Source organism: Streptomyces sp. NPDC027672 (genome assembly GCF_055566335.1).
Genome location: NZ_JBVHSO010000003.1, coordinates 171,223 through 256,999, shown reverse-complemented (window position 1 = coordinate 256,999; position 85,777 = coordinate 171,223). Strand labels below are relative to the sequence as shown.

Here is an 85,777-nt window from a genome sequence, read left to right as displayed (position 1 = left end):
CGTCGCGTACAGCTCCCGCAACTGCTCCAGAATCCGCGCCGCATCCACCACCGGCGCCACAGACGCCACCGGAACGGGAGCGGCAGCGGCTGCCACAGCGGGGACGGGCGCCGTGGGGGTGGCGGCCGGCGCGGCCGACTGCTCGCCCAACGCCTCGGCTACCAGGCCGGCCAGCTCGGCCAGGGTCGGCTGGACGATGAACCGGCCGTCTGCGGCCGAATCGCGCAGCCCGAAGCGAGCGGCCACCTGCCCGAGCATCTCGGCTCGCTTCAGTGAATCGATACCGAGGTCCGCCTCCAAGTCCGCGTCCCCCGTAATCGCCTCCGCCGGATACCCCAGCGCCGTCGCGTACAGCTCCCGCAACTGCTCCAGAATCCGCGCCGCATCCACCACCGGCGCCACAGACGCCACCGGAACGGGAGCGGCAGCGGCTGCCACAGCAGGGACGGGCGCCGTGAGGGCTGCCACCGGAGCCGCGACGGCTTCCGCCGCCCCGGCCCGCGCCGCCGTCCGCACCGTCGGCTCGGCGATCACGTCCGGTACGGAGCGCCGGACCAGCCCCGACAGGCCGGCCTTTCCGCACTCCACGAACCGGCTCGCCCCGGCGGCGTGCAGTCCCCGTACGGCTGCGAGGAAGTGGACGGGCCTCATCAGCTGGCGCACGAGCAGGGCCTTGAGGTCGGTCGAGTCGCTCACATACCCCCCGGCCACCGGTGAGTACACGGTCCGGCGCAGCGGGCGCTGTGCGATCCCGGCGACCGCCTGCCCGAACGCTTCCCCCGCCGCGCCCAGCAGCGGGCTGTGGAAGGGGAAGGGGGCGTTGAGCCGGGTGGCCTGCGCGCCGAGCGCATCGGCCAGCCGCATCACGGTGCCCACCGCCTCCTCGGACCCCGACACCACGGTCTGCCGGGGTGCGTTGGACACCGCGACCGCCAGGCCCGGTACGGCCACCGCGTCCACCAGGTGGGCCGCCCGGTCGGCTGAGAGCTCCAGTGCGGCCATCGCACCGCCCTGCGGGCAGTGCGCGAGCAGCGCCTCGGAGCGGTGGCAGACCAGCCGGGCGCCGTCGGCCGTGTCGAAGGCGCCGGCCACGGTGAGCGCGGCGATCTCGCCCATGCTGTGTCCGACCAGTACGTCGGGGGTCTGGTGCTTCTCGGCCAGTCGGCAGGAGGCCACCGCCGCGGCGAACACGGCGAGTTGGAGCGCGAAGGAATCCGTCCGCACGAGCTCGGCGGCGCTCGGGGACCCGGGGTTGGTCAGCAGGCCGGAGACACCGCCGCGCCCGAACTCGCCGGCCACCCGGTCGACCGTGTGCAGCACCTCGGCCACCACGGGAGAGCCGGTCTCGCCCGCGAGCATGCCCGGGGTGTATCCGCCCTGTCCGGGCAGGAGAAATACCGTGTCAACCGCTGTCTTCATCCCTCGTCCTCGTTCGCGTGTCGGGTCGGTCGCAGGTAGGGAAGGTCACCAGGTCACGGGCAGTCGGCGGACGCCGTAGATGACCATGTCGTGGCGGAACGGCAGGTCTTCGAGCGACTCGGCCAGCCGGAGCGTGGGCAGCCGCTTGAAGAGACCCGCGAACACGGCCGACAACTCGACCCGGGCGAGCGTGAGTCCAATGCATTTGTGGAAGCCGTGCCCGAACGCGACGTGGCGCTGGGGTGCCTCGCGGTGGATGTCGAAGGAGTCCGGGTTTTCGAACACGGATCCGTCGCGGTTGGCCGTGTTGAGCATGACGAGGACTCCCTCGCCCTTGCGCACCACCTCGCCGCCGATCTCGATGTCCTCGGTCGCGGCGCGCGGCAGGCCGGCGTGGTTGATCGACAGGTAGCGCAGCAGTTCCTCGACGGCCGTCGGAAAGAGCGCCGGGTCCGCCTTCAGGTCCTCCAGCTGGTCGGGGTGTTCGAGGAGCGTGGCCACCCCGAGGCCGATCGTCTGGACGAGCGTGTCGTAGCCGGACAGCAGGATCACCGCGGCCATGCCGACGAACTCGTCGTGGGTGAGCTTGCCCGCCTCCTCGTGCGTGACCAGCTTGCCCAGCATGTCGTCGGTCGGGTTCTGCTCCTTGGCGGTGACGAGCTGGTCGAAGTAGCCCATCAGCCCGATCGCGGCGGCCACCGACTGCTCGGGGGTGCTGCTGCGGTCCAGGATGGTGTCGGCGAGCGGGACGAAGACGGCGTGGTCCTCGTACGGTACGTTCAGCAGCTCGCACATCACCGTCGCCGCCATCGGCAGCGCCAGTTGGCGGATGAGGTCGGCCTCGTTGCCGCCGCTGGTCATCCGGTCGACGAGGCCGTCCAGGATGCTCTCCATCCTGGGCCGGTGCGCCTCCATCTGGCTGATCATGAAGTCGCGGGTGACGAGGCGGCGCAGCCGGGTGTGGTCCGGCGGATCCTGGTAGAGGAAGAAGCCGGCGGGCAGCGGACCGTCACCGGCGATGTAGGAGGGATAGCCGGGGGTCTGTGGGTCCGAGCTGAAGCGGAGGTCGGTCAGGACGTTCCTGACGTCCTCGTGGCTGGTCACCATCCACACGAGCTGGCCGTCGGGCATCCGCACCCGGAAGACGGAGCGGTCGGCGGTGAGATCGCGGTAGGCGGGCGGCGGGTCGAGGGGGTGGCTCCTCGGCATCGGGAAGTCGGGTATCGCGGTGGTGGTCATGGTGGCTCTCCACTGGCTGTGAGGGGCGTACGGCGTGCGAGCGGTGTCAGCGCGTGCCCGCGCCGGCGGTCCGGGCGGGCGGGGCCGGCAGGAAGCCGGTCTCGACGAAGTAGTCCAGGTAGACGTCGAAGAGCGCGCCGTCCACGGGCTTGGCCTCGATGCCCGATCCGGCGAGGGCGGCGCGCAGGTTGGTGGTGTCGAAGACGGGCAGGCTGCCCTCGTAGCCGACCTCGTCGGCGGGCCGCTCGGCGCCGAACAGCGGGAGGTACGGGGCGAGTTCGTTCTCCTCGCCGCGCTCGATCGCGGAGACCAGCTCGCGGTACCAGTCCCGGTAGTCGAGCCGCCTGATCGGGTAGCCGTATGCGATGACCAGGTCGAAGAGGTCGTTCATGTTCATCGCGTTGGCGCTGGGCAGATTGTGCACGGCCTGGTCCCTGACCCCGCCGAGCGCGCTGTGCACGACGGAGGCCGCGCAGTAGTCCACCGGGACGAGGTCGAGGAGCAGGTCGTAGTCGAGGCAGGCGCCGAGCTGGACGCAGCCCTTGATCAGGTGGTTGATGAAGGTGTCGGTGGAGCAGGCGCCGGTCTCCTGCGAGCCGGTGATGGCGCCCGGCCGGTAGACGTGGGTGGGGACGCCACGCTCGCGCGCGGTGGTCATCAGCTTGTCGGCGACCCACTTGGACTGCCGGTAGCCGCCGGTCACGTCCTCCGGGGTGACGAGCGTTTTCTCCTCCCAGACCTGCTCGCCCCGCAGGTGCACGGGATAGACGCCTATGGTGGAGACGAAGTGCACGGGCTTGACCCGCTTCTTGCAGGCGAGCCGGAGCACTTCGAGGGCGCCGAGGACGTTGACGGGCTTGATCTGCTGGTAGGGGGTGATCCAGCTGGAGACCGCCGCGTTGTGGACGATCATCTCCACCTCCGCCGCGAGCTCCCCGTACACCGCCCGGCTCATCCCGAAGTACGGCCGTCCGGTGTCCCCCGGGACGCCGGTGACGCGTTCGGCGTCGCCCTCGCGGAGCAGGTCGTACTCGGCGAGCGTGGCCCGGACGCGCTCGCCGGCCTGCTCGGGGTCGTCGGCGCGGACGAGTACGTACACCTGTGCCGTCGAGCGGTCCAGCAGCTCGCGCAGCAGGAAGGCGCCGGTGTAGCCGGTGCCGCCGGTCAGCAGGACCGCGCGGTACGGGGTGTCCGACGGCGGGAGCGCGCCCGGCTCGGGGACCACGTCCTCGGGCAGCACGGCGTCTGCGAGGAGTTCCTCATCGCCGACGCCACGCGGGTTGCCCGATCCGGTGACCGAGGGGTCCGCCTCCGAGGTGATCATGCGGGCGAGCCGGGCGACGGTCGGATCCTCGAACATCCGGCGCAGGTCGAGGCGGACGTCGTAGACCTCGCGGACCTGCGAGGACATCTGGAGCACGGACAGCGAGTCGCCGCCGAGGTCGAAGAAGCTGGTCTCGACACCGACCTTCGGCAGGCCCAGCAGGTCCTGCCAGATCCGGGCGAGCTGGGTCTCCACCGCGTTGCGCGGCGCAACGTACGTGGTGGTCGGCTCGTCGCCGGTCAGGGCCGGGAGCGCCGAGCGGTCCACTTTGCCGTTGGGCAGTTTGGGCAGTTCCGGCAGCACCACGAAGTGAGCCGGGACCATGGCCTCGGGCAGGTGGGTCCGGGCGTAGGCGCGCAGGGTCGAACGCAGTCCCGCCGCCCAGGACGAGGTGAGTGGGTCGTTGGCCAACCGGCGGCTCGTGCTCATGCGTCGTCCTTGGTGATCTCGGCGGGCGTGCTGGTAGCGGTGGCGGAGGGGGCGTCGGGTGTGAACACCGCGTCGAAGAGGTCCAGGCGGCCGTCCTGGCCGACCAGCGTGCGCACCGACCGGCCCGTCCGCGCGGCCAGGGCGATCACGTCCTCCGGGTGAACGCCCCCGCTGTCGTCCGCGTCCCACAGGACCCGTTCGAGGTCCCAGACGGTGGCGTCGCCGTCGATCGCGGCGAGTGCCCGGACGGCCGCGGCGGTGCGGGTGAGCCGCTGGTTGGGGATCCCGGTCACGGTGAGCGGGCCGGTGCCGGCGGCCAGGCGCTCCCGCAGGGACTCCAGGCCGTCGGGGAGCGCGCTCCAGGACGTCCGGCGGCCCGCGGCCGAGGCGGTCGCGGGCACGGCGACGGTGGAGCCGTCCGCGGCCATCAGCGTCACGTCGTAGCGGAAGGCGGTCAGCTCGTTGTCGGCCCGGCCGCGCTTGAGCTCGACGCGCACTTCGCCGACGGCCTCGCACTCGGCCGCGAACCGGCGGAAGAAGTCGGGCGAGAGGCACAGCTCGCGCTCCTCCTGCGACTGCCGGCCGATCGCGGACCTGATCTCTTCGGCCGTGCTCAGCATCCCCGCCCGGTGCAGCTGCACGGCGGTGTGGAACTGCGGCAGCAGCTCCACCGAGCGCACGTCCCCGATGAAGACGGCGCCTCCCGGCCGGACCGCGCGCACCGCGTCGGTGAGGACCGTACGCAGGTAGTCGGTGCCGGGGAAGTACTGCGCGACGGAGTTGATGACGACGGTGTCCAGGCTGCCCGGGGCGAGCACGGCGAGGTACTCGGGCCCGGACTGCCGCAGCCGTACGTACTCCGGCAGCGGGCACCCGGCGCCCAGACAGGCGGCGGCCTTCTTCAGCGCGGCCTCCGATACGTCCAGGCCGTGATACTCCTCGACCTCCTCGGCAAGGGACCGCAGAACGAGGCCGACACCCACGCCGACGTCCGCGACGGCGGTCGGCTCCAGGGCCCGTATGCGTTCCACGGTGTGTCCGAGCCACTCACGCATCTCGGCCTCGGGGATCGGCTCGCCCGTGTAGCTGCTGAGCCAGCCGGCGAACTCCGGCTGCTCCCCGCTGTCCTCCCCGGGAGCCGTGTACGCCTCTTCCCAGACCTCGCTCCAGCGGCGTACGTGCGCCTCCTGCACCGACGTGTCGCCCAGCGAAGCGGCGGGCGACACGTAGGCGACGAGTTCCGCGCCGTTCACGCCCTCCACGGCGGTCACGGCGACGGCGTCGAGCTGCGGGTGGCGGGAGATGACGCTTTCCACCTCGTCCGGTTCCACCCGGTGGCCGAGGATCTTGACCTGCCGGTCGACCCGGCCGAGGAACTCGAGAAGGCCGTCGGCGCGCCAGCGCGCCCGGTCACCGGTCCGGTAGAACCGGCCGCCTCCCGGGGCCTCCACGAAGCGCTCGGCGGTGAGCTCGGGGCGCCCGATGTAGCGGGCCGCCACGCCGCCGCCGCCGATCCACAGCTCGCCCGGGACGCCGACCGGCACCTCGTGACCGCGCGCATCGCCCACGCGGACCGTGGTGTTGGCGATCGGGCGGCCGATGGAGATGTTCCCGGCGTCGGCGTCACGCCGGCGGTCCAGGAGGTGCACCGTGGACCAGATCGTGGTCTCGGTCGGGCCGTACATGTTGAACACCCGCACGTCGGGCAGGGCCCCGAGGAGCCGCTGGGCGAGACCCGAGGGGAACGCCTCACCGCCGACCAGCAGGGCCCGCAGGCCGTGCAGCGACTCCAGCGCTGCGGGCTCGGCGGCCACGGCGGTCAGCAGCGACGGGGTGCCCTGGAGCAGGGTGACGCCGTGGCGCCGGCAGAGCTGGGCGAGGGAGTGCCGGTTCTCGACGACCTCCTCCTGGTGCGCGTCGCGGAGCTTGTCGACCCAGGTGAGGGACTCCAGTACCTCGTCAGGCGCGACACCGAAGTCGACCAGGCACGCGACCTCGTCCACGCCGGCCGTCGCCAGCGAGCGGATCAGTTCGGCGCAGGTCTCGGGCGACCCGAAGAGGCCGGACGTCTCGAAATACCGGTCGATGGCGAGGTCGATGACGGCTTCGAGCTGCTCCTCCACGTCCATCTCCGGGAAGTCCCGGCCGGTGCTGGCGAACATGGTGCGCCACAGTTCGGTGGAGCTCAGCAGATAGTCGCGGAACGGCGCCCGGGCCCGCTTGCGGGCGTACTCGGTATCGTCCGACATGAAGGTGTGGACCATCACGGTGACCTGGCCGGGATCCGCGTGGCCTGCTTCCTGCCGCGCCAGCCGGTAGGCCTTGATCTTCTCCGCCAGATCGGCGGGCGCCTGGCCGAGCAGATGGGTCAGCAGGTTGGCACCGGAGGCACCCGCCTTCTGGAAGGTCTGCACCGTCCCGACGGAGGTCAGCCAGATCGGCGGCTCGGCCTGGACGGGGGCCGGGAAGATCCGCACGTCCACGCTCTCGCCACTGCCGCCGGTACGCCGGACGCTGCCGCCGCTCCACAGCGTGCGGAACTCCTCGATCTGCTCGCTCATCCGCTGCTTGCGGTCGGCGAAGCGGTCCGGCTGGAGCGCGAAGTCGTTGGAGTTCCAGCCCGCGGCGAAGGCCAGGCCCACGCGGCCGTTGGAGAGGTTGTCGACGAGCGACCACTCCTCGGCGATGCGGACCGTGTCGTGCAGGGGCGCCACGACGCTGCCGGAACGCAGCGCGATCCGCTCGGTGACGGTGGCCAGCGCGGCCGACATGACCGACGGGTTGGGGTAGAGGCCGCCGAAGGCGTTGAAGTGCCGCTCGGGCGTCCACACGGCCTCGAAGCCGTTCCGGTCCGCGAACCTGGCGGCGTCGACGACGAGCCGGTAGCCCTCCTGGTTGGAGACCCCGGCGGAGGCGGCGAAGAAGAAGAGGCTGAAGCCGACGGGCTGTTCGGCGGTGTCGGACTGCTGGACCAGGTTGTTGATGATGCGTTCGCCCGCGACCACGACCTTCGCGCCGCGGGTCAGCGGCCACAGCAGTTCGAGGACCGAGATGTCGAAGGAGACGCTGGTGACGGCGAGCACCACGTCCTGTGGCCCGCAGCCCACGCGCTCGTCCATGCCCGCGAAGAAGTTCACGGCGTTGCGGTGGCGGATCTCGGTGCCCTTGGGCTGGCCCGTGGACCCGGAGGTGTAGATGACGTACGCGGCGTCCTCGCCGGTCGTCGGGAGTGACGGGGCGGTGCCGGGCCGGCCGGCCACGGCGGCCGCGTCGGCCACGACGTCGACCTCCCGGGGGGCGGTGATCCCCGCGGGCGTGCCGGGACCCTTGACAAGGCAACTGATACCCGCGTCGGTGGCGATGTTCTCCAGCCGCCCGCGCGGGAACGAGGGGTCCATCGGCACGTACGCGGCGCCCGCCTTCATCACGGCGAGCAGGGCCACGACCAGATCGATGCCCCGGCGGAGGCCGACGCCGACCAGGTCGCCGCGTGCGACGCCGAGGGCAGCCAGGTGGTGGGCCAGCCGGTTGGCGCGCAGCTCCAGCTCGCCGTAGCCGACCTCCTCGTCGCGGTGGGCGAGAGCGACGGCGTCCGGGTGGGAGCGGGCGCGCTCCTCGAAGAGCCGGTGCACGGTGGCGGCCGGGTCGTAGGCCACGGCGGTGTCGTTCCACCGCGCCAGCAGCGCCCGCTCCTCCTCGCCCCGCAGGTCCACAGCGGCAGGGGACTCCGGTCGCCGGGCGACGGCGACCAGGGCCTGCTCGTAATAGCCCGCGAGGCGAGCGCAGAACTCCTCGGGCAGGACGGCGAGGTCGCAGTCGAGCCAGAGCTGGAGAGCGCCCCGCTCCGGTTCGACGAGGAAGTTGACGGCCAAGGGGTAGTTGGTCTCGGCAACGCCGACGGTCACCGTCATGGCGGCGCCGGCCGGCGTCGCGTCACCGGCCGCCGTCACCGGCGCGCCGTCGGCGGCGTTGCCCCCGTCCAGGTGGAAGTCCATGAAGTTGACGTAGCTGTCGAGCCGCAGGGCGTCACCCACGTCGTGCTGCATCTGCGCATACGGGTAGCGGCGGTGCGCCATCGAGAGGCGCTCGTGCTCGAACACGCGTCGCGCGGTCTCCACGAGAGTGGCCTCCGACAGGTCCAGGCGCAGCGGCAGCGTGTTGAGGAAGACGCCGATGCTCTCGTCGCCGCCTCTCTCCTCCAGGCGGCCGTTGGCGACGACACCGGTGAGTACCTCGTCGCCGCCGGACACCAGGCGCAGCACCGCGAGGTGCGCGGTGACGAGCAGAGACTTGAGCGGCAGGCCCTCGCGCCGGGCGAGCGTCCGCAGCATGCCGGCGGTGGCCGCGCTCAGCGGGACGTCGTAGCGCTGGTTGACGACGGACGCGCCGGTCTGCGTGTCGTCGGCCGCGGTGCGGGCCGCCAGCGGAGTGTGCCCGACGCCGCGCAGCAGCCCGGCCCAGTACGCGCGGGACTCCTCGGAGGCCAGTGCGGCGCGCTCGGCGGCGACGAAGTCGCGGTACGTGGAGGCCACTTCGGGCAGCGCGAGCGGTGCACCGGCCAGCCGGGCCCGGTAGTGGTCGACGATCTCCTCCAGCATCCGCATGTCGCTCCAGCCGTCGAGGACGACGTGGTGTTCTATGACGGAGAGCTGGAAGGCGTCCGGGCCGCACGGGTGGACCGCGAACTTCAGCAACGGGGCGGACCCGGGGTCGAAGTCGGTGAACTTGGCGCGCTCGACCCAGCCTTCGATCGCCAGTCTGCGGGCCTCCTCGGACAGGGCACCGAGGTCCTCGGCGAGGTCCACCGGCACGGTGACGTCGCGGTGGACGAGCTGGAGCGGCTCGGAGTAGCGCGCCAGGTCGAAGGAACAGCGCAGCGAGGGGTGCCGGCGGAAGGTGTCCTGGACGGCGGCGCGCACCGTGTCGAGGTCCAGAACACCGGCGACCCGTACGGAGGTCACGACCCGGTAGACGGAGGAGTCGTCCGAGAACGCGGCATGGAAGAGCATGCCCGCCTGCATGGCGCTGAGCGGGTACGCGTCGTCCAGGCCCTCGGGGAGCAACGCCCGATCCGCCTCGGTGAGCAGCGCGAACGGCTCGGTGCGGGTGGGGGTGTCCCCGTCGGCGAGGGGGCGGACGCAGCGGGCCAGTTCCCGTACGGACGGGTCCCGGAAGAGCTCGGCCACGTCGAAGGTATGGCCGTGGCGCTCCAGTTCGGCCCGGACCCGGATGGCGTGCATGGAGTCGCCGCCGAGGGCGAAGAACGAGTCGTCGATCCCTGCCTCGGACAGGCCCAGGACCACGCACCAGGCGTCGTGCAGCAGGTGCTCCGCGGCGGTGCCGGGGCGGGCGGCGACCGGCCCGGCGGGGCGTGGGGCGGGCAGGGGCAGCGCCTTGGTGTCCAGCTTGCCGTTGGGCAGCAGCGGGAGGGCGTCGAGGCGGGTGAAGTGCGCGGGGACCATGTACGCGGGCAGTCGCTCCCGCAGCCAGTCCGTCAGCTCGGCGTCGGAGGCCGGAGCGCCCAGGGACACCACGTGGGCGACCAGCCGGCGCTGACCGGCGTCGTCCTGCGGAGCGGTGACGGCGGCCCCGGCGACGGCGGGGTGGCTCAGCAGCGCGGACTCGATCTCGCCGGGCTCGATGCGGAAGCCGTGCACCTTCACCTGGTGGTCGAGGCGGCCGCGGTAGACCAGGACCCCGTCCTCGCGCATCACGGCCAGGTCGCCGGTGCGGTAGAGCCGGCCGGGACCGAAGGGGTTGGGTACGAAGCTCCGGTCGGTCAGGTCCGGCCGGTTGACGTAGCCGGAGGCGACCTGGACGCCGCCGATGTGCAGCTCGCCGGGGATGCCGAAGGGCAACGGCCGACCGGCGGTGTCGAGCACGTACAGGCTGGTGTTGGCGACGGGGCGGCCGATGGGCACCGGGCCCGCGGCGTCCTCGGGACGGCAGCGCCAGTGGGTGACGTCGATGGAGGCCTCGGTGGGGCCGTACAGGTTGTACAGGCCGGGCGCCTCGGACCGGTCGGCCGGGGTGAACCCGTCGGTGGCGTCGGCGCTCGCGGTTCCGGGGGCGCCCGCTGTCCCGTAGACCTCGAAGAAGCGGCCCACTGTCTCGGGGCGCAGGGCCTCGCCGCTGCACACGACCCGGCGGAGCGAGGTCAGGCCGGCGGCGGCCGGCTCGGCCAGGAACAGGTCGAGCATGGACGGCACGAAGTGCACCGTGCTGATGCCGTGGTCGCGGACGGCGTCCGCGAGCGCCCTGGGGTCGCGCTGGGCACCGGGCGCGGCGAGGTGCATCGAGGCGCCGGTGAGCAGCGGCCAGAAGAACTCCCATACCGACACGTCGAAGGTGAACGGCGTCTTCTGGAGTACCCGGTCGTGGGCCTGGAGGCCGTACTCCTCCTGCATCCACAGCAGGCGGTTGACGACGCCCCGGTGCGGGACGGCGACGCCCTTGGGACGGCCGGTGGAGCCGGAGGTGTAGATGACGTAGGCGCTGTCCCCGGGACCGGCGCGGTCCGGCAGCGGACCGGCGCCGGGCAGGTCGGGCAGCGTGCGGTCCACGGCGATCACCTCGGCGGCGGTGCCCGCCAGGGCGGGGGCCAGGTCCGAACGGCTCAGCACGACCCGGGCGGCGGAGTCCTCGATCTGGAACGCCAGCCGGGAGGCGGGGAGTTCCGGGTCGAGCGGCAGGTAGGCGGCGCCCGCCGACAGGACGGCGAGGAGCGAGACGACCAGGTCCAGGGACCGCTCGCCGTGGACGCCCACCACGTCACCGGTGACGACGCCCCGGGCCCGCAGGTGGGCGGCGAGCGCACGGGCCTGCTCTACCAGCTTCCGGTAGCTCAGCGATGCCCCCTCGACGGTGGCGGCGACCGCGTCCGGGGTTCGCTCGGCCTGCTCCTCGACAAGCTCGTGCAGGGTGCGGCCGAGGTCGTAATCCCGTACGTACGGGGCCGCGCCTCCCAGCAGCCTGGCCCGTTCCTGGGAGGTGAGCAGCTCCGTCCGGCCGATGACCGCACTGGTTCCGGAGCGGGTCACGGTGTCGAAGAAGGCGGCGAAGCGGCGGCGGTGCCCGGCGAGCGAGGCCTCGTCGTGCAGGTCGGGGTTGCCGTCGAAGGCGACACGCAGGTCGGAACCGTCGTTGCCGCCGAAGAACTCGATGAGCACGTCACGGACGGGGCCCGAGGGCAGCTGGTGGACAGTGCCGCGCAGCCCGCCGAAGACGATCTCGCCGTCGAAGGTGACGACGTTGACCAGCACCCCGGGGGTGTCGGCGGAGCCGTCCTCGGTGCGGCGTAGCTGCCGGTGTAGTTCCTCTCCCCGGTAGCGCTGGTGCTTCAGCAACTCGCTGACCCGGGTGGACACCTGTTGGACCAGTTCGCCGAACTCCATGTCGGAGCGGACGGTGAGGCGCAGCGGCAGGACGTTGGCCAGCATGCCGGGCGTGGTCAGAGCGGTACGGGTGCTGCGTGCGCGAACCGGCAGGCCGATGACGACGTCCTCACGCTGGGTGACCCGGTGCAGATAGGCGGCGGTCGCCGCCAGGGCCACGCCCGACCAGTGTGTGCCGTGGCTCCCGGCGGCCTCGCTGGCCCGGGCGATCCGCAGGAGGGGCTCGGTACGGAGTCCGGGCGGGGCGGCGGGGTCGGCAGCCCGGTCCGCGAGGGTCAACGGGCCGGCCTGGCCGGCGGCGCTGGTGAGCCAGTACGCCTCGTCCTCGGTGAACTGTTCCGATCCGCGGTACTCCTGATCCTCCGTCAGCAGGTCGGCAAGGGCGCCGGAGAGGCGGGGCCGGGCCGGGCGGCCCTCGGCGAGAGCCGTGTACATCTCGGCGAGCCGGCGCCAGTGGACGACCTGGCCGTACCCGTCCAGCACGATGTGGTGGTAGCGGAAGTAGAACAGGTCGTGGTCGGGCGCGATGCGCAGCAGAGCGTGCACGAAGAGCGGTCCGGCGAGCAGGTCGACGGCGGTCGCGAGGTCGTCCTTCATCCAGCGCTCCGCCGCACGGCGGGCGTTGCTCTCGTCGCGGAGGTCCACGACGCGCAGCTCGGCGCCGGTCTCGGCCTCCGGGAGGTACTGCTGGGGGATGCCGTCGCCGTCCTCGCGGAACCGCACCCTCAGGGCGTCGGCCTCGGCCACGGAACGGCGCACGGCCTCGGCGAGCAGGCCCTCGTCGAGGCCGCCGCGGACCTCGATGTAGCCGCCGAAGTTGTGGAGCGCCCCGCCGGTATCCATCTGGTGCGCGATCCAGATTCCCTGCTGCGCTGCGGACAAGGGAAAGCGATTGCCAGCGAAGGCACTCACAGTTCACCCCTTTGTGATTCATGGAAATGGGCAGGCGCTCGCCGGGCGGATCAATGTGCGCACGACGAGACGACGCCACAAAAAGCCGGACGCTGCGGTGCTCGGGCAACCTCAATGCAATACGTGAGCCCGTAAGACAACAGCGAACCGCGCGAAACGCAACGCGTCCGGGCGGGATGGACCACAGGCGAGGCCCCCGCCGCTGCGTTTTGTTTCGTGGGACGGAAGAGCTGGTGAAAGGGTGTCCTGCAACTCAGGAGACCGCTTACCAGTGCCCGGTTCGACCCGCTTGGCTGGGATTCCGTCAAGATTGCGGGTCTGGGCGAAACCGGACAAGCCGGTCCGCCTACGGTGACCCATCAGCCTCTGCCCCGATCTACGGGGCAACCCTTAATGCGTGACGACCTTGTACAGCACGGAACCCCCCCCGAGGCAGTTAAGAAATCGAAAAGCCATGGATTCCGGCTCGATGTTGAGCCAGCCACTCTCGTGACATCAGATAGACAACGAGCGGCGATGTCAACAGCCGACCGCTCTCACTGATCCAAATAAACGCCCTCAACCTTGACGGTTTCTTTACCATCCACAGAGGCTCTCTTGACTGCCATTCGAGAGAGCCGAGCAATATGACGCGACTGCATCACTTTGCGCAATCTTTACGCAACAGAGAGTGATAATGATATTACCGTTAGATCGTCCGAGAATTGTCCTGTTGGCCACCGCCTGTGGCCGAAATTCTGCACTCCCTGGCGTAAGAGCTCGTGAAAGGATCATGGGCAGGCTTTCTTGAGACCTCTCAGCAGCCGGCCAACCGCGACCGGTATGACGATTCGGGAGGCACGTACGTCCCCGAGGAAGCCGCCCCCCTCCGCCCCGGCATGGTGGCCGCACGCATAGCCGCACCCCGAACTATGGTGTCCCACCACATGTGCCCCTGACCTGCGTCTTCCTACCGTGTGCCGACACCCACCCGTCCCCACCGCACACGAGGAAGTGGCGCACATGGCATCCCCGACCACCGCTCCCCCACCCCCGGCGAGCCTTCCGCGCATCGTCGCCGCCAGCCTCATCGGGACCACCATCGAGTGGTACGACTTCTTCCTCTACGGATCCGCCGCCGCGCTGGTGTTCAACAAGCTGTTCTTCCCGGACTCCGATCCGCTGGTCGGGACGCTGCTGTCGTTCCTGACGTACGCGGTCGGGTTCGCGGCCCGCCCGCTGGGGGCGCTCGTGTTCGGGCACTACGGTGACCGGCTGGGGCGGAAGAAGCTGCTGGTGCTCAGCCTCGTGCTGATGGGCGGGGCGACGTTCGCCATCGGGCTGCTGCCCACGCACGCCACCGTCGGGGCCGCCGCGCCCGTACTGCTCACCCTGCTGCGGCTGGTGCAGGGCTTCGCGCTCGGCGGCGAGTGGGGCGGTGCCGTCCTGCTGGTGTCGGAGCACGGGGACGCGCGGCGGCGCGGCTTCTGGGCCTCGTGGCCGCAGACCGGCGCGCCGGCCGGGCAACTGCTCGCGACCGGTGTGCTGTCGCTGCTCACCGCCGTACTGTCCGACGACGCCTTCGGCACCTGGGGCTGGCGGATTCCGTTCCTGCTCTCCGGGGTGCTCGTGCTCGTCGGCCTGTGGATCCGTCTGTCCGTCGACGAGTCGCCCGTCTTCAAGGAGGCGCTGGAGCGGGCCGAGGCGCGCCGGGACGAGGCGGACGAGAAGCCGCCGCTGGTCTCCGTGCTGCGCCACCACTGGCGGGACATCCTCGTGGCGATGGGCGCCCGGATGGCGGAGAACATCAGCTACTACGTCATCACCGCGTTCATCCTCGTCTACGCCACCACCTCCGCCGGCGTCTCCAAGCAGACCGCGCTGAACGCCGTGCTCATCGCCTCCGCCGTGCACTTCGCCGTCATCCCGGCCTGGGGGGCGCTGTCCGACCGGGTCGGGCGGCGGCCGGTGTACCTGCTGGGCGCGGCCGGTGTCGGGCTGTGGATGTTCCCGTTCTTCGCGCTCGTGGACACCGGCTCGTTCGGGTACCTGATCCTGGCCGTGACCGTGGGACTGGTGCTGCACGGCGCCATGTACGCGCCCCAGGCCGCCTTCTTCGCCGAGATGTTCGCGACCCGGATGCGGTACTCGGGTGCGTCGATCGGGGCGCAGTTCGCGTCCGTGGCGGCCGGCGCGCCCGCCCCACTGATCGCCACCGCGCTGCTCTCCGACTACGACAGCTCCACCCCGATCGCGCTGTATGTGATCGCCGCCGTCGTGCTGACCCTGGTCGCGGTGACCCTGTCCCGGGAGACGCGGCACCGGGATCTCGCCCGGGTCGAGGGCGAGGACGGTGAGCCCGCCGGCGCGGCGCCCGCCACCGAGGCCCGGACCGTCTGACCACCTGCCCCCTGCCCGCCCCGGCGGGAGGGCGGCACCGGCCCCGCGACCCCGATCCTCTGCCGACCGGCCCTGCGCCCCCGATCCCCTGCCGACCGGACCCACAGCCCACGCCGCAGACCGGCCGGCCGAGCAGCCAACGTCGCAGGCCAGCCGGCCCACAGCCCACGCCGCAGACCGACCGGCCCCACAGCCCACGCCGCCGACCGGCCGGGGCTCGCGGGGCCGGTCAGCGTCGTGCCGGTGCGGCCAGGCGGTGCAGTCGCAGGGCCAACTGGATCTCCAGTACGCGGGCCGGGCTCTGCCAGTCCGCGCCGAGCAGGCGGCCCACGCGCTCCAGCCGCTGCGCCACCGTGTTGACGTGGACGTGGAGGGCGTCCTTCGTGCGCACCGGACTCATCCCGCCCTCGAAGTACGCGTCCAGGGTGCGCACCAGGTCCGTGCCGCGCCGCTCGTCGTACGACACGACCGGGCCGATGGTCCGCTCGACGAACCCGGCGATGTCCCGTTCGCCCGCGAGGAGCAGGCCGAGGAAGCCGAAGTCCTCGGCCGCCGCGCCGTCCCCGGCCCGGCCCAGCAGGCGCAGGGCGTCCAGACAGCGGCGGCCCTCCGCGTAGGCGGCGGCCACCGTCTCGGGGTGCCGGGCCAGGTCGGTGACGGGTGCGGAGGCGCCGACCGTGACGGGCTGGTGGACGGCCGTGCCCAGGTCGCGTGCGGTGCGGCGGGCCACCTCCGTGGCGGTGGCGCTGGTGTCCAGCGGCAGCAGCAGGACGGTGCCGCCGTCACGGGCCGCGGCGAGACCGCGCCGGGTGGCCGCGAGGTGGGAGGCGGCCGACCACAGCCGGCGGCGGGCCGCGGCCTCCTCGTCGGCGTCGGCCGCCGGGCCGTCGAGGCGTGCGGCGAGGACCACATGGGTGGCGTCCAGGTCCGCCTGGAGACGGCTGGCGCGTTCGCGCAGCAGGCGCGGGTCCCGGTCGCGCACGTCGAGCAGGTCGTCCAGCAGCTCGCCGCGCACGCGCTGTTCGGCCTCGGCGGCGGAGCGGCGGGCGAGCAGCAGCAGGGAGGTGACCATCGCCGCGCGCTCCAGGGTGCGCTGGTCGACCGGGTCGAGACCGGGGTGGCCGCGCAGGACCAGGGCGCCGAGGAGTTCACCGCCCGCGGCCACGGCGGCGATCCAGTCCTTGCCGTGCCGTACGGCGTGTCCCCCGGCGCGGGAGACCTCCAGCGGTGCGGCGGGCGCCGCGGCCGCCTCGGTGAACTCGACGGCTCCGTCGAGCACTTCGGAGACCGCGGCGGCCACGTCGTGGACGCCGCCGCCGCGCAGGACGAGTTCGGCGAGCCGGTCGTGCACCTCGGACGCCCGCTCGATGACGGCGCTGCGGTCCCGGATGATCTCGTTGGCGCGCTCCAGGCCGGCCAGTGCGGAGCGGGTCTCGGTGAGCAGGTTGGCGGTGTCGATGGCCGCCGCGGCGAGCGCGGCGAAGGAGCCGAGCAGGGCGATCTGCTCGCGTTCGAAGACCCTGGCCCGCCGGTCGGCCGCGAAGAGGACGCCGATCACGTGCGGGCCGAGCATCAGGGGGACGCCGAGGATGGCGACCAGGCCCTCGTCGCGGACGCCGGCGTCGATGGTGCGCGTGTGCTGGAAGCGGCCGTCCCGGAAGTAGTCGTCGGTGACGTACGGCCGCGCGGTCTGGGCGACGAGCCCGCCGAGCCCTTCGCCCATGCCGAGGCGGAGCTGCTGGAAGCGGGCGGAGACGGAGCCCTCCGTGACCCGCATATAGGTGTCGCCGCGCACGGGGTCGTTGAGGCTGAGGTAGGCGACGTCCGTGCCGAGCAGCGAGCGGGCGCGCTGCACGATCGCCTGGAGCACGGCGTCCACGTCGCGGAGTCCGGCCAGGTCGTGGGCGGTCTCGAAGAGCGCCGACAGCTCCGCCTCGCGCCGCCGGCGTCCCTCCAGCTCGGCGCGCACGCGCAGGGCCAGCGCCCTGGCCTCTTCGAGCGCGGCGATCCGGCCGGCCGGTTCGCCCGCGGCCCGGGCGAGCAGGACGGGCTGCTCATAGGCCTCGACGGAGGCGTCACGGGCCAGCAGGCCGAGGTACGGGGCCTCGGCGCTGCCGTGGAGTGCCGGCTGGAGATGATCGCGGGACATGGTCACAGGATTCCGTATCGGCCGCCCGGTCCGGCAGCCCTGTGGATAACTCCCGGAGCCGGAGCTGCCGGGCCGGTCAGTGGGCCGTCCACCCGCCGTCGAGGACGAGCGAGGTGCCGGTGACGAAGGACGCCTGCGGACTGCACAGGTAGGCCACGGCCTCGGCGACCTCCTCGGGTTCGATGAGCCGCCGCAGCGCGCTGTCCTTCAGCAGGATGTCGGAGAGCACGCGCTCCTCGGGGATGCCGTGGGCCTGCGCCTGGTCGGCGATCTGCTTCTCGACCAGTGGGGTGCGCACATAAGCGGGGTTCACACAGTTCGAGGTCACACCGTGGGCGGCGCCTTCCAGTGCGGCCGTCTTGGACAGTCCTTCCAGACCGTGTTTGGCGGCCACATAGGCGGACTTGAAGGCCGAGGCGCGCAGACCATGGACGGAGGACACATTCACGATCCGGCCCCAGCCGTGCGCGTACATGTGCGGGAGGGCGCCGCGGATGAGGCGGAAGGGTGCTTCCAGCATCACGGTGAGCACCGTGTGGAACACCTCGGGCGGGAACTCCTCGATGGGCCGTACGAGTTGCAGCCCGGCGTTGTTGACCAGCACATCCGTGCCGGCGGCGGCGCGTTCGGCGGCGTCCAGGTCGGTGAGGTCCACGACCCGCGGTACGACGGTGCCCGTGAGGCCGTCGGTCCGCTCCGCCTGCCGGGCCAGCTCGGCCAGGCCGGCCGCGTCCCGGTCGACGGCGCGCACCTCGGCCCCGGCGGCGGCCAGCCGCAGCGCGCAGGCGCGGCCGATGCCGCTGGCGGCGCCGGTGACGAGCGCGGTCCGGCCGTCGAGGTCGAGAGCGAGGGGCTGAGGCGGGGCGCCGGGTCCGGGCAGCGGGAGGGACGAGGTCATGGGCCGACCCTAAGCGGAACCCCACGGTCACCACATATGGTGCCCACCCATACTTCAGCCGAGAGTCATAGGGTCGAACCATGTGGGTGCATCAGACAGGGCCTGCTTGATCCGGAAGAGGGCGAACTCGTGCAGTGCGGGCAGCGCGTCCACCGCGAACCAGCCGACTTCCAGTGACTCGTCGTCGTTGACCCGGGCCTCGCCGCCCACCGCCCGGCAGCGGAGGGTGATGTCCATGTACTGGCAGACGTCGCCGTTGGGGTACGTGACCGGCGGCAGCGCCTGGACCAGGACCACCCGCTCGACCACGCAGTGCACCGCCGTCTCCTCCTGGACCTCCCGCACCGCGCAGGCCGCGGGCTGCTCCCCCGGCTCGGGGATGCCGCCGATCACGGACCACTTGCGGGTGTCGGAGCGCCTGCCGAGCAGCACCCTGCCGTCGTCGTCGAAGACGATCGCGGTCACTCCGGGGAGCCACATCAGCTGCTGTCCGGCGGAGGCCCTGAGGGTGCGGAGGAATTCGGGAATGGCCATGATCAGACCCTAGTCGGAACGCCGGACGGCACCCGGCCGGTTCGGGTGCGTACGACGGTTCCACCGCCGTACGGTCATACGACGGTCACACCGCCGTACGGTCATACGGCGGTGGAACGACGGCGGCGCTACCGGAAGGGTCCGCTACGCGTCGCCGGTGCGCCGGGCGCGCAGGCCGGATCCGATCGCCCAGCCGATGCCGCCCGCGGCGACCAGCACGAGCGCGATCTCCGGCAGGACGCCCAGCTCGGTGGCCGGCGTCGTGGACGTGCGCAGCGGCACCTTCTGGACCAGGTAGGCGGGCACGAACATGCCCGTCTTCTGGGTGATCCGTCCGTCCGGCATGATGACCGCGCTCACGCCGCTGGTCACCGGCACGGTCACGGTCCGGCTGTGTTCGACGGCGCGGACGCGGGACATGGCGAGCTGCTGGTAGGTCATCTCGCTGCGGTCGAAGGTGGCGTTGTTGCTCGGCACGGAGATCATCTCCGCGCCGTGCGTCACCGTGTCCCGCACGTCCCAGTCGAAGGCGGCCTCGTAGCAGGTGGCCAGGCCCACCTTCGTGCCGCCGATGTCGAACACGCCCGGTCCGTCGCCCCGGCTGAAGTCCTGGTGGACCATGTCGGTCCAGTTCTTGTTGATCGCGCCGACCAGCCAGCGCAGCGGCAGGTACTCGCCGAAGGGCTGGATCTGCCGCTTGTCGTAGGTCTGCGTCGGGCCCTTGACCGGGTCCCACAGGATCTGCTCGTTGAGCAGCTTGCCGTCCCTCTCCACCACACTGCCGACGGAGACCGGCACGCCGATGTCCTGGACCGCCTGTCCGATGACGGCGGCGGCGTCGGGATACTCGAAGGGGTCGAGGTCGGAGGAGTTCTCCGGCCACAGGACGTAGTCGGGCTTGGCGGTCCTGCCGGCCCTGATGTCGGCGGCCAGCTTGTGCGTCTCGCGCGCGTGGTAGTCGAGCACGGCCCGCCGCTGGGCGTTGAACTCCAGTCCGGCGCGCGGCACGTTGCCCTGGATGAGCGCGACGGTCGCGGTGCCGTCCTCCGCCTCGTCGCTCACCAGCGCGCGGGCCGCGACCGCGCCCGCCACCGGTACGGCCACGCTCAGCAGCGCGGCGGCAGCGGCGGCCCGCCGTACGGTCCCGGTCCGCCGCCGTACGGTGAACAGCCGCCCGGCCTCGTACAGGCCGAATCCGCACAGGACGACCGCGAAACCGAGCACGGGCGTGCCGCCCACCGCGGCGAGCGGCAGGAACAGGCCGTCCGCCTGGCCGAAGGCGATCTTGCCCCAGGGGAACCCGCTGAACGGCACGCGCGCGCGTGCCGCCTCGCCCGCCGTCCACACGGCGGCGGCCCACACCGGCCAGGCCGGCAGCCTGGAGACGGCGGCGACGCCCACCCCGACGAGGGCGACGAAGAGCGCCTCGATGGCGACCAGGGCCACCCAGGGCAGGGGCCCGACCTCCACACTGGTCCAGACCAGCAGCGGCAGCAGGAAGCCCAGCCCGAAGAGGTAGCCGAGGCCGAGGGCGGCCTTCCAGCTCCGGCCGCGCAGCAGCCAGCCGAACCCGGCGAAGGCGGGCAGGGCCAGCCACCACAGGGTCCGCGGCGGGAAGCTGACGTAGAGCAGCACGCCGCACAGGGCGGAGGCGACGGCCGGGACCAGCCGCAGCAATCGGCCACGGCGGGCGGTGGAGGCGGGACGCGGCCCGAGCCGGTCCGGCTGGTCCACGGAAGGTGCGGTGACGGTCACCCGGGTGAGTGTACGGCGGCGCACGCCACCGCCGACAGCACGGCCGGACACCGGTCGATCGGCGGTCATCGCTGGTGAGCGGCCGTTCACCGGGGCCGGAAGACCGACGCGGTCCTCCGTCGGTGAGCGCCCGTCGAGCCGGGTATCCGGCGGGTCACCGCCGACGGGTGCCCGGTGCCGGGCCCGGAAGGCCGGCGTGGTGCTCGACGCTGGTGCGCGAGCCTGCCCGTGCCAGGCGGAAACGGTGTCGGTTACCTGGCGGAATCGTGCTGTTTCTCCGCTTCTCGCCCCCGAAGCGGTCGGGAGCCGTTACGGTGTGCCCAGTCTCGGCGGCGCGGCCGGTCCCGGCCCGCGGCCGTGGCCTGCCACAGGTCGGGGGACGGGGTACGAGGGGCGGCGGGTGGGGTCGACGGGGACGCAGTCCGTGACCGGTGCGTACGGTGCGGAGGTCTGCGAGACACGAAGAAACGTTTCCGACGGGACGGGCATGATCCTGCTCGGGGCCTGTGCCGGGTGGTCGCTGATCACCGCGGCGGTCCACGACGGGCGGCCCGAGGGCATGCTGCTTGCGGTGCTCGCGGTCGCCGCCGGGTATGCGGCGGGCCGGGTCTCCGGCGCGCTGCTGCCGGTGGCCGCGCCCTGCGCCGGTGCGGCGGCGGGCCTGACCCTGGCCGTGGCGCTGCCCTCGTATTCACCCGGCCCCTGGTACGCCGGCCCGCTCGGGCCCGCCGGTGCCACGGCCGCGCTGCTGGCGCTGGCCACCGGGGCCGCGTGCTGTGCCGCCTGGGCGGCGGGCGGGCCTGCGCTGCGGCTGGGTCTGGGCGGGCTGGCCTGCGCGTCGGTGCCGGCCGGGATCGCGCTCGGGTCGGTGGTGGGCTGCGGGGCGGGGGCGGTCGTCCTGCTGTGCGCGCTGGCCGCGGGCGTGGCGCGTAGCCGGGGCCCGTGGCTGGCGGGGCTGGCGGTCGCGGCGGGCCTGGCGGTGGTCACACTCTGGGCGGTCGCCGCGGACGCGCTGCCCGCGGGGATCGCCGGGGCGCTCGACGGCCGGTTCACCGCGCACCGGGTGCCACGATGGCGGGACGCCTTGTGGCTGGCGGAGCGGCACAGCGGCCTCGGAGTCGGCCCGGGCCGGTTCGGCGAGCTGGGCGGGATCGTCTCGCCGGCGCCGTCCGCCGAGGGCACACCGCACTCGGCCCCGTTGCAGCAGGCGGCGGAGCAGGGTCTGGTCGGGGTGCTGCTGCTGGCCGCCGTGTTCTGCTGGCTGCTGTACGCGCTGTGGCGCACCCCCCGCTCCACACCGGTCGCCCTCACCGCGGGCGCGGCCCTGACGGCGCTGGCCGTCCTCGCGTCGGTAAGCGACGCGCTGAGTTTCACGCCGGTGACGGCGGGCGCCGGACTCCTCGCGGGCTGGGCCACGGCACGTCCATTAACACCGCCGGACAGCACGCGCCCCGGCCGCTGAGCGCGCCGTACCGCCGAAGAGCCGGAAGCCGGACGCGGGGCGTGGGACGCGCCGCCGGAACCGGGCGCAAGCAGGCGCGAATCCCGGGAACGCGGGCGTCCGCGCCAGCCCGCCGTTCCCGGCCGGATCGCCTCAGCCCGCCGTTCCCGGCCGGATCGTGCCCAGGCGGTCCCGGATGGCCCGTACCGCGGCCTCCGCGTTGTCCACGGTGATCGTGAACGTGTGACCGTCCCACAGGCGCAGCACGATGCCCTCGCCGCGGCGCACGACGACGGCGGTGCCCTTCTCGGGGCGCCAGCGGTAGCCCCAGCCGCCCCAGTGCCGGGGTGTGACCAGGGCGGTGAAGTCGGCGCCGGCCACGTGGGACAGCGGGATACGGCGGCGCGGCAGCCCGATGTGACCGCAGCGCACTTCCAGGGATTCCCTGTCGAGTTTCAGATCGACGTGTACGAAGGCCAGCGTGCCGAAGAGCACCAGCAGGCCGGCCGCGATGCAGCCCACGACGGACATCGCGAGCGGGGCGATGCCGGACGTCCAGGCCGAGTCGACGGCCAGTTCGATGCCGAGCGCCATGCAGGCCGCTCCGACCAGGGCGAGCAGCCACTGGACGCGGTTGGTGGCCCGTCCCGTCCAGACGTCCGGGAGGCGTTCGTCGTCGGCGTCGGGGTGGTCCCTCATGTTTATGAGGTTACCCAGGTTTCGGCGCTCCGGTAGGGCGTGGCGCGGGCCGGCCGGCCCGGGTCCGGCGCGGTGGGCCGGTCCGCCATTCGGCCCCGCCGGTCAGCGCACCGGGCTGGCGGAGCGCAGGAAGCGGCCCTCGCCGTAGGACAGCGCCGTGTCGGGGAGTGTCGCCTCACGGCCGCTGAGCAGCACGGTGAAGCCGCCGTCGGCGGGCGCGGCCGGGTCCGGTGCCACGCCGATCCGGCGCAGGGCCTGGGCGGCCACCGCTCCGGCGGTGCCGTGCAGGACGAGCGGCGGGCGGCCGGGCCGCTGGACGGCGGTACGGATGCGCTCCGCGACCAGCTCGTAGTTGGTGCAGCCCAGGACGAGCGTGGTCACGTCGTCGGGCGTGCGGGCGGCGGCCGAGGCGATCGCGGCGTCGATCGCGGTCTCGTCCGCGTGGTGCACGGCGTCCGCGAGACCGGGGCAGGCCACCTCGGTCACGGCGACGCCGTCGGCGAACTGCTCGATCAGTCCGCGCTGATAGGCGCTGCCCGTGGTGGCCGGGGTCGCCCAGATCGCGACGGGCCCGCCGCCGGCGGCGGCCGGCTTGATCGCCGGGACGGTGCCGATCAGCGGCAGTCGCGGTTCGAAGCGCGCCCGCATCGCCGGCAGCGCGTGCACGGAGGCGGTGTTGCAGGCGACGATCAGGACGTCGGGCTCATGGGCGGCGGCGGCCCCGGCGACGGCGAGGGCCCGCTCGGTGATGTCCTGAGGGGTGCGTGGGCCCCAGGGCATGCCGTCCGGGTCCCAGGACAGCACGAGGTCCGCGTCGGGCCGCAGTCGACGTACCGCGGCAGCGGCGGGCAGCAGGCCGATTCCGGAGTCCATGAGCGCGATCTTCACCTGTTCACGATAGACGATGGGCACTCGCACACCGTTCGGGTGGGGCAGACTTCGGCCGTGAGCGCCTTCCTGTGGATCACTGTCGTATCGCTGGCCGCCTGGAGCTGGCTGCTGCTGGGCCAGGGCTTCTTCTGGCGTACGGACGTCCGTCTGCCGCCGCGCCGGGAGCCGGACGAGTGGCCCCCGGTCTGTGTGGTCGTACCGGCCCGGGACGAGGCCGGCGTGCTGCCCGCCAGCCTGCCGTCGCTGCTGGCGCAGGACTATCCGGGGCGAGCCGAGGTCTTCCTGGTGGACGACGGCAGCACGGACGGCACCGGGGAGCTGGCCCGGGAGCTGTCCCGGCGGCACGGCGGGCTGCCGCTGACGGTGGCGTCGCCCGGTGAGCCGCCGGCGGGCTGGACGGGCAAGCTGTGGGCGGTGCGGTACGGCATCGGGCTGGCACGCGCGCGGGACCCCGAGTACCTGCTGCTGACGGACGCGGACATCGCGCACGCGCCGGACAGTCTGCGCGAGCTGGTGGCGGCGGCCCGCACCGGCGGCTTCGACGTCGTGTCGCAGATGGCGCGGCTGCGGGTGGCGAGCCGGTGGGAGCGGCTGGTGGTGCCGGCGTTCGTGTACTTCTTCGCGCAGTTGTATCCCTTCCGGTGGATCGGCCGCGCGGGTTCGCGCACGGCCGCGGCGGCGGGCGGCTGTGTGCTGCTGCGCGCGGACATGGGGCGGCAGGCGCGCATCCCCGACGCCATCCGGCACGCCGTCATCGACGACGTGGCGCTCGCCCGCGCGGTGAAGGGCTCGGGCGGCCGGGTCTGGCTGGGGCTGGCCGACCGGGTGGACAGCGTGCGCCCTTATCCGCACCTGCGCGACCTGTGGCGGATGGTCTCGCGCAGCGCCTACGCCCAGCTTCGGCACAACCCCCTGCTGCTGCTCGGCACGGTCGCCGGGCTGGCGCTGGTGTACCTGGTGCCGCCGGCCGCCGTGGCCGTGGGCGCGGCCGGCGGCGGTACGGCGACCGCGCTCGTCGGGGCGGTGGCGTGGGCGGTGCTGGCCGGCACGTATCTGCCGATGCTGCGCTACTACCGGCAGCCGTGGTGGCTCGCCCCGCTGCTGCCGTTCACCGCGTTCCTGTACCTGCTGATGACGGTGGACTCCGCCGTGCAGCACTACCGGGGGCGCGGGGCGGCGTGGAAGGGCCGCACCTACGCCCGCCCGGACGCCGTGCCCGAGGAGGGCTGAGCCCGGCCGCGCACGACCGGCTCACGCCCGGCCGGGTCACCTCCCGGCTCACGTCCGGCCCCGACCGCCCCCCGGCTCACGGCCGGACCGGCCCGGTCACTTGCGGCCCGGTGTCCAGTTCATGCCCCAGCCGTAGGCGCGGTCTATGGTCCGCTGCGGGCTCGATCCGCGTTCCGGTACCAGATAGCGCGCCTCGCGCCGGACGACGAGGTCGTCGCCGGTGTGGGTGATCAGGGCGAGGGCGCAGACCGGGGAGGCGACGGTGCACTCGTCCAGGGAGAACTCGATGGGCGCGCCGTGCTGCGGCTGGAGGGTGACGGTGGCGTTCAGGTCGGCGAACGAGCGGGCGCCTTCGTAGACGGTGACGAAGACGAGGATGCGCCGGAAGTCGTCCCGGTGGTCGAGGTTGATGGTGAGGTTCTCGCCGCTCGCCACGGCTCCGGTGCGGTCGTCGCCGTCGAGATGGATGTACGGCGGCCGGCTCAGCGAGCCGAAGGCGTTGCCGAGGGCCTGTACGACTCCCTTGCGGCCGTCGGCGAGTTCGTACAGGGCGCACAGGTCGAGGTCGACGTTGCCCCGGCCGCCCCAGCGGCTGGCCCAGCCCGTGGACTGCGTGCGGGACTGCCAGTTGAGGTTCACCCGCATCGCGCCGGAGGTGCCGCCCTGTTTGGTCAGGGAGACGGACGGGGCCGCCTTCGTCAGCGTGACCTTGGACAGACGGACCGGCTGGGCGGCGGGGGCGGGCGGGACCGTAGGGGGCGGTGGGGCGGACGCGGTCGCGGCGCTCGGCGGGGCCGGCGCGGCGGCGGGAGGCGGCGGGGTGGCCGGGGCCGGCGGTGGTGCGGCGTGCTGGGGTTCGTCCACGGTGATGCCGAAGTCCGTGGCCAGTCCCTCGAGCCCGCTGTCGTAGCCCTGGCCGACGGCGCGGAACTTCCAGCCGCCCTGGCGACGGTAGAACTCGCCGAGCACGTAGGCCGTCTCCACCGTGGCGCCGGTGCTGTCGAAGCGGGCGACCACCTGGCCGGAGGCGGTGTCGGTCACCTCGATGCGGAGGTCCGGGACCTGTCCGAACGTGCCGCCGTCGGCGGAGGCGGCGAGGACGATCCGGTCGATGGCGCCCTCCACGCGCGGGAGGTCGGCCAGCAGGGTCTCGGTGACCCGTCCGCCGGCCGTCCGCTTGCCCTCGTGGCGCACCGCGCCGGAGGGGTGGACGGGCTGGTTGTAGAAGACGAAGTCCGCGTCGGAGCGCACCTTTCCGGAGACGAGCAGCAGCGCCGAGGCGTCGGCGTCCGGCACCCCGGGTCCGGAGCCCCGGCTCACTTCGACGCGCAGCGCCGCGGCCGGCACCGGTGTGTTCGATCCTTTCGGCATGGACATGTCCGCCCCCATCGCGTATCGGCTCGCGGGTTCGCCTGCCGGCGCGGGCCGTGGCGGGCCCGTGCCGTCCCTACCCGCACAACCTATTCCCGGGGACGGCGCGCGTCCGGCAGCGGCACAGGAAGATCGGCGGCCAACCGCCGGTAACCCGGGAGGAACTCGGCCTTTACACGATCCAAACGTTGCCTGGCGTCCCTTTTTGCCGCGTTCGCTCGGATTGGGGATACCAGGCTCCCGACGACACGGAAAACAACCGTCTTATCGGTCTCCCCAACCAGCACATCGTGGGCTTAACTTATGTGCCATGACCTCCCCCCGCTCCACTTATGGTGGCGGCTACTACTCCGCCTCCTTCCCGGACACCCCGATCTACGACTCGCTCGTGGCCGAGCGTGGCACTCCGCAGATCGCCCCGATCCGGGTCCCCGCCGCCTACGACACGGGCAGCGGCCTGCCCGCCCTGCCGTCGGCACTGCCCGCCCTCCCGGCGGCCCCGGCACCCCAGCAGCCGCCCGCCTACGGCTACGGCTACCCGCAGACCCAGCAGCCCACACCGGTGCATGCGATGCACCAGGCTCCCACGGCGTACATCCCGCAGCAGGCGAGCGCCCCGCGCGGCTATCCCGGCCCGCAGGCCCCACAGCAGCAGCAGCGGCCGACGGCGCAGGGCGCCGGGTACGAGGCCATGCGTCCGGCCGCGCCGCGGCCCGCGCCGGCTCCCTACCAGGACCCGTACAACAACCAGCAGTACCGCGGCTACTGAGGCGCGTCCCGGCTGTCGGTGCCGCCTGGCACGATGGACGGCATGGGAAACGCCACGGTGCAGTCGATCCACGTCCATCCGGTCAAGGCGTTGCGGGGGGTGTCGCCCCGGACGGCCGTGGTGGAGCCCTGGGGCCTGGCCGGTGACCGGCGCTGGACGCTGATCGACAACGGGGGAAAGGTCGTCACACAGCGCGAGCAGCCGCGCCTCGCGCTGGCCGCCGCCGAGCCTCTGGCCGGCGGCGGCGTCCGGCTGTCCGCGCCCGGCCGCGAGCCGCTGACGGTCGAGGTGCCGGAGCCGGCGGAGACCGTGCCGGTGCACGTGTTCGGCACGGAGGTGGCGGGCGTCCCGGCCGCCGCGGCCGCGCACGCCTGGTGCGGCGCTTTCCTGGGCGCCGAGGTCCGCCTGGTCCACATGGACGACCCGGCCGTCCGCCGCCCGGTCGACCCGGAGTACGCCCTGCCCGGTGAGACGGTGAGTTTCGCCGACGGCTATCCGCTGCTGGTCACCACGGCCGCCTCGCTCGACGCGCTGAACTCCCTGATAGCCGCCGGGCCGTACGCCCACGAGGGCCCGCTGCCCATGAACCGGTTCCGGCCCAACGTCGTCGTCGCCGGCACCGAGCCCTGGGCCGAGGACCGCTGGAGACGGATCTCCGTCGGCGGGGTGGTCTTCCGGGCGGCCCGGCCGAGCGGCCGGTGCGTCGTGACCACCACCGACCAGGACACCGCGGCGCGCGGCCGGGAACCGCTGCACACCCTGGCACGCCACCGCCGCACCGGCGGCAGGCTGCTGTTCGGGCTGAACGTCGTCCCCCTCTCCCCCGGCACCCTCACCGTCGGCGACCCGGTGCGCGTGCTCGACGCCGCCGAGAGCGACGCCCTGGCGGCCGGCCGGTCCTGATGCGCCGGGCCGGGAACCCGGGGCGCGGTCCCGGTCGTTGGGACGGTGAGCAATGCGTGGGAGGCCGCGTGCGTCGGTCACCACGGCGGGGATGACGCCGCTTGCTCCCGGTCCGGTCCGGGACGAGCGCCGCCGCGGGGTGGTGACGGACCGGAAGGGGGTGGGGACATGCGGGCCCTCAGTGGGCTGTGGCGCTGGCGGCGCAATCCGCTGCGCCGTGCGACCGATCTGGCCGAGGCGTGGACGGCCCTCGTCGCGCTGCTACTGATCGCCGTGGTCGCGCCGGTGACGGGCTGGCTGGCCGGGTCCGCCGCCCAGGACTCGCTGCAGCGGTCGGCGCGGCAGCAGCAGCACGCGCGCCGGCTCGTCACGGCCACCGTGGTCCGGCAGTCGGGCGGCGCGCTGCCGGAGGTCGACCCCGAGACGGCCTCCGGGAGCACGACCCGCAGCCGGGTGCTGGCGTACTGGACCGGGCCGGACGGCACCGCGCGGCACGGCCAGGTCCTCTCGGACCTGAAGTCGCCGCACCGGGGCGACCGTTTCCGGCTCTGGACCGACCCGAGCGGCCGGATAACGACCCGCCCGCTGGACTCCGCGACGGCGATGACCCACGCCGTGCTCGCGGGGCTCGGCGCGGCCCTGCTGACCGCGGCCCTGGTCGAGACCGGCAGGCGGCTGACCGTGTGGCGCCTGGTCCGCAGGCGGTACGCGCGCTGGGACCAGGCGTGGGAGCGGGCGGGCCCGGACTGGGGCAAGGCGGGCACCGGCTGCTGACGGTCCCGCGGCCGTGGTCGGCCGGGCCGCACGCACGCGCTACGGTGGACCGGCCGAAGCGCTGTCGGCGCCGGCCCGCGAACGCGCTCACGCCCGCGGGCGGGCACGGTCGCGGTCCGGGCAGGGCCGCGGTCCGGACACCGGCGGCAGCGCGCCGACGGGCGGCGAGCCATCAGGACGACGAGGTGGGGGCACAGCAACGCCATGGCACAGGGCACGGTCCAGGTGACGCACACCGGTACATCGCGGTGGCGGCGCCGCACGGGTGAGTACGCTTCGCTCGCCGCCGCCCTGGAGGCCGCCGCCGACGGCGACGTCCTCACCATCGCCCCCGGCACCTACCGGGAGAACCTCGTCGTCCAGCGGGCGGTGACCCTGCGCGGGTCCGAGGGCTCGGCCGGCTCGGTGCGGATCGCGCCCCCGGACGGGGTGCCGCTCACCGTGCGGGCCTCGGCCGTGGTGCAGGACGTGCACGTGGAGGGCCAGGACGCGGCGGCGCCCGCGCTGCTGGTGGAGGACGGCACGCCCGAGCTGATGGACGTGCGGATCGTCACGCGGTCCGCCGTCGGCATCGAGGTGCGCGGCGGGGCCCGTCCGACCGTGCGCCGGTGCACCGTCGACAATCCGGCCGGTGTCGGCATCGCCGTGCTCGACGGCGCCGGCGGGGTGTTCGAGGACTGTGAGGTCGTCGCGGCCGGGCAGGCGGGCGTGGCGGTCCGCGGCGGCGCCCATCCGCGTTTGGAGCGCTGCCGGGTGCACCACGCCTCCGGCACCGGGATCACCGCGACCGGCGAGAACTCGGCGCTGGAGGCGGTGGGCTGCGAGATCTACGAGGTGCGCGGCTCCGGGGTGCAGGTCACCCAGCGGGCGACCGCGCATCTGACCGACTGCGATGTGCACCGCACCACCGCCGACGGGATCACCCTGGACACCGACGCGGTGCTCACCCTTGCCGACTGCCGCCTGCACGACATCCCGGAGAACGCGGTCGACCTGCGCTCGCGCTCGGTGCTGACGCTGACCCGGACGACGGTCCGCCGGTTCGGGCGCAACGGCCTGTCGGTGTGGGACCCGGGGACCCGGGTGGACGCCAACCAGTGCGAGATCTTCGACAGCACCGGTGACTATCCGGCGGTGTGGGTGAGCGACGGGGCCACCGCCGTGCTCGACTCCTGCCGGGTGCACGACGTGCCGGACGCGCTGTTCGTCCTGGACCGCGGTTCCCGCGCGGACGTCGTCGACAGCGACCTGTCCCAGGTGCGCAACACGGCCGTGTCGGTGAGCGACGGGGCGACCGCGCAGTTGGACGACTGCCGGATCAGGGACGCGGCCACCGGCGCCTGGTTCCGCGACCACGGCAGCGGCGGCACGCTCAACAACTGCACGCTGGACGGCACGCAGACCGGGGTGATCGTCACCAAGGGCGCCGACCCGACCGTCGAGCGGTGCACGGTCGACTCGCCCGCCGAGGCCGGTTTCTACGTCTCCGCGGGCGGCCGGGGCAGCTTCCTGCACTGCCGGGTCACCGGCAGCGGCGGCTACGGCTTCCACATCATCGACGGCTGCCGCACCACCCTGCGCAGATGCCGTACGGAGCGGTGCGCGCGCGGGGGGTACGAGTTCGCCGACGGCGGTCCGGACGCGGGCTCCGGCACGGGTCCGGTCGCGGAGGACTGCACCAGCGACGAGAGCGGCGGGCCCCGGACGCCCGCGCTGCCGGAGCCGGCCGTGCAGACGGTGCCGCCGGCCGGCGGTCTGCTGGGCGCGTTCCCGGGGCAGCGGGCGGCGGAGCCGCAACCGTCCGCCGGCACCGTGGAGCCGGTGCCGCCGGCGCGGACGTCGAAGGACGTGCTCGGCGAACTGGACGCGCTGGTGGGCCTGGAGAGCGTCAAGCGCGAGGTGCGGGCGCTGACCGACATGATCGAGGTGGGCCGGCGCCGGCAGTTGGCCGGCCTGAAGGCCGCCTCGGTCAAGCGGCATCTGGTCTTCACCGGCTCTCCGGGCACCGGCAAGACGACGGTCGCCCGGCTGTACGGCGAGATCCTCGCCTCGCTGGGCGTGCTGGAGAAGGGCCACTTGGTCGAGGTGTCCCGGGTCGACCTGGTCGGGGAGCACATCGGTTCCACGGCGATCCGCACCCAGGACGCCTTCGAACGGGCCCGTGGCGGTGTGCTGTTCGTCGACGAGGCGTACGCGCTCTCCCCGGAGGACGCCGGGCGGGACTTCGGCAAGGAGGCCATCGACACGCTCGTGAAGCTGATGGAGGACCACCGGGACGCGGTGGTGGTGATCGTCGCCGGGTACACCGCGGAGATGGAGCGTTTCCTCTCCGTCAACCCGGGTGTGGCGTCCCGCTTCTCCCGCACCATCACCTTCGGCGACTACGGCCCCGAGGAACTGCTGCGGATCGTGGAGCAGCAGGCCGACGAGCACGAGTACCGGCTGGCGCCGGGCGCGTCCGAGGCGCTGCTGAAGTACTTCACGGCGCTGCCGAAGGGTCCGGCGTTCGGCAACGGCCGTACGGCCCGGCAGACGTTCGAGGCGATGGTGGAGCGGCACGCCAGCCGCGTCGCCCAGCTCCCCGACCCCAGCACCGACGACCTGTCCCTGCTGTACGCGGAGGATCTGCCGGAGCTGCCCTGAGCGGCCCGAGCGGCCCGAGCGGCCCGGGAACGGATGTCCCGGGCCGTTCGCCGGTGCTACAGGTTGTCTCCCCAGCCGGGCTGGATCATGGTCTGGAACGCCCACTCGCCGTCCCGCCTGAGCAGGATGTCGGCGTAACGGAGCCGCTGGGAGTGGCCGTCGGCGGTCATGGTGGAGTCCGTGAAGACCACGGCCATGGAGGAGGACAGGAACACCGGTGTCCGGGTGGACTCGAAGGTGATGTCCTGGTCCCCTTCGCCCATCACCCCGCTCATGGTCGCGAGGAACCGCTCGCGGTCCCACTGCGCCGCCCGGCCGTCGCCCGCGGAGTCGTCGCTGACGAGGTTGAGCGGGAACACCGCCATGTCCGCCATCCGCGGGACGTCACGCCGGCCGCTCGCCGCGTCGTACTCCGCGAACCAGGCGTCCAGGCCGGCGCGGTCCTCGGCCGTCGGGGTGTATCCAGTGTCGGGCAGGTGGGTCATGCGGGCTCCTTCGGGGCTTGCTAGTCAAGTTTGTCTAGTGGCGCGCGCTGAGAGCGTATACCGCCCTACGCGACTAGTAAAACTTGATTAGCCGACTTTCCTTTCTCGTCCCGCTCCCGCCCCGCTCCCGCCGCCGGCCGGGAATCCGGTCCGTCAGGAGCCCGGCCGGTCAGGAATCCGGCCGGCCGGGGTCCGGGCGCTGGCCGGGGAGGCCGGGGCGCAGGCGGGTGAGGAGGCGTGCGCGTTCGCGGGTGAAGACGGGGTCCGACGGATAGGCGGAGTGGCCGAGGATCGGGGCCGGGAGCGGGTGGTCGGAGGTGCGGCCGTAGCCGCGCGGGTCGGGCAGGGGCTCGTGGTCGACGTCCGGCGTGGTGCCGTCGGACACGTGGACCGGGCCGCCGATGGGGTCGGTGCGGCGGTAGAGGTTGCGCCAGCAGGCGATGTCGCGGTGCAGGGCGGCGAGCGCCGGCGGGCCGAAGTGCGCCGGGAACCAGCGGCCGTACAGGCGTTCCAGCGGGGAGCCGTAGGTGAGCAGGGCGACCCGGGCGCGCACGGACGGCGGGAGCTGCCAGGCCGCCGCGGCGGCGAGGACGCTGCCCTGGGAGTGCCCGGACAGCACCAGCCGGCCTCCGGTGCGCCGGGTCCAGGTGATCATGCGCCAGGTCAGGTCCGGCACCGCGCGCTCGGCGTAGCAGGGCGGCGCGAAGGGGTGGGCGGCGCGCGGCCAGAAGGTGCCGACGTCCCACAGGATGCCGATGGTGCGCCGGGCCGAGGTGTCCTTGTAGGCCCGCCTGCCCCAGGTCACGAAGAGCAGGAAGCCGACCCCGACCAGCCAGGATCCCAGCGCCTGGGAGGTCTCGGCCAGGGCCCGCACGAGGTGGGGGGTGCGGTCGGCCGCGCCGTCGGGCGTCTCGCCGGTGCTCAGGGCGCCGGCCAGGGAGAAGGCGCCGAGCAGGAGGGTGGTGGCGGTCAGGACGCCGACGACGAGGGGCATCCGGTCGGTGAGGGTGGCCATGGCGCGGGCGTGCGCGATGGCGCGGGTGCGGGACGGGTCCTCGGGTTCGCCGGGGTGCTCGCGGCGCACGCGGGCGCGTTCGGCGCGGGCGAGCCGGGCGGTGCGCGCGGCGAGCCGGGCGGCCAGGAGCAGCAGCACCGCGAGGAACAGCGGGATGGCGGACGCCTGCCAGGTCAGCAGCACGGGCGGTCCGGTGAGCAGGGAGCGGGTGCCGTCCAGCCAGTCGGCGACGCGCTGGGCGAGACCGCCGGACATGACCCCGCCCAGCGCGCAGGCGAGCAGGGCGACGGCGGGTCCGCCGAGGCCCCGCATCCCGGCGCGCGCGTCGGGGCGGCGCCGGTACAGCAGCCGGGCGACGACGGCGAGGGCGACGACGAGCAGGACCTGGGCCAGCATGAGGGCGCCGAAGGCCGGGTCGCCGGGCAGCCGGCCGGTGGACCGCCAGCCGGGCCGGGACCAGCCGGCGTAGACCGCGGCGAGCAGCAGCAGGGCGAGCGCGCCCAGTTTGAGGGAGCGGACGAGGTGCCGGTCGAGGCGCTGGTCGAGCCGGTGCTCGCTGCGGCCCCGGCGGCAGACCACCCAGACCACCACCAGCGCCCAGCCGAGCAGGGCCGCGGTCAGGGCCCAGCCGAGGGCGTCCAGTATCTCGGGGCCGCCGGGCCGGTGATCGAAGCGGGCGGCCGGGGTGGTGACGGCCGCGGCCACCGTGAGCAGTCCCGCCGCGGTGTGGGCCGCGCGCAGCCGGGAGACCAGCCGGCGCCCGTACCAGAAGCCGGGCCGGGCCAGCGCACTGACGTGCGGGTCCGACCCGGAGGCGTCGGGGTCCGGCGCGGATGCGTCGGGGTCCGGGCCGGGCGCGTCGGGGTCCGGGCCGGGTTCCGGTGCGGACACCGGCTGCTGGGACTCGTAGGCGGCCCAGGTGCGGTGCGAGAGGTACCACAGCAGCGCGGTCAGCGCGACCGGCAGCACCGCGGCGAGGGCCAGCCGGCGGCCCGGCGCGCTCCACCAGCCGCCGGACCCGGCGGGTGCGCCGGGGGCCGCGGGTGCCAGGAAGCCCAGCCAGGAGTGGCGGCGGGCGCACGCCGGGACGCCCGCGCACTGCCAGGCCACCAGGTCCAGGGCGACCTCGCAGACGGCGGCGACCAGGAGCACGGTCAGGGTGAGGGCGGCCAGCCGTACCAGGAGGCCGTAGAGCCGGACGGTGCGGGGCCGGCCCGAGGCGGCGGGACGCATCCAGTGGGCCAGGTTGACGACCATGAACGGCAGCAGCAACAGCCACAGCGCGCGGCTGCCGTCACCGGAGGTGAGGTTGCACCAGACGTACGCCTCCTGCACCGGGCCGTCGCGGGACTCCCGCCCGGCCGGGGCGCCCCCGGCGTCCTTGGTGTCTCCGGCGTCCTTGGGGTCCTCGGCGTCCGCGGTGCGCCGGAAGACGGCGGCGGTGTCGTCGCCCGCGACCCGGACCGTGCGCGGGTCGCCGAGCATGGCGTCGGGCGTGGTGCCGCCGACTCCGTGCACCAGCAGTTCCAGATCGGTCTCCGACCGCCCCGGCCGCCCGGCCGTACGGTCCACCTCGCCCGCGTGGTCCCCGTGGCCTCCGTACCCCTCATGGCCGTCCCCGGGCCGGCCCTCGTGCCGCCGGTGGTCTGCGGACCGGTCCCCGTGCCGCCCCGCTGGGCGGTCCTGCGCGCGTTCCACTGTTCTCGCACATCCCCCGTGACGCCCCGACGTCTTGTGTGGTGCGGGTGTCAGGATCTCCGGTCCGGGGGCCGCGCGCACCCGTCGTCACGGAATCTCCTCGAACGCGGGTCACGGCGGACGGTCCGGCGGGCGGTGACGCGTCCGGGGCGGCGCCGTGGAAAGATGGGACGCCCGCGCACCGCCCGACGGGTGGACGTTCCTGGTGGGAGCCGGTGCGCCGGGCGTGTCGGATCGGTTGGCGGCGAAAGGACCGGAGCGTACGTGAGCGAGAATCAGAACCTCCTCGCGGAGCAGCGCCGCGCCCTGATCCTGGACGAGGTCCGGCGCCGGGGCGGGGTACGGGTCAACGAACTGACCCGCAAGCTGGGCGTCTCGGACATGACCGTCCGCCGCGACCTGGACGCGCTCGCCCGCCAGGGGATGCTGGAGAAGGTGCACGGCGGTGCGGTGCCGGTGGTCGAGGCGAGCACGCACGAGCCGGGGTTCGAGGCGAAGTCGGGGCTGGAGCCGACCGCCAAGGAGGAGATCGCGCGCGCCGCGGCCCGCCTGGTGGCCCCGGGCGCGGCGATCGCCCTGTCCGGCGGTACGACGACGTACGCGCTCGCGCGGCATCTGCTGGAGGTGCCCGACCTGACCGTGGTGACGAACTCGGTGCGGGTCGCGGACGTCTTCCACGCGGCGCAGCGCACCTCGGGGCAGCGGCAGGGGGCGGCCACGGTGGTGCTGACCGGCGGGGTGCGCACTCCGTCGGACTCGCTGGTGGGACCGGTGGCCGATCAGGCGATCGCCGCGCTCCACTTCGACCTGCTCTTCCTGGGCGTGCACGGCATATCGCTGGAGGCCGGTCTGTCCACGCCGAACCTCGCGGAGGCCGAGACCAACCGGCGTCTGGTGCACTCCGCGCGCCGGGTCGTGGTGGTCGCCGACCACACCAAGTGGGGCACGGTGGGCCTGAGTTCCTTCGCCACGCTGGACCAGGTGGACACGCTGGTGACCGACGCGGGGGTGCCCGCCGAGGCGCGCGCGGAGATCTCCGAGCAACTGCGGGTGATCGTGGCGGGCGAGCCGGAGGAAGAGGGCGCCTGACGGGCCGTCGGAGCGCGGCCGTGCGCCGGCCGGGGAGTGGGGGCCCACTCCGTGACCGGCGCCGGGACCCGGGGCAGGCGCGTCAGACCCGGAAGATGTCGAGGAAGCTGCTCCAGAAGCCCTTCTTCCTGGCGGATTCCTGGCGGGCGGCGGACGCCGGCGCGGTGGGCGGCGGCTGCTCCCCGGCGGCCGGGACGCCACGGCCGCGCAGCGCGGAGGTCATCCGGGTGGCCGGGGTGGGGCTGAAGGTCACGGGCAGCGCGACCAGCGCCCGGTGGAACGGGCCCGGCCGCCACTGGAGTTCCTTCTCGTGGGCGGCCAGGGTCAGGTCGGGCAGCGCGTTGAGGATCTTCTCGACCGCGGTGACGGCGATGACCTGCGCCGGGTCCTTGGCCGGGCATGCGTGCGGGCCGGCTCCCCAGCCCAGGTGGGCGCCCTTGCTGTGGGTCCGGCGGGCCTCGGCCAGCGCGGGATCGCTGTTGGCGGCGGCGAAGCTGATCACGACCGGGGTGCCCGCCTCGGCCACCACTCCGCCGAGGTCCACGTCCTGGACCGGGTAGTGGGTGGCGTAGTTGGCGATGGGCGTCTGGTTCCACAGCACATGGTCGATCGCCTCCTCGATCAGCATCCCGGAGTCGCGTCCGGTCGCGCCGGGTGACAGCAGCAGGAGCAGCGCGCTGCCGATCAGGTTGCGCTCGGGTTCGACGCCGGCGCCGATGAGGATGACGAGCTGGTCCTTGAGTTCCTCGTCGGTCAGTCCGGCGGGGTGCTGGATCAGCCAGGAGGTGACGTCGTCGCCGGGCCGGCGCCGCTTGAGGGCGATCAGCTCCATGAGGCAGGCGGAGATGTCCTCGTTGGCGCGCTGGGCGTCGTTGCCGTCGAACATCGCCGACATGGCGCTGGTGAGGGTGTCGCCGATGTCGGCGGGGCAGCCGAAGAGCTTGTTGAACAGCAGCAGCGGCAGCAGCTTGGCGTAGTCGTTGAGGAGGTCGGCCCGGCCGCGCTCGCTGAACTGGTCGATGAGGTAGTCGGCGAGGGGCTCGACGTCGCGGCGGACCCGGGTCATGTTCAGCCGGGCGAGGCTCTCCGTGACGGCCTTGCGCAGCCGCAGGTGCACGGCGCCGTCGGTGAACAGGCAGTTGGGCCGGTACGCCATCATCGGCAGCACCGGGTTGTCCGGCCCGATCCGTCCTTCGTTGAGCGCCTTCCAGCGGCGGGCGTCCCGGGCGAAGAGCGTGGTGTTCTGCAGCACGCGCAGCGCCATCTCGTGGCCGACGACCAGGGTGGCGTCGACGCCGGGCGCGAGTTCCACCGGTCCGGCCGGGCCCTGGGCGCGCAGCCGGTCGTAGACCTGCTGCGGGTCGGCGGCGAACTCGGGGTCGTACAGGGGGCATCTGGCCCCGGCGGGGGCTGACTGGCGGTCCATGGGGGTGTTCCTTCTGGTGGCTCCGGGCCGAGGGGTCCGGGCGAACGGGGGTGTCAGGCGGCTCGGGCGAGCAGATGCCGCACGAGCGCGATCAGCGCGCGGGCGGAGGACTGCCGGTCACGGGCGTCGCAGTAGACGACGGGGGTGTCCGGGAGGAGGTCGAGGGCCTCGCGCACCTCCGCCTCCGCGTACGCCGTGCCCGCCTCGAAGCTGTTGACCGCGATGGCGTACTCCAGGCCGTAGCGCTCGATGAGGTCGATGACGGGGAAGGTCTCCTCCAGCCGGGCGGGATCGACCAGGAGCAGCGCGCCCAGCGCGCCGCGGGCCATGTCCTCCCAGAGCTGCATGAAGCGCTGCTGTCCGGGCGTGCCGAACAGGTACAGCACGAGGTCGTCGCTCAGCGTCAGACGGCCGAAGTCCAGGGCCACGGTGGTGGTGGTCTTGTCCGCCACTCCCCTGAGGTCGTCCACGTGGAGTGACGCCTGGGTCATCTTCTCCTCGGTGCGCAGCGGAGTGATCTCCGACAGCGAGCCGATGAAGGTCGTCTTGCCCACCGCGAAGTGGCCGACGACCAGGATCTTGGCGGCGTTGGTCACCGCGCTGGAGACGTAGATGGATCCAGGGGCCGTCTCAGCCGATGAGGGATTGGAGTCCATTCAGAACCTTCTCCAGGGTCGCTCTGTCAACGTTCTGAGCCCGGGGCGGCTCGGCGCGGCGCAGCAGGTGGCCTTGCTCCGCTAAATCGGTCAGCAGCAGCCGGGCCACGCCCACCGGCAGTCCCACGTGGCCGGCCACCTCGGCGACCGACAGGTAGCCGCCCGCGCACAGGTTCCAGATCGCCATCACCTCGGGGCCGGCTCCGAGCGGAGGCGTCCGCTCGGGAGCCAGCGTGACCAGGGTGTGCAGGGCCAGCTCGTCCGCGTCCGGCAGCGTGCGGCCGCCGGTGATGACGTAGGAGCGGACGAAGTCGCTGGTGACCGAGGCTTCCTCGCCGGGTGTCGTCATGCGCCGGCACCGTGGTCCGAGCGCGGCGCGACACTCATCGCCTTGCTCAGGGCGGACACCGTCTTCTGCATGCGGAAGGACATGGCCTCCATGTCGACGTCCAGCGCGGCGGAGACGGCGAGGTACGAGCCCTGGCCGGCGGCGATCAGGAAGATCCAGCCGCCGTCGTACTCCAGCAGCGTCTGCTTCCAGATGCCGTGTCCCGCCCCCACGAAGCCCGCGACGGCGCGGCTGAGCGACTGCATGGAACTCATCGCGGCCGCGTTCGTCTCGGCGTCGTCCCGCCCGATGTCGTCCGAGCGCTGCAGCAGCAGGCCGTCGCCCGAGACGAGGATCGCGTGCCGGGCGCCACGCACCTCCAGCACGTCGTTCAGCACCCAGGACAGGTCGGTCTTCACTGGTCGTCAGATCCTTCCGTGGTGTTCGTGGTGCGACCGAGGTGTGTGCCGCGGGCGAACGCCCCGAGCCGCGAGGCCGTCACCTCGCTGGCCGGTTCGGGCGTCCCCTCCTGATCGGTGCTTTCGAGGGCGGGGACCACGGTGACGGGGCCGCCGCGCCGACGGCGTTTGGGCAGCCCGCCCGAGGTCGTGCCCACCACGTGCGAGGGGCCCACGACCGGGACCGGTGCCAGGCGCTGGGGCGCGCTCTCGACGGCCGCGGTGTCCTGCGCGCCGGCCACGGGGGCGGGGGCTTCGGCGGCGAGGAGGCTTTCGGGCACACGGATCACTGCACGCACTCCGCCGTAGGGGGACACGGAACCGACGGAGACGGCGAAGCCGTAGCGGGCGGCGAGCATGCCGCACACGGCGAAGCCGAACCGCGGCGGGTCGCCGAGACCGGTGATGTCGACGGGACCGTCCACGGACAGCAGGGCCGCCGCCCGGTCCTTGGTCTCCTGGTCCATGCCGAGGCCGGCGTCGTCCACGATGAAGCACACGCCGGTCGGCACGCTCTGGATGTTGATCTCGACCGGTGTTCCGGGCGCGCTGTAGGTCGTGGCGTTGTCCAGCAGCTCGGCCAGGACGACGGCCACCGGTTCGACCGCCTTGCCGGCGAGCGAGACGTTGACCTGCGAGTGGACGCTGACCCGGTCGAAGTCCTTGATCCGGCCCTGGGCGCTGCGGGCGACGTCGTAGACCGTGGCGGAGCCGTCGCGCCGGCCGAGCCAGCCGCCGCAGAGCACGGAGATGCCCTTGGCGCGGCGGCTGAACTGGCTGCCGGTGTGGTCGATCGTCATCAGGTCGGCCAGGACGTCCGTGGTGTCGCCGTACTTCTTCAGCAGGTCGTCGAGGAGCACCTGCTGCTCTTCGGCCAGCGACTGGAGCGTGCCCATCGCGGACTTCAGCACGGCCTTGGTCGCCGCCTCCGCGTCCGCCCGTACGTCGGCGAGGTCGCGCTGCTGCTGCGCGGTCAGCGCGGCGACGTGGGCGTGCAGCCGGCCGGCGTCGCCGCGGGCCTCGCCCAGTCCGGCTTCCAGCTCCTTTCTCGTTCTTCGGAGAGCCATGTTGGTTCTCCGGGCCCGCATCACCGCGAGGACCGCGGCGACGAGCACCACCAGCAAGATCCACAGCAGTGGATCCCGGGACAATGACGTCATGAGACTCTCTTCAAGTCGCAGCGCGCCGGACATGTGAGCAGCGCGATGGTGCCTTCGAGACTGGCCCCCCGGACGCGTTGATGACACGCCGTCAGTCCATTGAAAAGTGCGATGATCTTATCAGCCGCAGTCAGGCAACCAGCTTGCCCAGAGCGCCACTTGAGACGTCACCAAACCCACACAGCCTCGTCACCCGCCGGTCGGGCGCCGGCGCCGACGGCGGAACGTGACCGGATCGTTTCCGGCCGGACGCCCGTCCGGTACCCGTCCTCAGTCCGGCCACGCCCCCGTCGCCAGGAACGCGTCGATCGCCGCCGCGTACGGCGCGACGTCCAGGCCCTGCTCCGCGAGCCACGCGTCCGAGTAGTACTTGTCGAGGTACCGGTCGCCCGGGTCGCACAGCAGGGTGACCACGCTGCCGGTACGGCCCCCGGCCACCATCTCCGCGACGATCCTCAGCGCGCTCCACAGGCCGGTGCCCGTGGAGCCGCCCGCCTTGCGGCCGAGGGCCGCCTCCAGCGCCCGCACGGCGGCGACGCTCGCCGCGTCCGGCACCTTCATCATCCGGTCGATCGCGCCGGGTACGAAGCTGGGCTCCATACGCGGCCGCCCGATGCCCTCGATCCGTGAGCCGCAGTCGCAGGTGACGTCCGGGTCGCCGGTGGTCCAGCCCGCGAAGAAACAGGAGTTGTCCGGGTCGGCGACACAGATCCGGGTGTCGTACTGCATGTAGTGGACGTAGCGGGCGAGGGTCGCGGAGGTGCCGCCGGTGCCCGCCGTGGCCACGATCCAGGCCGGCTCCGGGAACCGCTCCAGCCGCAGTTGGCGGAAGATGGATTCGGCGATGTTGTTGTTGCCCCGCCAGTCCGTGGCCCGCTCGGCGTAGGTGAACTGGTCCATGTAGTGGCCGCCGGTCTCCGCCGCCAGCCGGGCGGACTCCTCGTACATCTTCCGGGAGTCGTCCACGAAGTGGCACCGGCCGCCGTGGAACTCGATGAGACGGCACTTCTCGGCGCTGGTCGTGCGCGGCATGACCGCGATGAACGGTACGCCGATCAGCTTCGCGAAGTACGCCTCGGAGACCGCCGTCGAACCGCTGGACGCCTCGATCACCGGACGGCCCGGCCGGATCCAGCCGTTGCACAGGCCGTACAGGAACAGGGAGCGGGCCAGCCGGTGCTTGAGGCTGCCGGTGGGATGGGTGGACTCGTCCTTCAAATAGAGGTCGATACCCCACCGCTCGGGCAGCGGGAAGCGCAGCAGGTGCGTGTCCGCCGACCGGTTGGCGTCGGCCTGGACCTTGCGAACGGCTTCTTTCAGCCAGTCGCGGTAGGCGGGGTCGCTGCGGTCCACATCGAGGGTGGCGCCGGTCCTGATCTGGGGTGGGGTGCTCACGGCGGGGCTCCTTACGCTGGTCGCCGACGGCGCCTGGCGCGGGCCGGCAGATCGAGCATAGGCACCTTTCACACACGTTCCCACCTGCATAAACGCATCTTTGGGCGTCCCAAAGACCCGCTGGGGCACGCACGTGCGAGCCGGCCGGACCCGTCCTGGTGCTCCGTACGGCTGTCGTGCGCCGCCCGCGCGCACTGGTGCTCGACGCCGTACGGAGGCAGACTGCACGCGACGGGACGGTCCGTCCCGAACGGGGGCGCACACGCAACCACGGGAACACCGCGAGGGGGCGGCGAGACATGGCGGAGCCGGAGTTCACGGCCACAGGCGTGCGGATCGGCAGACGGCTGCGCTCGCTCACCCGGGCCGGACAGGTCCGGATCAGCGACGGCAGGCTCCAGTTGCTCACCAGCTACGGCAGCGAGATCGACAGCGCGCCGCTGCGGGCGGTGCGCGCCTCCACGCCCTGGTTCGTGTCCGACGACCGGGCGCTGGCCGACCTGAACGGCACGCGGTACCTGCTGACCCTGGGCCAGCGGGACCCGGTGCCGGACCGGTCCGGGCCGCCCGCGGCACGGCGCTTCGTCGAAGCGGTACGCCGGGCGGCCGGACGCGGCGGCTGAACGGCGGAACGCGGCGGCTGCGCGGGGCGGAGCGAAGCGGCTTCGCCGTGGCCGCGGTGGGGCGCCGAAGCGGATCGCCGTGGAAGCGGCGCCGCCGTGGCAGCGGTGGGGCGCCGCCGTGGCAGCGGCGCGGTGCCGTTGTGGCCGGTGCGGTGCAGGGGCGGCAGCGGTGTGGCGCCGTCGCAGTCGGCGCGTCGCCATCGCGGTCGGTGCGGCGTCACCGCGGTCGGCGCGGCACCATCGCGGTCGATGCGGCGCATGGGCGACCGGTGCGGCGCCACCCCGGTCAGTGCGGCGCCGGTGCGGTCGGCGCGTCACCATCGCGGTCGGTCCGGTGCCACCGCAGTCGGTCCGGTGCCACTACGGTCGGCCGGGCGGGCGTGACCTCGGCGGTGGGCGGGCGTGGCGCGGACGCGTATCGTCACCGCGCCGTCGCGGCGAGTTGCGGGAGCGCACCCGCTGCGTCACGCTGGTCTCACTTCACTCTGGGTTTACCGGCGATAACGCTGCGAACCAGCCCGCCGGTCAGGACAGCAGGCGGACGTTTGGACGCAAGCACCCTGCTGGATCCGTTGTTCTCCGTGTTCCTCCGGTTCCTCCGGACCTCACATCGGGGAGTCGCAGCCGTGATCAGTCATCCAAGCAGGTACTGCACGGTGGAGCTCCAAGCCCTGCCGTCGCGGATCGGCCAGGTCCGCAGAATCGTATCTGCGCAGTTGCGCTACTGGCATCTGGACTCGTTGATCGACCGGGCCGCGCTCGGCGTGACGGAGCTGCTGAGCAACGTCCACCGGCACGCGCGGCCCGACAAGTCGTGCACCGTCGAGCTGGAGCTGCTGCCGGACCGCCTCACCGTCTCGGTGCGCGACCACGACCCCCGCCTTCCGGTGCCGGTCGACACCGCGGATCCGCCGGACGCCACCCCGCTGGCCACCTGCGGGCGGGGTCTGGCGATGGTGGCCGCGGTGAGCGAGAGCTGGGGCGCGCGGCCGGACGGCGAGAACGGCAAGGTCGTGTGGTTCACGCTGCCGGCTCCGGCGGCGGCGCGCAGCCATCCGGTCGTGACCGTGCGGAGCGCGGCACGACCGGCGACGGCACCGGTGCCCGCCGCGGCGGGCGCGGCGACGGAGGTCTCCGCCGCCGCGGGGACCGGGATACCGGCCGGGGCCGGGGCGGCGGTGGGCGGTCGGGCCGGTGCTCCGGTCGAGACGGTCGTCGCGGCGAGCGTGGCCGGGGCGGCAGCGATGGCGGCCGGACCTCCCGTCGCGCCCACGTTGCAACCCGCTTCCCCGGCTCCCACCGCAGGCTCCGCTTCCCCGACACCCGGCGCAGGCCCTGTTTCCCCGGCTCTCACCACGGGTTCCGCCTCCCCGACTCCCGCCGCAGGGTCCGCCTCCCCTGCGGTCGGGGCACCCGCGCCCGCAGGGTCGGCCGTTCGCGGCTGACCCTGCGGGCGCGCTTCTCCGTCCCGGACTCCTGGCGAGGAGCCCGGGATGCCCGTGTGCCCCCACCCACCCCATCCCGCCCCGGCGACGGCGCGGACTGGCGCCCTGTAACTACTAGTATGTACAGTGCTTGCATGAGCACCCCGGAACGACTGATCGAATCCGCCCGCGAGCTGCTGTGGGAGCGCGGGTACGTGGGTACCAGCCCGAAGGCGATCCTGGAGCGCGCCGGAGCCGGCCAGGGCAGCATGTACCACCACTTCAAGGGCAAGCCGGACCTCGCCCTGGCGGCGATCCGGCGCACCGCCGAGGAACTCCGGGCCACCGCCGAGGCCGTGCTCGGCGGGCCCGGCACGCCGTACGAGCGCATCCAGGCGTATCTGCTGCGCGAGCGCGATGTGCTGCGCGGCTGCCCGGTCGGCCGGCTGACCATGGATCCGGACGTGATCGCGAGCGAGGACCTGCGCGCACCGGTCGATGCGACGATCTCGGCGATCCGGGACCGGATCGCCGAGATCGTCGAAGAGGGCAAGCGCGAGGGGCAGTTCGCACCGGAGCTGGACGGCGCGGAGATCGGCGCTGCCGTCCTCGCCACCGTGCAGGGCGGTTACGTTCTCGCCCGCGCGTCCGGCTCCCCCGCCGCCTTCGACGCCGGCGTGCGCGGTCTGCTCGCCCTGCTCGCCCCCCGGACTCCCGGACAGGAGAACTGAGTCGCATGCGCCTCACCCGACAGCGTCCCGGCACCCGGCGGGGCCCGGCGGAGAACGTGCCGGGCACCTTCATGACCCGCCTGGCGGCCGTGGCGGCCGCCGCGGACGGCACCACGACCGGGTGGCACGCACACGTGGCCGTCCACCCCGCCTGAGAAGGGAAGCGCGAAGTGCACGCGATGCAGTACGAGTTCACCTTGCCCGCCGATTACGACATGGGAATCGTCCGGTCCCGGGTCGCCCGCGTCGGGCACCTGCTGGACGACTGGGACGGCCTGGGCGTCAAGACGTATCTGATGCGCGAGCGGGGAGTGAACGGTTCGCCGGTGAACCAGTACGGGCCGTTCTATCTGTGGAACACCCTGGAGGGCATGAACCGGTTCCTGTGGGGCGGCGCCTTCCAGGGACCCGTCGACGACTTCGGGCGGCCGGCGGTCCGGCAGTGGACCGGTCTGGCCTTCGAGGAGGGTGCCGCGAGCGCCGCCGCGCCCGCGTTCGCCGTCCGACGGCGGCAACCGGTGCCGGAAGGCGTGGAGTTGGCGTCCTTCATGGCGGACGCGGTGAAGGAGACCGAGCGGCTGGCGGCGGACGGGGCCGTACTCGCGGCGGCGGCCGTGGACACGCGCGCCTGGGAGCTGGTGCACTTCTCCCTCTGGGAGCACGGCCTCTGGGAGCACGACACCCCGAAGGCCGACGGCGATCTCTTCCAGGTGCTGCACCTGTCCGCGCCCGGCCGGGACCGGCTCGCGCACGGGAGGCACTGGTGAGGCGCGTCCGTACGGTCCTCGGTGACATCCCGCCCGCGGAACTGGGCGTGTGCGACGCGCACGACCACCTCTTCCTGCGCAGCCCGCTGCTGCCGGGGCAGGAACTGGACGACGTGTCCGCCGCGCGGGCCGAGCTGGCGGCGTTCCGCGCGGCGGGCGGAGCGGCCGTCGTGCAGTGGACGCCGTACGGCATGGGGCGCCGGGCGGCGGACCTGCCCGCGCTGTCCCGGACGGCCGGCGTGCGGATCGTCTGCGCCACCGGGATGCATCAAGCCGCCCATTACGACCCGGAGTTGCTGGAGCGGCTGAGTGGCGCGGCGCTGGCCGGTCTGTTCGTCCGCGAACTCACCGAAGGTATCGGGACGTCCGGGGTCCGAGCCGGTCTGATCAAGGTGGCGGGCGGTTTCCACGGGCTCGACGCCCATGCCCGCCGGACGATGACGGCGGCGGCCGAGGCGCATCACGCCACCGGCGCGCCGATCGCCGTACACCTGGAGCTGGGCACCGGTGCGCTGGACGTACTGGACCTGTTGTGCGAGGAGCTGGGCGTGCCCGGGGAGCGGGTGATCCTGGGGCACCTGAACCGCTTCCCCGACCCGGTGGTGCACCAGGAGGCCGCCGCGGCGGGCTGCTGGCTGGCCTTCGACGGGCCGTCCCGCGCCCACCACGCCGCCGACTGGCGGATGCCGGAGGCCGTACGGGCCCTGGCCGAGGCGGGGTTCGGGGACCGGCTGCTGCTCGGCGGGGACACGGTGACCGCCGGGGCGCGTTCGGTCGACGGCGGGCCCGGGATGCCGTACCTGCTGCGCCGGGTGCGGCAGCGGCTGGCGGTGGCGGTGGGCGGGGAACTGGTGGAGCGGATACTCACCGAGCACCCGGGGCGGGCGTTCGCCGTCGACTGGAGGTGAGCAGTCGCGGGTAGAAGGTGCGGCTGTGTCCGGGCCCTCGGCACGGCTGGGGCGCCGGCTGGCTGGAGGTCCTGTCGCGCCCTACCGTCGGCCGCGCCGAACGGCCCGCCACCGGCCCGTCGCCTCCCGGTCCACCCCAGACCCGCCGGACCTTCCGCCCCCGACCCGCCGGGCCTCCCGACCCGCCGGACTCGGCTCACTCGCTCTCGGTCAGCGCCGACAGCGGGTCGTCCAGTACCGGCTGCCAGGCCAGTTCCGCCGCGCCGACCAGGCTGCTGTGGTCCAGGGTGCACGGCAGGATGGGTACGCCCCCGCTCTGGCCCCACAGGCTGCGGTCCGCGACGACCGCGCGCAGCCGGCCGGGGTCCGCTTCCAGCAGGGTGCGGTGCAGGCCGCCGAGGATGATGCGGTCCGGGTTGAGGATGTTGACCAGGCCGGCCAGACCGAGGCCGAGGCGGTCGATGAGGGCCTCGGCCGCCCTGCGGACGGCCGGGTCGCCGTACTGGGTGCGCAGCAGGTCGCCGGCCTGCTGGAGCAGTGACACCTCGGGGCCGGGATCGCGGCCGGCCTCCATGAGCAGGGCCAGCGGGTCGGCCTCCACGTCCAGGCAGCCCCGGCCGCCGCAGTGGCAAGGGCGGCCCTCGGGGTTGACCGTGAGGTGGCCGACCTCCAGGGCGAGGCCCGAACTGCCGGTGTGCAGACGGCCGTCCAGGACCAGCGCGCCGCCGACACCGCGGTGTCCGGTGGCCACGCACAGCAGGTGCCGCGCGCCCCGGCCGGCGCCGTGCCGGTGCTCGGCGAGCGCGACGAGGTTGACGTCGTTGCCGGTGAACGCGGGCCCGGCGAGACCGGCGGCGCGCACGCACTCCGCGAAGGTCCGGCGGACGGGCGCGCCGACGGGCCAGGCCAGGTGCAGCGGGTTGAGGGCCAGGCCGTCGGGCTCGGCGACGGCGGACGGCACGGCGAGTCCGGCGCCGACGCAGCGCCGGCCGGTGTCGCGCAGCAGCCGCGCGCCCGCCTCCACGACGCTGCCGAGCACCTTGGCCGGGTCGGCGTCGACGGTCTCGCAGCCGGGCGCGGTCGCCACGATCCGCCCGCCGAGCCCGACCAGCGCGGCCCGGAAGCCGTCGGCGTGGATCTGGGCCGCGAGCACCACCGGCCCGTCCTCGGCGACCTCCAGCCGGTGCGAGGGGCGTCCCTGGGAGCCGGCCGCGGAGCCGGGCCGGGCGTCCACCCGGATCAGGCCGAGCGCCTCCAGCTCGGCGGCGACCGCGCCGGCCGTGGCCCGGGTGACGCCGAGTTCGGCGGTGAGCACGGCCCGGGTCGGCGCCCGTCCGGTGTGCACCAGCTCCAGCGCGGGCCCGAGGGCACCGCGGCCCCGGTCCAGCCGCGCCCTCGAGGTGGTCCTCTCCCCCGGTGTCCGGGGTTCCGCCTTGCCGTTCATGAGGGCGAGTCTCCCATGATCCGCACCCGGGGCGACCGGTGCCGCCCGCACCCGGCCGCTCACCGGGAGGGCGGGACGCGGCCGTCCGGTGCGGCGAGTCCGGCGCCGACGCAGCGCCCGGGCAGACGCGCGGCACCCTGTGGCGGGCGGGCCGCGAAGGGCCGCCGAAGCCCAACGGGCCGCCGCAGCGCGGACGCACGACGCGGTACGGCCCGGGTCCGGGCGCCGTCGGCGCCGAACGGACCCCCCGGGTACGTCTGGCTGCTCCTGTCACCGTCACGGGGGAGGGCGGGTCCGGGCGGGCGTCGGCGTCTTGGTGCGGGCCAGGGCCGCCTCGGCGAACCGTCCGGGAAGGGTTTCGCCAGGGCCGCGCCCACCCGCGCCAGGCGGCGCGCGGGGCGTGCTTCCGCTCGGTGGCCGGCGGCTCCGGGACGTGCACGGCGCCCGGCGCGACCTCCGCGCGCTCCCGGCGATACGGCCCGTCCTGTGTGCCCCGCGCTGTCCACGGCCCCTGAGCTGCGGCTCCGCTAGCCTGGACGCACGATGAGCGACCGTATGACGACACCGTGGGGCGAGGTCGAGCTGACCCGCTTCCCCGAGGACCCGCGCGACCGGCTGCGTGCCTGGGACGCCTCCGACGCGTATCTGCTGCACCATCTCGCCGAGGAGCGGGTGCCGCTCACGGGCACGGTCGTGGTGGTCGGGGACCGGTGGGGCGCGCTGGTCACCGCGCTGGCGGAGCACCGGCCGGCCCAGATCACCGACTCCTTCCTCGGCCAGGAGGCGACCCGGGCGAACCTGCGGCGGGCCGGCGTGGAACCGGGCGCCGTGAGGCTGCTCACCACCCAGGATCCGCCGCCGGAGCGGGTGGACGTGCTGCTGGTGCGGGTGCCCAAGAGCCTGGCGCTGCTGGAGGACCAGTTGCTGCGGCTGGCCCCGGCCGTGCACGCGGACACGGTCGTGGTCGGCACCGGCATGGTGAAGGAGATCCACACCTCGACGCTTCGGCTCTTCGAGCGGATCCTCGGGCCGACCCGGACCTCGCTGGCCCGGCAGAAGGCGCGGCTGGTCTTCTGCACCCCGGACCCGGCGCTGGAGCGGCCCGCGAACCCGTGGCCGTACAGCTACACCCTCCCGGACGGCATCGGCGCGGTGTCGGGGCGCACGGTGGTCAACCACGCGGGCGTCTTCTGCGCCGACCGGCTGGACGTCGGCACCCGCTTCCTCCTGGAGCATCTGCCCGGCCCGGGCCCCGGACGGGTGGTGGACCTCGGCTGCGGCAACGGCGTGGTCGGTACGGCGGTGGCGCTGGCCGATCCGACGGCCGAGGTGCTGTTCGTGGACGAGTCGTACCAGGCGGTGGCCTCGGCGGAGGCGACGTACAAGGCGAACGGGGTGCCGGGGCACGCCGAGTTCCGGGTCGGGGACGGGCTGGCCGGGGTCGCCGCCGCCAGTGTGGACCTGGTGCTGAACAACCCGCCGTTCCACTCCCACCAGGCGACCACGGACACGACGGCCTGGCGGATGTTCACCGGGGCGAAGCGCGCGCTGCGGCCGGGCGGCGAGCTGTGGGTGATCGGCAACCGGCACCTCGGCTACCACCTGAAGCTGAAGCGGCTGTTCGGCAACAGCCAATTGGTCGCCAGTGACCCGAAGTTCGTCGTGCTGAAGGCCGTCAAGAGGGCGTAGGACAGCCGCCGGCAGTGCGCGGCCCCGGCCACCTCGTCCCGGCCGCCGCCGGCAGTGCGCGGCCGGCCGCCTCGTCCCGGCCGCCGCCGTCGCGCCGGAGCGGGAGCGGCGGCCGGGCGAAGGAAGATCAGCCGACCATGCGGGCGAGAATCAGCCGGCCATGCGGGAGAGGATCAGCCGGCCGTGCGGGAGAGGACGCCGATGATCCGGGTCACCTCGCGGGCCATCGCCTCCCGGCCGACGGTGAGGTACTTGCGGGAGTCGACGGCCTCGGGGTGGGCGGCGAGGAACGCGCGGATCGCGCCGGTCATCGCGATGTTGAGGGCCGTGCCGACGTTGACCTTGGCTATGCCGCCGCGGACCGCCGCCACCAGCCCCTCGTCCGGCACCCCGGAGGAGCCGTGCAGGACGAGCGGGATGGCCAGCGCGGCGGACAGCCGCTCCAGGAGCGCCTGGTCGAGCACGGCGGTGCGGGTGGTCATGGCGTGCGCGCTGCCGACGGCGACGGCCAGGGCGTCGACGCCGGTGCCGGTGACGAAGTCCCGGGCCCGGCCGGGATCGGTACGGGCGCCGGGCGTGTGCGCGTCCAGCGGGGGCCGGCCGTCCTTGCCGCCGATCTGCCCCAACTCGGCCTCGATCCAGAGCCCTTGGGCATGCGCCCAGTCGGCGGCGGCGCGGGTGGCGGCCAGGTTGCCGGCGTACGGCAGGCGGGCCGCGTCGTACATGACCGAGCCGAACCCGGCTTCGGGCGCCTGGCGCAGCAGCTCGTCGCTCTGCACGTGGTCCAGGTGCAACGCGACCGGTACGGCCGCCTGTCCGGCCGCCGCGACGGCGGCGCGGGCCAGCGGCAGGAGCCGCCCGTAGCGGAACTTGACGGCGTTCTCGCTGACTTGGAGGACCACGGGTGAGCCGGCCGTTTCGGCGCCGGCGATGACGGCCTCGATGTGTTCCAGGGTGATGACGTTGAACGCGGCGACGGCGGTGCGGGCCGCGGCGGCCCGGGTGATCAGCTCGCCGGTGGGCACGAGGGGCACGAGGTGTCCTTCCTCTTCCTTCCCTGTTCCTCCTGAAGGGCGGCGGGCTCAGGGGGCGAGGATCACCGAGCGGGTGAGGTGGCGGGGCCGGTCGGGGTCGAGTCCCCGGGCGGCGGCGACCGCGACCGCAAGCCGCTGTACGCGGACGAGTTCGGCGAGCGGGTCCAGCGTCCCCTCGATCCACGTGCCGCCGGTGGCGCGGACCTGTGCGGCGAGTCCGTCGGGTGCCGTGCCCAGCATCCAGGTGGCGGTGCCCTCGGTGGTCACGCTGATCGGGCCGTGCCGGTACTCCATCGCCGGGTACGCCTCGGTCCAGGACAGGGACGCCTCGCGCATCTTCAGTGCGGCTTCGTTGGCGAGCCCGACGGTCCAGCCGCGGCCCAGGAAGGTGAACTGGGCGCACTCCACGAGCCCTTCGGGCAACGGGGTGGCGAGGGCGGTGCGCGCGTCGGCGACGGCGGCGTCGGTGTGCAGGCCGAGGTGGGCGCGCAGCAGGGTGACCGCGGTGGTCGCGAACCGGGTCTGCACGACGGAGCGTTCGTCGGCGTAGTCCAGGACGAGGAGGTCGTCCGCGGCTGCCACGACCGGGGTGCCGGGGTCGGCGGTGACGGCGGTGGTGCGGGTCCGCCCGGCCAACGCACCCAATAGTTCCAGCACTTCGGTGGTGGTGCCGGACCGGGTGAGGGCGACGACCCGGTCGTACGACCGTCCGCGGGGGAACTCCGAGGCGGCGAACGCGTCGGTCTCGCCCTGCCCGGCGCCCTCGCGCAGCGCGGCCACCGCCTGGGCCATGAAGTACGAGGTCCCGCACCCGACGACGGCGACCCGCTCCCCCGGCCGCGGCAGCGCGTCCCGGTGCCGTCCGGCCTGCTCGGCCGCCCGTGCCCAGCACTCCGGCTGGCTGTTCAGCTCGTTCTCGACATGGGTCATGCCCACACCCTCCCCTTGCTGATTGTTCCTGCAAGATATAGCGAGCTTTCGAACACAATCAAGCATTCGGGGGGTACGACGGGTGCGCTAGGGTCGCCGGGAGACGGAAAGCGATCGAAGAGCGGCCGGAAGGTCACCACCCGGCGACCGGGAGATCGTCCGGAAGAGGGGAACGGAGGCTGCGGATGTCCCGGGACGCCCGCTGGAAGGCGCTGCTGGAACTGCTCGTCGAGCGCGGCCGGCTGGACGTCGAGGAGGCCGCGGCCGAGCTGGCGGTGTCGGCGGCCACGATCCGCCGGGACTTCGACCAGCTCGCCGAACAGCAGATGCTGGTCCGCACCCGGGGCGGGGCCGTGGTGCACGGAGTGTCGTACGAACTCCCGCTGCGCTACAAGACGGCCCGCCGCGCCTCCGAGAAGCAGCGCATCGCCAAGGCGGTGGCCGAACTCCTCGCGCCGGGCGAGGCGGTGGGGCTGACCGGCGGTACGACGACCACGGAGGTGGCCCGCGCGCTGGCCGTGCGCGGTGACCTCGCCACCGGTTCGCCGGCGCTGACCGTCGTCACCAACGCGCTCAACATCGCCAACGAGCTGGCCGTACGCCCCCAGTTCAAGATCGTGGTGACGGGCGGGGTGGCGCGCGCGCAGTCGTACGAGCTGATCGGTCCGCTCGCGGACGGGGTGCTGGGCCAGATCACGCTCGACGTGGCGGTGCTCGGTGTCGTCGGGTTCGACGTCGCGCACGGGGCGGCTGCGCACGACGAGGCGGAGGCCGCCGTCAACCGTCTGCTGTGCGAGCGCGCCGAGCGGGTGGTGGTCGCCGCCGACTCCAGCAAACTGGGCCGCCGGGCCTTCGCCCGGATCTGCGGGACGGAGCTGGTGGACACGCTGGTGACGGACGCGGCGGCGGAGCGCGAGACGGTACGGCGGTTCGAGGAGGCGGGCGTGCGGGTGCTCACCGTGTGAGACACCGGGCCCCGGCCCGGACACGGCCGCGCGCTTCCGCCGCGTCACCACCCGTCTCGCCCCGCCCTCGGCGAGGCGCCCTCAGAACCCGCTGAGATCCGCCTTCACGAACCCCGCGCCCCGCTGGTCGTTGCAGCTCGTCACGGCCCGGCCGACCGGGTCGGGCCAGGTCTGCGGGGCCTGGAGCGCGACGCTCACCAGCGTCAGCAGCAGGTCGACATCGCTCGCGGCGTCCAGGCGCAGGGTCACCCACGGCGAGCCGGGCACGATCCTGATCGCACCCGAGTGTTTGAGGTCCTTGGCGAACCGCCGGACGGCCCGGTCGGTGAGCAGCAGATCGACATCGCGCTCGGAGTGGATGTGCACGATCTCCCCCAGGACCGAACTCACCGCCTGACCCAGACCGCAGCTCGGCACGGTCTGTCTCAGATCCGGCCAGGTCGCCAGTTGCGCGAACGCGCGCGAGCCCAACGTCATGGGGCCATCATGGCGCGCTCACCCGCCCGCAACCAGCTCGTGAGCAAGCATTAACCGACCCGTATCCGCCTCGCGCTCCGCATCTCGCACACGGATTCCCACCCCGAACAAGCCTGCCCACACGCCTGGTTGACCATCACCGCCGCGGACAGCCGGGGGGAAACCGCAGGTGACCCGCGTACGGGGACCACCGCTCCGGTTCCGCGTCCCGGGACGGCCCGCGTCCGGGTGCGTCCGGCCCGCCGGGTGCGCCCGGCGCGACGGCTCCCGAACGGATGAAGCCTCGGACGCCGGTTCGTCATCAGGACGCCTCCGGGCCGCCGTAGCCGGCCGGCCACGCCCAGCCATCCCGGCCGCGTCCCTTGCCCGCCCTCCGCCCCGCTCGTACGCTGCTTTTGTGCCGAAGCTGAACAAAACCCGGGCGCACCACGTCGTGCCGGAGCGCGGACTGACGGCACTGCGGGTGGCGATCACCGCCTTCTTCGCACTGGACGGTTTCCTCTTCGCGGGCTGGGTCGTCCAGATCCCCGACATCAAGCACCAGACGCACGCCTCCACCGGCGCCCTCGGCCTCGCTCTGCTCGGCGTGTCCGCGGGGGCCGTGTTCACCATGACGCTGACCGGGCGGCTGTGCCGTCGCCACGGCAGTCATCCGGTGACCGTGGTGTGCATGACGGTGCTCGCCCTGAGCGTGGCCCTGCCCCCGCTCACCCGCTCGGCACCGGCGCTGGGGGCGGTCCTGCTGTTGTTCGGGGCGGCCTACGGCGGTGCGAACGTGGCCTTCAACAGCGCGGCCGTCGATCTGATCGCCGCCCTGCGCAAGCCGCTCATGCCCGGTTTCCACGCGGCCTTCAGCCTGGGCGGGATGGTCGGCGCCGGCCTCGGCGGGCTGGCCGCCGGCGTCCTCTCCCCCACCCGCCATCTCCTGTGCCTCACCGTGATCGGGCTGCTGGTCACGGCCATAGCCGGGCGCACGCTGCTGCGGTACGAGCCGCCGGCACCGGCGGAACGCGCCCGGGGGGCGGCAGGACCGGAGGGCGCGAGGGCGGGACGGGGCGGTGCGACGACGGGACCGAACGACGCGACAGCGGGACGGGACGGCACGGCGACGGCGGAACCGGACGACGCGGCAGCGGGACCGGACCGCATGGCGGCGGGGCCGGATGACGCGGCGGCGGTCCGGCGGGGTGAGCGCGGGCTCGTCGTCGGCTTCGGGCTCGTCGCGTTGTGCACGGCCTACGGCGAGGGCGCGCTGGCCGACTGGGGTGCGCTCCACCTCCGGCAGGACCTCGCGGCCCCAGCGGGCACGGCGGCTGCCGGGTACGCGTGTTTCGCGCTCGCGATGACCGTCGGCCGACTGTCGGGGGCGGCGCTGCTGGCCCGGCTCGGCCGGGCCCGGACCGTGATGGCCGGTGGCAGCGTCGCGGCGGCCGGCATGCTCCTCGGGTCGCTCGCGCCCTCCGTCTGGGCGGCGCTGACCGGTTTCGCGGTGACCGGGCTGGGCCTCGCCAATCTCTTCCCGGTCGCCGTGGAGCGGGCGGGCGCGCTCACCGGCCCGTCCGGCGTCGCCGTCGCCTCCACGCTGGGCTACGGCGGCATGCTGCTCGGGCCGCCCGCGATCGGGTTCATGGCCGACTGGTTCTCCCTGCCCGTCGCGCTCACCAGCGTGGCCGCGCTGGCGGCGACGGCCGCCGTCCTGGGCTTTTCCACGCGCCGGGGTCTCGGCTGAACCAGCGTGATCGCGCGCACCGGTACCGGACCGGCTGGGGTTCGCGCGGCCGTCGTTCCAGCGGAACGAGTAGGGTCGCCTGACAGCTCGTACAGGACAAGAGCAAGAACAAGGACAAGGACAAGGGGGTGGCCGGCCATGACCATGTCTCGGCCCGGCGTCTCGGCTGACCTCGATTCCTCCCTCGGGGTCGCCGACTTCATCGAGATCCTCGACCGTGAGGGCCGGTCGCTGGCGGCGGCGGCCGCCGCCGCGGGACCCGACGCCCAGGTGCCGGTGTGCCCGGGGTGGCAGGTGCGCGACCTGGTGCGGCACGTGGGCCTCGTGCACCGGTGGGCCACCGCTCTCGTCGCCGAACGCGCCGACGCCCGCAGGCCGTTCGGCGATCCGCCGGCGCTGGACGGCGACGAGCTGGTCGACTGGTACCGGGACGGCCATCGCCGGCTGGTGGACACCCTGGCCGCCGCCCCGGCCGACCTGGAGTGCTGGACCTTCCTGCCCGCGCCCAGCCCGTCACCGCTGGCTTTCTGGGCCCGCCGGCAGGCGCACGAGACGACCGTGCACCGCTACGACGCCGAACTGGCGCGCGGCGGCGCACCGTCACCCATCGCGCCGGACTTCGCGGTGGACGGCATCGACGAACTGCTGCGCGGCTTCCACGCCCGCTCCCGCAGCCGGCTGCGCAGCGACGAGCCGCGCGTGCTCAGGGTGCGGGCGGTGGACACCGGGACGGGTACGGACGCCGTGTGGACCATGCGGCTCACGGCCGAGCCGGCGGTGACCGTGCGCGCGGCGGAGGGCGACGCCGAGGCCGAACTGTCGGGCCCCGCCGACCAGTTGTACCTGGCGCTGTGGAACCGGAGGGACTTCCCGCGGGTGAGCGGTGACCCGTCGCTCGTGGCTCTGTGGCAGGAGCGGGCCGGGGTCTGAGGTCCGGTCAGCGGGCGTCGGCCAGCATCCGGGCCAGCACCGCGCGCTGTACGGGCCGTACCTCACCGTGCAGCGCGCGGCCCTTCGCCGTGAGGGACACGCGCACTCCGCGCCGGTCCTCCGGACACATGCCCCGCTCGACGAGGCCGTCCTTCTCCAGGCGGCCGATGAGCCGGGACAGCGCGCTCTGACTGAGGTGGACCCGGTCGGAGATCTCCTGTACGCGGTAGACGCAGCCGTTGTCGGAAGCCGGGCCGGCGGCCAGCAGGTCGAGCACTTCGAAGTCGCTCGCGCACAGGCCGTGTGCGTGCAGCACCCGGTCCAGTTCGCACTGCGTGCGGGCGTGCAGCGCCAGGATCTCCCGCCACTGCTCCACGAGCCCCTGCTCGGCCTTCGTCGCCGCCATAGCGGCACGGTAGCAGAGAACCCCGTTCATTGCATCGTAATTTAATGCGTTTGCATAGGCTTGCCCCGCTGGTCCGGCCTGATCCCGCCTGGTCGGCCTTGCCTCGCCGGGCGCCTCGCTGCGAGGCTGACGGCATGGATACGCACGGGGGCCGCCGTACCGGGGCGGAGCGGGACGCGATGACGGTCGAGATCGGGTACGCGCTGGTCAGCGCCGGATTCGCGGCGGCGGTGCTGTTCGGCGCGGTGGCCGGGCCCGCGCTGCTGTTCGATCTGCCCGCCCTGCCGGCCACGATCCTGCTCCGGGTGGGCGCGGTGGCCGCGGCGGTCGTGTTCGCGGCCCGGGTGGTGAGCGTCCTGATGCGCTTCCAGCGGCCGGTCCAGCCCGGCCCACCGGGTCGCGCCGGCCGCGAGCGGTAGGGCGGGCACGGCCAGTAAAACGGTTACCGCCGGTAGGGCGGTACGGCCAGTAGGACGGTACGGCCGATAGGGCGCCGGTCCCGGAAGCCCGAGCGCACCCTCGTCGGCCCGCCCGCCGGCCCGCGCGGGCCGGCGGTAAGCGGGCCGGTCATCGGTCGGGCGGGCGGTGTCCTCAACCGACGAGGTCGGATCCCCGGCCGTCAGGAGCCGACGGGGTCCTCCGCCGACGCGGCCGGTGCCGCCGACTCGGCCGGTGCGGTCTGCCCGCGGTCCCGGTCCAGTGCGGTCAGGGCGCGCTGGGCGATCGGGTGGGAGCGGACGAGTTCGCCGAGCGAGGTCGAGCCCTGCGTGATGTCCCGGAACGCGCGCCAGGCCGGGCGGAAGCCGGTGAGCGCCGCGTGGAAGAGGCCCGGGCGCCGCTCGAACACGGACAGCAGCCGCTTGCCGACGCTCATCTCGACGCCGAGCCCGGCCTTGACCGCGAACGCGTAGTTCAGGGCCTGGCGCCGGGTGTCCACGGCATCGTGCGCCTCGGCGATGCGCACCGCCCACTCGCCCGCCAGCCGGCCCGACCGCAGCGCGAAGGAGATACCCTCGCGGGTCCACGGCTCCAGCAGACCGGCCGCGTCCCCGCAGACCAGCACCCGGCCCCGGGACAGCGGCGAGTCGTCGGCGCGGCAGCGGGTCAGATGCCCGGAGGAGATGGCCGGCTCGAAGCCGGCGAGACCGAGCCGGGCGATGAAGTCCTCCAGGTACCGCTTGGTGGCGGCGCCTTCGCCGCGCGCGGAGATCACGCCGACGGTCAGCGTGTCGCCCTTCGGGAACACCCAGCCGTAACTGCCCGGCAGCGGGCCCCAGTCGATCAGGACGCGGCCTTTCCAGTCCTCGGCGACGGTCTCCGGCACCGGGATCTCCGCCTCCAGACCGAGGTCGACCTGGTCCAGCTTCACGCCGACGTGGGCCCCTATCCGGCTGGCGCTGCCGTCGGCGCCGACCACCGCACGGGCCAGCACCGTCTCCCCGCCCTGCAGCACGACGGCGACCGTGCGGCGGTCCGGCACCGCCGAGCCGTGCTGCTCGACCCGCTGGACCGTGACGCCCGTCCGCAGCTCGGCGCCCGCCTTCTGGGCGTGCTCGACGAGCTGCTGGTCGAACTCGGGGCGGTTGACCAGCCCGAAGAGCATCTGCCGGGAGCGGCGGGTGCGCGAGAAGCGGCCGTTGTGGGAGAAGGTGACGGCGTGCACGCGGTCACGGAAGGGCAGTTCGAAGCCGGGCGGCAGCGCGTCGCGCGAGGGGCCGATGAGGCCGCCGCCGCACGTCTTGTACCGGGGCAACTCGGCTTTCTCCAGCAACAGCACGCGCCGTCCCGCGACCGCCGCCGCGTAGGCGGCCGAGGCGCCCGCCGGGCCCGCGCCCACCACGACGACGTCCCACACCCGCTGCACGTCGTCCGCCGAAGAATTGTCGCCGCTCACGATGGTCTACCGCTCCGATCAAGCCGCTGCCAAGTGTCCTGTCGCATCCTACGGCGACCGTCCGCGCAGGTCGCTGTGGGAGGATCGGTGTACTCACCCCCGTACGACGTCGCACCCACGAGGAGCGTGCCCATGCCGTCGAATCCGGTCGCCGAGACCGTCGCCTCGCTGCTGCCCCGGGCCAAGGCGGAACTGGCCGAACTGGTCGCCTTCAAGTCGGTGGCGGACTTCACCCAGTTCCCGAAGAGCGAGAGCGAGGCCGCCGCGAACTGGGTCGCCGACGCGCTGCGCGCCGAGGGATTCACGGACGTGGCGCTGCTGGACACCCCGGACGGCACGCAGTCCGTGTACGGCCATCTGCCGGGCCCCGAGGATGCGAAAACGGTTCTCCTCTACGCGCACTACGACGTGCAGCCGCCGCTGGACGAGGCCGGCTGGGACACTCCGCCGTTCGAGCTGACCGAGCGCGACGGCCGCTGGTACGGCCGCGGGACCGCCGACTGCAAGGGCGGCTTCCTCATGCACCTGCTCGCCCTGCGCGCCCTGAAGGCGAACGGCGGGGTGCCGGTGCACGTGAAGGTGATCGTCGAGGGCTCGGAGGAGCAGGGCACGGGCGGTCTGGAGCGGTACGCCGAGCAGCACCCCGAGCTGCTGGCGGCGGACACCATCGTCATCGGCGACGCGGGCAACTTCCGGGTCGGGCTGCCGACGGTCACCACCGCGCTGCGCGGCATGACGCTGCTCCGGGTGCGGGTCGACACCCTGGCCGGCAATCTGCACTCGGGCCAGTTCGGCGGGGCCGCCCCGGACGCGCTGGCCGCGCTGATACGGGTGCTGGACTCGCTGCGCGCCGAGGACGGCTCGACCACGGTGGACGGGCTGGACGCCACCGCGACCTGGAAGGGCCTGGAGTACGCCGAGGAGCAGTTCCGCAGGGACGCCAAGGTGCTGGACGGCGTCGGGCTGATCGGTGACGGCTCGGTCGCCGACCGGCTGTGGGCCCGCCCGGCCGTCACCGTCCTCGGCATCGACTGCCCGCCGGTCGTCGGTGCCACCGCGTCGGTGCAGTCGAGCGCCCGCGCCCTGGTCAGCCTGCGGGTGCCGCCGGGCACGGACGCGGCGGAGGCCACCAAGCTGCTCCAGGCGCACATCGAGGCGCACGCCCCGTGGGGCGCCCGGGTGAGCACCGAGCAGATCGGGCAGGGCCAGGCGTTCCGCGCCGACACCTCCAGCCCCGCCTACCAGGCGATGGCGGACGCGATGGCGGTGGCCTACCCGGGCGAGACCATGAGCTACGCCGGCCAGGGCGGCTCCATCCCGCTGTGCAACACCCTCGCCGGGCTGTACCCGCAGGCGGAGATCCTGCTGATCGGGCTGAGCGAGCCGGAGGCGCAGATCCACGCGGTCAACGAGAGCGTCTCGCCCGAGGAACTGGAGCGGCTGTCCGTCGCCGAAGCGCTGTTCCTGCGCAACTACGCGGCGGGCTGAGCCCTCCCGCCCACGACGGCCCCCGGGCGCATGCCAGGAGGCGGCCTGCTTCGGGCAGGCCGCCCCGGTTCCGGGACGCGCGGCCGCGGCTTCGACCGGCCCCGTGGAGGAGCAAGGCCCTCGCCGGCGGCCCGTGGACCGACCTCGTACACCCGTGGACCGACCTCGTACAGGAGAAGGGCCCCCGGCCGGCGATCCCTGGGCGCCCGGCGGCCCCTGGGCCGGGTCAGCCGACCGGTACGCCGGCCTCCAGGTAGAGGGCGCTGCCCCGCTCCCGGGCGCGCAGGGCCCAGCGCAGCCGCTCGTAGCGGACCGGGGGCAGCATCGTGGCGGCCTCCTCCTCCGTGGCGAACCGCCAGGCGCGCAGCTCCGGGCCGGGCAGCAGCACCCGGGACGCCTCGCCGGGTGCGAGCCGGCCGCCGTCGAACAGCAGCCGCAGCCCGCCGAAGCCGGGCGGGACGGGCCGCTCCCAGTCGACGACCAGCAGCCGGGGCACCTCGCGCAGGTGTATCCCGGTCTCCTCGGCGACCTCGCGCATCCCGGCGCGGGCCGGTGGCTCGCCCCGCTCCACCACGCCGCCGGGGAACTCCCAGCCGGGCTTGTAGGTGGGGTCGACGAGCAGCACCCGGTCGTCTTCGTCGAAGAGGAGCACCCCGGCGGCGAGCGTCTCGCCGGTCGGCTCGGGCGTCTGCACGATGTCGCAGGCGGGTACGGCGCCGCTGCCGACGGCCTCGGCGATGCGGACCGCGGTCTGGTACGGCGTGAGACCGCTGGTGTCGAGCAGGTGCGCGTCGGCGGTGAGCCAGGCGGCGAGGGCCGCGCGGTAGGGCTCGATGTGGCCGTCACCCCACTGTCGCGTCCGCAGCTCGCCGTCCGGCGCGTCGGACGACACCTTGCGTCCGGCTATTCGCTCTCGCAGGATCGTTTCGGCCGGGGCGAGCAGCAGATGGTGCACAGGAATCCGGCGGGCGGCGAGGCCGCCGAAGATCTCGTCGCGGTACTCCTGGCGGAGCAGGGTCATCGGCACCACGAGGGTGCCGCCCAGTTCGGCGAGCATCGCGGCGGCGGTGTCGACCACGAGCCGGCGCCAGATCGGCAGGTCCTGGAAGTCGGCGACCTCGGCGAACCGCTTGGGCGGCAGCAGGTGCGTGAGCGCCCCGCCGATGACCTCGGGGTCGAAGAGCGCGCTGTTCGGGATCAGTTCGATCAGTTCACCCGCGGTGGTGGTCTTCCCCGCACCGAACGCGCCGTTGATCCAGACGACGGTCACGGACTCCCCCTCTTCTGTTGGCCCCCTGAGGCTTGCCCGCTCCACCCTGCCACGGAAACCCCCCGCCGTTGAGGGCGCCTGTCCGCGCGCACACGGGTGTGCCGACGCCCCCTGCGGCGGGGACGCCGGCACACGGGCCGTACGACGGCGGGGTCAGTCCTGTCCGAGCGGGCTCTCGTCGACGGACAGGCTTCCCTGGCTGACGAGATGACCGGCCGTCTGCACGGTGTCCGGTACGTCGAGGTCATCGAGGGCCCCGCCGTCCGCCGCGTGGGACGGGGTGACGGCGGCCACGACGAATCCGGCGGCGAGGGTGGCGAGGGCGAGCATGCTGCGCTTCTTCATGCGCTGACCAACTGCGCGGACGGGCCGGGGGTCACGCGCGACACGGCACCCGCCCGGGGCCGGCGGCGCGGATCCGCCGGCCCGGCGCCCGGCCGGGCCGGGTGGGCTGAATGGGCCGGCGGGCTGAATGGGCCGGAACGGCGCGTCCGGACCGGTGAAGCGCACAGATCCGAACGCCGAAGCCATTCCTGACGGCACTCTTCCAACATAGTCCGACAGGTCCTACCGTAAACGCGCACTGATGACGCGTGCATGCCGTCATCTGCCGTTCGCGAGTGGGAGGAACGTCGACGATGCGTCACCCTCACGACCGCACCACCAGCACCGCCCGGACGACCCGCCGCAGACTGGCCGGAGCCCTCACCGCCGGCCTGCTGTGCGCGGCGGGCCTCGCCGCCCCCGCCCTGGCGGCCCCGGCCCGGCCCCCGGCGGCCCCGGCCGCTCCCGCCCCGGCCGACGGCCTGGCCCTCACCCCGCCGATGGGCTTCAACAACTGGAACTCCACGCAGTGCGGGGCCGACTTCGACGAGGACATGGTCAAGGGCATCGCGGACCTCTTCGTGGCGAAGGGCCTGAAGGACGCGGGCTACCAGTACGTCAACCTGGACGACTGCTGGGCCCTGCCGGACCGCGACGCGGACGGCCGTCTGGTGCCCGACCCGGCGCGCTTCCCGGGCGGGATCAAGCCGGTCGCGGACTACGTCCACGCCAAGGGGCTCAAACTCGGCATCTACACCAGCGCCGGCACCAAGACCTGCAGCAACACGGGCTTCCCTGGCGCCCTGGGCCACGAGTACGACGACGCACGGCAGTTCGCCGACTGGGGCGTGGACTACCTGAAGTACGACAACTGCAACAACCAGGGTGTGGACGCCCGGCAGCGCTACCGGACCATGCGGGACGCGCTCCGGGCGACCGGCCGGCCCATCGTCTACAGCATCTGCGAATGGGGCCAGAACAAGCCGTGGGAGTGGGCCGGCGACGTCGGCCAACTGTGGCGCACCACCGGCGACATCAGCGACAACTGGAGCTCGATGCTGTCGATCCTGAAGCAGAACCTCCCGCTCGCGCCGTACGCCGGTCCCGGCCACTGGAACGACCCCGACATGCTGGAAATCGGCAACGGCGGCATGACGGACACCGAGTACCGCTCGCACTTCTCGCTCTGGTCGGTCATGGCCGCACCGCTGCTCATCGGCACGGATTTGCGCACGGCGTCCCCGGCGACCTACGACATCCTGGGCAACAAGGAGGTCATCGCCGTAGACCAGGACCCGCTCGGCAAGCAGGGCACGGTCGTCTCCTCGGGCGGCGGACGCTGGGTCGTCGCCAAGGAGATGAAGGACGGCAGCCGCACGGTGGCCCTGTTCAACGAATCCGGCACCGCCCAGCGGATCGCGACCAGCGCGAGCGCCGTGGGCCTGCCCGGCGCCGGCGGCTACGCGGTGCGGGACCTGTGGCAGCACCGCACCTACAACACCGCCGGTGCCCTCGCCGCGACCGTCCCGGCCCACGGCACGGTCCTGCTGCGCGTCTTCACCGACCCGCACTGGGCCGACCACCCGCCCGCCGTCGCCCTCGGTCTGGACGGCGGCACCTTGCTGCGGGCGGCCACTCCGGCCACGCTGACCAGCACCGTCACCGACCTCGGGCGCACCACCGCGCACCGGGTGTCGGTGACGCTCACCGGCCCCGCCGGCTGGACCGTACGGCCCACCTCGGCGACCTCGGCCGCCGCCCTGCCCACCGGCCGGACGCTGCGCACCGGCTGGCGGGTGACCGCCCCGGCCGGCACCCCGACGGGCTCCTACGGCCTGACCCTGCGCGCGAGTTACCGCTCGCCGTCCGGCACGGCGGTCACCGCCACGCTCCCGCTGACCGCGTCCGTCGTCGTGGCGCCGCCGTCCGGGACGTCGTACCTCGGCGATCTGCCGTGGCTGTCGGCGGTCAACGGCTGGGGGCCGGTGGAGCGGAACGCCAGCAACGGGGAGAGCGGCGCCGGCGACGGCGGCCCGCTGACCATCGGCGGGACGGTGTACGCCAAGGGGCTCGGCACGCACGCGCTCGGCGACATCGCCTTCTACACCGGCGGGGCCTGCGAGAGGGTGACCGCGTCGGTCGGCGTGGACGACGAGAAGGACGCCAAGGGCAGCGTCGCCTTCCGGATCCTGGCGGACGACACGGAGGCCGCGTCGACCGACGTCCTCACCAACGAGATGCCCGCCCAGTCGCTCACCGCGGACATCACCGGCGCCCAGGTGATCCGGCTCGTCGTCACCGACGGCGGGGACGGCGTCGACTCGGACCACGCGGACTGGGCGGACGCCCGGCTGACCTGCTGAACCGGCCCGACCCACGGCCGGACGGCACGGTCCGCTGCGCGTGCTCGGCGCGCGCGAAGGGACCCGGTGCACACGGCCACGCGGGGCTCTCCCGGCGCTCCCACGGGAAGCCCCGCCCTCACCGTCCGCACCGTGGCGCCCGGCCGCTCCCGCCCGCACCACGGTGCAATGTGATCGGAACACCCGCATGCTCGGCACAACGGAACCCACTGCACACGGCCGGGCGGAGGGCTCCCCCGGCGCTTCGCGGGGGGAACCCGCCACCACCGCCCGCGCCGCAGCGTCCGGCCGGACGGCACCGCCTCCTCCCACACGCGGACCGATCCGACGCGACCAGGACACCCGCGTGTCGGCGCGCGGCGGGACCCTCTGGGCACGGCCGCGCGGGACTCCCCGGGACTCCGCCACGGAACCCGCCACCACCGCCCACGCCGCAGCGCCCGGCCGGACGGCACCGCCTCCTCCCGCACGCGGACCGATCCGACGCGACCAGGACACCCGCGTGCTCGGCACGGCGGAACCTGCCGCACACGGCCGGCCAGGGCTCCCCGGGACTCCGCCGCGGAACCCGCCACCACGGCCCGCGCCGCAGCGCCCGGCCGAACGGCACCGCCCGCTCCCGCAGCGGCCCGATCCGACGCGATCAGAACACCCGCGAGCTCGGCGCGCGGCGGGACCCGCTGCGCACGGTTGGCCCACACTCCCGGCGCCGCAACGGCAAGCCCCGCCCTCCCCGCCCACGCCGTGGGTCCCGGGGGCCGGCCGGTGACCGCACCCCGGTCCCGCACCCGACGCCCCGCCGGACCACGGCACGGCACCAGGGCACCCGTGCCCGCCGGACCACGGCGCGGCGCGCCAGCACAGCCGCGCCCGCCAGCCCCGGCCGGCCGGCCGGCGCTAGCGGCTTGCCACCGGTTCGGCCGGGCTGCGGGTCAGTGCTGCCGCGGCGGCGCCGACCAGGCCCGCGTCGGTGCCGGTCCGTGCGGGGACGACGGTGAGCCGCCGGACGAAGGACAGGGCCGCGTAGCCGGCGAGGGCCTTGCGCAGCGGGGTGAACAGGATCTCGCCGGCCTTGCCGACCCCGCCGCCGATCACCGCGATGTCGATCTCCACCAGGGTCGCGGTGGCCGCGATACCGGCCGCCAGCGCCTGCGCGGCCCGTTCGAAGGAGGCCACGGCGACCGGGTCGCCCGCGCGGGCGGCGGCGGCCACCGCGGCGGCCGAGGTGTCGCCGTCGGGGCCGGGACGCCAGCCCCGCTCCCGGGCCCGGCGGGCGATGTTGGGCCCGCTGGCGAGGCGCTCCACACAGCCGCGCGAGCCGCACGGGCAGGGGTCGCCGTCGAGGTCGACGCTGATGTGGCCGATGTGTCCGGCGTTGCCTGTGGGTCCGGTGTGCAGCCGGCCGCCGAGCACCAGACCGCCGCCGACGCCCGTGGAGACCACCATGCACAGCGCGTTGTCGTGGCCGCGCGCGGCGCCCTGCCAGTGCTCGGCCGCCGTGATCGCGACCCCGTCGCCGATCAGCTCGACCGGCAGGCCCCCGGTGACCGCCCGCACCCGGTCGACCAGCGGGAAGTCCCGCCAGCCCGGCACGTTCACCGGGCTCACAGTGCCCGCCGAGGCGTCCACCGGGCCGGCGCTGCCGATGCCGACCGCGCCGGCGCGTCCCCACAGGGGCGACCCGGCGAGGTCGCCGAGCACCTCCTCGACGGCCCGCATGACCGTTTCGCCGTCCTGCCGGGCGGGCGTCGGACGCTGGGCGCGGGCCAGGATCCGTCCGTCGCCGTCCACCAGCGCGCCGGCGATCTTGGTGCCCCCGATGTCCAGGGCCGCCACGAGGTCGGTGTGCATCACGTCAGATCTCCCCGTCGAAAGGCTTGAGAACCACACAGCGTCAGGCCGGTCAAGCGGTGGGGGCGCAGGCCGGAGAAGCGCGGTGGACAGTCTCTCCCGCATCTGACAACGTTGTCCAGGCTCTATGCTCGACGCCACATCCTCATACAAGCGCACGGATCCCGCACCTTCCGTGGGCGAGCCAGCCCGTCGGTCCCGCACCTTCCGTGGGCGAGACGGACGAGAGACAGGACAGCGCATCGTGCCCGAGACCACCCGCCGCGCAGACCGCCTTTCCGGCAACCGGTACGGCAACCGCCCGACGATGAAGGACGTGGCGGCGCGCGCCGGTGTCGGTCTGAAGACGGTCTCCCGGGTGGTCAACGGCGAGCCCGGGGTCACCCCGGACACCGAGCGCCGGGTGCAGGAGGCGATCGACGCGCTCGGCTTCCGCCGCAACGACAGCGCACGGGTGCTGCGCAAGGGCCGGACCGCGAGCATCGGACTGGTCTTGGAGGATCTCGCCGACCCGTTCTACGGCCCGCTCAGCCGCGCCGTCGAGGAGGTGGCCCGTGCCCACGGCGCCCTGTTGATCAACGGCTCCAGCGCCGAGGACCCCGAGCGCGAGCGGGAACTGGCGCTGGCGCTGTGCGCGCGGCGGGTGGACGGCCTGGTGGTGATCCCGGCCGGTGACGACCACCGGTATCTGGAGCCGGAGATCCGGGCCGGGGTGGCGACCGTGTTCGTGGACCGCCCGGCCGGCCGGATCGACGCCGACGTGGTCCTGTCCGACAACTTCGGCGGCGCCCGCGACGGCGTCGCCCATCTCCTCGCGCACGGCCACCGCCGGATCGGGTTCATCGGCGACATGCCGCGGATCCACACGGCCGCGGAGCGGCTGCGCGGCTACCGGGCGGCCATGGAGGACGCCGGCATCACCGTCGAGCCGCGCTGGATGTCGCTCGGTGTGACGAACCCGGAGCGGGTGCGCCGGGCGACCGAGGAGATGCTGTCCGGGCCCGATCCCGTGACGGCGGTCTTCGCCGGCAACAACCGGGTGACGGTCACCGTCGTCCGGGTCCTGGCCGAGCAGTCCCGCCGGATCGCGTTCGTCGGCTTCGACGACATCGAGCTGGCCGATCTGCTCCAGCCGGGCGTCACGGTCGTCGCCCAGGACGCGGCGGCCCTCGGCCGTACCGCGGCCGAGCGCCTCTTCCGCCAGCTCGACGGCACCCTCCTCGCCCCGGAGCGCATCGAGCTCCCCACCCGCCTGATCACCCGCGGCTCGGGAGAACTGCCCCCGGCGCACTGAGCGGCCAGGCGGCCGGAGACGAAGGAGCCGCCGGGGCCCGCCCGCCTCACCTCACGGATGAGCCCCGGCCGGCGGTCACTGCGCGGAGGCCGTCAGGTCGCCGCGGCGGGGGGAGGCGAAGGCTTCCAGGTCGGCCCGGGTCAGGCCGCTGAGGCGGGCCACCTCGGCGACGTCCAGCGCGCCGCAGTCCAGGCCGCGCAGCAGATAGCCGCTGAGTGCCTTGGCAGTGGCGGGCTCGTCCATGACGTCGCCGCCGGCGCGGTTGGCGTACCGGGCGAGGCGGCCCGCGGCCTGCTCGAAGCCCTCGCGGTAGAAGGCGAAGACGGCCGCGTAGCGGGTGGGGATGTGGCCGGGGTGCATGTCCCAGCCCTGGTAGTAGGCGCGGGCGAGGGCGCGGCGGGTGAGGCCGTAGTGCAGCCGCCAGGCGTCGTGGACCTTCGCGGTGGGGCCGACGGGCAGGACGTTCGTGGAGCCGTCCGAGACGCGGACGCCCGTGCCGGCCGCCGCGACCTGCATGATCGCCTTGGCGTGGTCGGCGGCCGGGTGGTCGCTGGCCTGGTAGGCGGCGGAGACGCCGAGGCAGGCGCTGTAGTCGAAGGTGCCGTAGTGCAGCCCGGTGGCGCGGCCCTGGGCGGCCTGGATCATGCGGGCGACCGTGGCGGTGCCGTCGGTGGCGAGGATGGACTGGCTGGTCTCGATCTGGATCTCGAATCCCAGGCGGCCGGCGTCCAGGCCGTGCGCCTTCTCGAAGGCCTCCAGCAGCCGGACGAAGGCGCCGACCTGCTCGGCGTAGGTCACCTTGGGCAGGGTGAGGACCAGGCCCTCGGGCAGGCCGCCGGACTCCATGAGCGTGGTGAGGAAGACGTCGAGGGTGCGGATGCCCCGGTCGCGTACGGGGGCCTCCATGCACTTCATGCGGATGCCCATGTACGGCGCCGCCGTGCCGTCGGCGTACGCCCGCGCGATCAGCCGGGCGGCGCGGGCGGCCGTCTCGTCCTCCTCCGCGTCGGGCCGGGGGCCGTAGCCGTCCTCGAAGTCGACGCGCAGGTCCTCGACGGGCTCGCGCTCCAGCTTGGCGCGGACGCGGGAGTAGACCGGTTCGGCCAGTTCCTCCGAGAGTCCGAGCACGGCCGCGAAGGAGGCGGCGTCCGGGGCGTGCGCGTCGAGCAGCGCGAGCGCCTGGTCGCCCCAGGAGCGGATGGTGTCGGCGGCGAAGGCGTCCCCGGGCACGTACACGGTGTGGACGGGCTGCCGGGTTCCCGGGTCCCCGGGGTAGCGGCGCTCCAGCTCCGCGTCGACCGAGGCGAGAGAAGCGCTGATCTCCTCGCTGACGGCGCCCGCGAGGCTCGTCGCCACGTTCTCCTGCTGACCCATCCCACACCCTCCAACTTTCCGCTTTATGGAATCAACAATCCGTATGGCGAAGTTATCGGGCAACTTCCCGCTGGTCAACAGCGGAAGGAAGACACGGCGGGACCGGCTCGGCATCCGCGTACCCCCGCAGCGGGCGCGGCACCCGGGACGACACGAGGCCCCCGGGACCGGCAGCGCGGTCCCGGGGGCCTCGTACGGCTACGACGCGGCTCAGCCCTTGCGGGTCTTGATCTCCTCGGTGAGCTGCGGCACGACGTCGAACAGGTCGCCGACCACGCCGAAGTCGACCAGCTCGAAGATCGGGGCCTCCGCGTCCTTGTTGACGGCCACGATCGTCTTCGAGGTCTGCATGCCGGCCCGGTGCTGGATCGCGCCCGAGATGCCGTTGGCGATGTACAGCTGCGGCGAGACGGACTTGCCAGTCTGGCCGACCTGGTTGGTGTGCGGGTACCAGCCCGCGTCCACCGCGGCGCGGGAGGCGCCGACGGCCGCGCCGAGGGAGTCGGCGAGCGCCTCGATGACCGCGAAGTTCTCCGCGCCGTTCACACCGCGGCCGCCGGAGACCACGATCGCGGCCTCGGTCAGCTCCGGGCGGCCCGTCGACTCACGCGGCGTACGGCCGGTGACCTTGGTGCCGGTCGCCTGGTCCGAGAAGGACACCGACAGGGACTCCACCGCGCCGGCGGCCGGGGCGGCCTCCACGGCCGCGCTGTTCGGCTTGACCGTGATGACCGGCGTGCCCTTGACGACGCGGGACTTGGTGGTGAAGGAGGCGGCGAACACCGACTGGGTGGCCACCGGGCCCTCCTCGCCGGCCTCCAGGTCGACGGCGTCGGTGATGATGCCGGAGCCGAGGCGCAGCGCGAGGCGGGCGGCGATCTCCTTGCCGTCGGCGGAGGACGGCACCAGCACGGCGGCCGGGGAAACGGCCTCGACGGCGGCCTGGAGGGCGTCCACCTTCGGCACGACCAGGTAGTCGGCGTACTCGGACGCCTCGTGGGTCAGCACACGGGTCGCACCGTGCTCGGCGAGGGTGCTCGCGGTGTCGGCGGCGCCGTTGCCCAGGGCCACGGCGACGGGCTCGCCGATACGGCGGGCCAGGGTCAGCAGCTCCAGCGTGGGCTTGCGGACGGCACCGTCCACGTGATCGACGTAGACGAGGACTTCAGCCATGGGATTGCTCTCCTGCGTAACGAAGTTGAGGGGCGGTCAGCGGGGGCCGGGCCTAGATGAACTTCTGGCCCGCGAGGAACTCAGCGAGCTGCTTGCCGCCCTCGCCCTCGTCCTTGACGATGGTGCCGGCCGTGCGCGCCGGGCGCTCGGTCACGGACTCGACCTTGGTGAAGGCGCCGTCCAGGCCGACTTCCTCGGCCTCGATGTCCAGGTCGGACAGGTCCCAGGACTCCACCGGCTTCTTCTTGGCCGCCATGATGCCCTTGAAGGACGGGTAGCGGGCCTCGCCGGACTGATCGGTCACGGAGACGACGGCCGGGAGCTGCGCCTCGAGCTGCTCGGAGGCGGCGTCGCCGTCACGGCGGCCCTTGATCACGCCGTCCTCGACGGAGACCTCGGACAGCAGGGTGACCTGCGGGACGCCCAGACGCTCGGCGACCAGCGCGGGCACGACGCCCATGGTGCCGTCGGTGGAGGCCATGCCGGAGACGACCAGGTCGAAGCCGGCCTTCTCGATCGCCTTGGCCAGCACCAGGGAGGTGCCGATGGCGTCGGTGCCGTGCAGGTCGTCGTCCTCGACGTGGATCGCCTTGTCGGCACCCATGGACAGGGCCTTGCGGAGCGCGTCCTTGGCGTCCTCGGGGCCGACCGTCAGCACGGTGACCTCGGCGTCGTCCGCGTTCTCCGCGATCTGCAGCGCCTGCTCGACCGCGTACTCGTCCAGTTCGGAGAGCAGACCGTCCACGTCGTCGCGGTCGACGGTCAGGTCATCGGCGAAGTGCCGGTCGCCAGTGGCGTCGGGCACGTACTTCACAGTGACAACGATCCTCAAGCTCACGCCGGCTCTCCTACTGCATCGTCTGTTCGGGCTGCCTCTTGCAGGCAGCATAGGCGCCTGAAGCGGCCGATCCCGGTCGGGGCGTCCGCGCGCTCCGAACGAGATATTACTCGTCAGTACACCCAGTTCCTGCCCGCTAAGCAAGCGCTTTGAACTGTGACCTTCGCAACGCAGCGTAACCGGAACCCGACGGTCTCGCAGGGGGCGGCGGGGTGATCAATCCCGCAGGCCGCCGAAGCGGCCCTGGTGGTAGAGGAGCGGGCGGCCGGCGCCCGAGGGATCGCCGAGGACGACCTCGGCGAGCACGATCCGGTGGTCGCCGGCGGGGACCCGGCCGACGATCCGGCACACCAGCCAGGCGAGCACGTCGCCCAGCACCGGCACGCCCTCCGGGCCCTCCCGCCAGGCGGTGGGCGCGCCGAAGCGGTCGGCGCCGCTGCGCGCGAAGGTGGCGGCCAGCTCGCTCTGGTGCTCGCCGAGTATGTGCACGCCGACGTGGTCGGCCTCGGCGATGGCGGGCCAGCTGGAGGCGCCCGTGCCGATGCCGAAGGAGACCATCGGCGGCTCCGCGGAGACGGAGGTGAGGGAGGTGGCGGTGAAGCCGACCGGTCCGCGGGCGCCGCGCGCGGTGATCACCGCGACACCGGCGGCATGCCGGCGGAAGGTGGAGCGCAGCAGGTCCGGGGAGGCGAGCTGAGGGGTGCCGAGGTCGGGCGTGGCCGTCATGGAATCGTCCTTCTGCCGGAGGTCACGAGCGGGATCGCGGGTGCTCAACGGACGGGACAGCGCGCGCTCGCGGTGCGGGCGAGGTCGATGTGCACCCGCCCGTAGAGAAGGAGTTCTGTCGGCATACGGTCAGGTTGACGAGAGGTGAGCCGTGCAGTCAAGCGGGGTCCGCGGTCCGCGAGCGGGCGCACCGTCCGCTGAGGCACGCTCAGACGGCCTGTCCCAGGGCCGCGATGACGTCGGCCCTGCGGGGCTGTCCGGTGGCGCGCCGCACCACGCGTCCGCCGGCGTCCAGGACCAGGACGGTGGGCGTCGCGCGGATCTCCAGCGCGCGCACGAGGTCCAGGTGGGCCTCCGCGTCGATCTCGACGTGGGTCACGCCCGGGACCATCCCGGCGACTTCGCGCAGCACCCGCCGGGTGGCCCGGCAGGGCGCGCAGAAGGCGCTGGAGAACTGAACCAGCGTGGCGCGCCGCCCTGGTTCCACGCCGAGTTCGGCCGCCCCGAGCCGCTTGCCGTCGTCGCGCCCGCACACCCGCACTCTCCCGTTCCGCCGCCGCTGCGGCTCAGTACGGCGGGCACCCGCGCGGGCGCGCCACCGGTCCGGTCTCCCTCAGCACCAGCAGTCGCGGGGCCGCGAAGATTCCCGCCCGCGGCGAAGAGGGAAGAAAAGAAGGGAAAAGAAGGGAAGGGGAGGGAGGGGAAGGGGAGGGAGCCGGGGCGGAATGTAGGCCGACGTGACGAGGATCTCGCCGCCGCGAGGCACCAGGACTGGCTACCCGTGCGTTCTTCGGGCACGATCTGCGAGACGCCGTAAAACCTACGGCCGCGTAACTTCCCGCCGGGAGCCCTCCCTTTCCCGAGCAGAGCAGAAAGGGTCCACCCCGCCCATGGCAGAGCTGGTCTACCGTCCCGTCATCGGTTTCGCCAAGACGCTGTTCAAGGTCTGGGACCTGAACATCGACTGCCGTGGGTCGGAGAACATCCCTCGCTCGGGCGGCGCCGTGCTGGTGAGCAATCACATCAGCTACCTGGACTTCATCTTCAACGGCCTGGCGGCGCTGCCGCAGAAGCGCCTGGTGCGCTTCATGGCGAAGGACTCCGTCTTCCGGCACCGGATCTCCGGGCCGCTGATGCGCGGGATGAAGCACATCCCGGTGGACCGCGGGCAGGGCGAGGCGGCGTACGCGCACGCGCTGGACGCGCTGCGTTCCGGCGAGATCATCGGGGTGTTCCCGGAGGCGACGATCTCGCAGTCGTTCACGCTGAAGAGCTTCAAGTCGGGTGCGGCCCGGCTGGCCCAGGAGGCGGGCGTCCCGCTGATCCCGATGGCGGTGTGGGGCACGCAGCGGCTGTGGACGAAGGGGCACCCCCGCAACTTCAAGCGCAGCCACCTGCCCGTGACCATCCGCGTCGGCGAGGCGGTGGAGGCACCCCGCGACCAGTACGCCGGCGCCATCACCCGCCGGCTGCGCGAGCGCGTCCAGGAACTGCTGGAGGCCGCCCAGCGCGCCTACCCGGGCCACCCCAAGGGCCCGGAGGACACCTGGTGGCTGCCGTCGCACCTGGGCGGTTCGGCACCCACGGCACAGGAGCTGCGCGCGGTCGAGGTCCGCTGAGCCCCGAGGCGCCCGGCCGCGGCGCCGGCGCACGCGGTGGGGCGGGCCGGCCCATGGCCTGCCCGCCGCGAGGGCTACGGCCTCAGAGGCTGTCCGGGAGCGTCTTCCACAGGTGCCGCCGGTCGGCGGCGGTGCGCAGGGCCGTGAGGACGGCCGGGTGCGGGGCGGCGTACAGGGCCGGATAGTCCCTCTCCCCGGCCGCGGGGTCCGGGATCCAGGCCAGCCGTTCGCCGTCCAGCGAGAATTGGGCGTCGACGCCCGGTCTGTTGCCGCGCGGGTCCTGCCGGTGCCAGGCGCCGTGGAAGCGGACGGCGATCAGCCCGTGCAGCAGGTGACCGCCCTCGCCGTCGGCCAGACGCTGGTAGCACAGGGCCGTCGGGATGTCCTCGGCCCGCAGCAGGGCGGCCAGGGCGTGGGACTTGGCGTGGCAGACGCCGGTGCCGAGGGTCAGCACGTCGGAGGCGCGCCAGGTGACGCGGAGGTCGCCGGAGTCCGCGGAGTGCGTGAGGGTGTCCCGGACGAATTCATAGGCGGCGCGTGCATAGTCATACGAGTCAGCGGCTCCTGCGGCGAGGCGCGCGGCGGTCTTCCGGACCACCGGGTGGTGGTGGTCGACGGCCTCGTCGGCGGCGAGGTACGCGGACAGGTCGGCTGTGCTCTGGATCAGCTCCATGCCCGCAGAGCATAGGAAAGCGATCACCCGAACGTCAATGATTTTTCGGGTGATCGCATACCTATGCAGAGCTGGCTAGCGGGCCATCTCCTCCTTCAGAGCCGCCACGAACGCGTCGACGTCCTCGTCCGTGGTGTCGAAGGAGCACATCCAGCGCACCACTCCGGCGGCCTCGTCCCAGAAGTAGAACCGGAACCGCTGCTGCAGCCGCTCGCTCACGTCGTGCGGGAGCCTGGCGAAGACGCCGTTGGCCTGTACCGGGTAGAGGATCTCCACGCCGTGCACCGCGCGGGCGCCCTCGGCGAGCCGCTGGGCCATCTCGTTGGCGTGCCGGGCGTTGCGCAGCCAGAGGTCCTTGGCGAGCAGGGCCTCCAACTGCACGGAGACGAAGCGCATCTTCGAGGCGAGCTGCATCGACATCTTGCGCAGGTGCTTCATCTGCCGTACGGCGTCCTGGTTCAGGACGACGACGGCCTCGCCGAACAGGGCTCCGTTCTTCGTGCCGCCCAGCGAGAGGATGTCGACGCCGACCGCGTTGGTGAACGTCCGCATGGGCACGTCCAGGGAGGCGGCGGCGTTGGCTATCCGGGAGCCGTCCAGGTGCACCCGCATGCCGTGCGCGTGGGCGTGCTCGCAGATCGCGCGGATCTCCCCGGGCGTGTAGAGGGTGCCCAGCTCGGTGGACTGGGTGATCGACACGACCTGCGGCATCGCGCGGTGCTCGTCCTCCCAGCCGTACGCCTGCCGGTCGATCAGCTCCGGGGTGAGCTTGCCGTCGGGCGTGGGCACGGTGAGCAGCTTCAGTCCGCCCATGCGCTCGGGGGCGCCGCCTTCGTCCACGTGGATGTGCGCGCTCTCGGCGCAGATCACCGCGCCCCAGCGGTCGGTGACCGCCTGGAGCGCGACCACGTTCGCGCCGGTGCCGTTGAAGACCGGGAAGGCCTCGGCGGTGGCGCCGAAGTGGCTGCGGACGATCCGCTGGAGGTGGTCGGTGTAGTCGTCCTCGCCGTACGCCACCTGGTGGCCGCCGTTGGCCAGGGCCAGGGCGGCCAGCACCTCGGGGTGGGCTCCGGCGTAGTTGTCACTGGCGAAACCGCGGACCCGCGGGTCGTGGTGGCGACGCGCGTCGGTCCTGGGAGGGTTCACGGCTTCTCGGTCAGCCACAGACGGTTTCCGTTCACTTCGGCGGCGGGCTTGTGCCAGACGCCCTCGACGGCCTCGGCCAGGTCCGTGACGTCCGTGAAGCCCGCGAACTTCGCGTTGGGGCGTTCGGCGCGCATGGCGTCGTGCACCAGCGCCTTCACCACCAGGATCGTAGCCGCCGCGCGCGGGCCCGCCTCGCCCCCGGCCTTGCGGAAGCCGTCGGCCATCGCGAGCGTCCAGGCCTCCGCCGCCGCCTTGGCCGCGGAGTACGCCGCGTTGCCCGCCGTCGGCTTCGTCGCGCCGGCGGCGCTGATCAGTACGTACCGGCCGCGGTCGCCGCGCTGGAGCGCGTCGAAGAAGCCGAGGGAGGTGTGCTGGACGGTGCGGACGAGCAGCTTCTCCAGCAGGTCCCAGTCGGCCAGGTCGGTGTCGCCGAAGGCGGCGCCGCCGCGCCAGCCGCCGACCAGGTGGACCAGGCCGTCCACGCGGCCGTGGTCCTTCTCGATCCGCGCGGCCCAGTCCCGGGTGGACTCCAGGTCGAGCAGGTCGACGGTCTCGCCGGTGACCGTGGCGCCGCCACGGGCGTAGCGGGCCGCGTCGACGGCCTCCGCGAGCCGCTCCGGGTTGTTGTCGGCGCCGACGACGACCGCGCCCGCCTCGGCGAGCCGGATCAGCGCCGCGCGTCCGGCCGGTCCGCCCGCGCCGGCCACCGCGATCACCGCACCGCTCAGAACCCCGTTGCCCACCATGTTCGTCCCCTCTTGCACCGTGTCCGTGCCGCGGGCGTGGCCGCTCACGCGGCGATCCGCTCGGCGCTGTCCGCCGTGATGCCCTTGGTGGAGGCGATCACGTTCTTCAGTTTCTTGCCGAGCGCCTCATAGAACATGCTCAGCGGAAACTCGTCCGGAAGCACGTCGTCCACCAGCTTGCGCGGCGGCAGGGTCAGGTCCAGGGCGTCGGGGCCCTTGGCCCACGTGGAGCCGGGGTGCGGGGCGAGGTAGGTGGAGACCAGTTCGTAGCCGGCGAGCCAGTGCACCAGCTTCGGGCGGTCGATGCCGTCCCGGTAGAGCTTCTCGATCTCGGCGCAGAGCTGGTTGGTGACCTGCGGGGCGCGCTCCCAGTCGAGGGAGAGCTTGTTGTCGGTCCACCGGATGACGTCGTGCCGGTGCAGGTAGGCGAAGAGCAGCTGGCCGCCGAGACCGTCGTAGTTGCGGACGCGGTCGCCGGTGACCGGGAAGCGGAAGACGCGGTCGAAGAGCACCGCGTACTGCACGTCACGGCCCTGCGGGACGCCGTCCGCCTGCAGCTTGACGGCCTCCTTGAAGGTGGTGAGGTCGCAGCGCAGCTCCTCCAGGCCGTACATCCAGAACGGCTGGCGCTGCTTGATCATGAACGGGTCGAACGGCAGGTCGCCGTGGCTGTGGGTGCGGTCGTGGACCATGTCCCACAGGACGAAGGCGTCTTCGCAGCGCTTCTGGTCGCGGACCATCGCGGCGATGTCCTCGGGCAGCTCCAGGCCCAGGATGTCCACGGCGGCCTCGGTGACCCGGCGGAAGCGGGCGGCCTCGCGGTCGCAGAAGATGCCGCCCCAGGAGAACCGTTCCGGTGCCTGGCGGACGGCGATGGTCTCCGGGAAGAGCACCGCCGAGTTGGTGTCGTAGCCGGCGGTGAAGTCCTCGAACCTGATGCCGCAGAAGAGCGGGTTGTCGTAGCGGGTGCGCTCCAGCTCGGCCAGCCACTCCGGCCACACCATGCGCAGGACGACCGCCTCCAGATTGCGGTCCGGGTTGCCGTTCTGCGTGTACATCGGGAAGACGACCAGGTGCTGGAGGCCGTCCTCGCGGTGGGCGGCGGGCTGGAAGGCCAGCAGGGAGTCCAGGAAGTCCGGCACCTCGAAGCCGCCGTCGGCCCAGCGGCGCAGGTCCCGCACCAGGGCCTGGTGGTACGCGGCGTCGTGCGGGACCAGCGGGGAGAGCTCCTCGACCGCGCCGGCGACCCGCTCGACGGCCGCCACGGCGTCGGCCCGCGGCGGGGCGTCCTCGGCGGCGAAGTCGATCGATCCGTCCTGCGACTGCCATGGCCGGATCTGCTCCACGGCATCCTTGAGCACCGCCCAGGCCGGGTGCTCGACCACCCTGCTCAGCGGAGGAACCCGCTCCTCCGAACCCGGCCGCACAAGAATTTCCGTCATGTCCCATCCTCCACGGGAGAACCTCGCGTGGAGACACCGTATGCATACCCCGTTACCCTCAGCAAGAGCTCGATCGGGAAATTATTCTGCCGAACCCCTTGGTCACCGATGTTTTTCCTGCCGCAAACCGTGACGGCACTCACTTCAGCAAAGGCCCCGGGCTCGCGGGCGGCCGGGACATCCGTCGGTCAAGGGAGCGTAGGACGCGCCCACCGGAGGGTGACGGCCAGGGCGGATACCGGCCAACTGGCGCCTGCCCCGGCTCCCGAATGCCCGGCGCAGCCACGGGTCCAACGCCCGGTGCGGCCACTAGGCTGCGGCCTTGCCGCGTGGACGAGGGCGTCCGCCACCGGGTCCGTCGGTCCGCGCGTCGCCGAGCCGCCGTCGACGGAAGCGAGTTGAACCTTGAACTTCCTTACCATCGGTCACCGCGGGGTCATGGGCGTCGAGCCCGAGAACACCCTCCGTTCCTTCGTCGCCGCGCAGCAGGCCGGCCTCGATCTGATCGAACTCGACCTGCACCTGAGCAAGGACGGTGCCCTGGTCGTCATGCACGACGCGGAAGTGGACCGGACGACCGACGGGTCCGGCCTGATCGCCGAGAAGACCCTCGCGGAGCTGCGCACCCTGGACGCGGGCCGCGGCGAGCGGATCCCGGTGTTCGAGGAGGTGCTGGAGGCGGTGCGCACACCGGTGCAGGCCGAGATCAAGGATGTGGCGGCGGCGCGGGCGCTGGCCGGGGTGCTGCGCGCGCGGGACCTGACCGCGCGGGTGGAGGTCTCCTCGTTCCACGACGAGGCGGTGGCCGAGATCGCGCGGCTGGTGCCGGGTGTGCGCACCGCGCTGGTCGCGAGCCGGTACGGCACCGACGTGGTGGACCGCGCGGTCGCGGCGGGCGCGGCGACCCTGTGCCTGAACATCCGCCGGCTCACCCTGGAGATCGTCGAGCACGCCCGCGCGTCCGGGCTGCGGATCATCGGCTGGGTGGTCAACACCCAGGACCAGCTGCGGCTGGTCCGCGCCCTGGAACTGGACGGGGCGACGACCGACTACCCGGAGATCAAGCGCACGGGGCGCTTCACCGCCTAGGCGGCTCGGTGAAGGCTCCGTTGAGCTTCTTGACCAGCAGCTCGAACCGGAGGCCGGCGCGCAGCGGGATGCCGAAGCGCTCGTCGCCGTACGGGAACGGGGAGGTCTGTCCCGTACGGCGGTAGCCGCGGCGCTCGTACCAGGCGATCAGGTCCTCCCGTACGGAGATCACCGTCATGTGCATCTCCGTGACGCCCCAGGTCTGCCGGCACCGGCGCTCCGCCTCCGCCAGGACCGCCTTGCCCAGACCGGCGCCCTGGAGGGCGGGGCTCACCGCGAACATCCCGAAGTAGGCGTGGTCACCGCGGTGTTCGAGCTGACAGCAGGCGACGATCCGGCCGTCCTGCTCGACGGTGAGCAGCCGGCTGCCGGGCGACTCGATCACGTCGAGCACGCCCTGGGGGTCGGTGCGCTGGCCGTCCAGGATGTCCGCCTCGGTGGTCCACCCGGCCCGGCTGCTGTCACCCCGGTACGCCGACTCGACCAGCGCGACGAGGGCGTCCACGTCGGCGGCGGTGGCGTCCCGGAAGGCGAGTGCGGTGGCGGGGGTGTCCATGGGGAGGGTCTCCGATCTCGGGTGCGCGGCACCGGCTCGGGCGTGGCCGGGGCCCCGAAGAGGGTAGCGCTGCGACTAGGCTCGGCCCGCATGGTGCATGTACTCAGCAGCCGGACCCTGCTCCGGCCCACCGATCCCGAGCGTTCCCGCGCCTTCTACGGCGAGCAGCTCGGCCTCTCCGTCCACCGCGAGTTCGGAACCGGCCCCGAGCGCGGCACGGTCTACTTCCTCGGCAGCGGCTTCCTGGAGCTGTCCGGCCGGTCCGACGTCCCGCCCTCGCCCGCGGTGCGGCTGTGGCTGCAGGTCGAGGACGTGGCGGTCGCGGCCGAGGAGCTGCGGGCCCGGGGTGTGGAGATCGTACGGCCGCCGGTGCGGGAGCCGTGGGGCCTGATCGAGATGTGGATCACCGACCCGGACGGCACGCGGATCGTTCTGGTGGAGATCCCCGCGGACCATCCGCTGCGGTACCGGCCGGGCATCTAGGGACGGCAAGCGGGGCCTGGTGGCGGGCGGTCCGGCCGGACCGCCCGCGGTCGCGAGGCGCGCGGGACCGGGCGGCGGGCTTGCCTTCGAGGGCGCTCCAGCTCCTAGCGTCGTAGCCGACCATCTGCGGAGAGGGAACCACCCGTGAAGTACACGCTGTTCGGACGGACCGGCCTGCGCGTCAGCGAACTGGCGCTGGGCACCATGACCTTCGGGGAGGACTGGGGCTGGGGTGCCGACAAGGACACCAGCGCCCGGATCCTCGACGCCTACGCCGACGCCGGCGGCAACTTCGTGGACACCGCCGACATCTACACCTCGGGCAGCTCCGAGCGGATCCTCGGCGAACTGCTCACCGGGCGCCGCGACCGGTTCGTGCTGGCCAGCAAGTACACCTGCGCCACCCGCGACGGCGACCCCAACTCCGCGGGCAACCACCGCGGGAACCTCGTGCGGTCGGTCGAGGACAGCCTGCGCCGGCTGCGCACCGACCGGCTCGACGTGCTCTGGGTGCACGCCCGGGACAACTTCACGCCGGTGCCGGAGGTGATGCGCGCCCTGGACGACATGGTGCGCGCGGGCAAGGTGCTCCACATCGGCGTATCGGACTGGCCGGCCTGGGAGATCGCGCAGGCCAACACCCTCGCGGAGCTGCGCGGCTGGACGTGCTTCGCGGGCTCGCAGCTGCGCTACAGCCTGCTGGAGCGGACCGTGGAGCGCGAACTCCTGCCCCAGGCCCGGGCGTTCGACCTCGCCGTGTTCGCCTGGGCGCCGCTGGCGGCGGGCCTGCTCACCGGGAAGTACCGGCGCGGGGAGCGGGGCCGGCTGGACACGCTGGGAGAGCGGCCACAGGCGTGGGAGGAGGGCATCGTCGACGCGGTCGTGGAGGTCGCCGAGGCGGGCGGCTGGAGTCCGGCGCAGGTGGCCCTGGCCTGGCTGCTCGGCCGGCCCGGGAACGTCGTGCCGATCGTGTCGGCCACCAGGCCCGAGCAGCTCGCGGACAACCTGGCGAGCACCGGCGTCCGGCTGGACGCGGACGCCCGGGCCCGGCTGGACGAGGTGAGCGCGGTCCCGCTGGGCTTCCCGCACGACTTCCTGCGCGAGCCGCCCATCACCCGCAACGTGTACGGCGACCGCTGGCCGGACATCGAGGACCGCCGCTCCGCCTACCGCCGTACCGTGCACGACGTCCTCTGACGCCCGGCGGCCGGTCCGGGCGGCCCGGTGCCGGGTGCGACCGCGGTCGTACGGCGAGGTGTCCGGGTGCGACCGTGGTCGCACCCGGGACGGGTCCTCAAGGGTGACCGGGGGCGCGTGCGAGGGCGACCCTGGGCCGATGTGGCCGGGCGTGCCCCGCCGTGAGGATGGCCGGGTGACCGAGATCATCGCGGGGCTGTACCTGTCGCCCCTGGAACTGCTTGCCGTGCTGGGTGCCGTAGCGCTGGTGGCGGCGCGCTGGCTTCCCGGCGCGGCCCGCCCGCGCGTGACGCTGGCGGCGGGGGTGGTTCTCGTGCCGGCCGCGATCGTGCTGAGCGTGACGGGGATGCGCTGGCAGATGGCGCCGGTCCTGGCGGGCGCCGCCGTCGCGGCGCCGTTCGCCCTCTCCCCGTGGTTGCGGCGCCGTACCGGCCGGCCGGCGTGGCGGGCCCGGTGGTGGCTGGCGCTGCCGGGGTCGGCGGCGTGCGTGGGCCTGATCGCCGCGGGTCCGGTGGCCGCCTGGGCGTTTCCCGTGCCCGTGTTCCCCGAGCCGTCGGGCCGTTTCGCGGTCGGCACCCGCGTGGTGCAGTGGACCGACCCGCACCGCCCCGAGAGCTTCACCGCCGATCCGCACGACCGGCGCACGGTCGTGGTCCAGCTCTGGTACCCCGCGCGGAAGAGCCCGGCAGGCATGCGGCGGGCCCGGTACCTCGGGCGCACGGAGCACGAGGCGCGCATCGTCTCCGCTGCCCTCGCCCGCGGCGCCGGCCTGCCCGGCTTCCTGGTGGACGGCGTGCCGCGGGCGCACACCCACGCGGTGTCCGACGCCCCGGTGGCCGGCGGGGGCGGACGGTTCCCGGTCGTGCTGTTCTCCCCCGGGTCGGGCGGAGTGCGGACCCAGAACACCGCCTGGGCGGAGGAACTCGCCAGCCACGGCTACGTGGTCGCCGCGCTCGACCACCCGTACGACTCCGCGGCCGTCGTGCTCGCCGACGGGCGGACGATCCGCTCCAGGACCACGTCCTCCGGGGACCGGGACGAGGACGGCAGGCTGGCGGCCCGCTGGACGGCCGTCCGGGCCGCCGACCTCCGCTTCGTCCTCACCCGGCTGGAACACCCGGGCCGGGGCGGAGCAGCCGGCCCGCTGGCCGGACGCCTGGACACCGGCCGGGTCGCGGTCACCGGCCACTCCATGGGCGGTGCCGCCGCGCTGCAGGCAGCCCGCCAGGACCGCCGGTTCGACGCCGTCATCGACCTGGACGGCTACCCCCACGGCCCCGCCTCCCCCGCCCTCCGCCGGCCGGCCCTCGCGCTCACCCAGGCCATCACGCCCGCGACGGACCCGGATTACCTGCCCCGCCTCACCAGCGCCCTGGAGCACAGCACCGCGACGAGCTACCGGCTCACCGTCCCCGGCGCCGCGCACCTCACCTTCATGGACGGCCCCCTGTACCTGCCGCCCGTGCCCTCCGTGGTCGGCTCACTGGGCCGCGCGGAGAGCCCGCGCGTCGTCGCCGCGACGACGCTCGCCTTCCTGGACGCCACCCTGCGGCACCGCCCCGTTGACCTGGCCGGCGTGCTGTCGGCCCACGGCGATCTGACCGTCCACCGCCCGGACGGCACCCGCTGACCGGCCGTGCCCCGGCGGCCGGCGAACGGCCGGTCCCGTACCGGAGCGACGCGTCACCCCGCCGGGATCCACCGACCGGTCCGGTCCCGGCGAGAGGCCGTGGGCCTGTCCGGCCGCGCGCGCCGTCATCCGGAGGACGGCCAGGCGGCCGGGCGGCGTCAGGTGCGCAGCGCGCCCGTCCGGCTCTCCAGGCGGCCCAGCAACCCGGCGAGCAGGCCCGCCAGTTCGCCTTGGCCGTCCGGAGCCAGGACGGACAGTACGGCGGTCTCGTAGGCGAGTTGCTCGGGCAGGATGCCGTCGACCAGGTCTCGCCCGGCGTCGGTGAGACGGACGTGGGCGACGCGCCGGTCACGGGTGTCGCCGCGCCGATCGACCAGACCGCGCTCGGTCAGCTGCTTGAGCCGCTTGGTGACGGCGGCCCCCGAGGAGAAGGTTTCCCGGGCCAGCTCGCCCGGGGTCAGCTCGTGTCCGGTGCGGCGCAGCGCGCCGAGCAGGTCGAACTCGGCGCGGCTCAGGCCGGCCCGGCGCAGCGGGGCGTCCTCGGCCTGCTGGAGGAGGGCGGCGCAGCGGTTGATCCGGCCGATGACCTCCATGGGGCCGGTGTCCAGCTCCGGGTGGACGGCCCGCCACTGGCGGACGACGGCGGAGACGGTGTCGGTACCGGCCGGACCGGTGCGGGTCGGTACGGCATCGGTGCCGGGCGACGTGGCATCAGTGCCGGTGGGCACGGCTTGGGTGCCGACCGGCGCGGCATCGGTGCCGGGTGCGGGTCGGGTGCCGGTCGGCGCGGCATCGGTGCCGGGTGCGGGTCGGGTGTGGGGCGCGTCGCTGCCGGGCGTCGGTCCGCCGTGCGGCGCCGTCATGGCCGTATGTCCTCCGTCGTCCTGCCCGGTTCCCGGCCGCGGTCGCCCGCCGGGTCCCGGTCCTCGTCCCGCGGTACGAGCCCCTGACGCCGTACCGTCGCGGCGAGCGTACGGTGTCCGGCCTGCTCGGTGAGCACGACCCGCTCCCCGGGCAGGGCGCGCTGCCACCACTCGCCGGCGGCGGCGTCGGCCGTGGCGCGCAGGTCGACCAGGGCGGCGGCGAGCGTGCGGCGGGCGGACTCCAGGGCGCGGGGCGCCGGGCGGGGCTCGGTGAGCAGGCGGGCGGCGCTCTCGCGGGCGCGGTCGGCCGCGGTCAGCGCGTGTTCCAGGCGGTCGCCGGCCCGCCGGTTGGTGACGGCGACGGCGGCGGCGAAGCCGACCAGGGCGCCGACGAGGGTGTCCACGACCCGGTCGGTGATCAGTTCCGCCGGGTTCTGGCTGCGCGCGAACTCGGTGATCAGCAGGGCCATCGGGGTGACGCAGACGCTGCCCAGCCAGTAGTTGCGGCCGATGAGCGCCTCGGCGCCGAAGTTCAGGGCGAGCGAGCACAGCACCAGGGCGGCGGGGTGCAGATGGGCGAGCGGGGCGAGGGCGGCGAAGACGAGGACCCCGACGAGGTTGCCCACGACCCGCTGGACGCCCCGGTTCCAGGTGAGGGTGACGTTGGCCTGGTAGAGGGAGGCCGCGGTGACCAGCGCCCAGTAGGGGCGGCCGACGCCGAGGGCGAGCGCGGCGTACCCGGCGAGGGCGCAGCCGAGCGCGGTGCGGACGGCGAGGGGGGCCAGCGGGGCGAGGCGGTGGCGCAGCGAGCGGGGCGGTACGGCCTGTTCGGCGGCCACGCCGAGGAGTTCGTCGGCGGACTCGCGGGGCGGCTCGACGCCCGGGACCCGGCCGGTGCCGCGCAGCTCCCGGGCCCAGCCGCGCAGCCGCTCCGGGTCGGTGTCGGCGGGGGCGGCGAGGGCGACCTCGGCGCGCACGAGGAGCTGTTCGAGGGCGCGGCGGGTGCGGTCGGGGCGGGCGCCGGCGGCGAGCAGCGTCTGCCAGGCGGCGTGGATCGCGGCGGCGCACGCGGCGCGGGCCCGGGCGTGCCCTTCTGCGGTGCCGCGGGTGCCGGCGTACGCGGCGGCGGCGTTCAGGGCCTGCGCGGTGGCGCGCCGCTCGGGACCGTGCGGGCGCAGCAGCCCGGGTGCCATGCCGACCAGCCAGGCCCAGGCGCCCGCGGCGAGGGCCAGTCCGAGGTGGCCGGGGAGCTGGCCGGCGGTCTGCGGCGCGAAGAGCGAGGCGGAGCTGATGAAGGTGAGGACCACATTGCCGGGCGGTCCGATCCGGGTGGCGTCGCACACCGTCTTCTGGACCGCGGCGAGGACGGCGCCGACGGTGACGAGGACGACGGCGCTCGTGGTCAGCGCCGCGGCGAGCAGGGCCACGGCGAGGCCGCCGACCATGCCGAGCACCACCCAGGCCAGGACGCGGGCCCGGGCGGGGTAGGGCCGGTTGTGGGCGTAGAGCGCGCACAGCGATCCGGCCATGGTGTACATGGCGAGATCGAGGCGGCCGAGTGCGAGCAGCGTGAGGTTGGGCGGGGCGACCGCGGCGACGACGCTCAGCGCGGGCTTGAACCAGATGTCGGAGGGACGCCCGAGGCGGAGGACTCCGGCCAGGGGAAGACGGTGGGGGGAGGTACTGCTCATACCAATAATTTAGCACGTGTTTTACCAGTGAAATAATTGGGCCGGGCGGGGGCGGTCACGGCGCGTGCTCCCCCGCATGCTCCCCGCGTACATCCTTGCGCTCGCGTGCGCTCCGTCCGCGTGGGGCATCGCACCCCCTGGAGCGTCCTCGGAGCATCCCTGGGCGGACCGTCGAGCGGGGAGGTACGCGTGCACGGACCGGTGTCGACCGCCTGGCTGCTGGTGGCGCTGTGCGCGGTGACCGGCGCCTACTGCCTGCTGCGGATGCGCAGCGGCGTCGAGGAGCAGCGCCGGGCCGCGGGCGGCGAGGCGCTGATGGGCTTCGGCATGGCCGCGATGGCCGTGCCGGCGGCCGTGTTCACCCCGCCGCGGTGGGCGTGGCCGGTGTACGCGGCCGTGTTCGGCGCGGCGGCCCTGCGGGCGCTGTGGACCGCGCGCGACGGCTCCCGCCATCTGCACCATCTGGTGGGCAGCGCGGCGATGGTCTACATGGCGGTGGCGATGACCGTGGCCCCGCCCGCCGCCCACCATCATCACGGCGGCACGGGCGTACCACTGCTGACCGGCGCGCTCCTGCTGTACTTCACCGGCTATGTGCTGCTGTCCGGCGCCCGGCTGGTGCCCGCGGCGGTCCCGGCGGGCGGGCCCGGACCGGCCGGCTGGGGCGACCGCCCGGAGCTGGCCCAGGCGTGCCGGCTGTCGATGGGGATCGGCATGGTGGCGATGCTGCTGACCATGTGAACACCCGCGCGCGCCGGGCGCCCCGGCGCGACCACGGCCACCGCCGCCCGACGCCGGCACCACTGCCACCGGCACGGCGGCCCGGCGTGCGGCCGACCGCTCCGCCGCCGCTCCCGATGCGGCGGCCGCCGCCTGCGGCGCCCCGCCGTCGCCGGTGAGGCGACCGGCCGACCGCCCCCGCGCACCCCCGCCAGCCACTCCTGACCCGGCCGACCCGCATGGCGGCACCCCGCTGCCGCCGACGAGGCACACCAGCGAGTGGCCGGCCGCCCCCCTGCGCCCGGCGCCGTTCCCGATCCGGCCGCCCCGAATGGCGGCACCCCGCTGCCACGGGTGAGGCACACCAGCGAGCAGCCGGCCGCGCCCCCGCACCCGCCGCCGCTCCCGATGCGGCGGCCGCCGCCTGCGGCGCCCCGCCGTCGCCGGTGAGGCGACCGGCCGACCGCCCCCGCGCACCCCCGCCAAGCGCGCCGCATCCGGCCCCTCCCACGTGGCGGCACCCCGCTGCCACCGGCGAGACACACCGGCAAGCGACCGGCCGCGCCCCCGCACCCGCCGCCGTTCCCGATCCGGCGGGCCCTGCCGTGGCGGCACCCCGCCGCTACCGGCAAGACAAACCGACAAGTGACCGAGCGCCCCCCACATCCCCGCCGGCCGCACCCGACCCGGCCACCTTGCATGGCGGCACCCCGCTGCCGCCGGCGAGGCACACGAGCGAGCAGCCGACCGTGCCCCCGCACCTCCACCGGCCGCCCCCGCCGTCGGTCGCTCTCGGTCGCTCGCGGTGGCTTTCGGCCCCGCCGGGCTTGGACCGGGTCGTCGTATCGACAAGGATCGCGGCATGCGCGATCGCCCCACCGCTCCCCCGCCCGCGCCGCCCCCCGGCCCTCCACCGGCCCCCGGCGCCGAGCCGCCCCCCGGCTCACCGGACGCGGCCCGTGCGGCCGGCTGCCTCGCCGTGGTCCTCGGTGGCTGTTCGGTCCTGCTGCTCGTCCTCGTCGCGGCGCGCTGGCATCCGCTGTTCGCCCTGGACGGCGCCATCGCCCGCGCCACCCACCGCTGGGCGGTCCGCGACCGCGAGGTGACCCATCTGTTCCGGCTGCTGACGGACTGGGTGTGGGACCCGCTGACCATGCGTCTGGTGTGCGCGGCGGCGGCCGGGTGGCTGGTCTGGCGCCGCGCGGCCTGGTGGACGGCGCTGTGGCTGGCGGCGACCTGTGCGCTGGCGGCGCTCGTGCAGCAGTCGCTGAAGGCCGCCGTCGGCCGGCCCCGCCCGGTCTGGCCGGATCCCGTCGACTCCGCCCACTACGCGGCCTTCCCGTCCGGACACGTGCTGACCGCCACCGTGGTCTGCGGCCTGCTGCTGTGGCTGCTGCGCCGTCACGCCCCGGGCCGGGCCCTGTGGCGTACGGCGGTGGGGGTGGCGCTCGTCTCGGTGGCCGGCGTGGGCGTGACCCGGGTGTGGCTGGGCGTCCACTGGGCCTCGGACGTGCTCGGCGGGTGGCTGTTCGGAGCGCTGCTGGTGGCGCTGGCCGTGCTGGTGTACGAACGGCCGCGCGACCGCCGGACGCGACCGCCGGGCCGCCGGTAGAGTCCCGCAAATGACCGCCGTACTGTTCGACTTCTCCGGGACGCTGTTTCGCATCGAGCCCGTCGAAACCTGGCTGCGCGCGGTGCTGGACGAGACCGGACACGTACTCGCCGAACCCGAACTCGCCCGCGCCGCCCGGGCCTTGGAGACGGCCGGCGCGCTGCCGGGAGGCGCGGCGCCGGTGCGGGTACCGGCGGACCTCGCCGGCCTGTGGGCGGTCCGGGACGAGAGCGCGCGGCTGCACCGGGCCGCGTACACGGGTCTGTCCCGCCGGGTGCCGCTGCCCGATCCCGGGCTGCACGACGCCCTGTACGAGCGGCACATGTCGCCGGCCGCGTGGACCCCGTACCCCGACGCTGCCGAGGTGCTGCGCACGCTGCGCGAGCGCGGGATCGGCGTCGGCGTGGTCAGCAACATCGGCTGGGACCTGCGGCCGGTGTTCCGCGCCCACGGGCTCGACGCCTACGTGGACACGTACACGCTGTCGTACGAACACGGCGTGCAGAAGCCGGATCCGCGGCTGTTCTCGGTGGCCTGCGAGGCGCTCGGCGCGGATCCGCGCCGGGTGCTGATGGTCGGCGACAACAAGGTGGCGGACGGCGGCGCCGCCGCGCTCGGCTGCCGGGTCCGCTTCGTGGACCACCTGCCCGTGGACCGGCGCCCGGACGCGCTGCTGCCGGTGCTGGACCTGGTGGGCTGAGCCCGCGGTCGGCGGGCCGGAGCGGACGCGCCGAGACGGCCGGAAGTCCGGCGCCGTCCGTCTGAGACGATCCCCCGCGTCGCCCCAGACGGACG

69 protein-coding genes and 1 pseudogene are annotated in these 85,777 nt (G+C 73.7%); 30 read left to right on the top strand and 40 right to left on the bottom strand.

Going from position 1 to position 85,777, the window contains the following annotated elements:
- The 4 genes from ACZ4SV_RS09410 to dltA all read right to left on the bottom strand — a co-directional run.
- A partial coding sequence (locus ACZ4SV_RS09410) for an acyltransferase domain-containing protein (protein WP_468002823.1) occupies positions 1-1,419 on the bottom strand: 1,419 nt, incomplete at its 3' end.
- A gap of 45 nt (positions 1,420-1,464) precedes the next feature.
- Positions 1,465-2,658 (bottom strand): cytochrome P450, encoded by a 1,194-nt coding sequence (locus ACZ4SV_RS09405; protein ID WP_468002821.1) that lies wholly within the window; start codon positions 2,656-2,658, stop codon positions 1,465-1,467.
- A gap of 46 nt (positions 2,659-2,704) precedes the next feature.
- Entirely contained in the window at positions 2,705-4,411 is a 1,707-nt protein-coding gene (locus tag ACZ4SV_RS09400) for a thioester reductase domain-containing protein (RefSeq protein ID WP_468002819.1), read from the bottom strand.
- On the bottom strand, positions 4,408-12,687 hold the full coding sequence (dltA, locus tag ACZ4SV_RS09395) for a D-alanine--poly(phosphoribitol) ligase subunit DltA (protein ID WP_468002817.1): 8,280 nt from the start codon (positions 12,685-12,687) through the stop codon (positions 4,408-4,410). The genes ACZ4SV_RS09400 and dltA overlap by 4 nt, the downstream gene beginning before the upstream one ends.
- 1,032 nt (positions 12,688-13,719) lie before the next feature.
- Between dltA and ACZ4SV_RS09390 the strand changes: the two genes are divergently transcribed.
- Entirely contained in the window at positions 13,720-15,096 is a 1,377-nt protein-coding gene (locus tag ACZ4SV_RS09390) for an MFS transporter (protein WP_397939360.1), read from the top strand.
- 229 nt (positions 15,097-15,325) lie between these two features.
- Here ACZ4SV_RS09390 and ACZ4SV_RS09385 read toward each other — a convergent pair whose 3' ends face one another.
- From ACZ4SV_RS09385 to lnt, 4 genes are all read right to left on the bottom strand, one after another.
- Positions 15,326-17,245 carry a helix-turn-helix domain-containing protein gene (locus ACZ4SV_RS09385; protein WP_468002815.1) on the bottom strand — a complete coding sequence of 640 codons (1,920 nt, stop codon included), beginning with the start codon at positions 17,243-17,245 and terminating at the stop codon, positions 15,326-15,328.
- A gap of 76 nt (positions 17,246-17,321) precedes the next feature.
- The gene (locus ACZ4SV_RS09380; protein ID WP_468002813.1) at positions 17,322-18,143 is read right to left on the bottom strand and encodes a 3-hydroxybutyrate dehydrogenase; all 822 of its coding nucleotides are present in this window, start codon (positions 18,141-18,143) and stop codon (positions 17,322-17,324) included.
- A 54-nt stretch (positions 18,144-18,197) separates the two neighbouring features.
- Positions 18,198-18,677 (bottom strand): NUDIX hydrolase, encoded by a 480-nt coding sequence (locus ACZ4SV_RS09375; protein ID WP_365881387.1) that lies wholly within the window; start codon positions 18,675-18,677, stop codon positions 18,198-18,200.
- A gap of 144 nt (positions 18,678-18,821) precedes the next feature.
- Positions 18,822-20,432, bottom strand: coding sequence for an apolipoprotein N-acyltransferase (gene lnt / locus ACZ4SV_RS09370; protein ID WP_468002810.1), 1,611 nt, complete (start codon positions 20,430-20,432; stop codon positions 18,822-18,824).
- Positions 20,433-20,919: 487 nt separating this feature from the next.
- Between lnt and ACZ4SV_RS09365 the strand changes: the two genes are divergently transcribed.
- Positions 20,920-21,894: an O-antigen ligase family protein gene (locus tag ACZ4SV_RS09365; protein ID WP_468002808.1), complete on the top strand. Its 975-nt coding sequence runs from the start codon at positions 20,920-20,922 to the stop codon at positions 21,892-21,894.
- 132 nt (positions 21,895-22,026) lie between these two features.
- Here the strand turns inward: ACZ4SV_RS09365 and ACZ4SV_RS09360 are convergent, their stop codons facing one another.
- Positions 22,027-22,572, bottom strand: a complete 546-nt coding sequence (locus tag ACZ4SV_RS09360; RefSeq protein ID WP_365881393.1) for a hypothetical protein — start codon at positions 22,570-22,572, stop codon at positions 22,027-22,029.
- 102 nt (positions 22,573-22,674) lie between these two features.
- A complete protein-coding gene (locus ACZ4SV_RS09355; RefSeq protein WP_468003384.1) occupies positions 22,675-23,460 on the bottom strand; it encodes a glutamate racemase in 786 nt (261 codons plus the stop codon).
- A gap of 39 nt (positions 23,461-23,499) precedes the next feature.
- Here ACZ4SV_RS09355 and ACZ4SV_RS09350 point away from each other — a divergent pair, with 39 nt between their 5' ends.
- Complete coding sequence (locus tag ACZ4SV_RS09350; RefSeq protein ID WP_468002806.1) at positions 23,500-24,693, top strand: glycosyltransferase; 1,194 nt, start codon at positions 23,500-23,502, stop codon at positions 24,691-24,693.
- A gap of 96 nt (positions 24,694-24,789) precedes the next feature.
- On the opposite strand, the gene ACZ4SV_RS09345 is transcribed toward ACZ4SV_RS09350, so the two are convergent.
- A complete protein-coding gene (locus ACZ4SV_RS09345) occupies positions 24,790-26,064 on the bottom strand; it encodes a TerD family protein (protein ID WP_468003382.1) in 1,275 nt (424 codons plus the stop codon).
- Between the two features lie 310 nt (positions 26,065-26,374).
- On the opposite strand from ACZ4SV_RS09345, the gene ACZ4SV_RS09340 reads away from it, so the two are divergent.
- The 4 genes from ACZ4SV_RS09340 to ACZ4SV_RS09325 all read left to right on the top strand — a co-directional run bounded on the left by ACZ4SV_RS09340 (position 26,375) and on the right by ACZ4SV_RS09325 (position 31,153).
- Entirely contained in the window at positions 26,375-26,833 is a 459-nt protein-coding gene (locus tag ACZ4SV_RS09340; RefSeq protein WP_468002804.1) for a DUF6643 family protein, read from the top strand.
- A 42-nt stretch (positions 26,834-26,875) separates the two neighbouring features.
- Positions 26,876-27,736, top strand: a complete 861-nt coding sequence (locus ACZ4SV_RS09335; protein WP_468002802.1) for an MOSC domain-containing protein — start codon at positions 26,876-26,878, stop codon at positions 27,734-27,736.
- A gap of 168 nt (positions 27,737-27,904) precedes the next feature.
- Entirely contained in the window at positions 27,905-28,510 is a 606-nt protein-coding gene (locus tag ACZ4SV_RS09330) for an Rv1733c family protein (RefSeq protein WP_468002800.1), read from the top strand.
- A 204-nt stretch (positions 28,511-28,714) separates the two neighbouring features.
- Entirely contained in the window at positions 28,715-31,153 is a 2,439-nt protein-coding gene (locus tag ACZ4SV_RS09325; protein ID WP_468002798.1) for a right-handed parallel beta-helix repeat-containing protein, read from the top strand.
- A 56-nt stretch (positions 31,154-31,209) separates the two neighbouring features.
- Here the strand turns inward: ACZ4SV_RS09325 and ACZ4SV_RS09320 are convergent, their stop codons facing one another.
- Both ACZ4SV_RS09320 and ACZ4SV_RS09315 read right to left on the bottom strand, forming a co-directional pair.
- On the bottom strand, positions 31,210-31,638 hold the full coding sequence (locus tag ACZ4SV_RS09320; protein ID WP_397939375.1) for a nuclear transport factor 2 family protein: 429 nt from the start codon (positions 31,636-31,638) through the stop codon (positions 31,210-31,212).
- A gap of 169 nt (positions 31,639-31,807) precedes the next feature.
- Positions 31,808-34,351, bottom strand: a complete 2,544-nt coding sequence (locus tag ACZ4SV_RS09315) for a hypothetical protein (protein ID WP_468002796.1) — start codon at positions 34,349-34,351, stop codon at positions 31,808-31,810.
- Between the two features lie 264 nt (positions 34,352-34,615).
- On the opposite strand from ACZ4SV_RS09315, the gene ACZ4SV_RS09310 reads away from it, so the two are divergent.
- On the top strand, positions 34,616-35,440 hold the full coding sequence (locus ACZ4SV_RS09310) for a DeoR/GlpR family DNA-binding transcription regulator (RefSeq protein ID WP_365880553.1): 825 nt from the start codon (positions 34,616-34,618) through the stop codon (positions 35,438-35,440).
- A gap of 82 nt (positions 35,441-35,522) precedes the next feature.
- Here the strand turns inward: ACZ4SV_RS09310 and ACZ4SV_RS09305 are convergent, their stop codons facing one another.
- From ACZ4SV_RS09305 to cds1, 6 genes are all read right to left on the bottom strand, one after another.
- Positions 35,523-36,866 (bottom strand): cytochrome P450 family protein, encoded by a 1,344-nt coding sequence (locus tag ACZ4SV_RS09305; protein ID WP_468002793.1) that lies wholly within the window; start codon positions 36,864-36,866, stop codon positions 35,523-35,525.
- A 53-nt stretch (positions 36,867-36,919) separates the two neighbouring features.
- The gene (locus ACZ4SV_RS09300; protein ID WP_365880549.1) at positions 36,920-37,522 is read right to left on the bottom strand and encodes a GTP-binding protein; all 603 of its coding nucleotides are present in this window, start codon (positions 37,520-37,522) and stop codon (positions 36,920-36,922) included.
- Complete coding sequence (locus tag ACZ4SV_RS09295) at positions 37,497-37,871, bottom strand: DUF742 domain-containing protein (protein WP_365880547.1); 375 nt, start codon at positions 37,869-37,871, stop codon at positions 37,497-37,499. The genes ACZ4SV_RS09300 and ACZ4SV_RS09295 overlap by 26 nt, the downstream gene beginning before the upstream one ends.
- Positions 37,868-38,269 (bottom strand): roadblock/LC7 domain-containing protein, encoded by a 402-nt coding sequence (locus ACZ4SV_RS09290; RefSeq protein WP_365880545.1) that lies wholly within the window; start codon positions 38,267-38,269, stop codon positions 37,868-37,870. The genes ACZ4SV_RS09295 and ACZ4SV_RS09290 overlap by 4 nt, the downstream gene beginning before the upstream one ends.
- On the bottom strand, positions 38,266-39,468 hold the full coding sequence (locus ACZ4SV_RS09285) for an ATP-binding protein (protein ID WP_468002790.1): 1,203 nt from the start codon (positions 39,466-39,468) through the stop codon (positions 38,266-38,268). Before ACZ4SV_RS09285 ends, ACZ4SV_RS09290 begins: the two co-directional genes overlap by 4 nt.
- Positions 39,469-39,738: 270 nt before the next feature.
- Positions 39,739-40,863, bottom strand: a complete 1,125-nt coding sequence (cds1, locus tag ACZ4SV_RS09280; protein ID WP_365880541.1) for an L-cysteine desulfhydrase Cds1 — start codon at positions 40,861-40,863, stop codon at positions 39,739-39,741.
- Between the two features lie 299 nt (positions 40,864-41,162).
- Here cds1 and ACZ4SV_RS09275 point away from each other — a divergent pair, with 299 nt between their 5' ends.
- The 6 genes and pseudogenes from ACZ4SV_RS09275 to ACZ4SV_RS09250 all read left to right on the top strand — a co-directional run bounded on the left by ACZ4SV_RS09275 (position 41,163) and on the right by ACZ4SV_RS09250 (position 45,316).
- Positions 41,163-41,486, top strand: coding sequence for a hypothetical protein (locus tag ACZ4SV_RS09275; RefSeq protein WP_365880539.1), 324 nt, complete (start codon positions 41,163-41,165; stop codon positions 41,484-41,486).
- A 626-nt stretch (positions 41,487-42,112) separates the two neighbouring features.
- Positions 42,113-42,664 (top strand): annotated as a pseudogene (locus ACZ4SV_RS09270) (ATP-binding protein); the annotation flags it as partial.
- 386 nt (positions 42,665-43,050) lie between these two features.
- Complete coding sequence (locus ACZ4SV_RS09265) at positions 43,051-43,641, top strand: TetR/AcrR family transcriptional regulator (RefSeq protein ID WP_468002787.1); 591 nt, start codon at positions 43,051-43,053, stop codon at positions 43,639-43,641.
- Positions 43,642-43,646: 5 nt separating this feature from the next.
- Positions 43,647-43,796: a hypothetical protein gene (locus tag ACZ4SV_RS09260; RefSeq protein ID WP_468002785.1), complete on the top strand. Its 150-nt coding sequence runs from the start codon at positions 43,647-43,649 to the stop codon at positions 43,794-43,796.
- Between the two features lie 15 nt (positions 43,797-43,811).
- Positions 43,812-44,408, top strand: a complete 597-nt coding sequence (locus ACZ4SV_RS09255; RefSeq protein ID WP_468002784.1) for a DUF4865 family protein — start codon at positions 43,812-43,814, stop codon at positions 44,406-44,408.
- On the top strand, positions 44,405-45,316 hold the full coding sequence (locus ACZ4SV_RS09250; protein ID WP_468002782.1) for a phosphotriesterase family protein: 912 nt from the start codon (positions 44,405-44,407) through the stop codon (positions 45,314-45,316). The genes ACZ4SV_RS09255 and ACZ4SV_RS09250 overlap by 4 nt, the downstream gene beginning before the upstream one ends.
- A 196-nt stretch (positions 45,317-45,512) precedes the next feature.
- On the opposite strand, the gene ACZ4SV_RS09245 is transcribed toward ACZ4SV_RS09250, so the two are convergent.
- Positions 45,513-46,760, bottom strand: a complete 1,248-nt coding sequence (locus tag ACZ4SV_RS09245; protein WP_468002780.1) for an ROK family protein — start codon at positions 46,758-46,760, stop codon at positions 45,513-45,515.
- 555 nt (positions 46,761-47,315) lie between these two features.
- Here ACZ4SV_RS09245 and ACZ4SV_RS09240 point away from each other — a divergent pair.
- Positions 47,316-48,449, top strand: coding sequence for a methyltransferase (locus tag ACZ4SV_RS09240; protein WP_468002778.1), 1,134 nt, complete (start codon positions 47,316-47,318; stop codon positions 48,447-48,449).
- Between the two features lie 173 nt (positions 48,450-48,622).
- On the opposite strand, the gene ACZ4SV_RS09235 is transcribed toward ACZ4SV_RS09240, so the two are convergent.
- Together ACZ4SV_RS09235 and ACZ4SV_RS09230 are read right to left on the bottom strand one after the other, a co-directional pair.
- Positions 48,623-49,483, bottom strand: a complete 861-nt coding sequence (locus tag ACZ4SV_RS09235; protein WP_468002776.1) for a class II fructose-bisphosphate aldolase — start codon at positions 49,481-49,483, stop codon at positions 48,623-48,625.
- A 48-nt stretch (positions 49,484-49,531) separates the two neighbouring features.
- Positions 49,532-50,413, bottom strand: a complete 882-nt coding sequence (locus ACZ4SV_RS09230) for an SIS domain-containing protein (RefSeq protein WP_365878452.1) — start codon at positions 50,411-50,413, stop codon at positions 49,532-49,534.
- Between the two features lie 185 nt (positions 50,414-50,598).
- Here ACZ4SV_RS09230 and ACZ4SV_RS09225 point away from each other — a divergent pair, with 185 nt between their 5' ends.
- Positions 50,599-51,378: a DeoR/GlpR family DNA-binding transcription regulator gene (locus ACZ4SV_RS09225; protein WP_468002774.1), complete on the top strand. Its 780-nt coding sequence runs from the start codon at positions 50,599-50,601 to the stop codon at positions 51,376-51,378.
- Positions 51,379-51,459: 81 nt separating this feature from the next.
- Here the strand turns inward: ACZ4SV_RS09225 and ACZ4SV_RS09220 are convergent, their stop codons facing one another.
- Positions 51,460-51,855 (bottom strand): luciferase domain-containing protein, encoded by a 396-nt coding sequence (locus tag ACZ4SV_RS09220; protein WP_365878458.1) that lies wholly within the window; start codon positions 51,853-51,855, stop codon positions 51,460-51,462.
- 433 nt (positions 51,856-52,288) lie between these two features.
- On the opposite strand from ACZ4SV_RS09220, the gene ACZ4SV_RS09215 reads away from it, so the two are divergent.
- Together ACZ4SV_RS09215 and ACZ4SV_RS09210 are read left to right on the top strand one after the other, a co-directional pair.
- Entirely contained in the window at positions 52,289-53,584 is a 1,296-nt protein-coding gene (locus tag ACZ4SV_RS09215) for an MFS transporter (protein WP_468003380.1), read from the top strand.
- A gap of 144 nt (positions 53,585-53,728) precedes the next feature.
- Complete coding sequence (locus tag ACZ4SV_RS09210; protein ID WP_468003378.1) at positions 53,729-54,514, top strand: maleylpyruvate isomerase family mycothiol-dependent enzyme; 786 nt, start codon at positions 53,729-53,731, stop codon at positions 54,512-54,514.
- Between the two features lie 7 nt (positions 54,515-54,521).
- Here the strand turns inward: ACZ4SV_RS09210 and ACZ4SV_RS09205 are convergent, their stop codons facing one another.
- Positions 54,522-54,920, bottom strand: a complete 399-nt coding sequence (locus tag ACZ4SV_RS09205) for a MarR family winged helix-turn-helix transcriptional regulator (RefSeq protein WP_468002771.1) — start codon at positions 54,918-54,920, stop codon at positions 54,522-54,524.
- 134 nt (positions 54,921-55,054) lie between these two features.
- On the opposite strand from ACZ4SV_RS09205, the gene ACZ4SV_RS09200 reads away from it, so the two are divergent.
- Entirely contained in the window at positions 55,055-55,339 is a 285-nt protein-coding gene (locus ACZ4SV_RS09200) for a DUF6332 family protein (protein WP_468002769.1), read from the top strand.
- Between the two features lie 200 nt (positions 55,340-55,539).
- Here ACZ4SV_RS09200 and ACZ4SV_RS09195 read toward each other — a convergent pair whose 3' ends face one another.
- Positions 55,540-56,814 (bottom strand): geranylgeranyl reductase family protein, encoded by a 1,275-nt coding sequence (locus ACZ4SV_RS09195; RefSeq protein WP_468002767.1) that lies wholly within the window; start codon positions 56,812-56,814, stop codon positions 55,540-55,542.
- A 132-nt stretch (positions 56,815-56,946) separates the two neighbouring features.
- On the opposite strand from ACZ4SV_RS09195, the gene ACZ4SV_RS09190 reads away from it, so the two are divergent.
- Positions 56,947-58,302 (top strand): M20/M25/M40 family metallo-hydrolase, encoded by a 1,356-nt coding sequence (locus ACZ4SV_RS09190; RefSeq protein ID WP_468002765.1) that lies wholly within the window; start codon positions 56,947-56,949, stop codon positions 58,300-58,302.
- Positions 58,303-58,528: 226 nt separating this feature from the next.
- Here the strand turns inward: ACZ4SV_RS09190 and ACZ4SV_RS09185 are convergent, their stop codons facing one another.
- Positions 58,529-59,572, bottom strand: a complete 1,044-nt coding sequence (locus ACZ4SV_RS09185; protein ID WP_365878468.1) for an NUDIX hydrolase — start codon at positions 59,570-59,572, stop codon at positions 58,529-58,531.
- A gap of 153 nt (positions 59,573-59,725) precedes the next feature.
- Entirely contained in the window at positions 59,726-59,917 is a 192-nt protein-coding gene (locus ACZ4SV_RS09180; protein WP_468002763.1) for a hypothetical protein, read from the bottom strand.
- Between the two features lie 293 nt (positions 59,918-60,210).
- Between ACZ4SV_RS09180 and ACZ4SV_RS09175 the strand changes: the two genes are divergently transcribed.
- Positions 60,211-62,259 (top strand): NPCBM/NEW2 domain-containing protein, encoded by a 2,049-nt coding sequence (locus ACZ4SV_RS09175; RefSeq protein ID WP_468002761.1) that lies wholly within the window; start codon positions 60,211-60,213, stop codon positions 62,257-62,259.
- Between the two features lie 897 nt (positions 62,260-63,156).
- On the opposite strand, the gene ACZ4SV_RS09170 is transcribed toward ACZ4SV_RS09175, so the two are convergent.
- Complete coding sequence (locus ACZ4SV_RS09170; RefSeq protein ID WP_468003376.1) at positions 63,157-64,110, bottom strand: ROK family protein; 954 nt, start codon at positions 64,108-64,110, stop codon at positions 63,157-63,159.
- Between the two features lie 244 nt (positions 64,111-64,354).
- Between ACZ4SV_RS09170 and ACZ4SV_RS09165 the strand changes: the two genes are divergently transcribed.
- Positions 64,355-65,404, top strand: a complete 1,050-nt coding sequence (locus ACZ4SV_RS09165) for a LacI family DNA-binding transcriptional regulator (RefSeq protein WP_468002758.1) — start codon at positions 64,355-64,357, stop codon at positions 65,402-65,404.
- A gap of 75 nt (positions 65,405-65,479) precedes the next feature.
- On the opposite strand, the gene ACZ4SV_RS09160 is transcribed toward ACZ4SV_RS09165, so the two are convergent.
- The 5 genes from ACZ4SV_RS09160 to ACZ4SV_RS09140 all read right to left on the bottom strand — a co-directional run bounded on the left by ACZ4SV_RS09160 (position 65,480) and on the right by ACZ4SV_RS09140 (position 70,056).
- Positions 65,480-66,778, bottom strand: coding sequence for a DUF6986 family protein (locus ACZ4SV_RS09160; protein WP_397939413.1), 1,299 nt, complete (start codon positions 66,776-66,778; stop codon positions 65,480-65,482).
- 210 nt (positions 66,779-66,988) lie between these two features.
- Positions 66,989-67,951: an electron transfer flavoprotein subunit alpha/FixB family protein gene (locus ACZ4SV_RS09155; RefSeq protein ID WP_468002756.1), complete on the bottom strand. Its 963-nt coding sequence runs from the start codon at positions 67,949-67,951 to the stop codon at positions 66,989-66,991.
- Between the two features lie 52 nt (positions 67,952-68,003).
- A complete protein-coding gene (locus ACZ4SV_RS09150; protein WP_468002754.1) occupies positions 68,004-68,789 on the bottom strand; it encodes an electron transfer flavoprotein subunit beta/FixA family protein in 786 nt (261 codons plus the stop codon).
- A 216-nt stretch (positions 68,790-69,005) separates the two neighbouring features.
- Positions 69,006-69,515, bottom strand: coding sequence for a flavin reductase family protein (locus ACZ4SV_RS09145; protein WP_365879443.1), 510 nt, complete (start codon positions 69,513-69,515; stop codon positions 69,006-69,008).
- Positions 69,516-69,723: 208 nt separating this feature from the next.
- Entirely contained in the window at positions 69,724-70,056 is a 333-nt protein-coding gene (locus ACZ4SV_RS09140) for a thioredoxin family protein (protein WP_365879441.1), read from the bottom strand.
- Between the two features lie 349 nt (positions 70,057-70,405).
- Here ACZ4SV_RS09140 and ACZ4SV_RS09135 point away from each other — a divergent pair, with 349 nt between their 5' ends.
- Complete coding sequence (locus tag ACZ4SV_RS09135; RefSeq protein ID WP_365879439.1) at positions 70,406-71,134, top strand: lysophospholipid acyltransferase family protein; 729 nt, start codon at positions 70,406-70,408, stop codon at positions 71,132-71,134.
- Positions 71,135-71,216: 82 nt separating this feature from the next.
- On the opposite strand, the gene ACZ4SV_RS09130 is transcribed toward ACZ4SV_RS09135, so the two are convergent.
- The 4 genes from ACZ4SV_RS09130 to ACZ4SV_RS09115 all read right to left on the bottom strand — a co-directional run bounded on the left by ACZ4SV_RS09130 (position 71,217) and on the right by ACZ4SV_RS09115 (position 75,141).
- Positions 71,217-71,807 carry a transglutaminase-like domain-containing protein gene (locus ACZ4SV_RS09130; RefSeq protein WP_468002751.1) on the bottom strand — a complete coding sequence of 197 codons (591 nt, stop codon included), beginning with the start codon at positions 71,805-71,807 and terminating at the stop codon, positions 71,217-71,219.
- A gap of 75 nt (positions 71,808-71,882) precedes the next feature.
- Positions 71,883-72,953, bottom strand: a complete 1,071-nt coding sequence (locus ACZ4SV_RS09125; protein ID WP_468002749.1) for a threonine aldolase family protein — start codon at positions 72,951-72,953, stop codon at positions 71,883-71,885.
- A complete protein-coding gene (locus tag ACZ4SV_RS09120; protein ID WP_468003374.1) occupies positions 72,950-73,696 on the bottom strand; it encodes an SDR family NAD(P)-dependent oxidoreductase in 747 nt (248 codons plus the stop codon). Before ACZ4SV_RS09120 ends, ACZ4SV_RS09125 begins: the two co-directional genes overlap by 4 nt.
- A gap of 47 nt (positions 73,697-73,743) precedes the next feature.
- Positions 73,744-75,141, bottom strand: coding sequence for a DUF6421 family protein (locus tag ACZ4SV_RS09115; RefSeq protein WP_468002747.1), 1,398 nt, complete (start codon positions 75,139-75,141; stop codon positions 73,744-73,746).
- A 405-nt stretch (positions 75,142-75,546) separates the two neighbouring features.
- Between ACZ4SV_RS09115 and ACZ4SV_RS09110 the strand changes: the two genes are divergently transcribed.
- Positions 75,547-76,230 (top strand): glycerophosphodiester phosphodiesterase, encoded by a 684-nt coding sequence (locus ACZ4SV_RS09110; protein WP_365879431.1) that lies wholly within the window; start codon positions 75,547-75,549, stop codon positions 76,228-76,230.
- Here the strand turns inward: ACZ4SV_RS09110 and ACZ4SV_RS09105 are convergent.
- Entirely contained in the window at positions 76,220-76,786 is a 567-nt protein-coding gene (locus tag ACZ4SV_RS09105; protein ID WP_365879429.1) for a GNAT family N-acetyltransferase, read from the bottom strand. The two genes, ACZ4SV_RS09110 and ACZ4SV_RS09105, sit on opposite strands and share 11 nt — an antisense overlap.
- 90 nt (positions 76,787-76,876) lie before the next feature.
- Here ACZ4SV_RS09105 and ACZ4SV_RS09100 point away from each other — a divergent pair, with 90 nt between their 5' ends.
- The 3 genes from ACZ4SV_RS09100 (at position 76,877) to ACZ4SV_RS09090 (ending at position 80,096) form a co-directional block, all read left to right on the top strand.
- The gene (locus tag ACZ4SV_RS09100; RefSeq protein WP_468002744.1) at positions 76,877-77,269 is read left to right on the top strand and encodes a VOC family protein; all 393 of its coding nucleotides are present in this window, start codon (positions 76,877-76,879) and stop codon (positions 77,267-77,269) included.
- 144 nt (positions 77,270-77,413) lie between these two features.
- Positions 77,414-78,466, top strand: a complete 1,053-nt coding sequence (locus ACZ4SV_RS09095) for an aldo/keto reductase (RefSeq protein WP_365879425.1) — start codon at positions 77,414-77,416, stop codon at positions 78,464-78,466.
- 139 nt (positions 78,467-78,605) lie between these two features.
- A complete protein-coding gene (locus ACZ4SV_RS09090) occupies positions 78,606-80,096 on the top strand; it encodes an alpha/beta hydrolase family protein (protein WP_468002742.1) in 1,491 nt (496 codons plus the stop codon).
- Positions 80,097-80,254: 158 nt separating this feature from the next.
- On the opposite strand, the gene ACZ4SV_RS09085 is transcribed toward ACZ4SV_RS09090, so the two are convergent.
- Positions 80,255-80,959, bottom strand: coding sequence for a MarR family winged helix-turn-helix transcriptional regulator (locus ACZ4SV_RS09085; protein WP_468002740.1), 705 nt, complete (start codon positions 80,957-80,959; stop codon positions 80,255-80,257).
- Positions 80,956-82,650, bottom strand: coding sequence for an FUSC family protein (locus ACZ4SV_RS09080; RefSeq protein WP_468002738.1), 1,695 nt, complete (start codon positions 82,648-82,650; stop codon positions 80,956-80,958). Before ACZ4SV_RS09080 ends, ACZ4SV_RS09085 begins: the two co-directional genes overlap by 4 nt.
- A gap of 189 nt (positions 82,651-82,839) precedes the next feature.
- Here ACZ4SV_RS09080 and ACZ4SV_RS09075 point away from each other — a divergent pair, with 189 nt between their 5' ends.
- The 3 genes from ACZ4SV_RS09075 to ACZ4SV_RS09065 all read left to right on the top strand — a co-directional run bounded on the left by ACZ4SV_RS09075 (position 82,840) and on the right by ACZ4SV_RS09065 (position 85,682).
- Entirely contained in the window at positions 82,840-83,391 is a 552-nt protein-coding gene (locus tag ACZ4SV_RS09075) for a DUF5134 domain-containing protein (RefSeq protein ID WP_365873542.1), read from the top strand.
- Between the two features lie 841 nt (positions 83,392-84,232).
- A complete protein-coding gene (locus tag ACZ4SV_RS09070; protein WP_468002736.1) occupies positions 84,233-84,982 on the top strand; it encodes a phosphatase PAP2 family protein in 750 nt (249 codons plus the stop codon).
- A gap of 10 nt (positions 84,983-84,992) precedes the next feature.
- Complete coding sequence (locus tag ACZ4SV_RS09065) at positions 84,993-85,682, top strand: HAD family hydrolase (protein WP_468002734.1); 690 nt, start codon at positions 84,993-84,995, stop codon at positions 85,680-85,682.
- Positions 85,683-85,777 lie beyond the last annotated feature (95 nt).

Excerpts from the sequence above, each read along its gene's own strand:
- ACZ4SV_RS09155 (WP_468002756.1), bottom strand. The coding sequence starts at position 67,951 with ATGGCTGAAGTCCTCGTCTACGTCGATCACGTGGACGGTGCCGTCCGC.
- ACZ4SV_RS09225 (WP_468002774.1), top strand. The coding sequence starts at position 50,599 with ATGTCCCGGGACGCCCGCTGGAAGGCGCTGCTGGAACTGCTCGTCGAG.
- ACZ4SV_RS09340 (WP_468002804.1), top strand. The coding sequence starts at position 26,375 with ATGACCTCCCCCCGCTCCACTTATGGTGGCGGCTACTACTCCGCCTCC.
- ACZ4SV_RS09385 (WP_468002815.1), bottom strand. The coding sequence starts at position 17,245 with ATGTCCCGCGATCATCTCCAGCCGGCACTCCACGGCAGCGCCGAGGCC.
- ACZ4SV_RS09300 (WP_365880549.1), bottom strand. The coding sequence starts at position 37,522 with ATGGACTCCAATCCCTCATCGGCTGAGACGGCCCCTGGATCCATCTAC.
- ACZ4SV_RS09190 (WP_468002765.1), top strand. The coding sequence starts at position 56,947 with ATGCCGTCGAATCCGGTCGCCGAGACCGTCGCCTCGCTGCTGCCCCGG.
- ACZ4SV_RS09170 (WP_468003376.1), bottom strand. The coding sequence starts at position 64,110 with ATGCACACCGACCTCGTGGCGGCCCTGGACATCGGGGGCACCAAGATC.
- ACZ4SV_RS09325 (WP_468002798.1), top strand. The coding sequence starts at position 28,715 with ATGGCACAGGGCACGGTCCAGGTGACGCACACCGGTACATCGCGGTGG.
- ACZ4SV_RS09115 (WP_468002747.1), bottom strand. The coding sequence starts at position 75,141 with ATGACGGAAATTCTTGTGCGGCCGGGTTCGGAGGAGCGGGTTCCTCCG.
- ACZ4SV_RS09160 (WP_397939413.1), bottom strand. The coding sequence starts at position 66,778 with ATGGGTCAGCAGGAGAACGTGGCGACGAGCCTCGCGGGCGCCGTCAGC.
- ACZ4SV_RS09360 (WP_365881393.1), bottom strand. The coding sequence starts at position 22,572 with ATGAGGGACCACCCCGACGCCGACGACGAACGCCTCCCGGACGTCTGG.
- ACZ4SV_RS09145 (WP_365879443.1), bottom strand. The coding sequence starts at position 69,515 with ATGACGGCCACGCCCGACCTCGGCACCCCTCAGCTCGCCTCCCCGGAC.
- ACZ4SV_RS09210 (WP_468003378.1), top strand. The coding sequence starts at position 53,729 with ATGTCTCGGCCCGGCGTCTCGGCTGACCTCGATTCCTCCCTCGGGGTC.
- ACZ4SV_RS09080 (WP_468002738.1), bottom strand. The coding sequence starts at position 82,650 with ATGAGCAGTACCTCCCCCCACCGTCTTCCCCTGGCCGGAGTCCTCCGC.
- ACZ4SV_RS09335 (WP_468002802.1), top strand. The coding sequence starts at position 26,876 with ATGGGAAACGCCACGGTGCAGTCGATCCACGTCCATCCGGTCAAGGCG.
- ACZ4SV_RS09220 (WP_365878458.1), bottom strand. The coding sequence starts at position 51,855 with ATGACGTTGGGCTCGCGCGCGTTCGCGCAACTGGCGACCTGGCCGGAT.
- ACZ4SV_RS09390 (WP_397939360.1), top strand. The coding sequence starts at position 13,720 with ATGGCATCCCCGACCACCGCTCCCCCACCCCCGGCGAGCCTTCCGCGC.
- ACZ4SV_RS09130 (WP_468002751.1), bottom strand. The coding sequence starts at position 71,807 with ATGGAGCTGATCCAGAGCACAGCCGACCTGTCCGCGTACCTCGCCGCC.
- ACZ4SV_RS09200 (WP_468002769.1), top strand. The coding sequence starts at position 55,055 with ATGGATACGCACGGGGGCCGCCGTACCGGGGCGGAGCGGGACGCGATG.
- ACZ4SV_RS09065 (WP_468002734.1), top strand. The coding sequence starts at position 84,993 with ATGACCGCCGTACTGTTCGACTTCTCCGGGACGCTGTTTCGCATCGAG.
- ACZ4SV_RS09295 (WP_365880547.1), bottom strand. The coding sequence starts at position 37,871 with ATGACGACACCCGGCGAGGAAGCCTCGGTCACCAGCGACTTCGTCCGC.
- ACZ4SV_RS09085 (WP_468002740.1), bottom strand. The coding sequence starts at position 80,959 with ATGACGGCGCCGCACGGCGGACCGACGCCCGGCAGCGACGCGCCCCAC.
- ACZ4SV_RS09380 (WP_468002813.1), bottom strand. The coding sequence starts at position 18,143 with ATGACCTCGTCCCTCCCGCTGCCCGGACCCGGCGCCCCGCCTCAGCCC.
- ACZ4SV_RS09070 (WP_468002736.1), top strand. The coding sequence starts at position 84,233 with ATGCGCGATCGCCCCACCGCTCCCCCGCCCGCGCCGCCCCCCGGCCCT.
- ACZ4SV_RS09100 (WP_468002744.1), top strand. The coding sequence starts at position 76,877 with ATGGTGCATGTACTCAGCAGCCGGACCCTGCTCCGGCCCACCGATCCC.
- ACZ4SV_RS09245 (WP_468002780.1), bottom strand. The coding sequence starts at position 46,760 with ATGAACGGCAAGGCGGAACCCCGGACACCGGGGGAGAGGACCACCTCG.
- ACZ4SV_RS09135 (WP_365879439.1), top strand. The coding sequence starts at position 70,406 with ATGGCAGAGCTGGTCTACCGTCCCGTCATCGGTTTCGCCAAGACGCTG.
- ACZ4SV_RS09400 (WP_468002819.1), bottom strand. The coding sequence starts at position 4,411 with ATGAGCACGAGCCGCCGGTTGGCCAACGACCCACTCACCTCGTCCTGG.
- ACZ4SV_RS09105 (WP_365879429.1), bottom strand. The coding sequence starts at position 76,786 with ATGGACACCCCCGCCACCGCACTCGCCTTCCGGGACGCCACCGCCGCC.
- ACZ4SV_RS09230 (WP_365878452.1), bottom strand. The coding sequence starts at position 50,413 with ATGACCCATGTCGAGAACGAGCTGAACAGCCAGCCGGAGTGCTGGGCA.
- ACZ4SV_RS09260 (WP_468002785.1), top strand. The coding sequence starts at position 43,647 with ATGCGCCTCACCCGACAGCGTCCCGGCACCCGGCGGGGCCCGGCGGAG.
- ACZ4SV_RS09345 (WP_468003382.1), bottom strand. The coding sequence starts at position 26,064 with ATGCCGAAAGGATCGAACACACCGGTGCCGGCCGCGGCGCTGCGCGTC.
- ACZ4SV_RS09320 (WP_397939375.1), bottom strand. The coding sequence starts at position 31,638 with ATGACCCACCTGCCCGACACTGGATACACCCCGACGGCCGAGGACCGC.
- ACZ4SV_RS09275 (WP_365880539.1), top strand. The coding sequence starts at position 41,163 with ATGGCGGAGCCGGAGTTCACGGCCACAGGCGTGCGGATCGGCAGACGG.
- ACZ4SV_RS09090 (WP_468002742.1), top strand. The coding sequence starts at position 78,606 with ATGTGGCCGGGCGTGCCCCGCCGTGAGGATGGCCGGGTGACCGAGATC.
- ACZ4SV_RS09330 (WP_468002800.1), top strand. The coding sequence starts at position 27,905 with ATGCGGGCCCTCAGTGGGCTGTGGCGCTGGCGGCGCAATCCGCTGCGC.
- ACZ4SV_RS09265 (WP_468002787.1), top strand. The coding sequence starts at position 43,051 with ATGTACAGTGCTTGCATGAGCACCCCGGAACGACTGATCGAATCCGCC.
- ACZ4SV_RS09175 (WP_468002761.1), top strand. The coding sequence starts at position 60,211 with ATGCGTCACCCTCACGACCGCACCACCAGCACCGCCCGGACGACCCGC.
- ACZ4SV_RS09405 (WP_468002821.1), bottom strand. The coding sequence starts at position 2,658 with ATGACCACCACCGCGATACCCGACTTCCCGATGCCGAGGAGCCACCCC.
- ACZ4SV_RS09375 (WP_365881387.1), bottom strand. The coding sequence starts at position 18,677 with ATGGCCATTCCCGAATTCCTCCGCACCCTCAGGGCCTCCGCCGGACAG.
- ACZ4SV_RS09305 (WP_468002793.1), bottom strand. The coding sequence starts at position 36,866 with ATGGACCGCCAGTCAGCCCCCGCCGGGGCCAGATGCCCCCTGTACGAC.
- ACZ4SV_RS09365 (WP_468002808.1), top strand. The coding sequence starts at position 20,920 with ATGATCCTGCTCGGGGCCTGTGCCGGGTGGTCGCTGATCACCGCGGCG.
- ACZ4SV_RS09285 (WP_468002790.1), bottom strand. The coding sequence starts at position 39,468 with ATGACGTCATTGTCCCGGGATCCACTGCTGTGGATCTTGCTGGTGGTG.
- ACZ4SV_RS09180 (WP_468002763.1), bottom strand. The coding sequence starts at position 59,917 with ATGAAGAAGCGCAGCATGCTCGCCCTCGCCACCCTCGCCGCCGGATTC.
- ACZ4SV_RS09240 (WP_468002778.1), top strand. The coding sequence starts at position 47,316 with ATGACGACACCGTGGGGCGAGGTCGAGCTGACCCGCTTCCCCGAGGAC.
- ACZ4SV_RS09205 (WP_468002771.1), bottom strand. The coding sequence starts at position 54,920 with ATGGCGGCGACGAAGGCCGAGCAGGGGCTCGTGGAGCAGTGGCGGGAG.